The organism is Thermocrispum agreste DSM 44070 (genome assembly GCF_000427905.1).
In the GTDB taxonomy this organism is placed as follows: Bacteria; Actinomycetota; Actinomycetes; order Mycobacteriales; family Pseudonocardiaceae; genus Thermocrispum; species Thermocrispum agreste.
Map to the genome: position 1 here is coordinate 229,584 of NZ_KE386603.1, position 115,343 is coordinate 344,926.

General features: G+C 70.1%; 85 protein-coding genes (2 of these 85 cut by a window edge). 40 read left to right on the forward strand and 45 right to left on the reverse strand.

Going from position 1 to position 115,343, the window contains the following annotated elements:
- The 8 genes from ahcY to secA form a co-directional block, all read left to right on the forward strand.
- A protein-coding gene (gene ahcY, locus YWY_RS0111280) for an adenosylhomocysteinase (RefSeq protein ID WP_028847687.1) crosses the window boundary here: on the forward strand, positions 1 to 1,413 show its 3' portion. The gene continues 63 nt to the left of window position 1, outside the view; the window shows 1,413 of its 1,476 coding nt (coding positions 64-1,476); its start codon lies off the left edge, out of view; its stop codon occupies positions 1,411 to 1,413.
- 1,198 nt (positions 1,414 to 2,611) lie between these two features.
- Positions 2,612 to 3,259, forward strand: a complete 648-nt coding sequence (locus YWY_RS0111285; RefSeq protein ID WP_028847688.1) for a dTMP kinase — start codon at positions 2,612 to 2,614, stop codon at positions 3,257 to 3,259.
- Between the two features lie 101 nt (positions 3,260 to 3,360).
- Positions 3,361 to 4,038, forward strand: coding sequence for an MtrAB system response regulator MtrA (gene mtrA, locus YWY_RS0111290; RefSeq protein ID WP_028847689.1), 678 nt, complete (start codon positions 3,361 to 3,363; stop codon positions 4,036 to 4,038).
- Positions 4,039 to 4,140: 102 nt separating this feature from the next.
- Positions 4,141 to 5,757, forward strand: coding sequence for an MtrAB system histidine kinase MtrB (mtrB, locus tag YWY_RS21550; RefSeq protein WP_051310253.1), 1,617 nt, complete (start codon positions 4,141 to 4,143; stop codon positions 5,755 to 5,757).
- Positions 5,754 to 7,481: an LpqB family beta-propeller domain-containing protein gene (locus YWY_RS0111300; protein WP_028847690.1), complete on the forward strand. Its 1,728-nt coding sequence runs from the start codon at positions 5,754 to 5,756 to the stop codon at positions 7,479 to 7,481. The genes mtrB and YWY_RS0111300 overlap by 4 nt, the downstream gene beginning before the upstream one ends.
- A 110-nt stretch (positions 7,482 to 7,591) precedes the next feature.
- Positions 7,592 to 8,434, forward strand: coding sequence for a ComF family protein (locus YWY_RS23735; RefSeq protein ID WP_084609194.1), 843 nt, complete (start codon positions 7,592 to 7,594; stop codon positions 8,432 to 8,434).
- Positions 8,435 to 9,288: 854 nt separating this feature from the next.
- Positions 9,289 to 9,969 carry a ribosome hibernation-promoting factor, HPF/YfiA family gene (gene hpf, locus YWY_RS0111310; protein WP_028847691.1) on the forward strand — a complete coding sequence of 227 codons (681 nt, stop codon included), beginning with the start codon at positions 9,289 to 9,291 and terminating at the stop codon, positions 9,967 to 9,969.
- Positions 9,970 to 10,203: 234 nt separating this feature from the next.
- Complete coding sequence (gene secA / locus YWY_RS0111315; protein ID WP_028847692.1) at positions 10,204 to 13,041, forward strand: preprotein translocase subunit SecA; 2,838 nt, start codon at positions 10,204 to 10,206, stop codon at positions 13,039 to 13,041.
- A 120-nt stretch (positions 13,042 to 13,161) separates the two neighbouring features.
- Here secA and YWY_RS23285 read toward each other — a convergent pair whose 3' ends face one another.
- Positions 13,162 to 13,680, reverse strand: a complete 519-nt coding sequence (locus YWY_RS23285; RefSeq protein ID WP_051310159.1) for an Rv3235 family protein — start codon at positions 13,678 to 13,680, stop codon at positions 13,162 to 13,164.
- Between the two features lie 210 nt (positions 13,681 to 13,890).
- The gene (locus YWY_RS0111325; protein ID WP_038045018.1) at positions 13,891 to 14,667 is read right to left on the reverse strand and encodes a TrmH family RNA methyltransferase; all 777 of its coding nucleotides are present in this window, start codon (positions 14,665 to 14,667) and stop codon (positions 13,891 to 13,893) included.
- On the opposite strand from YWY_RS0111325, the gene YWY_RS0111330 reads away from it, so the two are divergent.
- The 3 genes from YWY_RS0111330 (at position 14,666) to pruA (ending at position 18,678) form a co-directional block, all read left to right on the forward strand.
- The gene (locus tag YWY_RS0111330) at positions 14,666 to 16,081 is read left to right on the forward strand and encodes a WS/DGAT/MGAT family O-acyltransferase (RefSeq protein ID WP_028847694.1); all 1,416 of its coding nucleotides are present in this window, start codon (positions 14,666 to 14,668) and stop codon (positions 16,079 to 16,081) included. The two genes, YWY_RS0111325 and YWY_RS0111330, sit on opposite strands and share 2 nt — an antisense overlap.
- A complete protein-coding gene (locus YWY_RS0111335) occupies positions 16,078 to 16,581 on the forward strand; it encodes a DUF6912 family protein (protein WP_028847695.1) in 504 nt (167 codons plus the stop codon). The genes YWY_RS0111330 and YWY_RS0111335 overlap by 4 nt, the downstream gene beginning before the upstream one ends.
- Before the next feature lie 468 nt (positions 16,582 to 17,049).
- Positions 17,050 to 18,678, forward strand: coding sequence for an L-glutamate gamma-semialdehyde dehydrogenase (pruA, locus tag YWY_RS0111340; protein WP_028847696.1), 1,629 nt, complete (start codon positions 17,050 to 17,052; stop codon positions 18,676 to 18,678).
- A gap of 968 nt (positions 18,679 to 19,646) precedes the next feature.
- Here pruA and YWY_RS21565 read toward each other — a convergent pair.
- The 3 genes from YWY_RS21565 to rsgA form a co-directional block, all read right to left on the reverse strand.
- Positions 19,647 to 20,609 (reverse strand): SCO4651 family lipoprotein, encoded by a 963-nt coding sequence (locus tag YWY_RS21565; RefSeq protein ID WP_051310160.1) that lies wholly within the window; start codon positions 20,607 to 20,609, stop codon positions 19,647 to 19,649.
- Positions 20,610 to 20,738: 129 nt separating this feature from the next.
- A complete protein-coding gene (locus YWY_RS0111350) occupies positions 20,739 to 21,605 on the reverse strand; it encodes an SCO4651 family lipoprotein (RefSeq protein WP_028847697.1) in 867 nt (288 codons plus the stop codon).
- 108 nt (positions 21,606 to 21,713) lie between these two features.
- The gene (gene rsgA, locus YWY_RS0111355; RefSeq protein ID WP_038045019.1) at positions 21,714 to 22,730 is read right to left on the reverse strand and encodes a ribosome small subunit-dependent GTPase A; all 1,017 of its coding nucleotides are present in this window, start codon (positions 22,728 to 22,730) and stop codon (positions 21,714 to 21,716) included.
- A 49-nt stretch (positions 22,731 to 22,779) separates the two neighbouring features.
- Between rsgA and YWY_RS0111360 the strand changes: the two genes are divergently transcribed.
- From YWY_RS0111360 to YWY_RS0111370, 3 genes are all read left to right on the forward strand, one after another.
- Positions 22,780 to 23,556 carry an SOS response-associated peptidase gene (locus YWY_RS0111360; protein WP_028847699.1) on the forward strand — a complete coding sequence of 259 codons (777 nt, stop codon included), beginning with the start codon at positions 22,780 to 22,782 and terminating at the stop codon, positions 23,554 to 23,556.
- Positions 23,553 to 24,161: an alpha/beta hydrolase family protein gene (locus YWY_RS0111365; protein ID WP_028847700.1), complete on the forward strand. Its 609-nt coding sequence runs from the start codon at positions 23,553 to 23,555 to the stop codon at positions 24,159 to 24,161. The genes YWY_RS0111360 and YWY_RS0111365 overlap by 4 nt, the downstream gene beginning before the upstream one ends.
- Before the next feature lie 106 nt (positions 24,162 to 24,267).
- Positions 24,268 to 25,542, forward strand: a complete 1,275-nt coding sequence (locus tag YWY_RS0111370; protein WP_028847701.1) for a cytochrome P450 — start codon at positions 24,268 to 24,270, stop codon at positions 25,540 to 25,542.
- A gap of 178 nt (positions 25,543 to 25,720) precedes the next feature.
- On the opposite strand, the gene ybaK is transcribed toward YWY_RS0111370, so the two are convergent.
- The gene (gene ybaK, locus YWY_RS0111375) at positions 25,721 to 26,197 is read right to left on the reverse strand and encodes a Cys-tRNA(Pro) deacylase (RefSeq protein ID WP_028847702.1); all 477 of its coding nucleotides are present in this window, start codon (positions 26,195 to 26,197) and stop codon (positions 25,721 to 25,723) included.
- A gap of 280 nt (positions 26,198 to 26,477) precedes the next feature.
- Between ybaK and YWY_RS0111380 the strand changes: the two genes are divergently transcribed.
- Both YWY_RS0111380 and rsrA read left to right on the forward strand, forming a co-directional pair.
- Positions 26,478 to 27,086, forward strand: coding sequence for a sigma-70 family RNA polymerase sigma factor (locus tag YWY_RS0111380; protein ID WP_028847703.1), 609 nt, complete (start codon positions 26,478 to 26,480; stop codon positions 27,084 to 27,086).
- Positions 27,083 to 27,397, forward strand: coding sequence for a mycothiol system anti-sigma-R factor (gene rsrA, locus YWY_RS0111385; RefSeq protein WP_028847704.1), 315 nt, complete (start codon positions 27,083 to 27,085; stop codon positions 27,395 to 27,397). The genes YWY_RS0111380 and rsrA overlap by 4 nt, the downstream gene beginning before the upstream one ends.
- Before the next feature lie 5 nt (positions 27,398 to 27,402).
- On the opposite strand, the gene YWY_RS25035 is transcribed toward rsrA, so the two are convergent.
- Complete coding sequence (locus YWY_RS25035) at positions 27,403 to 27,477, reverse strand: 50S ribosomal protein bL37 (protein ID WP_425426135.1); 75 nt, start codon at positions 27,475 to 27,477, stop codon at positions 27,403 to 27,405.
- A gap of 72 nt (positions 27,478 to 27,549) precedes the next feature.
- Between YWY_RS25035 and YWY_RS0111390 the strand changes: the two genes are divergently transcribed.
- Positions 27,550 to 29,040: a sensor histidine kinase gene (locus tag YWY_RS0111390; RefSeq protein ID WP_028847705.1), complete on the forward strand. Its 1,491-nt coding sequence runs from the start codon at positions 27,550 to 27,552 to the stop codon at positions 29,038 to 29,040.
- A gap of 171 nt (positions 29,041 to 29,211) precedes the next feature.
- Here the strand turns inward: YWY_RS0111390 and YWY_RS0111395 are convergent, their stop codons facing one another.
- Positions 29,212 to 29,463 carry a WhiB family transcriptional regulator gene (locus tag YWY_RS0111395; RefSeq protein ID WP_028847706.1) on the reverse strand — a complete coding sequence of 84 codons (252 nt, stop codon included), beginning with the start codon at positions 29,461 to 29,463 and terminating at the stop codon, positions 29,212 to 29,214.
- 318 nt (positions 29,464 to 29,781) lie between these two features.
- The gene (locus YWY_RS0111400) at positions 29,782 to 30,705 is read right to left on the reverse strand and encodes a diacylglycerol/lipid kinase family protein (RefSeq protein WP_028847707.1); all 924 of its coding nucleotides are present in this window, start codon (positions 30,703 to 30,705) and stop codon (positions 29,782 to 29,784) included.
- A 505-nt stretch (positions 30,706 to 31,210) separates the two neighbouring features.
- Between YWY_RS0111400 and YWY_RS21570 the strand changes: the two genes are divergently transcribed.
- Positions 31,211 to 31,624 (forward strand): hypothetical protein, encoded by a 414-nt coding sequence (locus YWY_RS21570; protein ID WP_156899205.1) that lies wholly within the window; start codon positions 31,211 to 31,213, stop codon positions 31,622 to 31,624.
- Positions 31,625 to 31,652: 28 nt separating this feature from the next.
- Here the strand turns inward: YWY_RS21570 and YWY_RS0111415 are convergent, their stop codons facing one another.
- Positions 31,653 to 32,138 (reverse strand): GNAT family N-acetyltransferase, encoded by a 486-nt coding sequence (locus tag YWY_RS0111415; protein ID WP_028847708.1) that lies wholly within the window; start codon positions 32,136 to 32,138, stop codon positions 31,653 to 31,655.
- Between the two features lie 74 nt (positions 32,139 to 32,212).
- Here YWY_RS0111415 and YWY_RS0111420 point away from each other — a divergent pair, with 74 nt between their 5' ends.
- Positions 32,213 to 32,680: a hotdog fold domain-containing protein gene (locus YWY_RS0111420; protein WP_038045020.1), complete on the forward strand. Its 468-nt coding sequence runs from the start codon at positions 32,213 to 32,215 to the stop codon at positions 32,678 to 32,680.
- Here the strand turns inward: YWY_RS0111420 and YWY_RS0111425 are convergent.
- Positions 32,661 to 33,275, reverse strand: coding sequence for a dTDP-4-dehydrorhamnose 3,5-epimerase family protein (locus tag YWY_RS0111425; RefSeq protein WP_028847710.1), 615 nt, complete (start codon positions 33,273 to 33,275; stop codon positions 32,661 to 32,663). The genes YWY_RS0111420 and YWY_RS0111425 overlap by 20 nt on opposite strands.
- Positions 33,276 to 33,505: 230 nt before the next feature.
- Here YWY_RS0111425 and YWY_RS0111430 point away from each other — a divergent pair, with 230 nt between their 5' ends.
- Both YWY_RS0111430 and YWY_RS0111435 read left to right on the forward strand, forming a co-directional pair.
- Entirely contained in the window at positions 33,506 to 34,720 is a 1,215-nt protein-coding gene (locus YWY_RS0111430; protein ID WP_038045021.1) for an NAD(P)-dependent malic enzyme, read from the forward strand.
- A 686-nt stretch (positions 34,721 to 35,406) separates the two neighbouring features.
- On the forward strand, positions 35,407 to 36,966 hold the full coding sequence (locus tag YWY_RS0111435; RefSeq protein ID WP_028847712.1) for a S8 family serine peptidase: 1,560 nt from the start codon (positions 35,407 to 35,409) through the stop codon (positions 36,964 to 36,966).
- 390 nt (positions 36,967 to 37,356) lie between these two features.
- Here the strand turns inward: YWY_RS0111435 and YWY_RS0111440 are convergent, their stop codons facing one another.
- The 6 genes from YWY_RS0111440 to YWY_RS24300 all read right to left on the reverse strand — a co-directional run bounded on the left by YWY_RS0111440 (position 37,357) and on the right by YWY_RS24300 (position 49,604).
- Positions 37,357 to 41,058, reverse strand: a complete 3,702-nt coding sequence (locus YWY_RS0111440) for a multifunctional oxoglutarate decarboxylase/oxoglutarate dehydrogenase thiamine pyrophosphate-binding subunit/dihydrolipoyllysine-residue succinyltransferase subunit (protein ID WP_084609197.1) — start codon at positions 41,056 to 41,058, stop codon at positions 37,357 to 37,359.
- Between the two features lie 127 nt (positions 41,059 to 41,185).
- The gene (locus YWY_RS21575) at positions 41,186 to 44,977 is read right to left on the reverse strand and encodes an ABC transporter ATP-binding protein (RefSeq protein ID WP_038045022.1); all 3,792 of its coding nucleotides are present in this window, start codon (positions 44,975 to 44,977) and stop codon (positions 41,186 to 41,188) included.
- A 92-nt stretch (positions 44,978 to 45,069) separates the two neighbouring features.
- Positions 45,070 to 45,978, reverse strand: coding sequence for an ABC transporter permease (locus tag YWY_RS0111450; protein WP_028847714.1), 909 nt, complete (start codon positions 45,976 to 45,978; stop codon positions 45,070 to 45,072).
- Entirely contained in the window at positions 45,978 to 47,204 is a 1,227-nt protein-coding gene (locus tag YWY_RS21580; protein WP_051310161.1) for an ATP-binding cassette domain-containing protein, read from the reverse strand. Before YWY_RS21580 ends, YWY_RS0111450 begins: the two co-directional genes overlap by 1 nt.
- 689 nt (positions 47,205 to 47,893) lie before the next feature.
- On the reverse strand, positions 47,894 to 49,012 hold the full coding sequence (gene ald / locus YWY_RS0111460) for an alanine dehydrogenase (RefSeq protein ID WP_028847715.1): 1,119 nt from the start codon (positions 49,010 to 49,012) through the stop codon (positions 47,894 to 47,896).
- Positions 49,013 to 49,094: 82 nt separating this feature from the next.
- The gene (locus YWY_RS24300; protein WP_169725242.1) at positions 49,095 to 49,604 is read right to left on the reverse strand and encodes a CGNR zinc finger domain-containing protein; all 510 of its coding nucleotides are present in this window, start codon (positions 49,602 to 49,604) and stop codon (positions 49,095 to 49,097) included.
- A 177-nt stretch (positions 49,605 to 49,781) separates the two neighbouring features.
- Here YWY_RS24300 and YWY_RS24305 point away from each other — a divergent pair, with 177 nt between their 5' ends.
- From YWY_RS24305 to YWY_RS0111480, 3 genes are all read left to right on the forward strand, one after another.
- Positions 49,782 to 50,678 (forward strand): substrate-binding periplasmic protein, encoded by an 897-nt coding sequence (locus YWY_RS24305; protein WP_169725243.1) that lies wholly within the window; start codon positions 49,782 to 49,784, stop codon positions 50,676 to 50,678.
- 647 nt (positions 50,679 to 51,325) lie between these two features.
- Entirely contained in the window at positions 51,326 to 53,113 is a 1,788-nt protein-coding gene (gene ggt / locus YWY_RS0111475) for a gamma-glutamyltransferase (protein ID WP_038045023.1), read from the forward strand.
- Positions 53,114 to 53,147: 34 nt separating this feature from the next.
- Positions 53,148 to 53,993, forward strand: coding sequence for an alpha/beta hydrolase (locus tag YWY_RS0111480; RefSeq protein ID WP_028847719.1), 846 nt, complete (start codon positions 53,148 to 53,150; stop codon positions 53,991 to 53,993).
- Positions 53,994 to 54,224: 231 nt separating this feature from the next.
- Here the strand turns inward: YWY_RS0111480 and YWY_RS0111485 are convergent, their stop codons facing one another.
- The 4 genes from YWY_RS0111485 to YWY_RS21595 form a co-directional block, all read right to left on the reverse strand.
- Entirely contained in the window at positions 54,225 to 54,689 is a 465-nt protein-coding gene (locus YWY_RS0111485) for a pyridoxamine 5'-phosphate oxidase family protein (RefSeq protein WP_028847720.1), read from the reverse strand.
- A gap of 797 nt (positions 54,690 to 55,486) precedes the next feature.
- A complete protein-coding gene (locus YWY_RS21590; protein ID WP_051310162.1) occupies positions 55,487 to 56,191 on the reverse strand; it encodes an anti-sigma factor family protein in 705 nt (234 codons plus the stop codon).
- Positions 56,188 to 56,709 (reverse strand): sigma-70 family RNA polymerase sigma factor, encoded by a 522-nt coding sequence (locus YWY_RS0111500; RefSeq protein ID WP_028847721.1) that lies wholly within the window; start codon positions 56,707 to 56,709, stop codon positions 56,188 to 56,190. The genes YWY_RS21590 and YWY_RS0111500 overlap by 4 nt, the downstream gene beginning before the upstream one ends.
- Positions 56,654 to 57,808: an MASE1 domain-containing protein gene (locus tag YWY_RS21595; RefSeq protein ID WP_084609199.1), complete on the reverse strand. Its 1,155-nt coding sequence runs from the start codon at positions 57,806 to 57,808 to the stop codon at positions 56,654 to 56,656. Before YWY_RS21595 ends, YWY_RS0111500 begins: the two co-directional genes overlap by 56 nt.
- A gap of 103 nt (positions 57,809 to 57,911) precedes the next feature.
- On the opposite strand from YWY_RS21595, the gene YWY_RS0111510 reads away from it, so the two are divergent.
- Genes YWY_RS0111510 through YWY_RS0111520 form a run of 3 tightly spaced genes read left to right on the forward strand, consistent with a single transcriptional unit; the run spans position 57,912 to position 61,074 of the window.
- Positions 57,912 to 58,907, forward strand: coding sequence for a glycerophosphodiester phosphodiesterase family protein (locus tag YWY_RS0111510; protein WP_028847722.1), 996 nt, complete (start codon positions 57,912 to 57,914; stop codon positions 58,905 to 58,907).
- Between the two features lie 9 nt (positions 58,908 to 58,916).
- On the forward strand, positions 58,917 to 59,894 hold the full coding sequence (gene ligD / locus YWY_RS0111515) for a non-homologous end-joining DNA ligase (RefSeq protein ID WP_028847723.1): 978 nt from the start codon (positions 58,917 to 58,919) through the stop codon (positions 59,892 to 59,894).
- 7 nt (positions 59,895 to 59,901) lie between these two features.
- A complete protein-coding gene (locus YWY_RS0111520; protein WP_028847724.1) occupies positions 59,902 to 61,074 on the forward strand; it encodes a lactate 2-monooxygenase in 1,173 nt (390 codons plus the stop codon).
- Positions 61,075 to 61,564: 490 nt separating this feature from the next.
- On the opposite strand, the gene YWY_RS0111525 is transcribed toward YWY_RS0111520, so the two are convergent.
- A complete protein-coding gene (locus YWY_RS0111525; RefSeq protein ID WP_028847725.1) occupies positions 61,565 to 62,722 on the reverse strand; it encodes an acyl-CoA dehydrogenase family protein in 1,158 nt (385 codons plus the stop codon).
- A 222-nt stretch (positions 62,723 to 62,944) separates the two neighbouring features.
- Here YWY_RS0111525 and YWY_RS23290 point away from each other — a divergent pair, with 222 nt between their 5' ends.
- Entirely contained in the window at positions 62,945 to 65,920 is a 2,976-nt protein-coding gene (locus tag YWY_RS23290; RefSeq protein ID WP_028847726.1) for a type II toxin-antitoxin system Rv0910 family toxin, read from the forward strand.
- 32 nt (positions 65,921 to 65,952) lie between these two features.
- Here YWY_RS23290 and YWY_RS0111535 read toward each other — a convergent pair whose 3' ends face one another.
- Entirely contained in the window at positions 65,953 to 66,336 is a 384-nt protein-coding gene (locus YWY_RS0111535) for a hypothetical protein (protein ID WP_156899207.1), read from the reverse strand.
- Between the two features lie 142 nt (positions 66,337 to 66,478).
- Here YWY_RS0111535 and YWY_RS0111540 point away from each other — a divergent pair, with 142 nt between their 5' ends.
- Both YWY_RS0111540 and YWY_RS0111545 read left to right on the forward strand, forming a co-directional pair.
- Positions 66,479 to 67,312: a helix-turn-helix domain-containing protein gene (locus tag YWY_RS0111540; protein WP_169725244.1), complete on the forward strand. Its 834-nt coding sequence runs from the start codon at positions 66,479 to 66,481 to the stop codon at positions 67,310 to 67,312.
- The gene (locus YWY_RS0111545; protein ID WP_028847729.1) at positions 67,309 to 67,545 is read left to right on the forward strand and encodes a DUF397 domain-containing protein; all 237 of its coding nucleotides are present in this window, start codon (positions 67,309 to 67,311) and stop codon (positions 67,543 to 67,545) included. Before YWY_RS0111540 ends, YWY_RS0111545 begins: the two co-directional genes overlap by 4 nt.
- A 160-nt stretch (positions 67,546 to 67,705) precedes the next feature.
- On the opposite strand, the gene paaE is transcribed toward YWY_RS0111545, so the two are convergent.
- The 6 genes from paaE to paaZ are packed head-to-tail and all read right to left on the reverse strand — an operon-like array spanning position 67,706 to position 73,549.
- Entirely contained in the window at positions 67,706 to 68,788 is a 1,083-nt protein-coding gene (paaE, locus tag YWY_RS0111550) for a 1,2-phenylacetyl-CoA epoxidase subunit PaaE (protein WP_028847730.1), read from the reverse strand.
- Between the two features lies 1 nt (position 68,789).
- Positions 68,790 to 69,305 carry a 1,2-phenylacetyl-CoA epoxidase subunit PaaD gene (gene paaD, locus YWY_RS0111555; protein WP_038045026.1) on the reverse strand — a complete coding sequence of 172 codons (516 nt, stop codon included), beginning with the start codon at positions 69,303 to 69,305 and terminating at the stop codon, positions 68,790 to 68,792.
- Positions 69,299 to 70,174 (reverse strand): 1,2-phenylacetyl-CoA epoxidase subunit PaaC, encoded by an 876-nt coding sequence (paaC, locus tag YWY_RS0111560; protein WP_028847732.1) that lies wholly within the window; start codon positions 70,172 to 70,174, stop codon positions 69,299 to 69,301. Before paaC ends, paaD begins: the two co-directional genes overlap by 7 nt.
- A 14-nt stretch (positions 70,175 to 70,188) precedes the next feature.
- Positions 70,189 to 70,518 carry a 1,2-phenylacetyl-CoA epoxidase subunit PaaB gene (paaB, locus tag YWY_RS0111565; RefSeq protein ID WP_051310164.1) on the reverse strand — a complete coding sequence of 110 codons (330 nt, stop codon included), beginning with the start codon at positions 70,516 to 70,518 and terminating at the stop codon, positions 70,189 to 70,191.
- Complete coding sequence (gene paaA / locus YWY_RS0111570) at positions 70,515 to 71,498, reverse strand: 1,2-phenylacetyl-CoA epoxidase subunit PaaA (protein WP_051310165.1); 984 nt, start codon at positions 71,496 to 71,498, stop codon at positions 70,515 to 70,517. The genes paaB and paaA overlap by 4 nt, the downstream gene beginning before the upstream one ends.
- Positions 71,495 to 73,549, reverse strand: a complete 2,055-nt coding sequence (paaZ, locus tag YWY_RS0111575; protein ID WP_028847735.1) for a phenylacetic acid degradation bifunctional protein PaaZ — start codon at positions 73,547 to 73,549, stop codon at positions 71,495 to 71,497. The genes paaA and paaZ overlap by 4 nt, the downstream gene beginning before the upstream one ends.
- A gap of 96 nt (positions 73,550 to 73,645) precedes the next feature.
- Here paaZ and paaI point away from each other — a divergent pair, with 96 nt between their 5' ends.
- The 3 genes from paaI (at position 73,646) to YWY_RS0111590 (ending at position 75,552) form a co-directional block, all read left to right on the forward strand.
- A complete protein-coding gene (paaI, locus tag YWY_RS0111580; protein ID WP_084609273.1) occupies positions 73,646 to 74,032 on the forward strand; it encodes a hydroxyphenylacetyl-CoA thioesterase PaaI in 387 nt (128 codons plus the stop codon).
- Entirely contained in the window at positions 74,029 to 74,643 is a 615-nt protein-coding gene (locus YWY_RS0111585) for a TetR/AcrR family transcriptional regulator (RefSeq protein WP_028847737.1), read from the forward strand. The genes paaI and YWY_RS0111585 overlap by 4 nt, the downstream gene beginning before the upstream one ends.
- A 144-nt stretch (positions 74,644 to 74,787) precedes the next feature.
- Positions 74,788 to 75,552 carry an NPP1 family protein gene (locus YWY_RS0111590; protein WP_028847738.1) on the forward strand — a complete coding sequence of 255 codons (765 nt, stop codon included), beginning with the start codon at positions 74,788 to 74,790 and terminating at the stop codon, positions 75,550 to 75,552.
- Positions 75,553 to 75,812: 260 nt separating this feature from the next.
- Here YWY_RS0111590 and YWY_RS0111595 read toward each other — a convergent pair whose 3' ends face one another.
- Together YWY_RS0111595 and YWY_RS0111600 are read right to left on the reverse strand one after the other, a co-directional pair.
- Positions 75,813 to 77,351 (reverse strand): AMP-binding protein, encoded by a 1,539-nt coding sequence (locus tag YWY_RS0111595; RefSeq protein WP_028847739.1) that lies wholly within the window; start codon positions 77,349 to 77,351, stop codon positions 75,813 to 75,815.
- Between the two features lie 86 nt (positions 77,352 to 77,437).
- Entirely contained in the window at positions 77,438 to 78,385 is a 948-nt protein-coding gene (locus YWY_RS0111600) for a methionyl-tRNA formyltransferase (RefSeq protein WP_028847740.1), read from the reverse strand.
- 145 nt (positions 78,386 to 78,530) lie between these two features.
- Between YWY_RS0111600 and YWY_RS0111605 the strand changes: the two genes are divergently transcribed.
- From YWY_RS0111605 to YWY_RS0111615, 3 genes are all read left to right on the forward strand, one after another.
- The gene (locus tag YWY_RS0111605; RefSeq protein ID WP_028847741.1) at positions 78,531 to 79,859 is read left to right on the forward strand and encodes a lysine N(6)-hydroxylase/L-ornithine N(5)-oxygenase family protein; all 1,329 of its coding nucleotides are present in this window, start codon (positions 78,531 to 78,533) and stop codon (positions 79,857 to 79,859) included.
- A gap of 123 nt (positions 79,860 to 79,982) precedes the next feature.
- Positions 79,983 to 96,359: a non-ribosomal peptide synthetase gene (locus YWY_RS21605; RefSeq protein ID WP_245566645.1), complete on the forward strand. Its 16,377-nt coding sequence runs from the start codon at positions 79,983 to 79,985 to the stop codon at positions 96,357 to 96,359.
- Positions 96,356 to 96,565 carry an MbtH family protein gene (locus YWY_RS0111615; protein ID WP_028847742.1) on the forward strand — a complete coding sequence of 70 codons (210 nt, stop codon included), beginning with the start codon at positions 96,356 to 96,358 and terminating at the stop codon, positions 96,563 to 96,565. Before YWY_RS21605 ends, YWY_RS0111615 begins: the two co-directional genes overlap by 4 nt.
- Positions 96,566 to 96,814: 249 nt before the next feature.
- On the opposite strand, the gene YWY_RS0111620 is transcribed toward YWY_RS0111615, so the two are convergent.
- From YWY_RS0111620 to YWY_RS23295, 6 genes are all read right to left on the reverse strand, one after another.
- Positions 96,815 to 98,569, reverse strand: a complete 1,755-nt coding sequence (locus tag YWY_RS0111620; RefSeq protein WP_028847743.1) for an ABC transporter ATP-binding protein — start codon at positions 98,567 to 98,569, stop codon at positions 96,815 to 96,817.
- The gene (locus tag YWY_RS0111625; RefSeq protein ID WP_028847744.1) at positions 98,566 to 100,239 is read right to left on the reverse strand and encodes an ABC transporter ATP-binding protein; all 1,674 of its coding nucleotides are present in this window, start codon (positions 100,237 to 100,239) and stop codon (positions 98,566 to 98,568) included. Before YWY_RS0111625 ends, YWY_RS0111620 begins: the two co-directional genes overlap by 4 nt.
- Before the next feature lie 432 nt (positions 100,240 to 100,671).
- Positions 100,672 to 101,532 carry an NADPH-dependent oxidoreductase gene (locus tag YWY_RS0111630; protein WP_051310166.1) on the reverse strand — a complete coding sequence of 287 codons (861 nt, stop codon included), beginning with the start codon at positions 101,530 to 101,532 and terminating at the stop codon, positions 100,672 to 100,674.
- The gene (locus YWY_RS0111635) at positions 101,529 to 102,713 is read right to left on the reverse strand and encodes an acetyl-CoA C-acyltransferase (RefSeq protein ID WP_028847746.1); all 1,185 of its coding nucleotides are present in this window, start codon (positions 102,711 to 102,713) and stop codon (positions 101,529 to 101,531) included. The genes YWY_RS0111630 and YWY_RS0111635 overlap by 4 nt, the downstream gene beginning before the upstream one ends.
- A gap of 175 nt (positions 102,714 to 102,888) precedes the next feature.
- Positions 102,889 to 104,328: a CoA-binding protein gene (locus YWY_RS21610; protein WP_084609202.1), complete on the reverse strand. Its 1,440-nt coding sequence runs from the start codon at positions 104,326 to 104,328 to the stop codon at positions 102,889 to 102,891.
- The gene (locus YWY_RS23295) at positions 104,315 to 105,004 is read right to left on the reverse strand and encodes a TetR/AcrR family transcriptional regulator (RefSeq protein ID WP_084609203.1); all 690 of its coding nucleotides are present in this window, start codon (positions 105,002 to 105,004) and stop codon (positions 104,315 to 104,317) included. Before YWY_RS23295 ends, YWY_RS21610 begins: the two co-directional genes overlap by 14 nt.
- A 198-nt stretch (positions 105,005 to 105,202) precedes the next feature.
- Here YWY_RS23295 and YWY_RS0111650 point away from each other — a divergent pair, with 198 nt between their 5' ends.
- Positions 105,203 to 105,463, forward strand: a complete 261-nt coding sequence (locus YWY_RS0111650; RefSeq protein ID WP_028847747.1) for a hypothetical protein — start codon at positions 105,203 to 105,205, stop codon at positions 105,461 to 105,463.
- A 30-nt stretch (positions 105,464 to 105,493) separates the two neighbouring features.
- Here the strand turns inward: YWY_RS0111650 and YWY_RS21620 are convergent, their stop codons facing one another.
- The gene (locus tag YWY_RS21620) at positions 105,494 to 105,808 is read right to left on the reverse strand and encodes a hypothetical protein (RefSeq protein WP_156899208.1); all 315 of its coding nucleotides are present in this window, start codon (positions 105,806 to 105,808) and stop codon (positions 105,494 to 105,496) included.
- Between YWY_RS21620 and YWY_RS21625 the strand changes: the two genes are divergently transcribed.
- Both YWY_RS21625 and YWY_RS0111660 read left to right on the forward strand, forming a co-directional pair.
- The gene (locus YWY_RS21625) at positions 105,807 to 106,685 is read left to right on the forward strand and encodes a 3-hydroxyacyl-CoA dehydrogenase family protein (RefSeq protein ID WP_038045029.1); all 879 of its coding nucleotides are present in this window, start codon (positions 105,807 to 105,809) and stop codon (positions 106,683 to 106,685) included. The genes YWY_RS21620 and YWY_RS21625 overlap by 2 nt on opposite strands.
- 25 nt (positions 106,686 to 106,710) lie before the next feature.
- A complete protein-coding gene (locus YWY_RS0111660) occupies positions 106,711 to 107,502 on the forward strand; it encodes an enoyl-CoA hydratase/isomerase family protein (RefSeq protein WP_051310168.1) in 792 nt (263 codons plus the stop codon).
- Positions 107,503 to 107,526: 24 nt separating this feature from the next.
- On the opposite strand, the gene YWY_RS21630 is transcribed toward YWY_RS0111660, so the two are convergent.
- Positions 107,527 to 108,516, reverse strand: coding sequence for an MBL fold metallo-hydrolase (locus tag YWY_RS21630; protein ID WP_211227523.1), 990 nt, complete (start codon positions 108,514 to 108,516; stop codon positions 107,527 to 107,529).
- A gap of 237 nt (positions 108,517 to 108,753) precedes the next feature.
- On the opposite strand from YWY_RS21630, the gene YWY_RS0111670 reads away from it, so the two are divergent.
- Positions 108,754 to 110,037, forward strand: coding sequence for an MFS transporter (locus tag YWY_RS0111670; protein WP_028847749.1), 1,284 nt, complete (start codon positions 108,754 to 108,756; stop codon positions 110,035 to 110,037).
- Here the strand turns inward: YWY_RS0111670 and YWY_RS0111675 are convergent.
- The 6 genes in view from YWY_RS0111675 to YWY_RS0111700 are tightly spaced (at most 40 nt apart) and all read right to left on the reverse strand, a layout consistent with a single transcriptional unit that may run on beyond the window.
- Positions 110,025 to 110,636 (reverse strand): flavin reductase family protein, encoded by a 612-nt coding sequence (locus tag YWY_RS0111675; RefSeq protein WP_028847750.1) that lies wholly within the window; start codon positions 110,634 to 110,636, stop codon positions 110,025 to 110,027. The genes YWY_RS0111670 and YWY_RS0111675 overlap by 13 nt on opposite strands.
- A gap of 16 nt (positions 110,637 to 110,652) precedes the next feature.
- Positions 110,653 to 111,408, reverse strand: a complete 756-nt coding sequence (locus YWY_RS0111680; protein WP_028847751.1) for an SDR family NAD(P)-dependent oxidoreductase — start codon at positions 111,406 to 111,408, stop codon at positions 110,653 to 110,655.
- 28 nt (positions 111,409 to 111,436) lie between these two features.
- The gene (locus tag YWY_RS0111685) at positions 111,437 to 112,231 is read right to left on the reverse strand and encodes an enoyl-CoA hydratase/isomerase family protein (RefSeq protein WP_028847752.1); all 795 of its coding nucleotides are present in this window, start codon (positions 112,229 to 112,231) and stop codon (positions 111,437 to 111,439) included.
- A 40-nt stretch (positions 112,232 to 112,271) separates the two neighbouring features.
- Positions 112,272 to 113,324 carry an acyl-CoA dehydrogenase family protein gene (locus YWY_RS0111690; RefSeq protein WP_028847753.1) on the reverse strand — a complete coding sequence of 351 codons (1,053 nt, stop codon included), beginning with the start codon at positions 113,322 to 113,324 and terminating at the stop codon, positions 112,272 to 112,274.
- Positions 113,321 to 114,496: an acyl-CoA dehydrogenase family protein gene (locus tag YWY_RS0111695; protein WP_028847754.1), complete on the reverse strand. Its 1,176-nt coding sequence runs from the start codon at positions 114,494 to 114,496 to the stop codon at positions 113,321 to 113,323. Before YWY_RS0111695 ends, YWY_RS0111690 begins: the two co-directional genes overlap by 4 nt.
- Positions 114,493 to 115,343 carry the 3' end of an acetate--CoA ligase family protein gene (locus YWY_RS0111700; protein ID WP_028847755.1) on the reverse strand. Its footprint extends 1,273 nt past the window's final position, so the window shows 851 of its 2,124 coding nt (coding positions 1,274-2,124); its start codon lies beyond the right edge, outside the window — the gene reads right to left on this strand; it ends in the stop codon at positions 114,493 to 114,495. The genes YWY_RS0111695 and YWY_RS0111700 overlap by 4 nt, the downstream gene beginning before the upstream one ends.

The window sequence follows — 115,343 nt, forward strand, 5'->3', positions numbered from 1 at the left end:
GCCGACCTGGAGCTCGCCGAGTTCGGCCGGAAGGAGATCCGGCTGGCCGAGCACGAGATGCCGGGCCTGATGGCGCTGCGTGAGGAGTACTCCGAGGTCTACCCGCTGCGTGGGGCGCGGATCTCCGGGTCGCTGCACATGACGGTGCAGACCGCGGTGCTCATCGAGACCCTGGTGGCGCTCGGTGCGGAGGTTCGCTGGGCGTCCTGCAACATCTTCTCCACGCAGGACCACGCCGCGGCCGCGGTCGTCGTCGGGCCGCACGGAACGGTGGACGAGCCGCAGGGCGTTCCGGTGTTCGCGTGGAAGGGCGAGACGCTGCAGGACTACTGGTGGTGCACCGAGAAGATGCTCACCTGGCCGGACGGCGGGCCGAACATGATCCTGGACGACGGCGGCGACGCCACCCTGCTGGTGCATAAGGGCAAGCAGTTCGAGGATGCCGGGGTCGTTCCGCCTGCCGACGAGGAGAACTCGGAGGAGTGGAACATCGTCCTGGAGCGGCTGCGGGCGTCGCTGGCGGCCGACCCGAAGAAGTGGACCCGGATCGCCCAGGGCATCCGCGGTGTCACCGAGGAGACCACCACCGGGGTGCTGCGGCTGACCCAGATGGCTTCGCAGGGTGAGCTGCTGTTCCCGGCGATCAACGTGAACGACTCGGTGACCAAGTCGAAGTTCGACAACCGGTACGGGATCCGGCACTCGCTGATCGACGGCATCAACCGGGCCACCGACGTGCTGATCGGCGGCAAGGTGGCGGTGGTCTGCGGCTACGGCGACGTGGGCAAGGGCGCTGCCGAATCGCTGCGCGGGCAGGGCGCGCGGGTGATCGTCACCGAGATCGACCCGATCTGCGCACTGCAGGCCGCGATGGACGGTTACGAGGTCAAGCGGCTGGAGTCGGTGGTGTCCATCGCCGACATCGTGATCACCGCGACCGGAAACCGGGACGTGGTCACGGTCGAGCACATGTCCCGGATGAAGGACAAGGCGATCCTGGGCAACATCGGCCACTTCGACAACGAGCTGGACATGGCGGGCCTGGCCCGCTACCCGGGCATCCGGAAGATCAACATCAAGCCGCAGGTCGACGAGTGGGTGTTCCCGGACGGCAAGTCGATCATCGTGTTGAGCGAGGGTCGGCTGCTCAACTTGGGCAACGCGACCGGGCACCCGAGCTTCGTGATGTCGAACAGCTTCTCCAACCAGGTGATCGCGCAGATCGAGCTGTTCACCAAGCACGAGGAGTACGACAACGAGGTGTACCGGCTGCCGAAGAAGCTGGACGAGAAGGTGGCGAGGATCCATCTGCAGGCGCTCGGCGGCGAGCTGACCAAGCTGACGAAGGAGCAGGCGGAGTACATCGACGTCGACGTCGAGGGCCCGTTCAAGCCGGAGCATTACCGGTACTGAGCTTCGGCGCCACCGCAGGCCCGCTCGGCGCCGCGAGCGACGGCGGCGAGCGGGGGCGGCGAGTGGGGGCGTGCGCGTCCGCGGCGACTGCACAGGTGCTGTGCTGCGGGTTTGCTGTCAGCGTGCCGGTGCCGTGCTGTGTGCCCGCTGTTGCTGCGCGACTGTTCGCTGCTCGCCCGGTACATGGGTCTGCCGTGCCCGGTGCCCGGTATGCGCGCGGGCGGTGTGGCTGAGGCACTAGCGGCACCGGGGTTCGGCGCGCCCTCGCGGGCCGGAGCGGTGTTCGGCCCGGGGTGTTTCGCTGTCGGCAGGTGGCGGCCGTGTCGCTGGGGCACGGTCATGACCGTGGCGCCGTCCCGGCAGCCGCCAAGGTTGTCGGTGTCGTTCCAGGCGCTGTCCGGTGTCATCCCAGGCGCTGGTTCGGCTGTCGCGTCGCGTGTGCCGGGCGCCCGTCCGGTTGGCGCCTGCCGCGCGCCTGTCCGGTTGGCGCCTGCCGCGCGCCTGTCTGGTTGGCGCCTGCCGCGCGCTGTTCCGTTTGTCGGTGTCGCCAGGCGGGATGCCGTTCCGGCTGTCGCCCCGGTGCCGTTCCGGTTGTGGCCGCGCGGTGTGCGGTGTGTCGAGTTGCGTCGTTGGAGCGCGGGACAGGGTGCCGTTCCGGTTGTGGCCGCGCGGTGTGGCCGTGCGTCCAGGCACAGTTCTCGTCGTTGGCGCGAGGGGTCGAGCGGCGCCCCGCGTGCCGTGCAGCCTGCCGATCTCCGGTGGGGTTGCCCATCGGCCGGTGTCGCCCAGTCCGATGCTGCTTGTCCTGGGTGTGCTGCGGCCGGATGTTGCTTGTCCCGGGTGCGGCCCGGCCCGATGCCGCTCGCCCGTCCGCAACACGGGTGCCTCGTTCTCGGTCTGTTTGCCGGGAATCGCTGCGGTCAGCCGGCTACTCGGCGCGTCGTGGTAACGGGCTTGCGCCGACCCCACTGTGCGGCGTGGGTTCCGAGCTCAGTCGGCAAGCCTGGGAATCCGTCTTTGTTCGGCGTCATCGCGGCTGGGCTCGGGGTCATCGCGGCTGGGCTCGCGTGGACGTGGCCGTGTTCGGCGCCGGCTTGGCGGAGTCGCCGTGCTCGGTTTGCCTGCGTGGCGAAGCACCGTGTTGGTCTCTCCCGCTCTGCGTGCGGCAGGCACCGGCTCGGGTCGTAGGCTCATGGCCGTGGGAGAACTGCTGGTCATCGAGGGCCTGGACGGTGCGGGCAAGAACACCGTGACGACTGCGCTGAAGGCGCATCTGGAGGCCCTCGACGCGACCGTCCACACAGTGGCCTTCCCACGCTACGGCGTGGACGTGCACGCCGACCTCATCCGTGACGGCCTGCACGGCCGCCTGGGTGACCTCACCGACTCGGTCTACGGCTTCCAGCTCCTGTTCGCCCTCGACCGGCGGGCGGCGGCCGACGAACTACGTGAGGCCGCCAAGCACCACGATGTCGTACTCGTCGATCGATACGTCGCGTCCAACGCCGCATACGGGGCAGCCCGGCTGGGGCAAGGTGTCGACGGCGAGTTCGTCTCCTGGGTGTACCAGCTCGAGATCGAGCGGTTCGGTGTCCCCGTGCCCGACGCGCAGATCTTGCTGCGGGTGCCTCCCGAGGTGGCCGGCGAACGCGCTCGCAGCCGCGCCGCCGCCGACGCGGCCAGGGGCAGGGACACCTACGAAGCGGACGGAGATCTCCAGGCCAGGGTGGCAGCGGTCTACGATGAGCTCGCCGAAACGTCGTGGCTGTCCGGTTGGTACGTCGTCGACGCCGAGCATTCGGTCGATGTGCGACGGCTCGCCGCCGACCTGGGATTCGGCGCATGATCACCCGAACGGACCAGAGCGATGCCGCTCGACGCCGGGGTGAGCGCGACACCACTGGGGCCTGACGGAACAGATCACACCGAAAGTGCGAACATAGGGTCATGAAGGCACGCGTACTGGTAGTCGATGACGATCCGGCCCTCGCCGAGATGCTCACCATCGTGCTGCGCGGTGAGGGTTTCGACACCGCTGTGGTGGCGGACGGCTCCCGGGCATTGCCCGCGGTACGCGAGCTGAAGCCGGATCTGGTGCTGCTCGACCTGATGCTGCCGGGCATGAACGGCATCGACGTGTGCAAGGCGATCCGTGCCGAGTCCGGTGTGCCGATCGTGATGCTGACCGCGAAGAGCGACACCGTGGACGTCGTGCTCGGCCTGGAGTCCGGCGCCGACGACTACGTGGTCAAGCCGTTCAAGCCGAAGGAGCTGGTCGCGCGGGTGCGCGCGCGGTTGCGGCGGCTGGAGTCCGAGCCCGCGGAAAAGCTCACCATCGGCGACCTGGTCATCGACGTCCCCGGTCACGAGGTGACCAGGGACGGCAAGCAGATCCAGCTCACCCCGTTGGAGTTCGACCTGCTGGTCGCGCTGGCCCGCAAGCCGCGCCAGGTGTTCACCCGCGAGGTGCTGCTGGAGCAGGTGTGGGGCTACCGGCACGCGGCCGACACGCGACTGGTGAACGTGCACGTCCAGCGGTTGCGGTCCAAGGTGGAGCGCGATCCGGAGCATCCCGAGGTGGTGCTGACGGTGCGTGGCGTCGGCTACAAGGCCGGCCCGCCGTAAGCCGCCACCCTGCGGATCTAGGCTGTATGCGTGCAGGTGAGTGACGTCGGTCGTCGGTTCGGTCGGATCATCGGCCGAATTGTGGCGTTCGGTCGCGCGCGCATGGCAGCCATCGGCGATCTGTGGCGTAGTTCCCTGCAGTTCCGGGTCACCGCGTCGACGCTGGCGTTGTCGTCCGCGGTGGTTTTCGTGCTGGTCATGGTGCTGCAGTACCAGATCGCCGAACGGCTGCTGGACGCCAAGGAGAAGGCGGCGCTGGCGCAGGCCCGCTCGGTGCTGGAGACGGCACGCCGCGAGCTGGCGGGCGTGGACATCTCGCCGGAGACGCTTGGCGAGCGTTTGGTCAACGCGCGCAAGCAGATCACCTTCTCGGCGCCGTCGGTGCAGGACCCGGAAGGCTCGGCGGCGGGCATCTTCGAGCCGGTGCTTGTCGGCGGCACCGTGCCCGGCAGTGACGAGCCGATCGCCGCCGGGGACTATTGGAAGGTCCCCGAGGACCTGCGCCGCTTCGTGGAACAACGCCAGGAGGCCAAGCAGATCCACACCGTCGAGGGCAAGACGTATCTGATCATCGGCGAGCCGATGACCGCGGCGACCGGCCGTCCGCTCCAGCTCTACCTGCTGTTCCCGCTGACCGCGGAGCAGAACACCGTGAACACGGTGCAGAACACGTTCCTGGTCGGCGGGTTCGTGTTGCTGCTGTTGGTCGCCAGCATCGCCAACCTGGTGACCAGGCAGGTGGTGATCCCGGTGCGCCGCGCCGCGACCGCGGCCGCCCGCTTCGCCGAGGGTGATTTCGACCAGCGGCTGCCCGTGGCGGGCACGGACGATTTGTCCAAGCTCGCCGTCTCCTACAACGAGATGGCCGAGAGCATCCAGCAGCAGATCCAGCAGCTGGAGGAGTTCGGGCAGCTGCAGCGGCGGTTCACCTCGGACGTCTCGCACGAGCTGCGCACGCCGTTGACCACCGTCCGGATGGCCGCGGACGTGCTGCACGCGTCGCGCGAACAGTTCCCACCCGGCCTGGCCCGCTCCGCGGAACTGTTGGTGGACGAGCTGGACCGCTTCGAGGAGCTGCTCGGCGACCTGCTCGAGATCAGCCGGCTGGACGCCGGTGTGGAGGAACTGGCGGCCGAGTACATCGACCTGCGCTCCATCGTCGAACGCGTACGGGAGCAGGTGCGCGTGCTCGCCGACAACGCCGGATCGCCGATCGAGCTGGTGATGCCCGACACCGAGGCGACGGCCGAAGTCGACGCGCGGCGGGTGGAGCGCATCCTGCGCAACCTGCTGGCCAACGCGGTCGACCACGGGGAGGGGCGGCCGATCCGGTTGTTCATGGGGGTCAGCGACGACGCGGTCGCCGTCGCCGTACGCGACTACGGCGTCGGACTGCGGCCCGGAGAGGAAGAACTGGTGTTCAACCGGTTCTGGCGCGCCGACCCGTCGCGGAACCGGCACACCGGCGGCACCGGCCTCGGTCTGTCCATCAGCCAGGAGGACGCCCGGCTGCACGGTGGCGAACTCGTGGCATGGGGTGAGCCCGGCAAGGGCGCCTGCTTCCGGCTGACGTTGCCCCGTGAGCAAGGAAAGGACATCACCAGCAGCCCGCTCCCGCTGCCGCCGGATCCGCCGGGCAGCTCCCCGAACGGCCGGGCGGCGCTGCCCGCCGGCGACGACGCCGGCCTGGGCGGAGATCGTGCGGAGGTGAGCCGATGAGGTCGCGCAAGCTCGGTGTGCTCGCCGTGGTCGTTGCACTGGCTTCGGCCGGTTGCGCGAACCTGCCGTTGGAGACCAAGCCGCAGGCCATCCGTGCGGCTCCGACCGGTCCGGAGGTCACCGAGGGTTTGCAGCCGCCGGAGAAGAACCTGCCTGCGGCGGACGTCGTGCGTGCCTTCGTGGAGGCGAACGCCCAGGAAGCCGACCTGCACGCGGCGTCGCGCCAGTACCTCGCTCCAGAGGTGGCCAAGCAGTGGAAGCCGCGCAGCGAAATCCTCATCCTCGACGACAACTTCAACACCATCCGGGCCCCGCAAGCCGAGCAGCCCGATGACGAGAACGAAACCGTCATCACGCTGGTCGGGAACATGATCGGCAAGCTCGGGCCGGATCGCTCGTTCACCCCGCAGAACGAGCCGTTGGAGAAGAAGCTGCGGCTGCGCAGGCAGCCGGACACCGGCGAATGGCGGATCGTCGAGCTGCCCAGCTTGGTGATCACCAACCGCGAGCAGTTCAGCAAGAACTTCTTCACCACGCGGCTGTACTTCTACGCGCCGAACAGCGACGTGCTGGTCCCCGACCTGCGATACGTGGCGGCGCAACCCGCTGAAGGCCTGACCAGCCGCATCATGCACCTGCTCATGCACGGCCCGTCGTACTCTATTCGCGGCGCGGTGGAGGACCCGCTGTCGGCCGCGACGATGGAGACCAACGTGCGCGAGGTGGGGACCGCCGTCGAGGTGCCACTGACCGGCCTGGTCGGCGTGAGCACCGAGGAGCGCAGGCGCATCGTCACCCAGGTCGTCATGTCGCTGGAGAACGTCGACCTGGTGCGCTTGCAGTCGGACGGCAAGCCGTTGCTTCCGGACCGTACCGACTGGCGACGCAGCGACTTGAAGCCTGCGACACCGAAGATCGCCGACAGCGACGGCTACGCCGTGCTGAACGGCAGGATCTACTCGTTGAAGGACGGCGACCCGATGCCGGGCCCCGCGGGGGCGGGCGGGTACAACGTGGTCAGCGCCGCGCAATCGCTGGAAGGCGGCCAGCTCGCGCTGGTGGAGCGGGTCGGCCACGACCTCCGCTTGCGGGTGGGGGAGCTGGGCAAACAGCTCGCGCCGGTGAACATCCGCGGCAAGAGCATGACCCGTCCGACCTGGCAGCCGGCCTACCCGGAGAACAAGGTGAGCTACGAGGTGTGGACCGTGGTGGACGGCAAGCGGGTCGTGCGCGCGCAGCTGACGCCGGACGGTGCCTGGGTGCCCAGGACGGTCGACTCGAAGGAGCTGCGGAATTTCGGCCGGATCACCGCGTTCCGCTTGTCCAGGGACGGCACCAGGGCCGCCATGGTCGCCGACGGGAAGCTGGTCATCGCCGCGGTCAAGCGCACCGCCAGCACCGTCTCGTTGACCACGCCGCGCATCCTCCAGCAGTCGATACTGGCCGACATCAAGGACGTGGACTGGATGACCCAGCACGAGCTCGTCGTCGCCACGGACTCCTCCTCCCAGCCCGTGATCCAGGTGTCGGTTGATGGCTTCACCTCCGCGGTGTACAACGCTGCGAACCTCCAGCCGCCGGTCAAGGGGATCACCGCTCTGCCCAACGGCCGGGTGCTCGCCGCGGACGAGAACGGCCTGTGGACCGTGTCGTCCACCGGCGAGCCGTGGGATTCCCAGCGGAACACGCAAGAGGGCATGGAGTCACCCTTCTTCCCCGGCTGACCGCACATACGGCGCCATTCGCGCGCCGAAACGCCGACGACTGGTCCACTCGCGTCGGGTATCCGGTGCGAGGTCTCGTCAATGCGGTGAAGCGGCCCGATCCTGGGTGCATGCGCTTGCTCGATCTGATCTTCCCTGTCCGCTGTGCCGCCTGTGGCGCGGTCGGCTCTGCATGCTGCGACCGGTGCCTGAGCGAGTTCACCGGCCCATTGCCGGTGCCGCGCCCGCTGCCGTGCGGCGTTCCCGCTTTCACCATGGCCGGCTACCGCGGTCCGGCACGTCAGCTGGTGTTGGCCTACAAAGAGCGGGGACGCCGCGACCTCGCGCGAGTGCTGGGCCGCGTGCTGGCCGATGGGGTGCTCGGCCTGCGCACCGGGAGTTTCCAGGGCGATGGCGAGGTCCGGGCCGGGACATCGCAACGAGACCGGGCCGCAGTGGGCATCCAAGTCGATAGCGGTCGGAACAGTGGTACGGGGTGTCGTCCGTCCGGCAGGGCTCGCGACGGTCCCGGCGCTGCGGATCGTGGGTCGCCGGACAGCCGCCCGCGAACCGAGCCGGCCGAGGACGCGGTCGTTCTGGTGCCGGTCCCGTCCACGAAGGCAGCCGCGCGAATGCGTGGCGGGCAGCATGTTCTCCGGCTTGCCGAGGCGTGCGCTGCGGAGTTGGCATCAGCTGGCGTACCGACCGCGGTGGCGCCCGCGCTTCGCCTGGCCTCCGGAGTGCGGGACGCCGTTGGTCTGGATGCCGTGGCGCGAGCTGCGAACCTTGCCGGCCGGATGCGAGTCGTCCGCGATGGATGTCCCGCCGCTGGCACCGAGGTCGTCGTGCTCGATGACGTGCTGACGACCGGTGCCACGGCCGCTGAGGCCGTACGGGTGCTCGACACGGCGAAAGTGGTGGTTGCTGCTGTCCTGACGCTGACATCGCCGCAGGCTTTCCGGTGGGTGCAGTGACCGACTTCCGTCGGCGCGGGCCGGGTGTCGCAGGCCGCGGGGAGGGGCGGTGCGAGAGGGCGAGAAGGAGAGAGGAGGGGCGACGCTCGGGCGGTGCGACGCGCCCCCGCAGAGGTGGCGATCTGGTGGATGTCCTGCGGTGACGCGGGGGCCAGGGGAGACCCGCCCCCGCAGATGTGGCGATCCGGTAGTGCCGGAGCGAACGGATTCTGTCGGCTGTGCCGACCGGGGAACGTCGACCGCACCGACGGGGGGTGCCCGCTGCGCCGACCCGGAGACCGCGTGCTGTGCCGACTGGGAACTATTGCCTGTGTCGTCCGGGGACTGCCGCCTGGGTCGACCGGGGGCGGTCGGCTGTACCGGTTGAGGACAGTCGGCTGCGCCGGGTGGGAACTATCGGCTGTGCCGACTGGGAACTACCGGCATTCGTGCATCGTTGTCCGGGTGTGAGGCCTCGGTCACAAGGCGGTCGTCAGTCGGAATTCACCCCTGTGGGCGTCGCGTGGCCTCGAGGCCAAATTGTTACCCGGAGCCGCTGGTTTCCGGTGACTTTGCTCCGTGCGGGTGAGATCCAGGCCACTCGAGTGGCCGATCAACCTGTCGGTTTCGCCGGTTGCGGGTCGCGCAGCGCGAGGATCGCGCATTATGCACCACGGCTTTCTATCCCCCGCACCGGGGGCTGTTGTTCATGGACGTCAGCAGCTAACGTGCTGCGCTATCAGGTTCCCCCCGAATCCTGCCAGGCACGAGGAGGTGAACAGTCCATGTCCCTTCGGTGCCGGTGAGCTGATCGACGTACTGGTACCGAGCCCCGTTGATCACAGAGCTCGCATCGCGAGCTAGGGAGGTCGTGAATGGACATCGTCGTGAAGGGCCGCAACGTCGAGGTACCCGACCACTATCGGATCCACGTCAGCGACAAGCTGGCCCGCCTCGCGCGCTACGACAGGAAGATCATCCGATTCGACGTCGAGTTGTTCCACGAGCCGAACCGTCGTCAGCTCAAGAACTGCCAGCGCGTCGAGATCACCGGCATGGGCAAGGGTTCGCCGGTCCGCGCCGAGGCCACGGCAGGTGACTTTTACGCGGCACTGGACGCAGCGGTGAACAAGCTGGAGAACCGCATGCGCCGGATGCACGACCGCAGGAGGGTGAGTTACGGGAGGCGATGCCCCGAGTCGGTTGCGGAGGCCACCGCGGCGGCAGCCGCAGGTGGTTCGGCAAACGGCAAGCGCCGGGCATCCACGGCGGTACTCGAGGCGCCGGCGCCACGCGCCGCGGTCGAGGACCAGGAAACGGACGAGGTCACCGTCCCCGAGCAGAAGCGCTGGGACGACGGAGTCGAGGTACACGAGCCGGGCCGCATCGTGCGGGAGAAGACCCATCCCGCCACGCCGATGACGGTCGACCAGGCCCTTTACGAGATGGAACTGGTGGGACACGACTTCTACCTGTTCAACTGCTCGGAGACCGGCAAACCGAGCGTGGTCTACCGCAGGAAAGGATTCGACTACGGGGTGATCAGGCTGGGCTGAGGCCAGGCAGCAACCCTTGATGCACCGATGCCCCGATGCCGTGAACCGGCTCGGGGCATCGGGCCGTTCCGGCCGGTGCGACGCGGCGGCAAGGTAGGTTGACGACGAAAGTCGGTGTACGAAGAGGAACTATTCACCTCGAGGCGACCGTTGTTCTCACTGGTTGCCCACTACGATGGACAACCAGCTTCATGCACCGTGAACGACAGCAATACTCAGTGAGGTCGAGCCGGAATGGTTTTGAGCCGCCTGCTGCGAGCGGGTGAGGGTAAACGGGTCAAGCGCCTGAAGTACATCGCCGACTCGGTCAACGCCCTCGAAGACGACGTCAAGCCCCTGTCCGATGCGCAGCTGCGGGCGAAGACAGACGAATTCCGGGAACGCCACGCCAAGGGGGAGTCGCTGGACGACCTGCTCCCCGAGGCGTTCGCGGTCGCCCGGGAGGCCGCGTCCCGCGTGCTCGGCCAGCGGCACTACGACGTGCAGGTGATGGGCGGCGCCGCGTTGCACCTCGGTCAGGTCGCCGAGATGAAGACCGGTGAAGGCAAGACGCTGACCTGTGTGCTGCCCGCCTACCTGAACGCGATCTCCGGCAAAGGCGTGCACGTCGTCACGGTCAACGACTACCTGGCCAAGCGCGACGCCGAGTGGATGGGCCGGGTGCACCGCTTCCTCGGCCTGGAGGTCGGCGTGATCCTGGCGCACATGTCGCCGGACGAGCGGCGGGTCGCCTACAACGCCGACATCACCTACGGCACCAACAACGAGTTCGGCTTCGACTACCTGCGCGACAACATGGCGTGGAGCCTGGACGAGTGCGTCCAGCGTGGCCACCACTACGCCATCGTGGACGAGGTGGACTCGATCCTCATCGACGAGGCCAGGACCCCGCTGATCATCTCCGGGCCCGCGGACCAGTCCTCGCGCTGGTACCAGGAGTTCGCCCGCCTGGCGCCGCTGATGAAGCGGGACGTGCACTACGAGGTGGATGAGCGCAAGCGCGCCATCGGTGTCACCGAGAAGGGGGTCGAGTTCGTCGAGGACCAGCTGGGCATCGACAACCTCTACGAGGTGGCCAACACCCCGCTGATCGGCTACCTGAACAACGCGCTGAAGGCCAAGGAGCTGTTCAAGCGGGACAAGGACTACATCGTCCGCAACGGCGAGGTCCTCATCGTCGACGAGTTCACCGGCCGCGTGCTGGCCGGCCGCCGGTACAACGAAGGCCTGCACCAGGCGATCGAGGCCAAGGAAGGCGTCGAGATCAGGGCCGAGAACCAGACGCTGGCCACCATCACGCTGCAGAACTACTTCCGGCTCTACGAGAAGCTGGCGGGCATGACCGGTACCGCCGAAACCGAGGCGGCGGAGTTCCAGCAGACCTACAAGCTCGGCGTGGTCCCGATCCCGACCAACAAGCCGATGATCCGCAAGGACATGCCGGATCTGATCTACAAGACCGAGGAGGCCAAGTTCGAGGCGGTTGCCGACGACATCGCCGAGCGGCACGCCAAGGGCCAGCCGGTCTTGGTCGGTACGACCAGTGTCGAGCGCTCGGAGTACTTGTCGAAGCTGCTGCTCAAGCGCGGCATCCCGCACGAGGTGCTGAACGCCAAGCACCACGAGCGGGAAGCGTTGATCGTCGCCAAGGCGGGGAAGAAGGGCGCGGTCACGGTCGCCACCAACATGGCGGGCCGAGGCACCGACATCGTGCTGGGCGGCAACCCGGAGATCCTTGCCGACCAGGCGCTGCGCGAGCGCGGCCTGGACCCGGTCGAGACCCCCGAGGAGTACGAGGCCGCCTACCCGGCCGAGCACGAGAAGGCGATCGCGGAGAGCAAGCGCGAGGCCGAAGAGGTCATCAAAGCCGGCGGCCTGTACGTGCTGGGCACCGAACGGCACGAGTCGCGCCGGATCGACAACCAGCTGCGCGGCCGGTCCGGACGTCAGGGTGACCCGGGTGAGTCCCGCTTCTACCTGTCGCTGCAGGACGAACTGATGCGGCGGTTCAACGCGTCCATGGTGGAGCGGGTCATGACGACCATGCGTCTGCCCGACGACCAGCCGATCGAGGCCAAGATGGTCACTCGCGCCATCAAGTCGGCCCAGGCGCAGGTCGAGCAGATGAACATGGAGATCCGCAAGAACGTCCTCAAGTACGACGAGGTGATGAACCAGCAGCGCAAGGTGGTCTACGCCGAGCGCCGCCGGGTGCTGGAGGGCGAGGATCTCCGCGAGCAGTGCCTGCACATGATCCACGACGTCATCACCGACTACGTGGAGGAGGTCGCCGCCGAGGGGTACGCGGAGGACTGGGACCACGAGAAGCTGTGGACGAACCTGCGCACCCTCTACCCGGTGTCGGTGACCTGGGACGAGATCGAGAGCAGCCATCCGGACCTCACCAAGGAGCAGCTGCGCGACGCCCTGGTCGAAGACGCCAGGAAGGCCTACGAACGCCGCGAGGCGGAGATCGACAGCAAGCGCGGCGAAGGCGCGATGCGGGAGCTGGAGCGCCACGTCGTGCTGATGGTGCTGGACCGCAAGTGGCGCGAGCACCTGTACGAGATGGACTACCTCAAGGAGGGCATCTCGCTGCGGGCGTACGCGCAGAAGGACCCGGTCATCGAGTACCAGCGCGAAGGCTACGACATGTTCCAGGCCATGCTGGACTCGCTGAAGGAAGAGGTCGTCGGCATCCTGTTCAACGCGCAGGTCGAGCCGGTGGAGCCGGAGGCGCCCGCGGAGGCGGCCACCGAGGTCCCGGCTGCCGCGCGCGGCAACGGCCGGGCCGAGCGGCCCGCGCGACGGCAGGGCGGTGGCGGCGGCAGGCACGCCAAGCCGGTCCCGCCGCAGCCGGTCATCGAAGGCCAGGCGGTCCCGGCCGCACTGCGCAGGCCGCCGGCGGGCGCAGCGGGTTTGACCTACTCCGGGCCCGCCGAGGGCGGCGGAGTCGCGCGCAGCGGTGGCAACAGCCAGCCCAACCGGGCCGCGCAGCAGGGCGCGAGCAGGCGTGAGCGGCGGGCAGCGGCGCGCGCGCAGGCCAAGAAGGCGAAGAAGGCGCGGCGCTGACCGGCCGCACAGCGGTACCGCAGGACAGGCGTTGACGAAGCCCGCGGGGCGCGGCCCCGCGGGCTTCGTCGTGTCTTGTGCGATTTCTCCGCTCAGGCGCCGATCAGGCGCGGATCCCCGTCAGGCGACGGTCGCCTGCCGTCGGCCTGCCTGCGGCTGGATCACGTCGAAGTCGGTGACGGTCCAGCCGTGCCAAGAAGCACGAAGCAAGCCGGTGACGGCAACTGCTCGCCCTCTGGCCGGAAGGTGCACCGTCGCGCACATCTCGACCACGTCGGTCCCCGTGCGGCGGATGTGCACTCGCCGAACGAGGAATCGCGCGCCGACGTCGAGCCCACGCCACCGGCGGAGTCGGCTCAGCAGGTCTACGCTGACCTTGCCGCGCAGGCTGGCGACGGACCGTCGTCCGGTCACGACCTCGAGCAGCGCCGCGAGCAGGGTGCGAAGCTGCGCGTGATCGGGCTCGGGCGGTACCTCGGCACTCCTGGGCCTCGGCCCGGGGTCGGGCGCGGCCAACCGGATGGGCCGGACCGGGATGCTCAGCTGTCCGGCCCGGAGCCGGTCGGCTTGCCGCCCTGGGCAGGGCTCGGTGGACACCGCAAGCCGCAACAGGCCTGTGGAGTTCTGGGCAACTCGCACGTGTTCCTCCCCCAGTTCGGTGGCGGCCCCACGTCCGCCGTTCACTGGAACAGAGACAGCAACCCCCTGGATCCGGACAAGATTCACTCGATTGGGCGAGTCGCCGATGGTGGGTCAGCACCGGGGAACGGGCTGGGAGTGGCCGTGAGAGTCCAGCCGTAGCCCCGGCAGTCCCTCGGGATGCCCGCCGCTACCAGGGATCGACGCGGGTCACGCCAAGTCGCGGCGCACAAGCTCGAAGCACAGCACTGCCGCGGCCGCGGCCACGTTCAGCGACTCCACGCCACCCCGCATCGGAATGGACAGCTCCGCGGTCACCATCTTGCGCACGTCCGGGCCGATCCCTGCGGTCTCGCTGCCGAGCACGAACACCGCCCGGTCGGCCAGCGGGGCCGTGAACACCGAGTGCTCGGCATCCGCTGCCAGCGCATACAGCGCGTAGCCCGCGTCGGCCACCGCTCGGGCCGCCTCCACCGCCGTCGCGCATCGCAGCATCGGGGCGCGGAAAGCCACGCCTGCGGAGGCCTTGACCACCAACGGATCGATCGACGCCACCCCGCGTCGCGGCACGATCACTCCGTCGATGCCGGCGGCGGTGGCCGTGCGCAGGATCATGCCCACGTTCGCCGGGGTGGTGATGCCGTCCAGCAGCACCATGCGTCGCGGCGCGTCCTTGTCCAGCGCGTCGGCAAGGGGTCGCATCCGCGGCGCCACCACATCCGCCAGTACGCCTTGATCCTGCTTGCCGTTGCCCGCCAGGACCTTCACCCGGTGGGCGCTGGCAGTGGTCACCGGCACGCCCCGCGCCCGGGCCGCCTTGCGGATCTGGCTCACCACCGGCCCACGGGAGCCTTCGGCGAGCACCACCTTGTCGATGGTCAGGCTCTCGTCGGCCAGTGCTTCCAGGACGGGCTTGCGGCCGTAGACGGTGACAAAGCGATCCTTGGGGGAGACCACGAGTGCAGCGTATGCCAGGATCGAGGGCATGCCGGATCGACTGTCCGCGCTCGACGCGTCCTTTCTCTATCTGGACGGTCAGGCGACACCGATGCACGTCGGCGCGGTGGCGATCTTCGAACGGCACACCGGTTTCGACTTCGACACGGCACTGGCGCTCGTCCGTGATCGGCTCGGCTATCTGCCCCGGTATCGCCAGCGTGTGATGCACGTGCCGGGGAACCTGGCCCGCCCGGTATGGGGCGACGACGTCGACTTCGACATCAACTACCACGTGCGCCGCTCGGCGCTGCCGTCGCCGGGGACCGACGAGCAACTGTTCGAGCTCGTCGCCCGGCTCATGGCCCGGCCGCTCGATCACGACCGGCCCCTGTGGGAGGCCTACTTCGTCGAAGGGCTCACCGACGACCGTGTGGCGTTGGTGACCAAGACCCATCAGGCCTTGGTGGACGGCATCGGCACGATCGAGCTCGGCCAGGTCGTCCTGGAGCCGACGCCGACCGAGCCGGACGAGTCCGCCAAAGGCGACGCAGACCCGTGGCGGCCGGCGAAAACCCCGTCACGGCGGGAGCTGCTGATCGACGCGGTCACCGAGACCGTGCAGCAGCCGAGCCTGCTGGTGGAGTCCGCGCGCAACGCTGCGGGCGATGCCGTGGCGACCATCTCCAAGCTCGCCGGGGTGCTGGGGAGCGCAGCCTCGGCGTTGCGCACGGTGGTGCGCCCTGCCCCGGCGAGCCCGCTGAACGTCACGGTATCCGGCGGCCGGGTTCTCGCCGCGGTGCGCACGCGCCTGACCGACTACCGCACCATCCGTGCCGCCCGCGGCGGCACGGTGAACGACATCGTGCTGACCGTGGTTACCGGAGCCATCCGGGAGTGGATGCTGACCCGTGGCGTGCAGCTGAGCCAGGAGTCGACCGTGCGCGCGCTGGTCCCGGTCGCGGTGACGGACCCGGCCACGCCCGGCTATTCCCCTGCCGGGCTGGTCGGCAACCAGGTCGATGCGCACCTGGTCGACTTGCCCATCGGGGAACCGGACCCGGTGATCCGCCTGCAGCACATTGCGCACGCGATGGCCAGGCACACCGCGTCCGGGCGAGCCGTGGCGGCCCGCTCCCTGTTGCGGCTCAGCGGCTTCGCTCCTGCCACACTGCACTCGCTGGGCGCCAGGACGGCGGGCAGCCTGTCCGACCGCATCTTCAACGTGATCGTGACGAACTCACCCGGACCGCAGCAGCCCATGTTCGCCGCGCAGGCGAGGCTGCTGGAGATGATCCCGATCATCCCGTTGATGCGGAACCAGGCGCTGGCGATCGGTGTCACGTCCTACGACGGAGGGGTCTACTTTGGGCTCAACGGCGATCGCAAGGCGGTGTACGACATCGACGTGGTGGCTGCCGGCATCCGGCAGTCGCTCGACGAGCTGAAGGGAGCGGGCGCATGAGGGTCTACCTACCCGCGACCGTGAGCATGCTGCGCGAGCTCAACGAGAAAAGAGAGCTCGCCCCGGTGGACGGCACGGCGTTCGGGCTCACCCCGACGTTGCGCGAGTTCTACACCGGAGGCACGGAAGAGGAGTTGGAGTACGTCGCGCTGCTGGAAGCGGCCAGGGCTTCGTTGCGCCTGGTGGCCGCGGAGCTCGACGCAGGTAGCTCCGATCCGCCGCGCCGAGCGGTGGTGGCGGCCGACATCGACGACGTGGAGCTGCGCCCGGATCTGGACGCCGCCGTGGTGCGTATCTCCGGCACGGTACCGATGAAAGCGGTGGCCGCCGTGCACGTGGACGCTCCGGAGGCCGAGGAGGCGGTGCGCGCCGCTGCCGAAGTGATCGACGAGGCCGATCTCGGCGACGACGACGCGGAGTTCGCGCTGGGCGAGGCGGAGGACCACGAGCTCGCCTGGTATGCGCCGCAGGAACTGCCGTTCCTGCTCGAATTGCTCTAGCCGGCCCGCGCGCGGTCGCGCGGTCGCCGGGCATACGGTGACCCAGTACGAGACGGGAGCGCATCTGAGCCTGCCCGCGCGCAGTCGCCGGGCATTGCGCACGTCCCAATGCCGCACTGTGGGTTCGTGTCGATACCGGCGGTGGCCGCTGGCCCGTGCACAGCACTTGTGGTGCCGTGATTCTCGGTCGCTGGCGTCGGGTCGTTGGATCGGTGATTGGTTCCGGTGGCGCTGTCGGTGCTGACGGCGGTCGGCTCGGGTCTGGACCGGGTTGCACCAGCTGCGTCGACGGTTCGTCGACGACTCCATGCTCGTGGCGGCGTGGCGCGAGTGGCGCGGGACGTGCGCTTGTTCGGTCGAACAATGCGCCATGGGGTGGGTGGTTCGAGCGAACAAGCGCACAGGGCGGTCATGCGTGCCACGATGGGGGCAAGCCCACAAGGCAGCGAAACCCCTCAGGAGAGCGCCATGGATGCCATCACGTCCGTCCCGCCGCCGCGCAACGAGCCGGTGCTCGGCTATGCGCCCGGCAGTGCGGAGCGCGAGTCGTTGCAGAAGAAGCTGGCCGAGCTGAAGGAGAGCAAGGCCGAACTGACCCAGACCATCGGCGGTGTGCAGCGCATGGCGGGCGGTGAGCCGTTCACCGTCGTCGCGCCGCACGATCACAGACACGTGCTGGGCACCAGTGCGCAGGCCACCGAGCAGGACGTGGCCGACGCGGTGGAAGCGGCCAAGAAGGCAGCGCCGGAGTGGCGGGAGATGCCGTTCGACGAGCGGGCGGCCATCTTCCTGCGGGCCGCCGACCTCATCTCCGGGCCGTGGCGGGACACGCTGAACGCGGCCACCATGCTCGGGCAGTCCAAGTCGGTGCAGCAGGCGGAGATCGACGCCGCGTGCGAGCTGATCGACTTCTTGCGGTTCAACGTGCACTTCGCGCGGCGCATCCTGGCCGAGCAGCCGGTGTCGCCGCCTGGTCAGTGGAACCGCTCCGACTACCGGTCGCTGGAAGGCTTCGTCACCGCCATCACCCCGTTCAACTTCACCGCGATCGCGGGCAACCTGCCGACCGCCCCGGCGATCATGGGCAACACGGTGGTGTGGAAGCCGACCCCGACCCAGCAGCTGGCCGCGCACTACACGATGCGCGTGTTCGAGGAAGCCGGGCTGCCGCCGGGGGTCATCAACATGGTGACCGGCGACGGCAAGGCGGTCAGCGCGGTGGCGCTGTCCGACCCGGACTTCGCCGGGCTGCACTTCACCGGTTCGACCGCCACGTTCAAGCTGCTGTGGACCACGATCGCGCAGAATCTGGACCGCTATCGCAACTACCCGCGGATCGTCGGCGAGACCGGCGGCAAGGACTTCGTCGTGGCACACCCGTCGGCGCAGATCGACCCGCTGGTCACGGCGCTGATCCGCGGCGCGTTCGAGTACCAGGGCCAGAAGTGTTCCGCGGCCTCGCGGGCCTACCTGCCGAGGTCGCTGTGGGAAGGCGGGCTGCGTGACCAGCTGGCCGACGTGACCAAGACGATCCGCTTCGGCGACGTGACCGACTTCAGCAACTTCGGCGGCGCGGTGATCGACGCCAGGGCGTTCGCCAAGCACGCGCAGCTGCTCAGCGACGTCCGCTCGGATGCCGAGATCGAGGTGCTGGTCGGCGGCAACTGCGACGACTCGGTCGGCTACTTCGTCGAACCGACGGTGCTGGTGTCGAGCAACCCGCACCACAAGGTGTTCGCCACCGAGTACTTCGGCCCGATCCTGGCGGTCACCGTCTACGAGGACGACGAGTACTCCGAGGTGCTGCGCCTGGTCGACAACACCAGCCCGTACGGGCTTACCGGCGCGGTGTTCGCCACCGACCGGGCCGCGATTCAGGAAGCGTTGACGACGTTGCGGTTCGCCGCGGGCAACTTCTACATCAACGACAAGCCCACCGGCTCGATCGTGGGGCAGCAGCCGTTCGGTGGCGCCCGGGCGTCGGGCACCAACGACAAGGCGGGCTCGATGTGGAATCTGCTGCGCTGGACCAGCCCGCGCTCGATCAAGGAGACGCTGATCCCGCCGACCGATCACACCTATCCGCACATGGGCTGAGCGCCAAGACATGAGCTGACCGTCAAGCCGGCGGCGGCCCTGCGCCGGGGACTTCGGTGGACGGCCCCGGCCGTGGGCTGCTGGCGGGCTGCCGGGTCCGGTGGGCGATCGGGCGATGAGCCGGATCGGGATCGCCGGCCCCGGTCGATGTCCGGCTCTGGTCGACGCCGCGCCGGCGACTGGTGCGGTGGCGGGCCGGCTCCGGCCCGGCGTCGCCCTGTCGGCTCGCGGCCTGGTGTCGCGCCTGGCATCACAGTGGCCGGCTCGGCTCCGGGCCGGGGGTCGTGTTGCTGACTCGCGGCTTGGTGTCGCGTTACCGGCTCGCGGCCCCGTGCTGCGTGTCGGCCTGCCTGGGCGTTGCGTTGCTGGTCTGCCGGTCGGCCCTGGTGTCGGCTTGTCGGATGGGTGGCCGGTCCTGGTGGCGCTGTCAGTGCTGACGGTGGCCGGTCAGCTCCGACCCCGGGGCGCGCTGTCGGCAATCGAGGGTGGCCGACTTGGCTCTTGCCTGCTGGCCCGCGGCCCGGGTGTCGTGCTACGGGCCCGTGACCGCCCGGCGGTGAGCCGGTGGCGAGCTGCCAGCAGGCTGGTGAGCTGCCAGCAGGGTGGCGAGCTCCTAGCAGGGTGGTGAGCTGCCAGCAGCGGTAGTTGGCCTGGCTGCCACTGTCCGGTTGCCACCGTGCCGTCGGAGTGGCGTGCCCGGTCCGGTGAGCGCCAGTACACCGCGGCCGGCCGCAGACGCGGCTACAGGGACGGCAAATACTTGCCCCAGCGGCCTGATGCTGTGGTGGCATCGCCGCAGCCAGCCATGTCCGTGCTGATCGCCCGGCTCAGCTGATCGCCCGGCTCAGCTGCCACGTCGGCCACTGGCCCGCGCCGTGCCGACCGCGCACAGCAGACGCACGACAAAGGCCCCGCACCGGCCGGTGCGGGGCCTTCGCCTCGTCGTGCAGTCGCCGATCAGAAGCCGATCAGTTCGGCGTGCTCGGCATGCCCGGCACGCTCGGCGGGGTGGAACCCGTGCCACCCGGCATGCCCGGCGTGGAGCCGGTGCCGCCCAGGCCCGGCAGCTCCATCTCGGTGACCTGGTCCGGCGACGGGACCTGGATGTTCACCGGCTCGCCCCAGTTGGAGTACTTGGCGATCATCCTGGCCGACTCCATGCCCTCCGGCAGCTCCTCCTTGGCCTGCTTGGCCACGTCCGCCAGCACCGGCCCGAGGTTGACCTCGATCTGCACCGGCAGGTTGTCGCTGTTGAGGTAGATGTCCATCGGCACCGAGTCGATGGTGACGCCGTCCGGCAGCTGCTGGCCCATGCCCATCTTCTTCGCGAGCTCGCCGAAGTCCAGCTCCACCGAGTACTTGGTGACCGGCTGCCCGTCCACCTGGGTCTGCTCGGTGGACGTGATCTTGCCGTTCTCCTTGATCATCTCCAGCGTGTTGGCCGGATCGGAGAACTCCGAGCCCTGGCCGAACTGACCCGCGCCCGCCTGGTCGATGGACATCTTCATCCACTTGTCCGTGTCGGGCCCGCCACCAGGCATGCCGCCCGCGAACCGCATGTACATGGTCTTGCCGACCATGATGGTTTCCATCTTCAGCGGCTCGCCGGAACCGGACATGCCGGGCAGCTTCAGGTCCATGGTGGACGTCATGGCCACCTTGCTGTCCTCGCCGGCGTACTCGGCTTCACCCTCCGCCTTCAGGTTCAGCATCGCGCCCATGTCCATCTCGATGCTGAACTTCGACGTCTTGGCCTTGGCCGTGCCTTCCTTGGCGGCGTTGATCAAGCTCTGCGCGTCGTTGAAAACACCGCTCTGGCTGGTGTTCTGCTGATTGTCCGCGCCGGTCGGGGTGCCCCCCTCCTTGTCGCCGCAGGCGCTGACCGTCAACGCCAGGGTCAGCGCGCCGGCGGCGATAAGTGCCTTCCGCATCTGGTCTCCCTCTCCTGTTGCTCGTGTCTGGTCATCATCCGACGAATCCGAGCTCCCGTCAGGTTTTCATGCCCGGAATCCTCCGGCGACTCGGGGTCACCTTCCGGGCCCGGTCGGGGGATCAGCCCATCACCCTCCTGCTCCCGGCAGCGGTTGGTCGGAGATCTGGTCGGCCGGTGGTGGCTCGACGTCGACCTCGACGCCCCACTCGGTGAAGTCCGTCCGGGCATAGGCCTCGTCGAAGCTCATGCCAGGCGGCAGGTTCTGCTGCCCGCCTGCGCTGTCCATGATGGCGTCGACGACCTCGCGCATGTCGACGTTCAGGCGTACCGGCAGGTCCCGTTCGTCCAGGTAGACATCGACCGGGACGGCGTCCAGGTCGACTTCCGCCAACGCGGGGAGGTCCTGCATGCTGGTGCCGAAGTTCTTCATCACCTCGTCGAAGTCGACTTCGAAGCTGTACTTCGTCGTCGTCCGGCCGCCGATCGACACCCCGGTCTCGGTGTCCACCAGCTCCCCGGACTCCTTGAGCATGTCGAGCATCGTCCCGGGGTCGCTGGACTTCAGATACTGGTCGACCTTGATACCCGTGCTGGACAGCAGCTCGGGAAGGCTCGTCTTGTACCACGGCCTGTCGGGATCGCTGGGAAGGCCGGGCAGATCCGTGGGCATCCGCAGGTAGAAGTCGTCGCCGAGTTGCCTGCCCTCGAACTCCATCGTGCCCAGGCCCATGCCCACGCTGCTCATGTCGAACGTCATGGTCACCCAGCTGCGGGGATCTTCGCCGTCGGCGTAGCTGTTGGCGCCTTCGCCGGTCATCGCGATCGGCCCGAGCCGCATGCTCACCGTGAAGGCCACCGACTTCTCCTTGGCCGTGCTCGCCGATGCGGCGCGCACCAGGCTCGCCGTGTCCTGGTACTTGCCGTCCCCGACTCCGCAAGCGCCCATGGTCAACGTCAGCGTCAGCCCGCCTGCCGCGATCAGCGCCTTGCGCATACCGCCCCCTGTCCGCCGTGGCTTGTCCTTGCTGTGACGCGCAGTAAGGTGCGTCGGTTTCCGGTACTACGCAAAATGCCTGCCGACGGCGTCAGTTGGGCGTGTTTGTCACTGTCCGGCCACGGCATCAGAGCCGGTGCGGGACGCCAGCAGCCTGCGCAGCGACCCGAGTCGTACCGCGGGCACGGCCCCTTCACCGACCAGCGCGTCCAGCGCGCAGTCCGGGTCGGCGGGCGGTCCGAGATGGCCGCAGTTCGGCGGGCAGTGCTCGGCCGCCTCGGCGAACTCCTCGAACGCCAGGACGATGTCGTCGGCGGTCACGTGGGCCAGCCCGAACGACCGGACGCCGGGGGTGTCGACGACCCACCCGCCTGCGTCGCCCGGCAACGGCAGGGCCACCGCCGCCACCGACGTGTGCCTGCCCTTGCCGACGGCACTGACTTCCCCGGTGGCCAGATCGGCGTCCGGGACCAGCCGGTTGACCAGCGTGGACTTGCCGACTCCCGAGTGGCCGACCAGCGCCGTGACACGCCCTGCGAGCAGCTCGGTCAGTTCGTCCAGCGGCTGATTGACGCTGGTCACCAGCGTGCGCACGTTCAGATCGGCGTAGTACTCCAGCACCTGGTCCGGGCTCGCCAGGTCCGCCTTGGTCAGGCACAGCACCGGCTCCAGCCCGCCGGTGTAGCAGGCGACGAGGCAACGGTCGATGAAGCCGGTCCTGGGCGGCGGGTCGGCCAGCGCGGTCACGATGAGCAGCTGCTCGGCATTGGCGACCACGACGCGCTCGTACGGGTCGGTGTCGTCGGCGGTGCGCCGGAGAACGCTGCGCCGGTCGTGCACCCGGACGATGCGCGCCAGCGTGCCCGGCTTGCCGCTGATGTCGCCCACCAGCGCGACCGAGTCGCCCACCACGATCGGGGTCCTGCCCAGCTCCCTGGCACGCATGGCGACGACCCGTCGACCGGGGTCGCCGTCGATCGCGCACGTCCACCGACCGCGGTCCACCGCGATCACCATGGCGGTGACGGCGTCCTCGTGCCGGGGACGCCGCTTGCTACGCGGCCGGGAACCACGTCCAGGACGAACCCGCACGTCGGATTCGTCCAATCTGGTCCAGTCGCGCACGGTGGTTACGATAAGCGGCCAAGGCCACCTCAAGCAGAGGAGGACCGCGATGTGCGGGCGCTATGCCGCCACGAAGGATCCGGCGACCCTGGTCAAGGAGTTCGACGCGGCCGACAACACCGAAGGCCAGGCGCGTCCCGACCACAATGTGGCGCCGACCAAGAACGTCGTCACCGTCGTGGAGCGGCATCCGCGCGACGCCGACGGCACGGTGCTCGAAGACGAGCCCCCGCAGCGACAGCTGCGCATGATGCGGTGGGGCCTGATCCCGTTCTGGGCCAAGGACAAGTCCATCGGCGCCAAAATGATCAACACGCGGGCGGAGACCGCGGCCAGCAAGCCCGCGTTCCGCAAGGCGCTCAAGCGGCACCGCTGCCTGGTGCCCGCCGACGGCTGGTACGAGTGGCAGCGCCTCGGCAAGAACGCCAAGCAGCCCTTCTACATGACCACAAGGGACGGCTCGTCGCTGGCCTTCGCGGGCATCTGGGAGACGTGGCGGGATCCGCAGGCCGGACGGGACGTTCCGCCGCTGGTCACCTGCTCGGTGCTGACCGTCGACGCGGTCGGCCCGCTGACCGACATCCACGACCGGATGCCGTTGGTGCTGCCCAGGGACGCCTGGGGACACTGGCTCGACCCGGATGTCGACGACGTCGCCGAGCTGCTCAAGCCGCCGCCGCTGCAGCTGGTGGACGAGCTGGAGCTGCGGCCGGTGTCGAACCGGGTGAACAGCGTCCGCAACAACGGCCCCGAGTTGATCGAACGTGTCGACCCGGCGCAGCAACTGGACGAACCGGCGCTGTTCGACGCGCCCAACTCGGCATGACACGCATCGAGATCGACACGCCGTCCGGTGTGGCGGCCGCCGAACTGCATGTCGCCGAGGAAGGATCGGCCTGCCTGCTGCTCGGCCACGGTGCGGGCGGCAGCATCACGGCTGACGACTTGGTCGCGGTGACTCGAGCCGCGCAGCAGGCCGGGGTACACGTGGCGCTGGTCGAACAGCCGTATCGGGTGGCAGGTCGCCGCACCCCACCTCCGGCGAAACGGCTCGACGAGGCCTGGCTGGCCGTCGCGACCGTCGTCGGCGAACGGTTCGGCGGCGCTCCGCTGGTGTTCGGTGGCCGGTCGTCCGGTGCCCGGGTGGCGTGCCGTACCGCGGAAGCGGGCGGCGCGATCGCCGTGCTGTGCCTGGCGTTCCCGGTGATTCCGCCGTGGAACCGGAAGGCGACCAGGCAGCCCGAGCTGGACGCCGTGCAGGTGCCCACCCTGGTGGTGCAGGGCGACGCGGACCACTTCGGGTGCCCCGAGTCGGGCCCGCACCACGAGGTGCACGTGGTCCGGGGCAATCATTCGCGGTTCGCGGATCTGCCTGCCGTCGCCCGCTACGTGGGCGAATGGCTGAGCCGGGTGGTTCGCGTGCGGCAGTGAAGGCCGGCGAACGCCGATCGTGACGTTGCACGCTCAGGTGACATCCCCTTGGCAGGGCGACGACCCGTGCGACTACGGTCGAGGTGTGTTGCGGATCAAGTCGAAACTGACTTCGTGGTTGACGCGGCTGTACCTGGCCAGGGCCAGCCGCCGCGGGTTCGATCTGGAGAAGCTGCCCGAAGCGGCGCTGGTGCCGCTGCGGCGCAACGGCCTCGACCCGGTCGCCGAGCTGGGGGAGATCCGCCGTCGCGAGCCGGTGAGCAAGCTACCGGTGCCGTTCGGCGTGACCATCTGGCTGGTCACCGGCTACGCGGAGGCCAGAGCGGTGCTCAGCGACGCCAAGGCGTTCAGCAACGACTTCGGCAACCTGGTCGGCAAGGCACCGGGCGCCACCGCCGAGCAGAACCCCGGCGGCCTGGGATTCGCCGATCCGCCACATCACACGCGGCTGCGCAAGATGCTGCAGCCGGAGTTCACCGCGCGCAGGCTCAAGCGGCTGACCCCGAACATCGACGCGATCATCAAGCGGCAGCTGGACGAGATGGACGCCGCGGGCAAGGACGGCCGGCCGGTCGACCTCGTCGAGCACTTCGCGCTGCCCATCCCGTCGCTGGTGATCTGCGACCTGCTCGGCGTCGACTACGGCAGGCGGGACGAGTTCCAGCGGCTGGCCATGCAGCGGTTCGACCTGATCGGCGGCACGATGGGCACGCTGGGCGCGATCTCCGAGTCGCTGGAGTTCCTGCTCGGCGTGGTGCGCGAGCAACGCAAGAACCCGGGTGACGACCTGCTCGGCATGATCATCCGGGAGCACGGCGACGACATCGACGACCGGGAGCTGGCCGGGCTGGCCGACGGCGTGCTGACCGGCGGGTTCGAGACCACGGCCAGCATGCTGGCGCTGGGCACCATGGTGGTGTTGCGCGACCCGCAGGCGCGCGAGATCGTCAGCAACGGCAGCGCCGACGACCCGGCGGTGCACCGGTTCGTCGAGGAGCTGCTGCGCTACCTGACCGTGGTGCAGGTCGCCTTCCCGCGTTTCGCCCGCGAGGACATCCAGGTCGGCGACAAGCTGATCAAGGCAGGGGACATGGTGGTCGTCTCGCTCAGCGGGGCCGACCGGCACGAGTCGCTGGGCGAGGACATGGAGAAGTTCGACGCCACGCGGGAGCCGACGCAGCACCTGGCGTTCGGCTGGGGACCGCACCGGTGTGTCGGCGCCGAACTGGCGAAGATGGAGCTGCGAGCCGCCTTCCCCGCGCTGCTGCAGCGCTTCCCGCAGATGCGGCTGGCCACGCCGGAGGAAGAGCTGGAGTTCCGCAAGGCTTCCATCGTCTACGGCGTCGAGTCGCTGCCTGCGGTCCTGCACCCGGCGAGCTGACCGGCGTCGGTCCGGCACCGGCACCGAACTCGCGCCCTCCTCGCCGAGGTGTTCGTGCCTGCTGGGGTTAGCTGGCGATTGCCGCTGCTGGGGCTCTGGTCGCGGTGATGGGGTCGTGCGGGGTGAGTCTGGTCGCCGGTTCTGGCGTTCCTTGCCGAGGTGTTCGTGCCTGCTGGGGTCAGTCGGCGATCGCCGCCACTGAGGCTCCGGTCACTGCGATCAGGTCGTGCGGGGCGAGTTCGATCTCCAGCCCACGCCTGCCCGCCGAGCAATAGATCGTCGGCCAGTCGTGCACCGACGTGTCCACGACCAGCGGCAGTCGGCTGCGCTGGCCCACCGGCGAGATCCCGCCGACCACGTACCCCGTCGCCCGCTGCGCGGCGGCCGCATCGGCCATCTTGGCCCGCTTCCCGCCCACGGCAGCGGCCAGCGCCTTGAGGTTCAGCTTCCGGGTGACCGGAACCACGCCGACGGTCAGCTTGCCGTCGACCTCGGCGACCAGCGTCTTGAACACCCGGTCGGGCTCGACGCCCAGTGCCTCGGCCGCTTCCAGGCCGTACGACTCCGCTGCGGGATCGTGCTGGTAGGCGCGCACCGAATGGTTGATCTTGCGTTTGGCCAGCAACGTGGTGGCCGGAGTGCCTTTGCCCGCCATGGCGTCGCAGCCTACGACAGCGTCGCGCCACTGCCGGAACGTGTCCCGCGGGTCGTGAGCACGCGGGAATTCTGCGCGGCCGTGAACCGTTGCACCAGGCGTGTTCACCGAAACCCGGTCGCCCGGTCCAGTCCGTGGGCTATCACGTCGTGCTTCGAGGCGCGGACCGGCCACACCGCGCGTATCCTCGGCACCGTCGTCGGCGAGCCCGGGGACGGGTCCGGGGGTGTGCCAGTGCAGGGCGCGCCGCGGGCCGGAAGCGGCAACGGAAAGGACCGGTTTGCCCAGTCAGATCACCGAGTCGGAACGCATCGAGCTCGCCGAGCGATTCGAGCGGGACGCGTTACCGCTGCTGGACCAGTTGTACTCGGCCGCGCTGCGGATGACCCGCAATCCGGCCGACGCCGAAGACTTGGTGCAGGAAACCTACCTGAAGGCCTACAACGCGTTCGCGTCCTTCAAGGAGGGCACGAACCTCAAGGCCTGGCTGTACCGGATCCTGACCAACACCTACATCAACTCGTACCGGAAGAAGCAGCGTCAGCCGCTGCAACAGCCGGCCGAGGACATCACGGACTGGCAGCTGGCGCAGGCCGAGAGCCACACGTCGCGCGGGCTGCGGTCGGCCGAGGTGGAGGCGTTGGAGCAGCTGCCGGACGCCGACGTCAAGGACGCGTTGCAGCGCCTTCCGGAGGATTTTCGCCTGGCGGTGTACTTGGCAGACGTCGAGGGCTTCTCCTACAAGGAGATCGCCGAGATCATGGGCACACCGATCGGTACGGTGATGTCCAGGCTGCACCGGGGCCGCGGTCGGCTGCGCGAGCTGCTGGCCGACGTGGCTCGTGAGAGGGGCTTCATCAAGCAGGGGGTGGAGGTGGCGAAGCGATGAGCGACGAGTGCGCTGACGCCCGGCCCAACTGCTCCGACGTGCTCGCCGAGGTCTATCTGCTGCTGGACAAGGAGTGCCACGAGGAACACGCCGCCGAACTACGCAGGCACCTCGACGGTTGCCCGGACTGCTTGGAGCAATACGGCATCTCCGAGGGGCTCAAGCAGCTGCTGGCGCGCAAGTGCGGCGGCGACCACGCCCCGCAGAAGCTCAAGGAGCGGCTGCGCGCGAAGATTCGCGAGGCGCACCTGGCGGGCGCCGAGAAGTCCGACGCGGCCGGCGAGGGCACCGTCGAGGTGCGTGAGGACTAGCTCACTCAGGCGTTCGGCTTCTTGCCGTGGTTGGCGTTCTTCTTCTTGCGGCCACGGCGCTTACGAGCTCGCTTCGACATCCATGTACTCCTCGTGGTTTTCGGACGACTTAGTCTGACACGAGTCGTCGTGCGTCGATTCAGGGGAGTGCCGTGAGTACGCTTGCCGAGCTGCTGGCCGAGCACACCGGGTTGTCCGGGGAGGCCGCCGACCACCTGCAGATGGTGGTGGCCGAATGGCAGCTGCTCGCCGATTTGTCGTTCGCGGACTTTCTCATGTGGGTGCCCATCGAGGGCAGCGAGTCGCAGTTCGCGTGCGTCGCGCAAGCCCGGCCGACCACCGGTGCCACGGCGCATCCCGAGGACGTCGTCGGCAGCCGGGTCGACGAGCGCGAGCACCCCCAGCTCGCGGTCGCCCTGCGCACCGGGCGCATCGTGCGCGAGGAGGAGCCCCGGTTGTCCAACGGGGACATCCTGATGCGCCGGGAGGCGATCCCGGTCCGGTTCCGGGACCAGGTGATTGCGGTGCTCAGCCGGGAGTCGAACCTGAGCGTGCCCAGGGTGCCCAGCTCGCTGGAGATCGCTTATCTGGCGGGCGCGTCGGATCTGTGCCAGATGGTGGCGGACGGGACGTTCCCGCACGAGGGCTCGCACACCGACGTGCACAGCAGCCCGCGGGTGGGCGACGGGTTCATCCGGCTGGATCCGTCCGGCACGGTGGTCTTCGCCAGCCCCAACGGCCTGTCCGCCTATCACCGCATGGGGCACAAGTCCGACTTGGTCGGGACCCGGCTGGCGCCCTTGACCCGGTCGCTGCTGGCGGATCCGTTCGACGCCACCGAGGTCTCCCACCGCATCCTGGAGGCGCTGGAAGGGCGGCCCGGCACCCGGGTCGAGGCGGAGTCGCGGCGTGGTGCCGTGGTGCTGTTCCGGGCGCTTCCGCTGCGTCCGGCGGGCACCCCGGCCGGGGCGCTGGTCTTGGTGCGGGACGTCACCGAGGTCAAGCGCCGGGACCGGGCGCTGATGAGCAAGGACGCCACGATCCGGGAGATCCACCACCGGGTCAAGAACAACTTGCAGACGGTGGCCGCCCTGCTGCGGCTGCAGTCCCGCCGCACGCAGAGCGACCAGGCCCGGCGGGCGCTGGAGGACTCGGTGCGCCGGGTGTCGTCGATCGCGATGGTGCACGAGACGCTGTCCATGTCGCTGGACGAGCGGGTCGACCTGGATCAGCTGCTGGACCGGGTGCTGCCGATGCTGTCGGAGGTCACCACGGCAGGAGAGTCGCCGGTGGAACTGGTCCGGGAGGGATCGTTCGGTGTGGTGGCCGCCGACCTGGCGACGCCGTTGGTGATGGTGCTGGCCGAGCTGGTGCAGAACGCCGCCGAGCACGCGTTCGAACGGGGCAAGCCGGGCAGGGTGACCGTGCGGGCTGCCCGGTCGGCCCGGTGGCTCGAGGTGTCCATCGTGGACGAGGGGCGCGGGTTGCCGCCCGGCTTCTCGCTTGAACAGGCGGAAGGACTGGGCCTGCAGATCGTGCGCACACTGATCGAGTCGGAATTGCGGGGGTCGCTGTCGCTGCGCAACTGCGAGCCGTCCGGAACGGAGGCTGAGCTGCGGATACCGCTGACGTGGCGAAGCTAGTCGGTGGGTAGCGCAGCGGACGCCGGTGGTGCACCCGGCGTTGGGGCAGTCGGGAGTGTGCCCGTGCGGCGTCGCTGGCCGGTCTGCGGGCACACGAAAGAGCCGGCACCCGGGAGGAGGTGCCGGCTCTTTTCCGTTGCGGGAGGCTTGTCGAAGCCTGTGTCGCTTCCGTCAGAAGCTCGTGCTGCCGATACGAGCCCGGCGACGCTTGAGCGCACGCCGCTCTTCCTCGCTCATGCCACCCCACACGCCAGCGTCCTGCCCGGTGGCCAGGGCCCAAGCCAGGCAGTCGGACGCGACGGGGCAGCGGTGGCACACGGCCTTGGCCGCGGCCACCTGCGTGAGCGCAGGACCGCTCGTCCCTACGGGGAAGAACAGCTCAGGGTCCTCGTCTCGGCAGGCCGCGCGGTGGCGCCAGTCCATGGTGATGTGCTCCTTCGTGGCGACGCGGAACAGCCGCGCCACGGTCGTCTCGAATGGCGGTCGTATTTCGGGTGCTTGTGAATGCTTTCACGAACCGCAGCGACGGGCAAGAGTTTTCTCACCATCGGTGAGCGAACTCACCCTTAAGGGCAACCCCTCTGACCTGCGGTTTCTCTCCTCGCTGGGAGAGAAGGCCGGGAAAACGGTGCGGTGAGCGGAGCCGAGTTTGCGACGAGTGGTAGGGACCGGTTCGCCGAACCGATCACTCGCCGACGGTCGGCTCGCCGTTCCGCGCGACGACGTGCGACAGCCGCGCTGTCACACGACCACTGTCAAGGCTTGCGGAACGCTGACGAACTCGACGTCGGTACGCTCACCGACCAGATCCCCGTCAACCTGCAAGTTTACTGGTTTTTCCGCGTGAATGCGCACCTTCGTGACGTCGTCGGCGCGGATGAGATGACGGCCACGCTGACGTCCCTTGCCGTTCAGCGCTTGCCGCAAGTGGTGGAGCACCCCGAAGAAGCCGAGCTTGCGCAACGCGAAGACGCCGAGTCCGGTGTCGAACGAGCACTCCGGGTTCAGCCTGATGGGGCGGGGGCCGAAGTACGACCACGGGTCGGTGTTGGAGACGAACGCGGTGCGGACGATCTCCGGCTCCCGGCCGGGCAGCTCGAGCCGGAGGGTGTGCCTGCCGTGCGGCGGCCGCAGGTAGACCGCGGCAGCCACCCGCGCGTACAGCAGCGGACTGGTCCGCTTGCCGCGCTTGCCTTCCACACCTTCCACGACGTCGGCGTCCCAGCCCATGCCGGCGCTGAAGGTGAACCAGCGTGCGTTGGCCCGGCCGAGCCCGATCGTGCGCCTGCGCCCGGACGTCAGCGCGTCGAGCAGGACGTGCGTGGCCTCGACGGGATCGCGTGGATAGCCGACGGCGCGCGCGAACACGTTGGCGGACCCACCGGGAACCACCGCGAACAACGGCGCCGTGCGCGGCTCACCGGCCACTTCGGCACCGCCGAGCAGCCCGTTGACGACTTCGTTCACCGTGCCGTCGCCGCCGTGGGCGATGATCAGCCCGGCGCCGTCGGCAACGGCGGCGGCGGCGATGGCCGTGGCATGCCCGCGGTGGGCCGTCTCGACGACCTCGAGCTTCACCTCGCTGGCCAGCGCGTGCGCGAGCACGTCTCGGCCGCCCGGCGTCGTGGCAGTCGCCTGCGGGTTCACAACCAGGACTGCGCGCATGACGGCAGCGTACGGCCCGACAGAGGACATCCGCCGCCTCCGCGCAGGCCGCGAGGCCTATCCCACACTGCGCCCGCACTCGCGGGCACAGCCGACAGGTGTGCGCACCAGGCGCACGCAGCCCACAACCGACGTGCCTGGAGCCCTGCCCAGGCGCGTTCACGAAGTCGACCGGTTCGCGAGCTACTCCCGGGCCACCAGCTCCTTTCCGGGCGGGTGTGGCACCCGCCTGCTCGTCCTCGTCCTCCCTGTCCGCCGACGGGTTGCACCCGGCGACCGCCGACCCGCCGGTGGCTGACGACCGCGAGACGACCGCGGAGCACAAGAAGGCGGTCACCAGCCGCGTCGGCGGGCGGAGGAACCCACCGACGTTGATCAGATCATGACGTCTCGGCCGCGGTGAGGAAACGGCCGAGTGGGTGGCATACCATCGGTGACGCTCACGCAGAGTGTCGTCCGTGTGCCGAGTGGGGTGGTCTCGGTCACATACCGGAAGGGGCCCAGGGTGCGACTGGCCGATGTTCTCCGACCAGCTCCGCGCGCGGTGCGGGCCGCGGGCGTGATCGCCGCTCTGCCCGGCCTGGCGTCACTGGTGTTTGCGATCGTGCTCGTCGTGGCCGCGCTGTCCGGCGATGCCGCCATGGGCGGCAACAACATCTACGGTGAAGCCGCCTACTACGCCCTGCTCGGCGTGGGGTTGCTGGCTTGCGGCGCCGGTTTGCTGCTCGGTCACCAGTGGGCTCGTTCGCCCGCCGTGGTCATCGCGGTGTTGATGCTGGGCATCGGCTGGTACGCCGCGGGCCCGTCGGCCCGGCCGGAGCTGGGTGTCCCGGTGGTCGTCCTGGGGGTGCTGCTGCTCGTGCTGCTGTTCCGCGCCCCGTCGCGGGAGTGGGCGGCCCAGGACGGCGCGGAGCGCTGACCACGGCGCGGGTCAGTCAGGGGCGGGACTAGCCGCCCGCTCGCTCGGCGGCCAGCGCCTTCAGCGGCTCGTCGGTGAGCCGGTACACCGTCCATTCGTCCATCGGACGGGCGCCGAGTGCGCGATAGAACTTCGTCGCCGGGTTCCAGTCGAGCACCCACCATTCCAGCCGCGCGTAGCCGCGGCGCACGCATTCGGCCGCCAGCTCGGCCAGCAAGGCCTTGCCGATGCCCCGGCCCCGGTACTCGGGGCGCACGAACAGGTCCTCCAGATAGATGCCGTGCACGCCGCGCCAGGTGGAGAAGTTCAGAAACCACAGGGTGAATCCGACGACGCGGCCGTCGACCTCGGCCACGTGGCCGAACAACGCGGGATTGTCGGCGAACAGCGCCGCATGCAGCTGCTCGGCGGTCAGCAGGCACTCGTGCGGAGCCTTCTCGTACGCGGCGAGCTCGTGCACCAGCTCGACGACAACGGGGACGTCTTCCGGGGTTGTCGATCGGATCACGGTCATGGCCTCCAGTCTTGCCGTCGGCCCCGGCGCCGCGTAGAACGGTAAGCTACCCGCGAGTAACCAAGGAGGCCGGTATGCCGCGGACCCTCGACCTGTGGCGCACGGCCAGCCGGCTGCCCGGCGGCCGCCTGTTGTTCTCGGCCGCGGTAATGGCTCGCGCACCGTACTTCGCGACCGTGCTGCCGACGGTACGGGTGATGGAGCCTGGCAGGGCCGAGGTGACCGCGCCGAAGTGGTTCGGCGTGCACAACCACATCGGCACGTTCCACGCCATCGCCACGTGCAATCTGGCCGAGGTGGCCATGGGCATGCTGGCGGAGGCCACCGTGCCGAGCAGTCACCGATGGCTGCCGAAAAGCATGACCGTGCGCTACGTCGCCAAGGCGCGCTCCAGGCTGCGGGCGGTCGCCACGCTCGACGAGCTGCCCGCGTTCGGCCCTGCCGGGTTCGACCTGCCGGTCCCGGTGACCGTCTACGGCACCGACGGGCGGCCGGTCACCGAGGCCGTCATCACCCTCTGGATCACTCCGCGGAAGAGGTAGCGCGCAAGTGTTCGTACCACTCGATGCAGGCCTGGTAGCTGGGCAGCAGCCCCTGCTCGCGGGCCTGGGCCAGGGTGGGGGCGGACCGGTCCTTGTCGCTGAGCACCGGATCGATCTCCGGCGGCCACGGCAGGTTCAGCTCCGGGTCGAGCGGATTCACACCGTGCTCGGCGGGCGGGTTGTACTCGGTGCTGCAGTAGTAGGCGATCACCGTGTGGTCGGCCAGCGCCACGAAGGCGTGCCCAAGGCCCTCGGGGAGATAGACCGCGCTGATCCGCTCGCTGCTGAGCCGCACGGTGTCCACCACACCGAACGTCGGGGACCCCTCACGAAGGTCCACGATCACGTCCAGCGCCTCGCCGTGCGCGCAGTAGACGTACTTCGCCTGACCGGGTGGAGTGTCGGCGAAGTGCACACCGCGGATCACGCCTCGCTTGGAGACGCTGTGGTTGGTCTGCGCGATCCGCAGCGGGTGTCCCACCGCGTCGACGAATGCTTTGCGCTGGTAGGGTGCCACGAACATCCCGCGCCGGTCAGGAAAGCTGGGCGGGGTGAATTCGAACGCTCCTGGAACAGCAAGTTCACGTACCTGCATTCCAGCAGCGTGGCACACCTGTCACAATGGACCGCACCCACTGTGTCCGGTGGCGCTGCGACGGACCCGAGATGCAGCCCCGGACATCTTCCGCGCCGTGCGGCATGCGGTGTCACCACACCGGGCCGCGCGCGTTCTGACCGCACGAGTGCCAATCCCGTACGCCGGACCCACTCCGGCGTCGTCGCGTTCGTGTCGTACTGATGTCGTACTGATGACAGGAATTCGTCATGGAGATCAGCTGGAAGACTGCTAGCCCCGCCGTTGCCCCTGGACCCGTTACGGGCGGCGCGCCCGTAACCAGCGAGGACATCTTCGCCGGCCACCAGGGAGGCAAGCTGGGCGTAGCGGCGACCAGGCCGATCTCCAGCTCCCGTGACCTCTCCATCGCGTACACGCCGGGCGTGGCCCAGGTCAGCAAGGCGATCGCGGAGGACGCCCGGCTGGCCGCACGCTACACGTGGGCGCACCGGCTGGTGGTCGTGGTCAGCGACGGCACCGCCGTGCTCGGTCTGGGAGACATCGGCGCGAGCGCATCGCTGCCCGTGATGGAGGGCAAGGCGGTGCTGTTCAAGACGTTCGGCGGGCTCGACTCGATCCCGCTGGTGCTGGACACCACCGACGTCGACGAGATCGTGCAGACCCTGGTGCGGCTGCGGCCGTCGTTCGGCGCGGTCAACCTCGAGGACATCGCCGCCCCGCGGTGCTTCGAGCTGGAGGCGAAGCTGATCGACGCGCTGGACTGCCCGGTGATGCACGACGACCAGCACGGCACGGCCATCGTGGTGCTGGCCGCGCTGCGCGGAGCCAACCGGGTGCTCGGCCGCGATCTCGGCAAGCAGCGGGTGGTGATCTCCGGCGCGGGGGCTGCCGGGGTCGCTTGCGCGAAGATCCTGCTCACCGCGGGTGTGGGAGACATCACGCTGCTGGATTCCCGCGGGATCATCCACGTGGGCAGGGACGGTCTGACCCCGGTGAAGCAGGAGATGGCCTGGACGACCAACAAGGCGGGCCTGACCGGCGGGCTGCCCGAGGCGCTGGACGGCGCGGACGTGTTCATCGGGCTGTCCGGTGCGACGATCGACGAGACGCTGCTGAAGACGATGGCGGACGACCCGATCGTGTTTGCGCTGTCCAATCCGGACCCGGAGGTGCATCCGGAGGTAGCGGCGCAGTACGCGTCGATCGTGGCCACCGGGCGTAGCGATTTCCCGAACCAGATCAACAACGTGCTGGCGTTCCCCGGCGTGTTCCGGGGTGCGCTGGACGCGGGCGCCCGGGCGATCACCGACGAGATGAAGCTGGCCGCCGCGGACGCGATCGCCGCGGTGGCGGCGGACGAGCTCGCCCCCGACAAGATCGTGCCGAGCGCGCTCGACCCGCGGGTGGCCCCCGCCGTCGCAGCGGCGGTTGCCCAGGCAGCCAGGGAATCCGGCGTGGCGTGAGCATCGGCCGGGGCTGGACGCGCGCAGGCCGAGCGTGCCGCTCGCCGGGCGTCCAGCCCCCGGCGTCGCCATGGCTTCTCTGGGCGTCGCGGTGGTTTCTCCGGGTGTCGCCGTGGTTTCTCCCAGCGCCGCTGTGGTTTCGGCTCGCGGTCGGCCGGCTGTGTCCGGCTGACCGGCCGCGCTGTCCGCCCGGTGGGTTCCGGCTGGCCGGCTGCGCTGTCTGCCCGGCAGGTCCCAGCTGCAGCCGGTCCTTCGGCATGATGGCTGAGCGCCCTGGCGACGTCCGCAGGCTTCCTTCGGGATCGATCGCGAGAAAGTCAGAGCTTCGGTATTGATCCGTCTGGACCTGTTGCACTACTCCGTTCGGAGTAGCACACCACGGCGCTGGCGCCAGCACCGAGGGACGCACTCGCAGCGACTGCGGAATATTTTCACATTTAACCCCCGTGGCGGCCGGCACGAACGGCGCGTAGCCCGCGTGTGACCTTGGGTAATGATCGCCGTCCGCGTGTTCGGCGCGGAAACGACCAATCGGGCGAGCCGCGTACACAGAACAGTCCGCATATCAAGGACTGTCTTGCCGCAACGGCGCAGACCTAGTCTCGATCACCACGTTCGACCGAACGTGATCACCCCCTGGAAATGTGGGCCCGCACGGCACGCATTTGCCCTGCCTAGGAGGAACAGTGAGACGGTCGAAAGGGACCAAGGCCGCGGTGGTGGCGTCCGCCGCGGCCCTTGCCGCGCTGGGCGGCCCGGCGGTCGCGTCCGCCGAGCAAGGCGCCATCCTCAACGCCAACAGCCCGGACGCCATCGAGGGCAGCTACATCGTGGTGCTGAAGGACGGTGTCTCGGCCGCCGCGGAGGCGTCCGAGCATGCCGATCAGTACGGCGCCAAGGTCACCCGCACGTTCAAACACGCCTTGCGCGGGTACGCGGCCAAGATGAGCGAGTCGGCGGCGCGGCGCCTCGCCGCCGATCCGTCGGTTGCGTACGTCGAGCAGAACCAGCGCGTGTCGGTCGCGGCGGACCAGCTGAACCCGCCGTCGTGGGGTTTGGATCGCATCGACCAGCGTGACCTGCCGCTGGACAACAAGTACAGCTACTCCACCACGGCGAGCACCGTCACCGCGTACATCATCGACACCGGTATCCGCACCTCGCACCGGGACTTCGAAGGCCGGGCGACGTGGGGAACCAACACCGTGGACAGCAACAACACCGACTGCAACGGTCACGGCACGCACGTCGCGGGCACCGTCGGCGGTGAGACCTACGGCGTGGCCAAGGACGTCAAGCTGATCGCGGTCAAGGTGCTCAACTGCGCCGGGAGCGGCACCTACGACGGAGTGATCGCCGGCATCGACTGGGTGACCAGCCACCACCAGTCCGGTCAGCCCGCGGTGGCGAACATGAGCCTCGGCGGCCCGGCTTCGCAGGCGGTCGACGACGCGGTGCGGCGCTCCATCAACGATGGCGTGACCTACGCGCTGGCCGCGGGCAACGACTACGGGGCGAATGCGTGCAACACCTCGCCCGCGCGCACCACGGAGGCCATCACGGTCGGCTCGACCACCAGCAGCGACGCCCGGTCCGACTTCTCCAACGTCGGCCCGTGCCTGGACATCTTCGCGCCGGGTTCGAACATCACGTCGGCCTGGATGGGGTCGGATACCGACGAGCGGACCATCAGCGGCACCTCGATGGCCACGCCGCACGTCGCGGGCGCGGCCGCGCTGTACCTGGCCGACAACCCGTCCGCTTCGCCTCAGGCGGTCCGTGACCACCTGGTGTCCCAGGGCACCCAGGGCAAGGTCGGCAACCCAGGCTCGGGCTCGCCGAACGTGCTGCTGTACACCGGCAGCGACGGGAACACCGACCCGGAGCCGGAGCCGGGCTCGTGCAGCGGTAGCAACACCACCGACGTCAGCATCCCGGACGCGGGGAGCGCGGTGACCAGCACGATCACCCTGTCCAACTGTGGGCGGAACGCGTCGTCGTCGGCGAAGATCTCGGTGGACATCAAGCACACCTACCGCGGTGACCTGGTGATCGACCTGATCTCGCCCACTGGCGCGGTGATCAACCTGAAGTCGGCGAGCATCTGGGACGGCGCGGACAACGTCGTGACGACCTACACCAAGAACCTGTCCGCCTACAGCGCGGACGGCAGCTGGAAGCTGCGGGTGCGGGACGTCTACCGCGGCGACACTGGATACATCGACAGCTGGAGCATCACGGCCTGAGCTGAGGTCTCCTCCCTGTTGCACCGCTGGCCTCCCAGGTGACTGGGGGGCCAGCGGCTTGTCGTCGCCGCAGCCGGGCGGGGCAGCCGGGCCGGGGACCACCGCGCCGGCGCTCGGCCGCTGCCATCCGGGACTGCCGCCATGAGCCGGCAAAAGAGAAGCCCCGGCGCCGAGGGGGGAGGGGACACCGGGGCGCTGCCAGCCCTGGGGGGTGGCCGGCTGCCACGACCTTACCGTTCGGTCAGCAATTTTGACCAGACGATCATCGGATGAAAGGACGGCCGTCCTCATTTGGGACGACCGGCCCGCAACCAGCGGCTGCCACCCCGGAACGCCGGTGGCCGGCCACGCTCGGCGTGACCGGCCACCAGTGGCACCAACGCATGCGGCTCACTCGAATGCCTTGGCGATGAGCGCCTTCTGCTCCACCTCGTGCACCTTGCTGGATCCGGTGGCGGGCGCCGCCATCGGCCGCCGCGCGACCAGGTCCAGCGGCTTGGGGAACGCGTCCGGCAGCCGCCGCGGCAGGTTGAGCCCGAGGAACGGCCACGCGCCCTGGTTCTCCGGCTCCTCCTGCGCCCACACGACCCGCTCGGCCTTGGTGTAGCGGGCCATCGCCGCGCGCAGCTTGTCCTTCGGCAGCGGGTAGTACTGCTCGATGCGCACCAGCGCGACGTCGAACCGGTCCCGCTTGGCCCGCTCGGCCCGCAGCTCCCAGTACAGCTTGCCGGAGGTGAGGATCACCTTGGTGACCTTCTCCGGGTCCACCTCGGCGTCGTCGATCACCGACAGGAACTTCGAGTCCCCGGTGAAGTCCTCCAGCTGCGACACCACCGCCTTGTTGCGCAGCATCGACTTCGGCGTGAACACGATCAGCGGCCGGTTCACCCCGTCCAGCGCGTGCCTGCGCAGCAGGTGGAAGTAGTTCGCCGGGGTGGACGGCATGGTGACCGTCATCGAGTGCTCGGCGCACAGCTGCAGGAACCGCTCGATGCGGCCCGAGGTGTGGTCCGGGCCCTGGCCCTCGTGGCCGTGCGGCAGCAGCAGCACCACGTCGGACACCTGGCCCCACTTCGCCTCACCGGACGAGATGTACTCGTCGATGACCGTCTGCGCGCCGTTGACGAAGTCGCCGAACTGCGCCTCCCACATCACCAGCGCCTCGGAGTTGGCCACCGAGTAGCCGTACTCGAAGCCGACCGCGGCGTACTCGGACAGCGCCGAGTCGTAGATCATCACCCGGCCCTGGTCGGGGCTCAGGTGCTGCAGTGGCGCGTACTCCTCGCCGGTCTTGCGGTCGATGAGCACCGCGTGGCGCTGGGTGAACGTGCCGCGCCGCGAGTCCTGCCCGGCCAGCCGCACCAGCCTGCCGTCCATGGCGAGCGAGCCGAACGCGATCAGCTCGGCGAACGCCCAGTCGACGTTGCCCTCCCGGGACATCTTGTACCGGCGCTCCAGCACCGGCTTGACCCGCGGGTGCGGGGTGAAACCCTCCGGCAGGTTGACGAACGCGTCGCCGATCCTCTCGATCGTCTTGCGGTCGATCGCGGTGGGCACCTGGGCCGGGATCTGCTGCCTGCTCTCCACCGACGGGCTGGCCTTGACCGGGTGCTTCTCCAGCTCGCGCACCTCGTTGAAGACGTGCTCCAGCTGGCTGGAGAAGTCCCGCAGCGCGGTCTCGGCTTCCTCGAGCGAGATGTCACCCCGCCCGATCAGCGCCTCGGTGTAGGTCTTGCGCACGCTGCGCTTCTTGTCGATCACGTCGTACATCAGCGGCTGCGTGATCGACGGGTCGTCGCCCTCGTTGTGGCCGCGGCGCCGGTAGCAGATCAGGTCGATGACGACGTCCTTGTGGAACCGCTCGCGGTAGTCCACCGCCAGCTTGGCCACCCAGCAGGCCGCCTCCGGGTCGTCGCCGTTGACGTGGAACACCGGCGCTTCGATGATCTTGGCCACGTCGGTGGCGTACTGCGACGAGCGGGCGTGCTCCGGCGCGGTGGTGAAGCCGACCTGGTTGTTGATCACCACGTGCACCGTGCCGCCGGTGCGGTACCCGCGCAGCATGGCCAGGTTCAGCGTCTCGGCCACCACGCCCTGGCCGGCGAACGCGGCGTCGCCGTGCAGCAGGACCGGCAGCACGGTGAACCCGTCCTCGCCCTTGTTGAGCAGGTCCTGCTTGGCGCGCACGATGCCTTCCAGCACCGGGTCGACCGTCTCCAGGTGCGACGGGTTGGCGGTCAGCGTCACCTTGGTCTCGCCGTCGCCGAACATGCGGAAGTACTTGCCCTCCGCACCCAGGTGGTACTTCACGTCGCCGGAGCCGTGCGCCTGGCCGGGATCCAGGTTGCCCTCGAACTCCTGGAAGATCTGGCTGATCGGCTTGCCGACGATGTTGGCCAGCACGTTCAGCCTGCCCCGGTGCGGCATGCCGATGACGACCTCGTCCAGCTCGTACTCGGCCGCCTTGTCCAGGATGGTGTCCAGCAGCGGGATGACCGTCTCGCCGCCCTCCAGCGAGAACCGCTTCTGGCCGACGTACTTGGTCTGCAGGAACGTCTCGAACGCCTCTGCCGCGTTCAGCTTGGACAGGATGTACTTCTGCTCACCCGGCGACGGCTTCGGGTGCGGGACCTCGATCCGCTCCTGCAGCCAGCGCCGCTCCTCCGGGTTGATGATGTGCTGGTACTCCACGCCGACCGTGCGGCAGTAGGCGTCCCGCAGCACGCCGAGCACGTCGCGCAGCTTCATCCGCTGCTTGCCCGCGAAACCGCCGACGGCGAACTCGCGGTCCAGGTCCCACAGCGTCAGGCCGTGGGACAGGATGTCCAGGTCCTCGTGCCTGCGCTGGCGGTAGTTCAGCGGGTCGGTGTCGGCCATCAGGTGGCCGCGCATCCGGTAGGCGTCGATCAGCTCGATGATCCGGGCGGTCTTGTCGACGTCGCCGTCCGGGATGTCCTCCACCCAGCGCACCGGCTCGTACGGCAGCCGCAGCGAGGTGAAGATGTCGTCGTAGAACTTGTCCTCGCCGAGCAGCAGCTGGTGGATCTTCTTCAGGAACTCGCCCGACTCGGCGCCCTGGATGATCCGGTGGTCGTAGGTCGACGTCAGCGTGATGATCTTGGAGATGCCCAGGTCGGTCAGCGTCTTCTCGCTGGTGCCCTCGAACTGGGCCGGGTACTCCAGCGCCCCGACGCCGATGATGGCGCCCTGGCCCTTCTGCAGCCTGGGCACCGAGTGGTTGGTCCCGATGCCGCCCGGGTTGGTCAGCGAGATCGTGGTGCCCGCGAAATCGTCCGCGGTCAGCTTGTTATTGCGGGCCTTGCTGATGACCTCTTCGTAGGCCTGCCAGAACTCGAAGAACGACATGTCCTCGACGGCCTTGATGGAGGCCACCACCAGGTTGCGGGAGCCGTCCTTGCCCTTCAGGTCGATGGCCAGGCCCAGGTTGACGTGCTCCGGCGTGACGACGTGCGGCTTGCCGTCGATCTCGGCGTAGTGCCGGTTCATGTTCGGGAAGTACTTCAGCGCCCTGATCATAGCGTAGCCGATCAGGTGCGTGAACGACACCTTCCCGCCGCGTGTGCGCTTGAGGTGGTTGTTGATGACGATCCGGTTGTCCGCCATCAGCTTCGCGGGCACGGCGCGCACGCTGGTGGCGGTCGGCACCTCCAGCGAGGCGTCCATGTTCTTGGCGATCGCCGCCGACGCACCGCGCAGCGGCTTGACCTCCTTGACGCCGGGCTGGTCCTTCTTCTCCTGCTTCGCGTCCTGCTTGGCCGCCGGGGCCGGTGCCGCCTGCTGCCGCGCGGGCGCGGGCTGCGGCGCCGCCTGCGGCTTCGGTGCCGTCTGCTCCGCGGGCGCCTGCGGCCACGCCGGCTCGGTGGTGCCCGGCGCGGTGGCCTGGCTGGTGCCCGGCCTGCCGTCCTGGCGCGCACCCGCCGGGGCTGGTGCCGTCCGGGTGGTCGCCTGGCGCTTGGCGGTGGCCGCCCCGTCACTGCCCTGGGACGGCTTGAAGTCGGCGAAGAAGTCATGCCAGGCGGCGTCGACCGATTGCGGGTCGGCGAGGAAACGCTCGTACATTTCCTCGACCATCCACTCGTTGGGACCGAACTGGGAGGCTGGACTGGTGGTCACGACTGAGATTCGCCTCTATTCGTGAGCTCGTAGTAACCGGAATGCGAAGCTTGCGCCACTACCAGGCTAACCCGTGACTCCTCACTTAGTTGCCCGGGATCATGGGCAGGGATTCACGTTCGGCCGCGCGCCAGAACCTGGCGTACGGGCCGTCCGAGGACAGCAGCTCGGCATGCGTTCCGACCTGCGCAATTCGTCCTCGTTCCAGCACGACGATGCGGTCGGCGCGGGCCGCGGTGGCCAAACGGTGCGCGACCACGACGGTGGTCCTGGACCGGGCCACGGCCTCGCTCGCCGCCAGCACCGCCGCCTCGGTCGCCGGGTCCAGTGCCGCGGTGGCCTCGTCGAGCAACAGGATGTCCGGGTCGAGCAGTTCGGCGCGGGCCAGCGCGACGAGCTGCCGCTGCCCGGAGGAGAGGTTCTGCCCGCGCTCACCGACCTGCTGATGGAAGCCGTGCGGCAGCGCCGCGACAGCGGGCAGCGCGCCGACCGCGCGTACTGCCGCTTCGACTTCGGCGTCGGTGGCCTCCGGCCGTGCATACCGCACATTGTTCGCGACCGTTCCGGAGAACAAGTGCGCTTCCTGCGGGACGATGCCCATTCGGCCGCGAAGAGCTGCCAGGTCGTAGTCGCGGACGTCCACCCCGTCGATGAGGACCCGGCCCGAGCTGGTGTCGTAGAACCGGGCGAGCAGCTTCACCACGGTCGACTTCCCCGCGCCGGTGGCACCCACCAGTGCGACCGTTTCCCCGGGTGCGATGTGCAGGTCGAACCCGTGCAGCGCCGGTTCGGCGGCGCCGGGGTAGGTGAAGGACACGTTCTCGAACCGCACGTCCCCCCGCAGCCGCTCACCGACCGCGACGGGTGCCGGGGGTGGCGGGACCGAGCTGCGGGTGGCCAGCAGGTCGCCGATCCTGACCAGGCCGACCTTGGCCTGCTGGTAGCCGTCGAAGATGCTGGACAGCTCCTGGATGGGGGAGAAGAACATCGTCAGGTAGAGCAGGAACGCCATCAGCACGCCCGGCGTCAGGTCGTCGACCGCGACGCGGTTGGTGCCCACGTACAGCACCACGGCCTCGACCACCTGGGACAGCAGCGAGACGAACGGGAAGTACGTGGCGATGTAGCGCTGGGCGCGCAGCCTGGACCGCCGGTAGGCGTCGCTGCGGTCGGCGAACGCCCGCGCCGAATGTTGCTCGCGCGTGTACGCCTGGGCCACCCGCAGGCCGGTGACGTTCTCCTGCATGTCGGCGTTGACCACGCTGACCCGCTCCCGGGCTTCGGTGTAGGCACGCGACGACTTCCGCCGGAAGATCACCGTCGCCACGATGAGCACGGGCATGACGGCCAGCGTGATCAGCGCCAGCGAGACGTCGGTGACCAGCAAGGCCCCGGTGATGCCGACCAGGGTCAGCACGCTGACCACGGCGCGGGCCAGACCGGTCTGCAGGAACGTGGACAGCGCGTCCACGTCGGTGGTCATCCGGGTCATGATCTTGCCGGCCAGCTCGCGCTCGAAGTAGTCGAGCCCGAGCCGCTGCAGGTGGGCGTAGCAGCGGACGCGCAGCAGGTACAGCACGCTCTCGCCCGCCCGCGCGGTGACCACCGTCTGGGCGGCGATGACCGCCCAGTTCAGCAACGCGATCAGTGCGCCGCACGTGGCGACGACGAGCACGACCGTCGTCGAACCCGCCACCACGCCGTCGTCGACGCCGACTCGGAACAGTGACGGCATCGCCACCGTGGCCAGCGCGTCCGCGGCGACCAGGACGACCGCCGCAAGCAGCAGCCAGCGCACCGGGTGCAGCAGCCGGGACAGCCGGAAGTCCGGGTCGTCCGCCGTCGGGTCCTGGCCGGCGATGTGCGGGGTGTCCCGCGCCGGCGGCAAAGCGCGCACCTTCGCCAGCAGCTCCGGCGTCGGCGGCACGTTGAACCGGGCGGGACCACCGGGACCGCCGCGGCCCATCGCGGGCTCCGGTGGCGGGCGGTTCGCCGCGAGCTCGGCGAGGTGATCGACGTCGTCCTGCTCGGTGCGCGGCCACAGCCGCGCGGTGGTGCCGGAACCGTTGCCGTCTGCCGGCAAGGACGGCAACGCCGCGGGGTTCTCCACGTCGTCGTCCGGCCCGGCGATCAGCTCCCGGAACAGCGCACAGCGCTCCCGCAGCTGGGCTTCCGTGCCGATGTCGACCACCCGCCCGGCGTCCAGTACCGCGATCCGGTCGGCCAGCGCCAGTGACGACCGGCGGTGGGCGATGAGGATCGTGGTCCGGTCCTTGGTGACGGCGCGCAGCGTGGCGTGAATGGCCGCTTCGGTGCCGGCGTCGACCGCGGACGTGGCGTCGTCCAGCAGCAGGATTCTCGGGTCGGTCAGCAGCGCCCGCGCCAGCGCCAGGCGCTGCCGCTGCCCTCCGGACAGCGTCAGGCCGCGCTCACCGACCACGGTGTGGTAACCGTCGGGCAGGTTCTCGATGAACTCGTGTGCCTGTGCGGCCTTGGCCGCAGCGACGATCTCTTCGTCGGTGGCGTCGGGGCGGCCGTAGGCGATGTTGTCGCGCACCGAGGTGGAGAACAGGAACGCTTCTTCGAACACCACCCCGATCGCCCGGCGCAGGTCGGTCAGCCGCACGTCCCGGACGTCGACACCGCCGACTTCGATACGGCCTTCGTGCACGTCGTAGAAGCGGGGGAGCAGCAGGGACACCGTCGACTTGCCGGACCCGGCCGTGCCGACGAGCGCGACCGTCTCCCCCGGCTCGACATGCAGCGACAGCCGGTCGAGCACCTTGTCCTCGCGCGTGTAGCCGAAGCTGACGTCGGTCAACCGCACCGAGAGTGGCCCGGCGGGCAGCTCGCGCGGCTCGTCCGGGTCGGTGACCTCGGGCTGCGCGTCGATCAGCTCGTAGACCCGTTCGGCGCCTGCGCGGGCGATCTGCGCCTGGATGATCAGGCTGGTGACCATGCGCGCGGGCGACACCAGGCCCGCGACGTAGGACGCGAAGGCGACGAACGTGCCGAGCGAGACGTCGCCGTGGAGGGCCAGCAAGCCGCCGACCGCCAGCACGGCCACCTGGCCCGCGGCGGGCAGTGCGGCCACCGAAGCCATCGGGATCGCGGTCAGCCGCGCGGCCCGCATCTTCTCGCCGAACAGCTTGCGTGCGGCGCGCTCGAGGCGGGCCACTTCCCTGGCCTCCTGGCCGAAACCCTTCACCACGCGCACGCCGGTGACCGTCTCCTCGACGTGCTGAGCCAGGTCGGCGGCGCGCTGCTGCGACGACCAGATCGCCGGGAACACGCGCATGCGCGCGGCGGCGACCGCCAGGCCGATGGCCGGGGTGACGATCAGGGCGATCAGTGTCAGCAGCGGCGACATCCACAGCATGGCCCCCAGGGCGAGCAGCAGGTACACCGCCGAGCCCACCGAGAGCGGTCCTTGCATGAGCAGGCCGACCATCAGCTGCAGATCGGTGATCGCCCGGGAAGCGATCTGCCCGGTGCGCAGCGAGTCCTGCGCACCGCCGTCCAGCCGGGAGACCGCGTGGAAGACCTGCTGGCGCAGGTCGTGCTGCACGTCGAGGGCGAGCCGTCCGCCGAAGTAGCGCCGCGCGAACGCGGTGGCGAACCCGAGCAGGGCGAGGCCGATCAGCCCGATGGCGAGCACACCGAGCCGTCCGGTGTTGCCCGCCATCGCCTCGTCGATGGCCTGCTTGACCAGCAGCGGTCCGGCAGCGAGCGACCCGACGCCCAGCACGGCGGCCCCGAACGCCAGCACCACCAGCCACGGGTGCCGCCAGCACGCGGAGACCAGCCGCCGCAGCCACCCGGCGGACGGGGAGGAAACAGAAGGGCGGGGTGCCCGCTGCCGACGTTCGATGCGCATCTCGGTCGGTACGGACACCCCGCCAGGTTACGGAATCCTGCGGCCGTGCCGCCGCCCCGGCGACCGGCCGTCGCCGGGGCGGGGCGGCGGGCTCATGTGATGTCGCGCTGGTAGGTGCGCGCCAGGCCGAGGCCGAAGAACAAGAGCACCCAGCCGAGGAAGATCGCGACGCTGGCGCCCCAGCCGAACGAGCCGAGTGCGCCCGCGCCGAACCGCAGCAGCGAGGACGCCCTGTCGACGATCTCCTCCGGCAAGGTGCCGCCTGCCATGTCCTCCAGCTCGCCGACGATGTTGGACGCGGCCGCGGCGCCGGTGATGCCGTTCGCCGCGCCGTTGGGGAACGCCCCGGCGACGGTCGGGCCGATTTCCTCCGAATTGCTCGCGGAGATGGCCGCGAACGTCATGTCCATGCCGGGACCGACCAGCAGCCCGTAGACGAGCAGCACGACCACGGTGCCGACGGACGAGCCGATCAGGGCTCCAACGCCGAGGCCGAGCAGGGTCCACAGCACGCACGACAGCAGCCCGGATGCGGCGATGGTGATCCACATCTCGCCGTCGACCATTCCTTCGCCGCCGACGCCGAACAGCAGCCCCAGCGAGGCGCCCAGGATGATCACCACGCCGAAGATCGCGCCCCACAGCACGTAGGTGATCGCCTTCGCGCCGAGCAGCGTGCCGCGGTTGGGGGCGGTCAGGAAGCTGGTGGTGATGGTCTTCCTGCCGATCTCCACCGCCAGCGCCATACCGCCGAAGATCATCGGGAAGATCGTGGCGATGTTGATCGCCCTGGTCAGGAAGATGGCGTTCACCGACAGGTCGTTGAGGTCGACGGCGGCGTACCGGCGCAGGTCACGGTTGATGTCCCGGGCGATTTCGTCGAACGCCGACGACCACATCCACGCCCACAGCAGCGCGACTACGAGCGCGGTGAGCAGCAAGCCCAGCCACAGCTTGGTGGTGACGATCTTGCGGAACTCCGCCTTGATGAGCCTGCCCATCAGCCCTGGCCTCCCCAATTCGTGCCGCCCTGCTGGCCGTGTCCCGGTTGCTGTCCCGGTTGCGGGCCGCCCTGCCAGCCCTGCTGCGGCTGACCGCCCTGCCAGCCCTGTTGTGGCTGGCCGCCCCAGGTCTGTTGCGGCTGGCCGCCCCAGGTCTGCTGCGGTTGCTGCCAGCCGCCCTGCTGCGGCTGCTGCCACTGGCCTTGCTGCGGGGCGTACGGGTTCTGCTGCGGGACACCACCGCTCGGCGTCCAGGAACCCTGCTGGCCGCCCGGTGCGAACTGCGGCGGCAACTGGCCGTACTGGGTTTGCGCGGGCGCGGCGTACTGCCCGCTGGTGAGCTGGAAGAACAGCTTCTCCAGGTCCGCGCGCTCTTCCTCGACGCCGTACAGTGCGACGCCTGCTTTGGCCGCCACGTCACCGACCTGCTGCACCGTCGAGTCGTACACCGCGAGCCTGCCGCCCTCGATGGTCTCCACCCGGGTGATGCCCTGCTCCTTCAGCGCGGTGGTCAGCTTGTCGTTGTCCGACGCGTGCACCAGGATCCTGGTTTGCTGCTGCTTGCGCAGCTGGTCCAGCGGTCCGTAGTACATCGTCTGGCCTCGGCTGACGATGACCACCTGGTCGATGGTCTGCTCGAGCTCGGCCAGCAGGTGCGACGACACCAGCACGGTGCGGCCTTCCCTGGCGAAGTTGCGCAGGAACTGCCGCAGCCACGCGATGCCCTCCGGGTCGAGGCCGTTGGCCGGCTCGTCCAGGATCAGCACCTGCGGGTTGCCCAGCAGCGCGGCGGCCAGTGCCAGCCGCTGCCGCATACCGAGCGAGAAGCCGCCGACCTTCCGGTTGCCCGCCTCGGACAGGCCGACCAGGCCGAGGACCTCTGCCACGCGGGTGTCCGGGACACCGATCGCCGCCGCGTAGACCCGCAGGTGGTTGCGCGCGGTGCGCTTGGGGTGAAAGCCCTCGTTCTCCAGCACCGACCCGACGACGGTGGCCGGGTTGCCGAGTTTGTCGTGCGGCAGCCCGTTGATGGTGGCCATGCCCTGGGAGGGCCGTACCAGGCCCAGGATCATCCGCAGGGTGGTGGTCTTGCCTGCACCGTTCGGGCCGATGAAGCCGGTGACCGACCCCGGCTCCACGGTGAAGCTCAGATTCGACACCGCCTGTACCGCACCGAAGTTCTTGCTCAGGTGCTGTACGACGATGCGGCCACTGCCGTCATGCATCACAGCTCTCCGTCCGTTTCACGGGCGATCCGCACAGCTCGTGCTGCGCCATCCTGCCGTACTCGTCGGTCCATCCGCCGTTGGTTCCGATGAATTTGCCGAAGGTTGCCACGCAACCGTCCGTGTTCCCCTATGGTGGTAATTGGCGGCCTGCTCCCAGTGACCCCCAGGCTGGTCGAGCGGGCCGCCCTTTTGTGCCTGGGCACCTGCCGACTGCGGGCTTCGCCGCCAGGCCATCCGCGGTCTCCTCGGGTATGTGCGGGCACGGCCGTCGCAGATCTGTCGCGGCAACCGCACAGCGGGCAGGCTATCGGTTGCCGCGCGCGCGGCCGCGCAACCCTCGCCGTAGTGCCGATCACGATCCTGTGACGTGCGGCTCCGCGCGACAGTTTCGCGCGGCCGAGTGAAGCATGGTGACCTGCGACACCACGGCGCTCTTTGCTTGCTGGAGAGCGGCCTGGGCGCAGGCGACGTTCGCGGCGGGGAGTACCGGGATGGCTGCGACCTGGTGATGGCGGCCTTGTGCCACTGCACAGACGCCAGGCTGACCCGCGGCGCCGGGCACGGCCCCACGGTTCCGGGTACGGCCCCCGCGGTTCCGGGTACGTCGGCAGGTGTCGGTCAGCGCTGCGCAGTTGGCTGCACCGGCCGTGCCTGACCGCCCCGGAACGGTCCGGTTTTGCGTGGTGTCATGAGCCGAGCACGCTCGTCAGTTCCACGGCCGGAAGGTCGTGAGCGCTGGCCACCGCCTCGTTGGTCAGCGTCCCGGCGTGCGTGTTGAGCCCGAGCGCGAGGGCTTCGTCGGCCGTGGCTGCGGCCCGCCAGCCGCGCTCGGCGATCTGGACGACGTACGGCAGCGTGACGTTGGTCAGTCCGTAGGTGGAGGTCCGGGGGACGGCGCCCGGCATGTTCGCCACGCAGTAGAACACCGAGTCGTGCACCTCGAACGTCGGGTCGTCGTGGCTGGTCGGGCGGGTGTCGGCGAAGCAGCCGCCTTGGTCGACCGAGATGTCCACCAGGACGCTGCCCGGCTTCATCTGCGCCACCAGATCGTTCGACACCAGCTTGGGGGCCTTCGCACCGGGCACCAGCACCGCGCCGATCACCAGGTCGGCCTGCAGCACGGCCTCCTCCAACGCGAGGGTGCTGGACGTCAGTGTCACGATCGCGCCGTGGTACTGCGCGTCGATCTGGCGCAGCCGGTCCACGTTGGTGTCCAGGACCTCGACGTGCGCACCCATGCCGAGCGCCACGCGAGCCGCGTTCAGGCCCGCCACGCCTCCGCCGATGACGACGACACGCGCCGGGTGCACACCGGGAATGCCGCCGGGGAGAACGCCACGGCCACCGTTGGGACGCATCAGCGCGTTGGCGCCGACTTGCGGTGCGAGCCGTCCGGCTACTTCGGACATCGGTGCCAGCAACGGCAGAGCGCCGGACGGCAGCTGTACCGTCTCGTAGGCGATCGCTGCCGTCCCTGCGGCCAGCAACGCTTCGGTGAGCTGCCGGTCGGCGGCCAGATGCAAGTAGGTGAACAGCGTCAGGTCGGATCGCAAGAACGGATACTCGTCCGCGATCGGCTCCTTGACCTTGAGCACGAGCTCGGCATCGCCCCACACGTCCTCGGCGGTGGAGACGATCTTGGCACCGGAGGCCACGTACTCCTCGTCGGGAATGCCTGCGCCGAGGCCGGCCTCGGCCTCCACGTACACCTCGTGACCGCGCTCGGTCAGCTCGCGTGCCCCAGCCGGGGTCAGCGCCACGCGGTACTCGCGCTTCTTCCGCTCCTTGGGAACGCCGACACGCATGGCCGACCACCTCCCCACCTGCGGCGCTGCTGGCGTGGTTGCCTCCACTATGGCGCGTGCCGGAGGCGATGTCACCGATCGATCAGCGGGTCTTGCCTCCGTCGCGGGAGCGCCAGGCGTGCTGTTTGGCGCGATTGCCGCAGATCCGCATCGAGCACCAGCGGCGGGAGCGGGCCTTGGAACGGTCGTAGAAGGCCCATCGGCAGGCGTCGTTGGCGCAGACCTTCATGCGCGACCAGGTGCCGTCCGCCATCGCGCCGATCACGATGGTCAGCAACCGCCCCACCGCCTGGTGGACCCCGTCGCCGCGGGCGTGCACCTGCCACGAGCCGGATGGGGTGAAACGGACGGCCAGACCGACGCGCGCGGCCGTCGCGTTCAGCCGGTCCAGCACGGCGTCGCCGAGCCGACCGTTCCGATGCACGCCGAGGACATCGCGCAAGGATTCGCGAAACGCCACAACCTCGTCGCGATCCGCACGGTCCAAGGTGTCGACCGACCGATCGAGCAGGTCTTGTCCACGCAACCAGCGCAGGCATGCCTCCGGGGTCGCCAACGTGTCGTTGCCGGCTTCGATGTCGCAGGTGTTCACGAACCGGCGGACGACCTCCAGCCGCCCGGGAGCTGCCGCGGATTGCGTGGCAGGCATCCTGCAAGTGTAACCGGATTGACGTGTGATGCAGTTACGGATAGGTTGCCCGCCCTTGATGCCCCGACAGTCATGTTCTTCGTCGTTGCCGACCACAGGATGGTGAGAAGGACGTTCGCCGTGCTCGCGGCGAGTGTGCTGCTGGCCGGATGCGATGCCGGTGACGTCCTCGGCTTCGGGACCGGCGACGAAGAGGATCGGCCGTCCGAGCTGGTCTTCGCCGGATGCCCTGGTGGCGGGAAGGAGACCGTCACCGTCGGGCTCACCCCCGAGGAGGCTTGGGGGAACCGGCTCGGGCCGACGTTGGAACCGCCGGCGCCGGACGCGAACGGCAGGGTTGCGGTGGACGGCTTCCGGGTCGCCGTCGCTTGCGAGGTGGCGAAGCGCATTCACGGCGACGACGTGACCGTGAAGTGGAAGGTCCTCAACTCCAGGTACGACCTGGAAGATGCGGTGACGAGCGGCGAGATCGATCTGATGTCCTCGATCTCCGCGCCGTACGCCGAGCACAGGACCAGCATGCTCTTGACGCGGTCCTACTACGTCAGCGGTCCGGCGATCCTCGTCACGGCGCAAAGCGGTCTGAAGGACTACGACGACCTGAACAAGTCCGGCAAGAAGCTGTGCGACATGCTGGTGGCTCTCGCGGAAGATCTGCCGGACGATCAGTTCGAGATCGTCAAGGAGCACAACACGTTCGTCTGCCTCGAGAAGCTCGCAGCAGGCGAGGTCGACGGTGTCCACGGCGATGCGCTCGAGCTGGCGGAAATCGCCTACGGCCGTGATCCGCAGCTGAAGCTGCTCGACATGCGCAAGCCGATCGCGCAGGAGATGGCCCTGCAAACGCGTGTCGTCGACTACGCCATGGGTGTGAACCCGAACGTGGCCGGGCTGCGGAAGAAGGCCGATCAGGCAATGGCGGACGTCATTTCCGACGGCACCTGGGAGAAACTCCGGAAGCACTATCTCGATCCGGTCGGGTATCCGGCCAAACAACCACCGCCGCCGGAGGGATGACGGAATCTGCCGGTCGCCGGGGTGTCGGTCCGCGCTGATCGGCACCGCGCGGCTGGCCGCCGTCCACCTGACGCGCCGCCCCTCGCAAGGCTGCGAAAGTCTTCGGTGAGATGTTTCCCGGTGTGCATGCGGGCGGCGGACAGCGGCAGCCACGGTGTGCCGACGGAGCTGATGTTTCCCGGTGTGCATGCGGGCAGCGGCCGACGTGGCCGTGACGACCGTGGTGTCAGCCGCCTGTGGGGTGCAGCCCGTCAGGAGGAAGCCGAGAAGCCTGCCTGGCCGGAGAGGCCGACCAGGTACCGGTGGGCCTCATGGCGATGGACCCTGGACGAACCACGCCTGCCGCTGCGGGAAGCCCGCCGAACCATCCGGCCGGGAGCTGACCCGGTCAGGGACTGGTGGCGCTCACCCTCGATGCGGCGGAGGCGGAGCGCCGGCTGCTGACGCGAGTGGCACGTCATTGTCGGTCGAGCACGTTCCGACGACGACGTGGAGTTGCCAGAATCCGAGTGGTGACCTGCGCAGACGCCGCCGACGGTGGCGACAGCACGCGCTGACGGAAATTTTCCCATTCGCGCCGGAGGGTGGTGCTCGGGCACCGAACGGAGCATGATCCCCAATGGCCGAGGAGTCGGAAGGGGATCGTGATGGGTTCACGCGGACTGTTCGCCCGTGGCGCGGCACTGGCCTCGATCGGTGCGCTGACGCTGGGCTTGGTCGCCCAGCCTGCGGCCGCCGAGCCGAGGCACTGGCCGCTGACCAAACAGCCGGTGGCGGTCGGCTCCGGCGGTGCGGTGGCCACCGTGGACGTCGAGGCCACCCGGGCGGGCTTGTCGGTGTTGCGCAAGGGTGGGAACGCGGTCGATGCGGCGGTCGCCGCGGCCGCGGTGCTCGGGGTGACCGAGCCGTACTCGTGCGGCATCGGCGGTGGCGGTTTCATGCTGATCTACACCGCCAAGGACAAGAAGGTGCACGCGATCGACCACCGGGAAATGGCCCCGGCGGCGATGCAGCCGGACGCCTTCTTCGAAAACGGCAAGGTGCTGCCGTTCGACGACGCCCGCTACAGCGGACGGTCGGCGGGCGTGCCGGGCACGGTCGCCGGGTGGGAGGAAGCGCTCAAGCGATTCGGCACCAAGTCACTGCGCACGGTGCTGCAGCCGGCGATCAAGGTCGCCCGCGACGGCTTCGTGGTGGACCAGACCTTCGCCGACCAGACCGAGGACAACCGCGACTACTTCGACGACATCCCGTCGTCGGCCGCGACGTTCTTGGATCCGGACGGCACGGCACCGGATGTCGGCAGCACGTTCCGTAACCCGGATCTGGCCAAGGCCTACGAGCGGATCGCCCGCTACGGCGCCAAGGGCTTCTACCAGGGGCCGATCGCCGAAGCCATGGCCGAGGCGGCCAGCAATCCGCCGGTGGCCGAGGACGCCAACCACGTCTGGCGTAAGGGCTTCATGACCACCGAGGACATCAAGAACTACCGCGCGGTGTGGCGGACGCCGACCAAGGTCACCTACCGTGGCCTGGACGTCTACGGCATGGCGCCGCCGTCCAGCGGCGGCTCCACGGTCGGTGAGGCGCTGAACATCCTCGAGGGCTACGGCCTGCGCTGGATCAAGCGGGACGAAGCGCTGCACTACTTCCTGGAGGCCTCCCGCTATTCGTTCGCCGACCGCAACGCCTACGCCGCGGACGCCGATTTCGTCGACGTCCCGCTCAAGGGCCTGCTCAGCAAGGACTTCGCGGCCGAGCGCCGTGCGCTGATCACCGGCAAGGCGGCGGGCGTCGTCGAGCCTGGCGACCCGTGGCCGCACAACGGCGGTGGCTCCGGCGGCACGCCGTCGGTGACCCTGGAAAAGGGCACCTCGACGACCCACCTGACGGTCGCGGACAAGCACGGCAACGTGGTGGCCTACACGTTCACCATCGAGTCGACCGGGGGCAACGGCATCACCGTTCCGGGCTGGGGCTTCTTGCTCAACAACGAGCTGACGGACTTCAACTACGACTCGACCACGCACGTCAACCGGGTCGAGGGCGGCAAGCGGCCGCGCAGCTCGATGTCGCCGACCATCGTGCTGGAGCACGGCAAGCCGAAGCTGGCCGTCGGCTCGCCCGGCGGCTCCACGATCATCACCACGGTGCTGCAGATCCTGGTCGACCGCATCGACCTGGGCGCCACGCTGCCGGAGGCGATCGCGGCGCCGCGGGCCACCCAGCGCAACGGTGAGACCACCTCGGCCGAGGCAGCCTTCATCGACAGCCCGGAGGGCCAGGCCCTGCAGGAACGCGGGCACAAGTTCACCGACGGCGGGGAGATCGGCGCGGCGACCGGCATCGAGTTCCTGCCCGGTGGCAAGCTGCTGGCCGCGGCGGAGCCGGAGCGGCGCGGTGGTGGATCCGCCGGGGTGGTGCGACCCTGGTAGCCGCGACGGGGCGGCCGTCCGGTAGGACTGAGGCATGAGCGTGCACGCTGACGGCTGGTTCACCGGCGCCGCAGGAAAACGGATCTATTGGCAGTCGTGGCTCCCCGACGGGCAACCTGTCGGCGTGGTGGTCGTGCTGCACGGCTACGCCGAGCACAGCGGCCGGTACGTGCACGTCGCGGAGGCGCTGAACGCGGCCGGTTATGCCGTGTATGCGCACGACCACCACGGCCACGGCCGGTCCGAGGGGTCGCGGGCGAACATCGGCTCGTTCGCCGGGATTCTCGTGGACACCGACCGGCTGATCCGCAAAGCCGCGGCGGCCCATGACGGTCTGCCGGTGTTCCTGCTCGGCCACAGCATGGGCGGGCTGATCGCCGCGGCCTACGTGTGCGAGGTGAGCGGGCTGACCCGATACCCCCTCGCCGGGGTGGTGCTGTCCGCACCGGCGCTGGAGATCGGCGTCGGCTCCCCGGCGGAGCGGGTCGTTGCCAGGGTGTTGTCGAAGATCGTGCCCGACCTGCAGGTGGCTCCGTTCGAGTCGGGCAAGATCAGCCGCGACCCGCAGGTCGTCGCCGACTACGACGCCGACCCGCTGGTGTACCGGGGCAAGATCAAGGCCCGCACCGGTGCGGAGGTCATGACCACCGTGCAGCGGGTCCGCGACAGCCTGGCGAAGATCGACCTGCCGTGCCTGGTGATGCACGGGGGTGCGGACGAGGTGGTGCGGGTCTCCGGGTCGCAGCTGCTCACCGAGCGGGTGACGACCGCGGACCTGACGTTCACCGTCTACGACGGCCTGTACCACGAGATCTTCAACGAGCCGGAGCGCGAGCAAGTCCTGGCGGACCTGGTCGGCTGGCTCAAGGCGCGGACCTGAGCGCCCACGGTGGTTGCTTCCGGCCGGGGCCGGTCGGCGCGGTCACCGCGTCGACCAATGCCAGGTGGGTGAACGCCTGCGGGAAGGTGCCCAGCCACCGCCCCGCTGTGCGGGTCGATCTCCCCGGCGGCACGTCGATCTCCCCGGCAGCACCGGCGGGTGGGAACCGACCGGTGCCGCCGCTGTGGTCCTGCGACGCGTTTCGCGCATCCGCAGGCGTGAGGCGATCCGCTAGTACCCACCGCCCAGCTTGCGGTGGTCCCAGCTGGTGCGCTTGCGCTCGACGAACTGCAGGCCGACCCGCTTGGCGGCCTGCCTGCGCATCATCTCCTCGGCTCCGGGAGCCAATCCGGCACCACCGGTGTAGCGGTGGGCGAGCTCGACACCGATCCCGGTGACGGTGTCCAGGTCGCGATGGATCACCACGTCGCACTCGAACGTCACTCCGCGCAGCTCGGAGTAGTCCACCCCGGCCTCGACTTGCAGGGTGGCTCGCGGGTCACGCTCCAGGTTCCGCACCTTCTGCGACTTGCCGTACGTCCACGCCCAGATCTGGCCGTCGCGCACGACGAACCACAGCGGCGCCAGGTGGGGCCAGCCGGATGGGCCGATCGTGGCACAGGTGAGGGTGCGCTGTTCGTCGAGGAACGCGGCGACCTCGGCGTCGGTCATCGCGATCTGCTTTCTGCGGTGCATGGCCAGAAGGCTGCCACGCGCCGCCGCGCTGTGCTACGGCGGCCCGGCAGCCGCACCCGGCTGTGCGCTCCGGCTACCGAGTGTGGCGGCTGTGGCTACCACCTACCGGCAACAGCGCCCTGGCAATTGCGCTGGGTGCCGACCTCTGGCCACGCGCCCTGGCTGGGTTGCTGTGCGGTGGCTACCGCTTGCTGGGGATCGACCGTGGGTAGCGTGCTCTGGGGATCGACCGTGCGTAGCGTGCTGTGGGCTAGTGCGTCGTGGTTGGGGTGTTCCGGTTGCCGTCCCGTGGCTCCGGCTGCGTGGCCACGCGCCCTGGCATCTGGCTGCTGCGTCCTGGCCACCGCGCTGTGGTTACCGGACGCTGGCTGCCACATCGTGGGCTGCTTGCTGGCCACAGCGTCTTGGCTGGGGCGTTGTGCAGCCGTGCAGTGGCTACGGCGTCCTGGTAACGCGCTTGAGGCTCGACTGCCGCGCCGTGGTTGCCGCGCGGGGCAGCCCTCTGGCCATGCGTCTTGGCTGGGTGGCCGTGTGGTGGCTGCCACCTTCTGGTGGTCGACCGTGGGCTCCGTGTTGTGGGCTGATGCATCTTGGCTGGGGTGTTCCGGTTGCCGTCCCGTGGCTCCGGCTGCGTGGCAACTGCGCCTGGCACCTGACTTGCCGCGCCCCGGCTACCGGGCTGTGGCTACCGGGCTGCGGCCAGCGGACTCCGGCTGCTGCGGGCTGCTGACCATGGCGCCTCGGCCGTGCCGTTCCGACTGCCGTGCGGTGACACCGCCACCCGGCAACCGACCCTGCTACGGCAACGTGAGCACCTTGATCTTCCGGTCGCCGTAGACGCCGAAGATCTCCACCTGGGCGATGTCGGTCCGTGGCACGGCGGTCGTGCCGGTGAACGTGTAGGTCATCCCAGGCCCCGCTCGCCAGCTACCCACCTGATGCTTGTTGCCGTCGGTGTCGGTCACATACATCAGGTACTCGACCAGCTGAGCGTTGTCGCGGGAGTTGCCGGAGTACCGGCACACGCCCTCGATGCGGGTGCCCCACGGCCCGCCGACCAGCCGGGCCTCGGCGCTGATCGGGCTGGGCGCCACCTTCCTCATCGCCGTCATGCTCGGCAGCTGCGGCGCCGTCCCGGTGTCCGCACCCCACGGCACAGCCAGCGCGACGATCGCCGCGGCCGCGGCGGCGGCGGTCGCGATCCCCGCGGTGCGCCACCACGCCCGCCGTCGCGATCGCCGCTGCCGCCGTTCGGCGACGTCGAGCAGCTGGGGCAGCAGATCCGGTGGCCTGGGTGGCTGAGCCGATTCGTCGAGCAAAGCGTAGGCCTTCTCCGGGGCCAGCGAGGACAGCGGGCCGGCGAGCCCGGTCAGCGCCGTGACCGCGGACGCGCACGTGTCGCACGACGCCAGGTGCTGCTCGTACTCGCGGCGCTCGCTCGGCGAGAGTGACCCGAGCACGTACGCGGCGTCCCATTCCCGGTACCGGTCCGTGGTTGTCACTGGCTCACCCCTCTTTCTTGCAGTGCGAGCCGGAGTGCGCGCAGGCCGTAGTGCAGCCGCGACTTCACCGTGCCGGCCGGAATGTCGAGTTCCGCTGCGATGTCCGCGATCGAGCGGCGCCCGTAGAAGGCGTAGACGATCACGGTCCGGTGCTCGAGCGACAACTGCGCCAGCGCGTCGGCCACCAGCCACGAATCCAGCAGAGCGTCGGTGTCGTCTGCCGACTCGGCGCCATGGTCCCGGGCCGCAGGCAGCTCGTCGTGCGGCACCTCGCGCCGGGTCTGCGCTCGTCGCTGGTTGTCGACCACGAGGTTGCGTGCCACGGTGAACAGCCACGCCCGCGGTGAGGTGTGCCTGCGGGCCAGCGCCCCCGGGCGCTGCAAGGCGCGCAGCAAGGTCTCCTGCACGACGTCGCTGGCCAACTGGGGATCACCGGTCAGGCGCAGCACGAACCGCCACAGATCAGGCGCGTGTTCGTCGTGGAGGGTCCTCAGCAGTGCGGCGCGGTCGTCGGTCATCGATCACTCCCACCCGCACAACGGATGCCGAGGCCCCCGGGTTCACCGGCGCGGACCGGCCGTTGCCGGACAAAGCCGACGCGATGGCCTGCTCGAGTCCCGGATCCGCGTCCGGCGCCGCCGTGGTGGCACGGTGGATCGCTGCCAGGGTACGTTTCCCGAGCCCGGTTTCTTCACTCAGGCGGGTGAGTGCGGTGGCCAGCACCTCGCAGGTTTCCTCCACCGCTTCCTGTGCCTTGTTGCGTTCGGTGATCGCGGTGGACAGCAGCAGGGCGATCAGCGCCAGCGAGCCGTTGTAGACCTGCAGCGTGATCATGGTCGCCATCACGGACTTGTCGGCGAACGGTCCGCCGCCCTCGATGGCGGCCAGCGTGACCAGCACCGAGATGAGCAGTGCGCACGTCGCTGCGCCGAGCACCTCGAACCGGACTGCCGCCCACACCAGCGGGATCACCGTCGGGAAGAGAATGCCGATCGACGTCTCGGTCCCGAGCACGGCCGCGCCGACGGTGCAGGTCAACAGCACCGCCGCCTCGGTGTGCCGGGTCTGCGAGCCGAGCAGCCGCGGACGCCAGTGCCATAGCGCGAACAGTACCGGGGTCGTCATCAGCACACCCATGGCGTCGCCGGCCAGCCAGATGGTCCATGTCGTCCAGTACCCCACGGGCGGCAATGCGTCGGCGACCAGCATGGACGTCGTTCCCAGCGTGGCGCTGAGCGACACCGCCACGATGCCGCCAAGCACGATGAGGGCGACCGCGTCGCGGATGCGGTCGAACTGCGGGCGGAATCCGACCAGCTTGAGCAAGCGCCAGGCGACGACGGAGGAGGCGGTGTTGCCCAGCGCGTTCAGGACGACGACCAGCGCCGGGCCGCCGAACGCGATCGTGGTCAGCAGCGCACCGGCGAACACTCCCGGTGTGGCCCGCCACCCCCATTGGACCAGGCAGAACAGCGCGACCCCGGTGGACGGCCACAGCGGGCTGATCTGACCTTCGGCCAAGGTCAGGGACAGGCCGGCGAGACCAGCGAGCCAGTACGCGAGGGCGGTGCCCACGACGATCATGACCGTGGCGATTTTCGGGCTGACGGTAGGCATGGCCACCCCTCGCAGTGAATGCCGGAAAGTCTGGTCCCGCACTCGATGTCGTAAATGATCTTTGTAGTGCTACTTCCGACTCACCCGGGCTAAAGTGCACTCCATGCGCAGAGCCGCCGTGTTGGTCGTGATCTTGTCCCTGTGCTTGATTTCTCCCGGGCCCGCCGCAGGGGCTGCGGGCAAGACCAAGGACAACCCGTGGCTCCAGGACAGAGTACTCAACATGGCGCATGCTGGTGGAGAAAATGAAGCGCCGGCGAACACGATGTACGCGTTCAAGCGAGCGGTGGCGCTCGGCGCGGACATGATCGAGCTGGACGTGCACGCCACCAAGGACGACCAGTTGGTGGTCATTCACAACGCCACCGTCGACCAGACGACCAACGGCACCGGCCGGGTGCGCGACATGACGTACGAGCAGGTGCACGCGCTGGACGCCGCCTACAACTTCATCCCGGGCAGGCATGCGGTGCCCGGCCAGCCGCCCGAGGCGTATCCGCTGCGCGGGGTACGGACGGGAGAAAAGGAACCGCCTGCGGGCTACCGGCCGTCGGATTTCGCCGTTCCGAAGCTGGCCGACGTACTCGAGGAATTTCCGGACACGCCGATCAACATCGAGATCAAAGGCACCAGCGACACCGACGTCGCCTCGTTCCTGCACAACGCGAAGCTGCTTGCCCGCCTGCTGAAGAAGACCGGGCGCACGGATTTCATCGTGACGTCGTTCAACGACCTGGCGGTGGCGAAATTCCACCTCATGGCGCCAGAGATCCCCATCGCGCCGGGGATGGCCGGGATCGCGGCGTACTTCCTGCTCGGCGTCAAGCCGATGCCCGGAACGGTCGCGCTGCAGGTGCCGGTGCGCTACCAAGGGCTGGAGATCGCCACGCCGGAGTTCATCCGGCGGGCCCACCGCGACGGGTACGCGGTGCACGTGTGGTTCAGCGGAACGGCGCCGGACGACGAAGCGACATACAACCGGATCATCGACGCGTGCGCCGACGGACTGATGCCCGCCTACCCGGCGCTGCTCGAGCGGATCCTCGACGAGCGCGGCATCGAGCGCCCGGGCAAGCCGGGCGTCGACCCGTGCGGATGAGAGGCGGCCATGGCGCACAAGCCGGACGAGATCCGGGCCGGTGTCGAGCTGTCCAGCTTGGACTCCGGGCTGTTCGACGGTGCCGATGCGACGAAGCGCGACCTGATCGACTACCTGGACGCGGTGGCCGATCGGCTCCTGCCGGGCCTAGCCGGACGCCCGTTGTCCGTGGTGCGGGTGCGGCCGGGTCAGGAACCGTTCATGCAGAAGAACGTGCCGAAGTACGCCCCGGAATGGATCCGCACGGTGGATGTGTGGGCGCAGTCGTCCAAGCGCGAAGTCAGCTACGCGCTGTGTGACGACCGGCGGACGCTGCTGTGGTTCGCCAACCAGCGAGCCGTGGAGTACCACCCGACGTTGGTGCGCGCGGACGACTGGGAGCATCCGGACTACCTGGTGCTCGACCTCGATCCGCCCGCCGGGGAGGGTTTCGCCCCGGTCGCGCGGGCCGCCAGGCTGGTACAGCAGGCGCTGGACGACGTCGGACTGCAGGGTGCGGTCAAAACCAGTGGTTCGAAGGGCGCGCACATCTTCGTGCCGTTGACCGGAGCGTCGGCCGACGACGCCGCCGCGGCCACGCGTGCCATCGCGGCGCGTGCCGAGCGAGTCGACCCCTCGGTGGGCACCACCGAGTACGTCAAGGACAAGCGTGGCGGGAAGGTCTTTCTCGATTCGACCCGGGCGTACGGAGCGACCGTGGTGGCCGCGTACAGCCCACGGGTCCGGCCTGGCACGACGGTGTCGTTCCCGGTGAGCTGGGACGAGTTGGAGGACGTCGATCCGCGCGAGTTCACCGTGCGGACAGCACTCGAGCGGCTCGGCGACGCCGATCCGTGGGCGGAGGCGATGCCCGAGCCGCAACAGCTGGCCGACGACCTGGTGGCCGAGGGGATGGAGATCCCGGTGGCACGGGTCGTGGCGATGCACGAAGGAAAACGACGCAAGCGCGAACGAGAGCGCGAACGGGAGCGGGAAGAGGGGCGTTGACACGGCGATGACGCAGCCGGGGAACTTCAGTGATCACCAGCTGGCCATCTACGCGCAGGGCATGTTCGGCGGTGGCAAGCCGTCGTGGACGACCAATCTGGCGCGGCTGGAGGAGTACGCGCGCCAGAAGCTGAGCCCGGAGGCTTTCGGTTACATCGTGCCCAGCGCGGGGGACAACGCCACGACGCGGGCCAACCGGGCGGCGTTCGACCGGTACCGCATCGTCCCGCGCATGCTGCGCGGGCGCGCCGAGCGCAGCTACCGGACCACGGTGCTGGGCACCGACATGCCCGCGCCGGTGATGATCGCGCCGCTGGGGGTGCAGAACCTCGCCCACCCGGACGGCGAGCTCGCCACGGCGCGGGCAGCTGCCGCGCTCGGACTGACGTACGTGCACTCCACACAGGCCTCGCGCAGCTTCGAGGAGGTCGCGGAGGCGGCGGGGGACGCGCCGCGCTGGTACCAGCTGTACTGGCCGACCGACGACGAGCTGTGCCTGAGCTTCCTGCAGCGCGCCAAGGAGAACGGGTTCAGCGTGCTGGTGCTGACCGTGGACACCGTGCTGCTCGGCTACCGCCCGGCCGATCTGGACCGCGGCTACCTGCCGTTCCTGGCCGGCGACGGGATCGCCAACTACTTGACCGACCCGGTCTTCCGCAGCAGGCTGGCCAAACCGCCGGAGGAGGACATGACCGCCGCCGCGCTGCAGTTCGCGCAGGTCTTCCCGCACGCCGGGCTGAGCTGGGAGCGGCTGCCGTGGCTGCGCGAGCACTGGGACGGGCCGATCGTGATCAAGGGCATCCAGTCGGTGGCGGACGCCAAGGCGGCCGCTGACGCCGGCATGGACGGCATCGTGGTGTCCAACCACGGCGGGCGGCAGGTCGACGGGGCGATCGCTGCGCTGGACGCGCTCGGGCCGATCGCCGAGGCGGTGGGCGACGAGCTCACCGTGCTGTTCGATTCCGGCATCCGCACCGGAAGTGACGTGGTGAAGGCGCTCGCGCTCGGAGCGAAGGCCGTGCTGATCGGGCGGCCGTTCGCCTACGGGCTGGCGCTGGGTGGGCAGGCCGGGGTGGAACACGTGCTGCGCTGTCTGCTGGCCGAGTTCGACCTGACCATGGCGCTGTCCGGGCTCAGCATGGACGACCTGGAGCCGGGGATCCTGGCCACGGCCGGCTGACCGACCGCGGCACGGGCCTGGTCGGCCGGGGTGTGGCCGCGGTGCGGTACGAATCGAAGCTGCTTCGCGGAGTGCGTCGATATCACCGTCGGTGATCGCTGCGGTGGGACCGTGGGCGTCCTCGGCTCACACGAGGGGGCCTGGAGGACGTCCCGAGGACACGGTGTCGCGGCAGTCCTGGATCAATGCGCAGGACGATCCCGAGTGCCGAAGCGGCGGCACGAGATCCAGTGCGAAGCGATGACCGTCGCTGCGGCTGGAGAACGATGGTCGCCGCCGCGCGTGCCAAGCGCGCAAGCTCCGTCGTAGGCAGTGGAAGGCGTGCGCTCGCGGTGACTGTTGTATGTCAGCGATCAGTACCGGCCAGCCGGCGCTGCGATTGCCGCTGCCCGTTCGGGCGAGACCGTGATCTAGGCACTCATCCGAGCGCGCTGGTCGGCGGCTTGCCGCGCCGGCCGGCCCGGACGCGGGGCGTCGCCGCCCCGCCGCCCTACAGACCCATGTTCTTGGCGATGATCACCTTCATCACCTCGGACGTCCCGCCGTAGATCCGGCTGACCCGGTTGTCCGCATACAGCCGGGCGATCGGGTACTCGTTGATGTAGCCGTACCCGCCGTGCAGCTGCAGGCATCGGTCGATGACCTTGGATGCCGTCTCGGTGCAGAACAGCTTGGCCGAGGCCGCGTCGGCCGCGGTCAGCTCCCCGGCGTCGTGCGCGTCCAGCGCCCGGTCCACCACGGCTTGGCAGGCGTCCACGTCGGCCTGGCAGGCGGCCAGCTCGAACTTGGTGTTCTGGAACGACGCCAGCGGCTTGCCGAACACCTTGCGTTCCAACACGTACTCCTTGGTGAACCGGACCGCGGCCGCGGCCTGGGCGTAGGCGGACACGGCGATGCCGAGCCGCTCCTGCGGCAGGTTCTGGCCCAGGTAGGTGAACCCCATGTTCTCCTCGCCCAGGAGGTCCTCGACCGGCACGCGCACGTCGGTGAACGACAGCTCCGCGGTGTCCGAGACCCGCAAACCGATCTTGTCCAGCTTGCGGCCCACCCGGTAGCCCTCGGACTTGGTGTCGACCACCAGCAGCGAGATGCCGTAGCGGCGGTCGTCCGGCTTGGGCGGGGCGGTGCGCGCGCACACGATGACCCGGTCGGCGTGCACGCCGCCGGTGATGAACGTCTTGGCGCCGTTGAGGACGTAGTGGGTGCCGTCGTCGGACAGCTTCGCGGTGGTCTGCATCCCGGCCAGGTCGGAGCCGGTGTTCGGCTCGGTCATCGCGATGGCGAACATGATCTCGCCGGTGACCATGCCGGGCAGCCACCGCCGCTTCTGTTCCTCGGTGGCGTAGGCCAGCAGATACGGCAGGCACAGCCCGATGTGCACGCTGCTGCCGCCGAACGACACCCCGGCCCTGGCCACCTCCTCGGTGATCACCGCCTGGAACTTGTAGCCGCCCTCGCCCGCGCCGCCGTACTCCTCGGGCACGCCGATGCTGAACACGCCGAGTTCACCGAGCCGGTAGTAGAACTCCCGGGGGACGATGCCGGCTTCCAGCCATTGCGGGTACACCGGAACGACTTCCGACTCGATGAACGCGCGGAGGGTCTTGCGGAAATCCTCGTGTTCGGTGGTGAAGACGGTGCGCCGCACGGCGACTCCTTTTCCTGAACGCGGTGGCCTCGGCCGCAGCCCGGCCGACCTGCGGTTTCGTTCGTGGTGTCCGAGCACGTCCGCCCCCTGCGGGTGGGTGCGGCCGGTTGCCCGTGGCGGGCGCGGTCGCGGCGAAGTTGGCCGAAGAAATCAGTCGCGCTGCGCCCTGGTGAGCCACAATGCCCCAACATACATTCCGAACGGACGGTAAGTGGAGGGCCGATGAGCGACGCACTGCGCAAGGTTCGTGCTCAGCTGCGCGGCGCTCGGCAGCTGACCAAGGCGGCAGCGTCCGACAAGCGCGTGCGACGGGAACTTCTGCGCGGGTTGTTCGGCCGTTCGCGCCGAGCCCACCGGGCCGCCGGGCCCGGCGGCGAGCCCGGTGCCGCGCGGTCGTCCGGTGCCGACGGGGCCGACGGGTACCAGCCGCCTGCCGGGCTCGCCGAGTGGGCCGCACACACCCACGCCGAGCAGGTCGTCTCGGCCTCCGTGGCGGACACCCTGGCGTTCGTGTCCGATCCCGGCCGTTTCCCGGAATGGCTCACCACGCACACCGGATGGCGCGGGGAAGCACCGCAGGGTGCGCGCGAAGGGGAGACGTTCGTCCAGCAGGCCAGAGTGATGGGCATCCCGGTCGACGTGACCTGGACGGTCGTTTCGGTCGGCGACAGCGGGCTGGAGCTGCACGGTCTCGGCCCGATGGGGGTGAAGTTCGCCTTCTGGATCACGGTGACCGAACATCCCGACGGCGCCAAGGTCTTCTTCGACGCCGGGCTGGACGGGCAGCCGATCAAGGGACCCATGGGGGCGTCCGTGCTGCGCAGCCTGACCGACGAGCTGGAAGCGTCGCTGGCGCAGCTGGCCGGGGTGCTGGCCAACGAGGACTCGCCGGGCCGGGCCAGGCGTGCGCCGGTGAAGCATCAGGCCACCGGCGAACTGCTGGATCCCAACACCCCGGTGCTGGTCGGTGTCGGTCAGGTGGTGCAGCGGGAAGGGGGCACCAAGGACCCCGCCGCCCTGTCCGTGGTCGCGCTGCGCCGGGCGGCGGAAGACGCGGGAGCGGGCGAGGACCTGCTCCGCAGCGCCGATGCCGTGTACGCGGTGGCCAGCGCGTCGTGGACCTACAACGATCAGGCCGCGGCCGTGGCGGAAGGAGTCGGCGCGAAGCCGAAGAGCACGGTGCAGTCCACTCCGCTCGGCGGTGACGGCGCACAGCTGCTGATCAACGATGCCGCGCAGGCCATCGCGGACGGTGCGGCGTCGGTGGTACTGCTCAGCGGCGCGGAAGCCGGGGCCACGCTCGCCGCGACCGACGGCACCCCGGAGTGGCCGGTGCAGGACGCGAGCGTCCGGCCCACCAGGGTGGTGGGCATCGACCGGCCCGGTAACCACGAGGCGGAGACCGCCGTCGGGCTCGGCATGCCGATCTACATGTACGCGCTGCTGGAGACCGCGGTGCGGGCACAGTCCGGGCGTGACCCGAAGGAACACCGGGACGCGGTCGGCCGGATGTGGTCACGGTTCTCCGCCGTGGCGGCGAAGAACCCGTACGCGTGGCAGCCGCAGGAATTCAGCGCGGAGGAGATCGTCACGCCGAGCAAGGACAACCGGATGGTCTCCGCCCCCTACACGAAGCTGATGTGCGCGAACCTGCAGGTCGACCTGGCCACCGGGTTGATCATGTGCAGCGCGGCGGCCGCGGAGGCGGCGGGCATCCCGCAGAAGAAGTGGGTGTTCGTGCACGCCGGCGCCTCCGGCCACGACGAGTGGTTCGTCGCCAACCGTGCCTGGCTGGCCGCGTCACCGGCGATCAACGCGCTGGGCAGGGCGGTGATGGAGCACGCCGAGGTCACCGCGGACCAGCTCAAGCACGTCGACCTCTACTCGTGCTTCCCGTCCGCCGTGCAGATCGCCGCCAAGGAGCTCGGCCTGCCCACCGACGATCCGGACCGGCCGCTGACCGTCACCGGGGGGCTGACGTTCGGCGGCGGTCCGGGCAACAACTACGGCAGCCACGGGGTGGCTTCGCTGGTGCCGTTGCTGCGCGCCGAGCCCGAGGCGTACGGCCTGGCCACCTCGCTCGGCTGGTATCTCACCAAACACGCCCTGGGGGTCTATTCGGCGAAACCGCCGAAGCGTCCGTTCCGGCACCTGCAACCGGTCATCGAGCACCCGCCTGCCCGGCCGGTGCGGACCGACTACCACGGACCGGCCGTGGTGGAGGCCTACACCGTGCCGTACAGCAGGGAAGGGGAGCCCGAGGCGGCCATTCTGAGCGTGCTGGCCCCGGACGGAGCCCGCGCGCTGCTGCGGACCACGCAGGCCGAGGTGATCGAGACGTTGCTCGACACGGACGCGGTCGGGCGTCCGGTGGACATCGCCGAGGACGGCACCGTGACGCTCGGCGAAGGGAGCGTGGAACTGCCCGAACCCCCGCCGCCGCCGGTGCTGACCGAACGGCGCGGGCCGACCATGATCATCACGCTGAACCGGCCGGAGGTCCGCAACGCGATCGACGTGGCCACGGCGGCCGCCCTGGAACGGGCCATCGACGTGTTCAAGGCCGATCCGCACGCCCGGGTCGCGATCCTCACCGGAGCGGGGGGCTCGTTCTGCGCCGGCATGGACCTCAAGGCCGCCGCTCGTGGTCAGTTCCCGGTCACCGAGAAGCGCGGCCCGCTCGGGTTGACCGCGGTGCCGCCGAAGAAGCCGTTGATCGCCGCTGTGGAAGGGCACGCCCTGGCCGGTGGGTGCGAGCTGGCGCTGGCCGCGGATCTCATCGTCGCCGCCGAGGACGCGCAGTTCGGGCTCCCGGAGCCCAAGCGGGGGCTGGCCGCGGCCGCGGGCGGGGTGATGCGGCTGCGGGAACGGCTGCCGCGCAACATCGCGATGGAAATGGCGCTGACCGGCGACCCCATGCCCGCGCAACGGCTGGCCGAGCTGGGGTTGATCAATGCGCTGGCCCCGGCCGGGTCGGTGCTGGATGCGGCGCTGAAGCTGGCCGAGCGGATCGCCGGGAACGCGCCGATCAGCGTGGAGGTGAGCAAGCGCATCGTCGACGAGTCGAGCGACTGGTCCACCACCGAGGCGTTCGCCAAGCAGGCCGACATCGCGGCGGCCGCGCTGGCGTCGGAGGACGCCACCGAGGGTGTGCGGGCGTTCGCCGAGAAGCGCGACCCGGTGTTCAAGGGGCGGTAGGCCGAGACGGGAGAGCCGAGGAGAAGGCCTCGCTAACGCTCCGGGGGACGATCCCCGGCCGTCTCGATGAGGCGGATGCCATCCCGGCCATGCCCGCTGTCCGAGGAGGATGGAGCCCGGTCGGCGCCGCCAGGTCGGGTCGGGTGCTGTGCAGGCGGAAATACAGGGCTGACGACGCCGTCCGGGAGCTTGTGGGAATCGAAGGTGCCGATGACCACGCGTTGCTCGTCGAGTTCGTCTGCGCGGTTGTCCAGCAACGCGGACATCGAGTCGCAAATGCCTGCGAGCTCGCGAAGCCGCTCAGGTGACAGCGAGCCGTCGGCACGTCGATCGTCGAGCAGGGCGAGGACGATCGCCCCTATGTCCTGATTCAGCTTCGCGACAGTAGCGAGAACTTCGAGGTCCTCGGCCTTCACGTCACCCTCCCGGTAGTGCCCGTCTGAGATCACCCGTCACAGCGAATTGCCGCATAGTCGCTGTGACTGAGTCGCCAGAGTGGCCAAGGATTTCGAGTCGCACTAAGTGCGACAACGTCATGTTCACCCGGGGGAGGGATTGGTGCCCAACATCAAGGCTGTCCGGCTGGGACGGACGTTGGCCCGTGCTCGGCACAGGGCCGGTCTCAATGTGCGGGAAGCTGCCCGGAAGCTCGGCATGAAGCATCACCAGCGGCTGCACAACATGGAGAAGGGGAGAGGACCGTACGACCCGGAGGAGATCGCCACCCTCCTGGGCATCTACGGAACCGACCCGACGGTGCGTGCTCAGATCCAGCTGCAGGTCCGCGCCCTGACACAGCCGGTGTGGTGGCAGCGGACCATGCCCGGGCTGCCCGATGACATCGGTCTTCTCGCCGAGTTCGAGGAACAGGCGACGGCGATCACCGAGTGGGGCGCCCTCATCCTGCCCGGCCTGACGCAGACCCGGGCGTATTCCCGGGCGTGGATGACGACGGCGGACGATCTCGCCGAGGATGCCGTCGAGGTGCGCTTGACGATGCGGGCTCGCCGGCAGCAGCGGTTGGACGACGGCATCCCCTACACCGCGTTCATCACCGAGCATGCTCTTCGAGCGTCCCCGGGGGATCCCGAGGTGCACGTCCAGCAGCTCAACAAGCTGCTGGACCTGTCCCAGCGGCCGAATGTGCGCATCCGTCTGATCCCCATGGGAACGCGGGTCTACCGTGGCCAAGTCGGTGGTTTCGTGTTGCTGGAGTTCGGCGACGACGCCGAGGCCCTGGTGCAACTCGAACAGGACTCCTCGGTGGTGTGGCTGACCGAAGACGAGGCGACCAAGCCGTACCTCAAGGCGCGAGCCCAGCTGGAGTCTGTCGCGGTGGATGCGACAGACTTGATCAAGCGGATTCGACAGGAGTTGGAAGAGGCGACATGAGCGACGTCGAGCGTCGGGATGCGGGGTTTGTCGATCACCCTGGCTGGTTCAAGTCGAGCTTCAGCGGCTCCGCCGGGAGCTGTGTCGAGGTGAACATGACCGCTGTGGAGGGCGCGGTGCTCGTGCGGCACAGCAAGAACCCCGAGGGTGGGGTGCTGCGCTTCACCGCCGATGAGTGGCGTGCGTTCGAGGCGGGTGTGCGCGCCGGGGAGTTCAGCCTTCCGGAAGCCTGATCAAGGCTGCGGGCTTCCGGGTCCGTAGCATGAGGACGGGCCGCCGGGTGCTTTCGATCCTGGGGGCTGGCGGTTTGCCGTTGCCTCGGTGGCTGTCGTCTGGGGTGGGTGTGGCAGCCCGTTTCATGCTTGCCTCGTCGCCGCTGGCCCGGCGCCCGGGTTAGGCGTCGTAGTCGACCGTGACGCGCTCGCTGACCGGGTAGGACTGGCAGGTCAGCACGAACCCGGCGTCGACCTCGTCGTCTTCCAGGGCGAAGTTGCGGCGCATGTCGACCTTGCCGTCGGTCACCCGGGCCCGGCACGTCCCGCACACTCCGCCCTTGCAGGCGAACGGCAGATCCGGGCGTGCGCGCTGGGCGCCGTCGAGGATCGACGAGTGGCGCGGGGTGACCACGGTGGTGGTGCGGCCGTCCAGCCGGATCACCACCTCGCTGCTGGCGCCCTCCACTTCCGGCTCCGGGTGCCGAACCGGCTCGGGCGGCAGGTCGCCCACGTAGAACAGCTCCTGGTGAATCCGCTCCCGCGGCACTCCCTCCGACCGCAGCATCTGCTGGATGTCGGTGACCATGCCGAACGGCCCGCACAGCCACCAGTGGTCGGCCTGGTCCGTGCCGCCGAGCAGCGGCATGATGGCACGCACCCGGTCGGCATCCAGCCGTCCGCTGAACAACTCCACGTCGCGCGGTTCACGGGACAGCACGTGGATCAAGGTGAACCGCTGCGGGTACCTGTCCTTCAGGTCGGCCAGCTCGTCGGCGAACATCACCGTGCTGGTGCGGCGGTTGCCGTAGAGCATGGTCACGGTCGTCTCCGGATGCTCCAGCACACTCGCTGCGATGGACAGCGCCGGTGTGATGCCCGAACCCGCCACGATCAGCACGTGGTGCGCGGGCACGTCCACGTCCGGCGTGAACGACCCGGTCGGCGTCGAGACGTCGATCCGATCGCCGGGCCGGACCTGGTGCACCAGCCAGGTGGAGAACAGCCCATCCGGGATCTGGCGCACCCCGATGCGCGGCTTGGCGCCCGCGGGCGCGCAAATCGAGTAGTTGCGCCGCTCCTCCACGCCGTCGATCACCCGGCGCACGATCAGCGACTGGCCCGGCAGGTACGCGTACTCCGCCGCCAGGTGCTCCGGCACGTCGAAGGTGATCGCGACCGCGTCCTCGCACAACCGCGTGACGTCGGCGACGGTCAGCGTGTGGAACCGCGTGCGGGCGGGGGCGGGGGCCGAAACGGTCACGTCACAGCTCCTTGAAGTGCTCGAACGGCTCGGCGCACGACCGGCAGCGGCGCATCGCCTTGCATGCCGTCGCCGAGAACCGGGCGATTTCCTCGGTGTCCGTCGAGCCGCACTTCGGGCACGCCGCCCGGCTCGACGGCGGGGTCAACGTCAACGGGATCGGGCCGGACCGGCGCGGCGCCGGGCCGGGTGGGGCGATGCCCGCTTCGGCGAGCTTGCGCCTGCCTTCCTCGGTGATCCAGTCGCTGCTCCACGGCGGCTGCAGCACCATGCGCACGTCGACCTCGCGGTACCCGGCCTCGTGCAGCGCGTGCACCAGGTCGTCACGCATGGTGTCCATGGCCGGGCAGCCGCTGTAGGTGGGGGTGATCGTCACGCGTACCACCCCGTCCTCCTCGGTCACGTCGCGGAGCACGCCCAGGTCGGCCAGCGTCAGCATGGGCAGCTCGGGGTCGGTCACCCGGGCCGCCACCTGGTAGGCGCGGCCGGTCCGCTCGGTCACCTCGGTGGTCACCATGTCGCCCCCGGATGCGCTCGCGCCACCGACTGCATCTCCGCCAGCAGGTAGCCCATGGCCTCGGTGTGCACGCCGTCCCGGCCCGCCTTGCCGCCGATCCTGGCCATCGGGGCCGCCTCCGGCTTGGTCAAGCCGGCCGTGGCCAGCACCTCGTCGATGACCTCGTCGAACTCGGCTCGCAGCTCGCGGACGTCCACCGCGACCCGGTCCAGCCGCAGCTCGACCGGATGCGGCTCGAACAGCTCGCCGACCAGCGGCCACACCGCGTCCAGCCCCGCCTGCATCCGCTCGTGCGACACCTCGGTGCCGTCGCCGAGACGGATGACCCACTGCGCGGCGTAGTCCCGGTGGTAGGTGACCTCCTTGACGCCCTTCGCCGCGATCGCCGACAGCACCGGGTCGATCGAGTCGACCAGCCGCTGGAACTGCACCAGCCGCCAGGTGGCGAACACCAGCAGCCGCGCCATGGAGAAGGCGAAATCGCCGTTGGGGGCCTCCACCAGGCGCACGTTGCGGAACTCGTGCTCAGGCCGGAAGAACGCCAGTTCGTCCTCGGTGCGGTCGCTGCCGTCGGCCTTGCCCGCCCTGGTCAGCAGCATGCGCGCCTGGCCGAGCAGGTCGAGCCCGATGTTGGCCAGCGCCATCTCGTCTTCCAGTTCCGGCGCACGGGTGCACCACTGCTGCATGCGCTGGGACAGGATCAGCGCGTCGTCCCCGAGCATCAGGCAGTAGGTGGCCAGGTCGCCGCCGTCCACGTCCGCGGGCACGGTGGTGTCCACACCGGCCAGCGGGTCGGTGAACCCGGTGCCGTAAGCCCACCGGGCGTCGTTCTCCTCGGTGATCGCCTCGTAGGCGTTGTCGAAAGCCACGTCGCTACCCCCGCTCACATGTGCGGGACGTTCTCGGGAATGTCGTAGAAGGTGGGGTGCCGGTAGACCTTGTCCGCCGACGGTGCGAAGAACGGGTCCTTCTCGTCCGGGCTGGACGCGGCGATGTGCTCCGCCTTCACCACCCAGATGCTCACGCCCTCGTTGCGCCGGGTGTAGAGGTCACGCGCGTGCCGCAACGCCATCTCATCGTCGGCGGCGTGCAGTGAGCCGACGTGCACGTGGTTGAGCCCGCGCTTGGACCGCACGAACACCTCGTACAGCGGCCACTCGTGGCGCACCTTCTCGGTGGTCGCCTGTTCGGAAGCCTTGCCGGCACTGCTCATGCTGCCGCCTCCTGACGTTGCTGCCGCTCCCGCTGCTTGCGGGCGTAGGCCGCGGCGGCCTCCCGCACCCACGCGCCTTCTTCGTGGGCGCGCTTGCGGGCGGCGATGCGCTGCGCGTTGCACGGCCCGTTGCCGCTGATGACCCGCTGGAACTCGTCCCAGTCGATCTGACCGAAGTCGTAGTGGCCGCGCTCGGGATTCCACTTCAGCTCCGGGTCGGGCAGGGTGACGCCGAGCGCCTCGGCCTGCGGCACGGTCATGTCCACGAACTTCTGCCGCAGCTCGTCGTTGGTGTGCCGCTTGATCTTCCACGCCATCGACTGCGCGGTGTGCTTCGACTGGTCGTCCGGCGGGCCGAACATCATCAGCGACGGCCACCACCAGCGGTTCACCGCGTCCTGCACCATCCGGCGCTGTTCCTCGGTGCCCCGCATCATCGTCATCAGCAGCTCGTAGCCCTGCCGCTGGTGGAACGATTCCTCCTTGCAGATGCGGATCATCGCCCGCGCGTACGGGCCGTAGGAGCTTCGGCACAGCGGGACCTGGTTGCAGATCGCCGCGCCGTCCACCAGCCACCCGATCACGCCGACGTCGGCGAACGTCAGCGTGGGGTAGTTGAAGATCGACGAGTACTTCTGCTTGCCCGCCAGGAGCCGCTCGGTGAGCTCGCCCCGGTCCGCGCCGAGCGTCTCGGCGGCCGAGTACAGGTACAGCCCGTGGCCCGCCTCGTCCTGCACCTTGGCCAGCAGGATCGCCTTGCGGCGCAGCGACGGGGCGCGGGTGATCCAGTTGCCCTCCGGCTGCATGCCGATGATCTCCGAGTGCGCGTGCTGCGCGATCTGCCGGATCAGCGTCTTGCGGTAGCCCTCGGGCATCCAGTCGCGCGGCTCGATGCGCTGATCGCGCTGGATGGTCCGGTTGAAGTGCTCTTCCAGCTCGGTGACCGGCTCGGCGGCCGGTGCGGTGTTCGTCGTCGTCATCGCTTCCCTCCCGCGTCCTCGGCGGGGTACTCCTTGGCGACCAGCGTCAGAACGTCGTACTTGGCGACCGACTCGCCTGCGGCGTTGGTGACGTCGGCGTCCCAGCGGACTTCGCCGTGGTCGGCGTTCTCCCGCGGGGTGATCTGCTTGCAGGTCAGCGTCACGGTCAGCTCGTCGCCCGGCTTGACCGGCGTCAGGAAGCGCAGGTTCTCCAGGCCGTAGTTGGCCAGCACCGGTCCCGGTGCCGGGTCGACGAACAAGCCGGCCGCGAACGACACGACCAGGTAGCCGTGCGCAACGATGCCGCCGAACAACGGGTTCTTCGCCGCCGCTGCCTCGTCGGTGTGCGCGTAGAAGGTGTCGCCGGTGAACTCGGCGAAGTGCTCGATGTCCTCCGGTGTGACCTTGCGCGGGCCCGCCACCACACAGTCCCCGACCCGCAGCTCGGCCAGCGACTTGCGGAACGGGTGCACGTCCTCGTTGCGCGGCGCGCCGGGCACCCAGGTACCGGTGACGGCGCTGAGCATCTTCGGACTGCCCTGCACCGCGGTGCGCTGCATGTAGTGCAGGATGCCGCGCACCCCGCCCATTTCCTCGCCACCGCCTGCCCGGCCCGGGCCGCCGTGCACCAGGGCGGGCAGCGGCGAACCGTGGCCGGTGGACTCCTTGGCGTCGTCGGCGTCGAGCACCAGCAGCCTGCCGTGCCACGGCGCCACACCGAGCACTACTTCCCGGGCGAAGTCCTCGTCGGCGGTGACCACCGAGCCGGCCAGGCTGCCTTCGCCGAGCGCGCCCAGCCGGACGACCTGCTCGGCCGACGTGTAGGGGATGAGCGTGGAGACCGGGCCGAACGCCTCCACCTGGTGCGGCTCGCGCAGCTCGGGATCGGTCACCTTGAGCAGCACCGGGGACATGAAAGCGCCGCGCTCGGCGTCGGCGTCGACCACGTCGACACGCTGCGGGTCACCGAAGACGATGTCGGCCACCGAGGTCAGCGCCTTCAGCGAGCGCCGCACCTCCTCGCGCTGCTCCAGGCTGGCCAGCGCGCCCATGCGCACGTTCTCCGACGCCGGGTTGCCGACCGTCACCTTGCCCAGTCGCTCGGCTGCCGCTTCCGCCACGGCGTCCATCAGCTCGGCGGGCACGAAGGCGCGGCGGATCGCCGTGCACTTCTGGCCCGCCTTGACGGTCATCTCGGTGACCAGCTGCTTGACGTAGAGATCGAACTCGGTGGTTCCCGGCTTGGCATCCGGGCCGAGGACGGACAGGTTCAGCGAGTCGGCCTCGGCGTTGAACCGCACGCTGTTGCGCACGATCGCCGGGTGCGTGCGCAGGCGCTGCGCGGTGGACGCCGAGCCGGTGAACGCCACCACGTCCTGCTCGGTGACGTGGTCGAGCAGATCGCCGACCGGGCCGCACACCAGCTGGATCGACCCCTCGGGGAGGATGCCCGACTCGACGATCAGCTCCACCAGGCGATGGGTCAGGTACGCGGTCTGACTCGCCGGCTTGATCAGGCTCGGTACCCCGGCCACGAACGCGGGCGCGAACTTCTCCAGCGGTCCCCAGACCGGGAAGTTGAACGCGTTGATCTGCACCACGACACCGCGCAGCGGGGTGGCGATGTGCTGGCCGTGGAAGGTCCCGCCCTTGCTCAGCGGCTCGAGCGCGCCGTCCAGGTAGACGTGCGAGTTCGGCATCTCGCGGCGGCCCTTGCTGCTGTAGGAGAACAGCACGCCGATGCCCCCGTCGATGTCGAACTTGGAGTCCGCGAGCGTGGCGCCGGTGCGGTAGGACAGCTGGTACAGCTCCTCGCGATGCTCGCGCAGGTGGGACGCCAGCACCTTGAGCAGTGCCGCCCGCTGGTGGAAGGTGAGCTCGCGCAGCGCCGGCCCGCCGACGGTGCGGCCGTACTCCAGTGCGGCGGCCATGTCGACGCCGGTGGTGGAGATCCTGGCGACCTCCTCGCCGGTCGCAGCGTCGCGCAGTGGCGCCCCTTCGTCGCTGGGGGTGAACCAGGTGCCGGCGACATAGCTGCGCAAGGGTGCCATCGCGAGACCTTCCCGTTTCCTCGGTGAATTACCTACCGATCGTTTAGTAATTAATGATAGCGTGTCCGCATGGGTTCGGAAAGTGCCGCGCGGCGCATGCTGGAGGCGGACGTGGCCTCCACGGCGCTGGGGATGGAATTGGTCGACTTGCGGGTAGGCCACGCGGTGGTACGCATGCGGCTGACCAGCCGGATGGTCAACGGCCACGGGATCGTGCACGGCGGGTACGTGTTCATGCTGGCCGACACCGCGTTCGCGTGTGCCTGCAACAGCCATGGCCCGACGACGGTGGCGTCCGGAGCCGACATCACTTTCGTGGCTCCGGTGCATGAGGGCGACGAGTTGTACGCCGTCGCGGAGGAGCGCACCCGTTACGGCCGCAACGGCATTTACGACGTCACCGTGCGGCGTGGCGGCGTCGACGGTGAAGTGGTCGCGGAGTTCCGCGGCCGCAGCCGAGTCGTGCAGGTGAACGGACGGTGACCGGCACGGCGCAGCGGAAGCCGGGCAGGCGCGGTCGCCCCGGCTACGACCTGGAGCAGGTTCTCGAAGTCGCCGCGCACCTGTTCTACGAGCGCGGTTACGACGGCACGTCGATGGAAGAGCTGAGCAAGCGGCTCGGACTGACCAAGGCGGCGATCTACCACCACGTCGCAGGGAAGGAGGAGTTGCTCCGGCTCATCGTCGACCGCGCTCTGGACGGGTTGTTCGCCGTCGCCGACGAGGTGCAGGCGGCCGACGGACCCGCCGTCGGCCGGCTCGAGCGGCTGGTCCGCGGCAGTGTGCACGTGCTGTCCGACCGCCTGCCGTACGTCACAGTGCTGCTCCGGGTGCGCGGGAACACCTCCGTCGAGCGAGCCGCGCTCGACCGGCGCCGCGAGTTCGACCGCCGCGTTGCGGACCTGGTACGGCAGGCGCAGGCAGACGGCGACATCCGGTCGGACCTCGACCCGGGCACGGCGGCGCGCCTGCTGTTCGGCTTGGTCAACTCGCTGATCGAGTGGTACCGGCCGGAGGGGGAGTGGGCCGCCGACGATCTGGCCGACATGGTGGTCCAGGTGGCGTTCGACGGCTTGCGGGCGGCCGCGGGCTGACCGCGGGAAGACCGCCCGCAGCGCGGGGGGAACTCCGCGCACACCTGCCGGTCCGCCGGGGAAGACCCGACTTCCGGAGGTCGTGCCCGCACGCCAGGCGTTGTACCGTCAGCGCATTTCGACCGGGAGGAGTCGGAACGCGCGATGATCACGCGGGGATTGGCGGTACTGGTGGCGGCGACCGCCGCGCTGCTCGTCGCGCCCGCGCCCGCCGCGCTCGCCGACCCACCTCCCGCGCTGCCCGCCAACCACACCCCGGACGAAGGCAAGTGGCAGCCGGCATTCGACTACGACAAGGACGGCTGCTACCCGACGCCGGCGATCGGCCCGGACGGCACCCTCAACCCCGGCCTGAACAACTCCGGCGCGCTCAACGGCCAGTGCCGGGACAGCTGGGACCTGGACAACAGCAACGCCTACGCCCGCGCCCACTGCGACTCCAGTGGATGGTGCGCTTACCTGTACGACCTGTACTTCGAGAAGGACCAGGCCGTTCCCGGCTGGGACTGCTGCGGGCACCGGCACGACATCGAGCACGTCGTGATCTGGGTTTTCGACGACCAGGCCCGTTACGTGGCCACCTCGGAGCACGGCAAGTACGCCGTGCACCCGGCATCGGCGGTGGCGTGGGAGGGCACCCACGCCAAGATCGTCTACCACAAGGACGGGCTCAGCACCCATTGCTTCCGGCTGGCCAGGCACGACGAGGAGCCGGAGAACCACTCCGGCCGCTGGCACTACCCGGCCCTGGTCGGCTGGAACGGCTTCCCCGACGGCATCCGCGACAAGCTGGTCGCCGCCGACTTCGGCGCTGCCACGCTCGGCATCGCCGACGCCACGTTCCGGGACAACCTCGTCAAGGCGAAGCCCGCCGAGGTGCCCGATTCGGCACTCCCGGCGGGTGCATGACCAGCACGGCCCGCCGGGCTCCCTGCNCCCGGTGGGCCGTGCGTCCTGGCCGTGCCTGGCGTCGGCGGTGGGCTGGTCCCGTCGGTCGGGGCGCGCGGGGTTCAGTTCACCCGGCGTGGTGGCCGTGCCGATAGGGCTCGCGCAGCTTGAGCTTCTGCACTTCGGCGGCCTGCCGGGTTCCCTGTTCCCGGTGGGNCGTGCGTCCTGGCCGTGCCTGGCGTCGGCGGTGGGCTGGTCCCGTCGGTCGGGGCGCGCGGGGTTCAGTTCACCCGGCGGTGGTGGCCGCGCCAGTACGGCTCGCGCAGCTTGAACTTCTGCACCTTGCCGGTTGCGGTGCGCGGGATGCTTTCCCGGAACTCCACCGACGTCGGCGCCTTGTACCCAGCCAGCCGCTGCTTGCAGTGCGCGATCAGCTCGGCCTCGGTGACCTCGGCGTCCTTCTCCTTGACCACCAGCGCCTTGATCGTCTCGCCCCACTTGTCGTCGGGCACGCCGATCACCGCCACCTCGGCCACCGCCGGGTGGCTGAACAGCACGTCCTCCACCTCGATCGACGACACGTTCTCCCCGCCGGTGATGATCACGTCCTTCTTCCGGTCGGAGATGACCAGGTGGTTCTCCTTGTCGAACGATCCGCCGTCGCCGGTGTGGAACCAGCCGTCGGCCAGTGCCTCCTCGGTGGCCTGCGGGTTGTTCCAGTACGACTTGAGCACCACGTTGGCGCGGGCCAGCACCTCGCCGGAGTCGGACACCTTCAGCCGGACGCCCAGCGCGGGCAGGCCGGCCCGGGACAGCTTGTGCGCCTTCTCCTCCGCGGACAGGTCGTCGTCGTCCGGGCGGGTGCGGTTGAACGTCAACAGCGGTGCCGTCTCGGTCAGGCCGTAGATCTGCAGGAACTCCCAGCCCAGCTCCTCCTGCAGCCGTTGAATGGTCCGCGACGGCGGAGGCGCGCCCGCGCATACGATGCGCACCCGGTCGCGGCCGGGGATCTCGCCCTCCCAGTCCCGAGCGGCGTCCAGCACCATGTTCCACACCGCCGGGGCGCCGCACATCAACGTCACCTCGTGCTCCTGGACGCGGCGCAAGATCTCCGTCCCGTCGACCTTGCGCAGCACGACCTGCTTGACCCCGAGGCCGGCCAGCGCGAACGGCATGCCCCAGCCGTTGCAGTGGAACATCGGCAGTGTGTGCATGTACACGTCGCGCTCCCACGCGCGCACGTGCATGGCGAAGGTCACCGCGTTGATCCAGATGTTCCGGTGGGTCAGCTCGACGCCCTTGGGGCTGGCCGTCGTCCCCGAGGTGTAGTTGATCGTCGCCGTGGCGTCCTCGTCCGGCTCCGACCACGGGCGCGGCTCGGTGTCGAACCGCATCAGCTCCTGCTCGGTCTGCGCGCCGAGCACGAACCGATGCTTCGGACCGATGCCGTCCAGCGTCTCGGCCAGATCGGGATCGAGCAGCAGCACCGAGGCACCGGAGTGCTGCAGGATGAAGTCGACTTCGTCGCGCTTGAGCCGGAAGTTGACCGGTACGCAGATCCGGCCGCTGCCCGGCACCGCGAACAGCAGCTCGAGCAGGCGCGCGGAGTTGTGGCTGACCACCGCCACCCGTTCGCCTTCGCCGATGCCCAGCTGGTCGAAGCCGGCCTGCCAGGCCCGCACCCGCCGGGCGAACTCGGCGTAGGTGGTCTCGGGCACAGGGTCGGCCGGTTGCTGCGCTTCGTCCACTACGGCGGTCCGGTGGCCGAAACCGAACTCGCCGCGGTCGAGGAAGTCCGCGATGGTCAAGGGGGCACGCACGTCGAACGCCTCCTCACAGCTCGCCGTCGGTGTGTCCCATGTCACCACAGCGGCGGGCCGGGCGCAGCAACGATTTTCGGCCAGTTTCACGGGTGCGCCGTCAAATACCCACCCATGCTGCGGAAGTACTCAGTGGCGGCCAGTTCGGTGCCGTCCTCGGTACGCACCCGTTCGATGCGCAGTCCGCGGTTACGGCCGTAGCGAGCGTCGGCTCCCGCGACGATCACCACGCCGTCGCCTTCCCGGATGAAGATGCGGCCGGGTGTCCCGCCGTACCGGCGCTGCGATACAGACGCCCGCACGATGCGCAGCCGCTTGCCGTTGTGGTAGGTGAACGCGTTCGGGTACGGGTCGGACTGCGCGCGCACCAGCCGCTCGATGTCCTCCGCCGGCCAGTTCCAGTCGATCCTGCTGTCCTCGATCGACCGCTTGTGGAAGAAGCTCGCCTTGGCCGGATCCTGCGGCGTGAAGTCGCGTTTGCCGGACGCGATCAGCTCGAGCGCTTCGCGGACCACCGGCTCGATCAGCTCGACGGTGCGGTGGAACAGGTCGGTCGCGGTGTCCCTGGGGCCGACGTCGATCGCCTTCTGCACCACGATGTCGCCGGCGTCCAGTTCCTCGTTCATCATGTGCGCGGTCACGCCGACCTGCTTCTCCCCGTTGATCAACGCCCACACGATGGGGGAGAAGCCGGCGTAGGCGGGCAGGAGGGAGTCGTGCACGTTCAGCGTGCCGAACCGGGGCAGCTCGAAGACGTGCGGCGGGATCCAGGTGCGCCAGTTGTTGGCCACGATCAGGTCCGGGTCGATCTCCTTGAGCTTGCCGAACAGCTCGTCGTCGTCCGGGCGGTTGCGGATCACCACCTCCACGCCGTGCTCGGCCGCCAGATCCGCCACCGAGTCCGACCAGATCCGCTCGTAGGCGTGCTCGGACGGCGGGTGGGTGACCGCCAGCGCCACCTCGTGCTCGGAGTCCAGCAGGGCCCGCAGCGTGCGGTGACCCCAGGTCTGGTACCCGAACATGACTATTCGCATCGGCTTCCTCCTTCGTGCTGGTCGGCGCGCGACCGCCGGTGGCGAGACGGCGAGATCAACGTCACCCCTGTGGCAGTAATGAAGGCAAGCCTAACTTAGGTTAGTCTAACCTCCGTTCCACGACCGGCTACGGAGCGGACGGGATATGTCACCTGCTGTGGAAGACCCAACGCCTGTGTACGACGTCGTCGGGGTGGGCTTCGGCCCGTCCAACCTCGCGCTGGCCATTGCGCTGGCCGAGTACGAGGAGCAACGCGGGCCGGGCGACCCGGTGGTGACCGCCCGTTTCCTGGAGCGGCAGGAATCGTTCGCCTGGCACAGCGGGATGCTGATCGACGACGCCACCATGCAGGTGTCGTTTCTGAAGGACCTGGTGACGCTGCGCAATCCGGCCAGCCGGTTCAGTTTCCTGTCGTACCTGCACGCCAGGGACCGGCTGGTCGACTTCATCAACCACAAGACCCTGTTCCCGCTGCGCGCCGAATTCGACGACTACTTCCGCTGGTGCGCCGAAGCGTTCCGGGACCAGGTCAGCTACGGCTGCGAGGTCACCGGCGTGCGCCCGGTGGAACACGACGGCGAGGTCGTCTCCCTGGACGTGATCACCAGCGCGGGCGAGGTGTACCGGGCGCGCAACCTGGTGCTGGCCACCGGGCTGATCCCGAGCATGCCGCCGGGGGTTCCGGAAGCGGAACGCATCTGGCACAGCAGCAGCCTGCTGCACCGCATCGACGCGGTCGACCCCGCCGGAGCCAAGCGGTTCGTCGTGGTCGGCGCCGGGCAGAGCGCCGCGGAGGTCGTCGCCTTCCTGCACGACAAGTTCCCGGGCGCCGAGGTGTGCGCGGTGTTCTCCCGGTTCGGGCTGAGCCCCGCCGACGACAGCCCGCTGGCCAACCGGATCTTCGACCCGGCCACGGTGGACGAGTTCTACCACGCGCCGGAGCCGATGAAGCGCAAGCTGATGGACTACCACGCCAACACCAACTACTCGGTGGTCGACCTGGACCTGATCGAGGAGCTGTACCGGCGGACCTACCGGGAGAAGGTCCTCGGCACCCAGCGGCTGCGATGGTTCAACGTCAGCCGCACGGTCGACGTGGTGGACACCGGGCGGGGCGCGCTGGTCACCGTGGAGTCGATGACCACCGGCGAGCGGACGGTGCTCGACGCCGATGCGGCGGTGTTCGCCACCGGCTACCGTTGCGACGACTCCCTGCCACTGCTCGGTGAGCTGGCCCGTTGCTGTCACCGCGACGACTGCGGCAGGCTGCGCGTCACCCGCGATTACCGCGTGGTGACCGACGACCGCGTGCGGCCGGCGGTGTATCTCCAGGGCGGAAGCACCGAGCACACGCACGGCATCACTTCGTCGTTGCTCTCCAACTGCGCGGTGCGGGCTGGTGAAATCGTGGAGTCGTTGGTGCGGCGAGTGGCCTCGCGGCCGGGTGAACTCAGCGTCGCGGGCGTCCGCTGACCCGTACCCGTCACCCGAGGGGACGACCCCACGGTGCATGCTGCCCGCAGCGCGCGGGCGCACCGGACGTGTCGAGAAGGCAGGAGACCACCGATGTGCGATGTTCGGCCGGGTCAGGGCGGCGTGCCTCTCACCGGGGCGCAGACCGGGATCTGGCTGGCTCAGCAGCTCGAGCCGGACAACCCGATGTACAACATCGCCTTCCGGCTCGACCTGCGCGGCCGGGTGGACGTCGGCAGGCTGCGCCAGGTGGCCGAGCAGGCCGTCACGGAGACCGACTGCCTGCACTACCGCGTCACCGGGACGGTCGGCGAGCCGAGGCTGGTGCCCGCTCGGCTGCCGGTCCAGGTCGATCTGGTCGACGTGCGGGATGCGGACGATCCGGCGGCGGTGGCCGACGAGCTGATGCGGCAGGACCGCACACAGCCGGTGGACCTGGCTCGGCCGCCGTTGTTCCGGCACGTCCTGCTGCGCCTGGCCGACGACTGGGTGGTCTGGTATCAGCGCTACCACCACATTCTCATCGACGCCTACGGCGTGGGCCTGCTCACCATGCGTGCCGGCGCCCTCTACACCGATCCGGAGGCGGCGGGTCCAGCCCCGGCGTGGGAGGCGGTCCGGCTGTACGAGGACGACGCCCGTTATCGGTCGTCCGAGGACTTCGTCGCCGATCAGCGCTTCTGGCATCAGTACTTGTCGGGTGCCGGCGAACCCGCGCGGCTGGTGCCGCGTGGTGAGCGGGCGGTGCGGGACGGCATCCGCGCCTCCGTCGTGCTCGACGAACGGCGATCGGCTTCCGTGCGGTCGGCCGCCGAGCGGGCAGGTGTCCGCCCCTCGCGGGTGATGATCGCCGCGGTCGCCGCGTACCTGCATCGCCGTACCGGCGCCGTCGACGTCACGATCGGCCTGCCGGTCACCGCGCGGCTGACCGAGGTGCAGCGGGCCGTCCCGGGCATGGCGTCGAACGTGGTGCCACTGCGACTGACCGTTCGGCCCGAGATGACCGGTGCGGAGCTGATCGAAGCCACGGACGCCGCCGTGCGCGCGGTGCGACCGCACGTGCGTTATCGAGGTGAAGAGCTCGGCAAGGAACTGGGCAGCGCGGACGGGGTGGCCGACCTGGTGGGGCCGACGGTCAACGTGCTGCCGTTCGTCGAACCCGTCTTCGGTGATCTGCGGCTGGCCTGGGACCCGCTGTGGCTCGGTCCGCTCAACGACGTGACGATCACGGTCACCGACCGGCACGAAGCCGGGTTGCGCATCGACCTGGACGCCGACGCCGCGGTCACCGGCGAAGCCGACATGGCCGAGCACCGCACCCGGCTGCTGGCCACACTCGACGCGTTGACCGCCGCGCCGGACCAGCAGCTCGCCCGGCTGAAGCTGGTCACCGACGCCGAACGCAGGCACCTGATCGACACGCTGGGGGTCGCCGACCATCCGGCCGAGGATGTCACCTGGCCTGCCGCGTTCGAAGCGCAAGCCGCCCGCACCCCCGACGCCGAAGCGCTGGTGTGCGAGGACCAGCGGCTGACCTACCGGGAGCTGAACACCGCCGCCAACCGGCTCGCCGGTTTGCTGATCGCCCGCGGCATCGGCAGCGAGGACGTCGTCGGCGTGGCGTTGCCGCGCTCGACGGACTTGGTGGTCGCGCTGCTCGCGGTGCTGAAGGCGGGTGCGGCGTACCTGCCGCTGGACACCGACCATCCCGCCGAGCGGCTGGCCTACGTGCTGGAGGACGCCGGTGCGCGGACCGTGCTGACGAACCGGGATCTGGTGGAGTACGTGCCGGACGTCAGCGGGGTGGCATGCCTGGTCATCGACGACGAACAGGTCGCCGATGCCTTGGCGGCCTTCGACGGCAAGAACCCCAACGTGCCGGTACGGCTGCAGGATCCGGCGTACGTCATCTACACGTCCGGATCCACCGGGCGCCCGAAGGGTGTCGTGGTCACGCACGACGGTGTCGGCAGCCTGATCGTCACGGCCACCGAACGGCTCGGCGTCACCGCCGAATCGCGCGTGGTGCAGTTCGCGTCCATCGGATTCGACGTGGCCGTGTGGGACCTGATCATGTCCCTCTGCGTCGGCGGCACGGCGATCATCGTGCCCGCCGAGCGGCGGGTGGCCGGGCGGGCGCTCACCGACTACCTGCACCAGCACCGGGCGACCCACATGATCCTGCCGCCGTCGCTGGTCGCCGCCCTGCCCGAGGACGCCCAGCTGCCCGCGGGCGCGGTGCTGGTGGTGGGCACCGAAGCGGTGCCCGCCGAGCTGGTGGCGCGGTGGGCGGACCGGTTGCGGGTGGTGGTCGCCTACGGGCTGACCGAGGCGAGCGTGAACTCGACCCTGTGGCTCGCCGATCCCAGCCGCCCCGGAACGCCGCCGATCGGGATCCCGGACCCCAACACCCGCTGCTACGTGCTCGACGCGGCGCTGCAGCCGGTGCCGCCCGGTGTGGAAGGCGAGCTGTACGTCGGCGGCCGCGGGCTGGCACGCGGCTACTTGAACCGGCCGGGGATGACCGCGGAACGGTTCGTCGCCGACCCGTACGGTCCGCCGGGTTCGCGGATGTATCGGACCGGTGACCGGGTCCGCTGGGCCGCCGACGGCACGCTGGAGTTCCTGGGCCGCACCGACGCGCAGGTGAAGATCCGCGGTCACCGGATCGAGCCGGGCGAGGTGGAGAGTGCCTTGCTGGCCTGCCCGGGGGTGGCGCAGGCGGCGGTCGGCGTGCGCACCGACCATCGCGGGGTCAAGCGCCTGGTGGCGCACCTGTCCGGGCAGCGGATCGACGTCGCCGACGTGCGGGAGAGGCTGTCCGAGAAGCTGCCGGACTACCTGGTGCCGTCGGCGTTCGTGGTGCTCGACGGGCCGCTGCCGCTGACCCCGAACGGCAAACTCGACACCAAGGCGCTGCCCGACCCGGACTGGACCGCGGTGACCGGGTCGGACGCCCCCGGCACCCCGCTGGAGTCGCTGCTGGCCGAGTTGTTCGCCGACGTGCTCGGGCTGCCGTCGGTCGGGGTGCAGGACAGCTTCTTCGAGCTGGGCGGCGACAGCATCGTGGCGATCACCCTGGTCAACCGGGCCCGCGAACGCGGCGTGCGGTTCACCCCGCGCGACGTGTTCCAGCATCGGACGGTGGCCGCGCTGGCCGCGGTCGCCGAGGTGACCGGGCAGCTGCCGGAGCGCGGTGCGGACGACCACGGATGGGGACAGGTCCCGGCGACGGCGATCGTTCGCTGGCTGGCGCGCACCGTGGGCGACGCCACTGTGGACGCGTTCTTCCAGTCGATGTCGCTGCGGCTTCCGCCTCAGCTGGGCTTCGACGACACCGTAAGACTGGTGCAGGCCCTGCTCGACCGGCACGACATGCTGCGTGCCCGCCTGGTGCGCGGAAAGACCTGGACGTTGCAGGTGCCGGAGCCGGGTGCGATCTCGGCGGCGGACGTCCTCGAACACGACGAAACCGGGGAATGGGACCCGGCGGCGCTCGCTGCCCGGCTCCGCCCCGAGGACGGCGTCATGCTGCGCGGGCGGTGGCGGCCCGGCGAACTGTTGCTGGTGATCAACCACCTGGTCGTCGACGGGGTGTCGTGGCGGATCATGTGCGACGACCTCGCCCGGGGCTGGCAGCAGCTGAGCGCGGGCGAGCCGATCGACCTGCCACCGGTGCCGACGTCGTTCCGGACCTGGGCGAGGCTGCTCAGCTCGTCGGCGACGGCGGAGCCGGACGCGAGCGCGCCGCCGCTGCTGGACGGCAGGACGCTGGACGCTCGACGGGATGTGGCGGAGACCGAACGATCGACGACGGTGCGCCTGCCGCGTGAGGTCACCGATGCGGTGGTGACCCGCCTGCCTGCTGCCGTCGGCGGGACGGTGGACGACGTCCTGCTGGCCGCGGTGGCCACTGCGGTGAACCGGTGGCGGGGTGTGGCAGGCCCGGTGCACATCGACCGCGAAGGGCATGGGCGGCGTGAGGACGTGGCGCACCAGTTCTGGGGGAAGCGGGTCGACCTGACCCGGACCGTCGGCTGGTTCACCAGCATGCACACGGTGTGCCTGGATCCGGGTGGCGACGTGGTCGGCGCGGTCAAGCGAGCCAAGGAGGCACGCCGCGCGGTCCCGCACGACGGAGTGCTGGACATCCCCGGCCGCGGGCAGGTGCTGGTCAACTACCTGGGGCGATTCGACGCCGATGCCCGGGAGTTCGGCCCGGTGTCCGGCCAGCCGCTCGGTTACGGCCGCGACCCGCGCATGCCGCTGACCCACCTGCTGGAGATCAACGCGCTGGTGCGCGACGGCCGGCTGGAAGCACGGGTGTCCTGGCCGGGACGGCTGCTCGGTGAGGACGAAGCCGGGGAGTTCGCGCGGCTGTGGCAGGAAGTACTGACCGAGCTGGCTGCCCTCGACAGCGGTGCCGTCGGGGGCCCCACCCCGTCCGACTTCCCGCTGGTCGATCTCGAGCAGCACGAGGTCGACCAGCTCACCGCCGACGGGCCGGTGCAGGATCTGCTGCCGCTGACGCCCCTGCAGGAGGGCCTGTACTTCCACGCGCACGCCGACGCCCACGACACCTACGTGGTGCAGCAGATCGTGCAGCTGCGCGGCGAAGTCGACGCGGACGCGCTGCGGCGTGCCGTGCAGGCGATGGTGGACCGGCATGCACCGCTTCGCGCCGCGTTCCGCCAACTCGACAGCGGCCGCCCGGTGCAGGTGATCGCCGAGTCGGTCACCGTGCCGTGGACAGTGAGCGACGGCCCTGTCGACGACGTCGCGGAAGTCGAACGCGGGCGCGGGTTCGACGTGGGCCAGGCGCCGTTGCTGCGTGCGGCTTACGTGCCGGGCCACGGCGGCGGGCACTTGATCCTGACGGTGCATCACATCGTGGCCGACGGCTGGTCCGTGCCGCTGATGCTGTCCGACCTGCTCGCCGCGTATGCCCCCGATGGCGCGGCGCGCACGCTGCCACCGGCCCCGTCGTACCGCGATTACCACGCCTGGCTGCATGACCGTGACGACGAGACCGCGCGCCAAGCCTGGCGGAAAGCGCTCGACGGGCTTGCCGGGCCGACGTTCCTGGTGCCGCCGGGCGGCGAAGCCTCCACCGAAGGCGCGACCGGGCGCCTGGTGATCGACCTGCCCGCGGACGTCACGCAGCAGCTGACGGCTCGTGCTCGCGAGCGCGGGCTCACCCTCAGCTCGGTCGCGCAAGCCGCTTGGGGCGTGGTGCTGAGCAGGCTCACCGGCCGTGCCGACGTGGTGTTCGGCACCACGGTGTCCGGCCGCGCCGCCGACGTGCCCGGCATCGAGTCGATGGTCGGGCTGTTCGTCAACACCGTCCCGGTGCGGGTGCAGGCGGATCACCACGTGGGCCTGGCCCGGCTGGCCGGGCAGGTGCAGTCCGCCCACGTCGAGCTGCTGGGGCACCAGCACCTGGGACTCGGGGAGCTGCAGCGCCTGGCCGGCGCCGACGGCGACTTGTTCGACACGCTCGTGGTGGTGGAGAACTATCCGATGCCGGACCAGGTCCGCGACCCGGCGGGCACGGTCCGCATCACCGACGTGCGGTTCGTCGAGTCGGGCCACTACCCGTTCACCGTGACCGTGCTTCCGGGTCGGACCCTGCGCCTGGAGATCAACCACGACCCGCACCGCATCGGCCGACAGCGGGCACAAGCCGTCGCCACCGCGCTGGAGCAGGTGCTGCACCAGTTCGCGGTGGCGCCCGATCGCCCGGTGGGCAGGCTCGACCTGGTCGACGAGCCCGGCAGGCGAGCGCTGGCCACGGGCATGCGCGGGCAGCCGCGCGACCACGGCGATGCCACCGTCGTGCAGCTGTTCCTGGCGCAGGCCGAGCGCCGGCCGCACGCGACCGCGGTGCAGGCCGACGATGCCGTGCTGACCTATGCGGAACTGGCGGATCGGGCCGCCCGAGTAGCCGGATCACTGCGTTCCCGCGGGGTCGGTCCGGAGAGCGTGGTCGCGGTGTCCGTTCCGCGCTCGGCCGAGTCCGTGGTGGCGATGCTGGGCGTGCTGATGGCCGGGGGCGTGTACCTGCCGGTGGACCCGGACTACCCGGCGGAACGCCGCCAGTTCATGCTCGCCGACTCGGGAGCCGAGGTCACGTTGACACCCGAGGACGTGCGCACGGTGGCGGTCGACCCCGTTGCGCCCACTGCACCGCGTGGCCACGACGCGGCCTACGTGATGTACACCTCGGGGTCGACCGGCCGCCCGAAGGGCGTGGTGATCGACCACGCCGCGCTGGTCAGCCAGCTGTCCTGGGTGGTGGAGCACTTCGACCTGGGGCCGGACGACGCCGTGCTGCACCAGTGCTCGGCCAGCTTCGACCCGTCGATCGAGGAAGTGCTGGCCACGCTGATCGCCGGGGCGACCGTGGTGGTGGCACGACCCGGCGGCCAAACCGACCTGGACTACCTCACCGCGCTGATCCGCCGGGCCGGGGTCACCGTCATGGACCTGGTCCCGTCGCTGTACCGGGCGCTCGTCGAGCACCCCGCCGACGAACCCTGGTGGGATTCGCTGCGCGTGGCGTTGTCGGGTGGGGAAGAGCTCACCGCCCAGCTGGCCGCCCGCTGGCAGGCACTGACCGGGGTCGAGCTGCACAACACCTACGGCCCGACCGAGGCCACCGTCCAGGTGTCGGCCTGGCGGGTCCCGCAGCTCGACGACGGCACCGACCGCGACGGCATCCCCATTGGGACCCCTGTGCACAACACCGCCTTCCGGGTGCTCGACGCCGCGCTGCGCCCCGTCCCGGCCGGCCAGCCCGGTGAGCTCTACGTCGCCGGAGTGCAGCTGGCGCGCGGCTACCACCGGCAGCCCGGGCTGACGGCGGAACGGTTCGTGGCCGACCCGTACGGTCCGCCCGGCTCCCGGATGTACCGCACGGGAGACCTGGTGCGCTGGGACCGGCAGGACGGCACCGTCGTGCTGACCTACCTGGGCCGCGTCGACCACCAGGTCAAAGTCCGCGGCAACCGGGTCGAGCTCGGCGAGATCGAAGCCGTGCTGCGCACCGCCGAAGGGGTGTCGGACGCGGTGGTCGTGGCCCGGCCGGACGACCGGGGCGTGGTGCAACTCGTGGCTTACGTCGTCGGTGCCGACCTGCAGCCCGCCGAGCTGCGCGCCCACGTGGCGCGGTCCCTTCCCGCGGCCGTGGTCCCGCACCACGTGCTGGTGCTGGACGAGCTCCCGCTCACCCCGGCGGGCAAGGTCGACCGGAAGGCGCTGCCCGCGCCGGAGCTGTCCAGGGAAGCCGTCGCCGAAGCCGCCGACCCGCGCGTGCAGGCCATCTGCGAGATCTACGCCGACGTGCTCGGGCTGGCCAAGGTCGGCCCCGACGAGGACTTCTTCGCGCTCGGCGGAGACAGCATCCAGTCGATCACCGTGGCCCGGCGTGCGCGCGAGCGCGACCTCATCTTCACCCCGCGCGACGTGTTCCAGCACCGCACGGCGGCCGCACTGGCCGCCATCGCCCGGAGCGAAGCCCCGGAAACCGTCCGCTGTGACGACGGGACCGGGGAAGTGCCGGCCACACCGATCATCCGATGGCTGGCCCGCGTGGCAGGCGACGCCCCGATCGACGGCTTCTTCCAATCCGTCACCCTGCGGATTCCCCGGGAGCTGGAGTGGACCGATGCCGAGACGCTGGTGCAGGCGCTGCTCGACCGGCACGATCTGCTCCGCGCACGGCTCGTCCGCGGTGACGAGTGGACGTTGCAGGTGCCCGGACCCGGCACAGTCCGCGCCGGGGATGTCCTCGAGCGTGGTGACGACGCGGAGTGGGACCCGGTGGTGGTGGCCCGTCGGCTCCGGCCGGAAGAAGGCGTCATGCTGCGCGCCGTGTGGCGGCCGGGGCGGCTGATGCTCGTCGCCCACCACCTGGCGGTCGACGCCGTTTCGTGGCGCATCCTCTGCGACGACCTTGCCGCTGGTTGGCGCCAGCTGCGTGCCGGCCGACCGGTCGATCTTCCCCCGGTTCCCACGTCGTTCCGGCGATGGGCCGAGGTGCTGGCCGACCTGCCGGGGGAGCGGCACGCCGCCGAGCTTCCGGTGGCAGGACCGCTGGGCAGGCTGGATCCGGCGAGGGACGTCGCGGCCACTGTCCGCACGACCAGCCTGGTGCTGCCTGCGGAGCTCACCGAACCGTTGCTCGGCGACGTGCCGGCCGCGTACCACGGAACCGCCGACGACGTGCTGCTCACCGCGCTGGCGATCGCCCTGCAGCGGTGGCGCTGGGCCGACGAACCGGTGCTGATCGATCTCGAAGGGCACGGCCGCGCGGAGGACCTGGCGCGCCTGGCAGGGACCACCGTCGACCTCACCCGCACCGTCGGGTGGTTCACCAGCCTGCACACCGTCCGGATCGAGCCGGGGGCGGACGATCTGCCGAGCGCGGTGAAGCGGGTCAAGGAGGCCGTCCGCGCGGCCACCCGTGACCGGGCAGGCGGCACCGGCGGCGCGCAGGTCCTGTTCAACTTCATGGGCCGCTTCTCGCTGGACGGCGAGACGGGCGGCGACTTCTCCCCGGTCTCCGACGGCGCACCGCTCGGCCACGGCAATGATCCGCGCACTCCGTTGGGCCACGCACTGGAGATCAACGCCGCGGTGCGCGACGGCCGGCTGGAGGCGCTGCTGTCCTGGCCCGGTGGGCTGCTGACCGACGACGACATCGCGGAGTTCGCCCGCGCCTGGCAGGAGGCCCTGACGGACCTGGCCACCCACCAGCCGCCGGAGCCGGGGCGCGGGTTCACGCCGTCGGACTTTCCGTTGGTCCAGCTGGACCAGGCCGAGATCGACCGCATCACGGCCGACCGGCCGGTGTCGGACGTCCTGCCGCTCGCCCCGTTGCAGGAAGGCCTGTTCTTCCTGGCCAGCTACGACACCACCGAGCTGGACGTCTACACCTCGCAGTCGGTCTTCGACCTCGCCTGGCGGGTCGACATCGACCGCCTGCGCACCGCCTTCGCGGCGGTGATGCAGCGCAACCCGGCTCTCCGCGCCGGATTCACCAGCCACGGCATCTCCCGGCCGGTGCAATTCGTCGCCGAGGATCCGGCCATCCCGCTGACCCTGCTGGACCTCGGCGATCTGGACGAGGCCGAGCAGCGGCGGCGTGTCGAGGAATTCCTGGCCGAAGACCGGACCCGTCGGTTCGCTCTGGACCAGCCGCCGCTGTGCCGGCTGACCGTGCTCAGGCTGGGGCCGGAGCGCGACAAGCTGGTGCTGTCCGGGCACATGATCGCCTGGGACGGACCGTCCACGCTGCTGTTCATGCGCCAGCTGTTCGCCCTCTACCAGGCGGACGGCGACTCCTCGGTGCTCACCGACACCCCCGGCAGCTACCGGGACTACCTGGAGTGGCTGGGCCGCCAGGACGTCGACGCCGCGCTGGCGGCATGGCGGGACGCCCTGGCCGGGTTGGCCGAGCCGACCCTGGTGGCGGGCGACAAGACCGGCACGTCGTGCCTGCCGGAGAACATCGACGTCCGGCTGGATGCGGAGCTGACCGCACGCGTGCACGCCGCGGCGCGAGCCGTCGGGGTCACCGCCAACGCCCTCTACGCCACCGCCTGGGGACATGTGCTGTCGACCATGACCGGCTCCCCCGACGTGGTGTTCGGGATGGCCACGGCCGGGCGCCCGGCGGCGATCCCGAACGTCGAGTCCACCATCGGCATGTACGTCAACACGGTGCCCGCCCGCGTGCGCTTGCACCCCGGGGAGACCGTGGCCGCCGTGCTCCGGCGGTACCAGCGGGAGCGCACGGCCGTCATGCCGCACGAATACCTCGGGCTCGGCACCATCCAGGCGGAATCCGGTCACCGGGTGCTGTTCGACACCGTGTTCGTGCACCGGCCCGGCGGCGGTGAGCAGGAGCTACGCGAACTGCGCGACGCCTACGGCATCGACGGGTTCTCGGCCATCGACGCCACGCACTATCCGCTGACCATGATCATCACGCCGGACGAGCGGACGCTGGTCACGCTGTCCTACCGCCCGGACGTGTTCACCCAGGACGAAGCAGAGCGGATCGTCCAGCGCTACCTGGCCGTCCTGGAACGCATGGCGGACAGCACCGACGCGCCGGTTGCCCAGCTGCCGGTGGCGGCGCCAGGCGAGGACGAGCAGATTCGCGAGCACTGGACCTCGACGACCCGGAAGCTCCCGGATGCGACGATCGCAGACCTGCTCGCCGCCCAGGCCGAGCGCACACCGGACGAGATCGCGCTGGTCTTCGGCGAGCAGCGACTGACCTACCGCGAGCTGGACGCGCGCATCAACCAGCTGGCTCGGCTGCTGCTGGCGCGGGGTGCCGGGCCCGAGCGCATCGTCGGCCTGGCCCTCGGCCGCTCGCTCGACATGGTCGTGGCGTTGTTCGCCGTGCTGCGGACCGGCGCGGCCTACCTGCCGCTGGACCTCGACCACCCTGCCGATCGGCTGCGGGCGATGCTGGCCGACGCGCAGCCGCTGTGCGTGTTGTCGACGTCGGACGTCGGACTGGTCGAAGACGCGATCTGCCTCGACGAACCCGGCCTGCTGGACTCCTACCCGGCGTCACCGCTCACCAGGGACGAAAATCCCGCGTTCGCACCGGGCGTGCCGAACAGGCTCGAGTACCCGGCGTACGTCATCTACACCTCGGGATCCACCGGCCGCCCGAAGGGCGTGGTCACGCCGTACCGGGGCCTGACCAACATGCAGCTCAACCACCAGGTGGAGATCTTCGAGCCGGCCATCGCCGCGGCAGGCGGCCGCCGGATGCGGATCGCCCACACCGTCTCGTTCGCCTTCGACATGTCGTGGGAAGAACTGCTGTGGCTGGTCGAGGGGCACGAGGTGCACATCTGCGACGAACAGCTTCGCCGCGACGCCCACGCGCTGGTGGCCTACTGCAACGAGCACCGCATCGACGTGGTGAACGTGACGCCCACCTACGCCCAGCTGCTGATCGAGGAGGGCCTGCTGGAAGCCGGGCCGCGGGCGCACCGCCCGCCGCTGGTGCTGCTGGGCGGCGAAGCGGTGCCGGACGCGGTGTGGTCGGCGCTGCGGGAGACCGAGCACACCTACGGCTACAACCTCTACGGGCCGACCGAGTACACCATCAACACTCTCGGCGCATCCACCGCCGACAGCCCGGCCCCCACGGTCGGCAGGCCGATCTTCAACACGCGCGCGTACGTGCTCGACGCGGCGCTGCGGCCCGTCCCGCCGGGGTGCCCGGGCGAGCTCTACATTGCCGGGGTGGGCCTGGCGCGCGGCTACCTGAACCGCCCGGGGCTGACCGCGGAACGATTCGTCGCCGACCCGTTCGGACAGCCGGGTTCGCGCATGTATCGCACCGGCGACCTGGTGCGGGTGCGCCCGGACGGGGGGATCGACTTCCTCGGCCGGACCGACGACCAGGTCAAGGTGCGCGGGTACCGGGTCGAGCCCGGCGAGATCGCCAGCGTGCTCGCGGAGCACCCGCAGGTCGGGCAAGCGGTCGTCGTGCCGCGGGGGAGCGGCCACGCCAAGCGGCTCATCGGATACGTGGTGCTCGCCGACGACAGCGCCGACCTCGGCACGCTGCGGGAGTACTTGAAGCAGCGGCTGCCGGACTACATGGTCCCGGCGGCGCTGGTCCCGGTGGAGGCCATCCCGCTCACGGTCAACGGCAAGCTCGACGTCGCCGCACTGCCCGAGCCCGCCGCCCGCACGTCCGCCGAGCGGCGCGAGCCTCGCACCGAGCAGGAGCGCACACTGTGCGGGCTGTTCGAGCAGACGCTCGACCTGCCCGCAGGCAGCGTCGGACTGGACGACAGCTTCTTCGACTTGGGCGGCCACTCGCTGCTGGCCACCCGGCTGATCGCCCGTGCCCGCAGGGTGCTCGGAGCTCAGCTGGCCATCCGCGACCTGTTCGAGGCTCCGACGGTGGCCGAGCTGGTGCGGCGGCTCGGCCGGGGCGGTGACGAGCGGCCGCCGTTGACACCACGGCAGCGCCCGGCCGAGCTGCCCGCCTCGGCGGCGCAGCAACGGCTCTGGCTGATCCAGAACCTGGAGCAGTCCTCCGCTGCCTACAACTTCCCGCTGCTGAGCAGGCTGCACGGCCCGCTCGACGTGGCGGCGCTGCGCGAGGCGTTGGCCGACGTGGTGCGGCGGCACGAGTCGCTGCGCACCGTCTTCGTCGAGCGGGAGGGCGTGCTTCATCAGCGCGTCCTGCCCGCCGACCAGGCGCGGCCCGACCTGCGCGTGGTCGAGGGCGCTTCCCAGGAGGCGATCGCCGACGAGCTGCACCGGCCGTTCGACCTGGCCAGGGATGTGCCGCTGCGCGCCACCGTCTTCGCCGTGTCCAGCACCGAGCACGTGCTGGCCCTGGTGCTGCACCACATCACCACCGACGAGTGGTCCGACCGGCCGTTCCTGACCGACCTGGCCACCGCCTACGCCGCGCGCAGCGCGGGCCGGGAGCCGCAGTGGGAGCCGCTGGCGGTGCAGTACGGCGACTACACGCTCTGGCACCGGGAACTGCTCGGCGACCCCACCGACCCGGACAGCCTGGCCGCCCGCCAGCTGGACTTCTGGCAGCGCACACTCGACGGCGCCCCCGATGAACTGAACCTGCCTGCCGACCGGCCACGCCCGGCCCGGCCTTCGTTTGCCGGCGCCGAGCACACGGTGGAGGTCGATGCGCAGGTCTACCAGGGGCTGAAACGGCTGGCCGGGGAAACCGGCACCAGCATGTTCATGCTTGCCCACACGGCCGTGGCGGCGCTGCTGACCAGGCTGGGTGCGGGCCATGACCTCCCGCTCGGCGCGCCGATCGCTGGGCGAACGGACGACGCGCTGGAGGATCTGGTCGGCTTCTTCGTCAACACCCTGGTGCTGCGTACCGACACCTCCGGCAGGCCGACGTTCCGCGAACTGCTCGCCCGGGTCAAGGACACCGACCTGGCCGCCTTCTCGCACGCCGACGTGCCGTTCGAATGGGTGGTGGAACGCCTCAACCCGCCGCGCAGCCCGGGACGGAACCCGCTGTTCCAGGTGATGGTCGGCTACCACGCCCGCGAGACCGGTCAGGCGTTCGGCCTGCCCGGGCTGACCGCCGAGCCGGTCGAGGTGCAAGCGCGCACCGCCAAGTTCGACCTGGTGTTCAGCTTCGCCGAAGTGATCGGCAGCGGGCTGAGCTGCACGCTGGAGTTCGCCACCGAACTGTTCGACGCCGACACCGTCGCGCTGCTCGGCCGCAGACTGCAGGCCGTGCTGACTGCGTTGGCCGCCGACCCCGACCAGCCGATCGACGCGGTGGACGTGCTGGTCGACGACGAGGCCGAGCGGGTGCTGGAGACATTCAACGACACCGCACGGGACGTCGACGAGGCGCCCTTGCCGGAGCTGTTCGCGCGGCTGGTCGCCGAGCAACCGGACGCGGTCGCGGTGGTGGACTCCGGGCACGAGTACACCTACGCCGAGCTGGACGCCCGCGCCAACCGGATCGCCCGGCTGCTGCAGGCGCGGTCCGTCGGCGCGGAGAGCATCGTCGGCATCGCGGTGCCGCGCTCGCTGGACCAGGTCGCGGCGATCCTGGGCACCCTCAAGCTCGGCGCCGCCTACCTCCCGCTCGACCTGGCGCACCCGGCCGACCGCTTGGCGTACATGCTCGGCGACGCGTCCGCCGCGGTGGTGCTGACCACCGAGCAAGCGGAAGGCAAACTGCCCGCGGTGCCCGGCGTGCAGCGGGTGGTGCTCGACGAACCGCGCATCGCCGCCGAGCTGGCCGTCCTCGACGACGATCCGATCCAGCTGCCGGTGCATCCGCACCAGGCCGCCTACGTCATCTACACGTCCGGCTCCACCGGCAAGCCCAAGGGCGTCGTCGTCTCGCACGAAGGGATCGGCAGCCTGATCGCCACCGCGCTCGACCGGATGGGCTTGCGACGCGACTCGCACGTGCTGCAGTTCGCGTCGATCGGGTTCGACGTCGCGGTGTTCGAGCTGTGCATGGCGCTCGGCTACGGCGGCCGCCTGGTGCTGATCACCGATCAGGCGCGGGTCGCAGGGCCGCAGCTGACCGAGTTCCTGGCCGAGCACGCGATCACGCACATGATCCTGCCGCCGTCGCTGGTGTCGGCACTGCCGCCGGAGTGCGAGCTGCCCGCGGGGGCCACCTGCCTGGTCGGCACCGAGACCGTTCCCCCGGAACTGTTCGCCCGGCACCCGCGGACGACCCTGATCGCCGCCTACGGCCTGACCGAGGCCACGGTGAACTCCACGCTGTGGCATCCCGAACCGGGGTTCACCGGGCCGGTGCCGATCGGCGTGCCCGACCCCAACACCCGCTGCTACGTCCTGGACGCCGCGTTGCGGCCGGTCCCGCCGGGTGTGGCGGGAGAGCTGTACGTCGGCGGGCGCGGGCTGGCCCGCGGCTACCTCGGCAGGCCGGGCCTGACCGCCGAACGGTTCGTCGCCGACCCGTTCGGGCCACCCGGCGCGCGGATGTATCGCACCGGGGACCTGGCCCGCTGGCGGCGGGACGGCACACTGGAATTCCTCGGCCGGGTCGACACGCAGATCAAGGTGCGCGGCTTCCGGGTCGAGCTCGGCGAGATCGAGGCGGTGCTGACCGGCCACCCCGAGGTGCGGCAGGCCGCCGTCGTGGCCGACCGCACCGGCGACCTGGTGCGCCTGGTGGCCTACGTGCACGGGCCGGTCGACCCCGCCCAGCTGCAGGCGCACGTCGCCGCGCAGCTGCCGGAGTACATGGTGCCGGCGCTCGTCGTGCCGCTGGACGGTCCGTTGCCGCTGACCCCCAACGGCAAGCTCGACCGGCGCGCCCTGCCCGCCCCGGACTGGTCGGCGATGACCGGCTCGGTCGCGCCCGTGACTCCCGAGCAACGCGCGCTCGCCGCGCTGTTCGCCGAAGTCCTCGGGCTGGACGAGGTCGGCATCACCGACAACTTCTTCCTGCTCGGCGGCCACTCCATGGCGGCCATGCGGCTGCTCGGCCGGATCCGCAGCGAGTTGTCGGCGGAGCTGACCATCCGCGACGTGTTCGACGCGCCGACGGTGGAACGGCTGGCGGAAAGGCTGGCCGACCGCGCAGCGCCTGCCGAGCCCGAGCTGCACCGGTACGGCCCCGGCTCGGCAGGCGTCACGACCGGTGGCACGGCCGACGGCTCCGGCGAGGCACTGCCGGTGGCCCCGGCGCAGCGGTGGCCGCTGCGGTCGCACCAGCGGCACCAGCGGTTCGATCACGCCCTGGTGCTGCGGTCGGCGTGGCCGCTGGACACCGACGCCCTGGCCGATGCGCTGGCGGACGTGGTGCAGCGGCACGAGCCGTTGCGCACCCGGTTCACCGAGGACGGGACCGCCAGGGTGGCGGCCGAACCCCCGGAGCTGGCCGAGGAGTTCTGCGCCGACATCGACGCCCGGGTGCGCGAGCTGGCCGCGGAGCCGGTCGACCTCACCAGGGAACCGCCTTTGCGGGCGACCCTGCTGACCGGCCCGGACAATGCGCAGGCGCTGCTGCTGTGCCTGCACTACACCGGCGCCGACGAATGGTCGGTGGTGCCGCTGCTGCGCGATCTGAACATCGCCTATCGGGCCAGGACGGCGGGCGTCGAGCCGGGCTGGGCGCCCCTGTCCACCACCTACAGCGACTACGCGCGATGGCGGCTCGACCGGCTCGGCGACCCCGAGGACATGGACAGCCGGGCCGCCGAACTGGTGGAGTACTGGCTCGAGGAGCTGTTCGGCATGCCGGCCCGCCTCCGGCTGCCCGCCGACCGGATCCGCAGGCCGGGAACGCACGGGGAAGCCGCTGTCGTAGCGTTCGAGCTGGACGAGCAGTTGCGGGCGGACATCGAGCGGCTGGCGGCCGACACCGGCGCCAGCATGTACATGGTGCTGCACGCCGCGCTGGCCGCCCTGTTGTCGGCGCACGGCGCGGGCACGGACCTGCCGATCGGTTCGCTGGTCGCCGGGCGGACGGACGACCGGCTGGCGGACCTGGTGGGCTGCTTCGCCGACGTCGTGCTGCTGCGCACCGACACCAGCGGGGACCCCAGCTTCGCGGAGCTGGTCGGCAGGGTCAGGCAGGTCACGCTCAGCGCGCTGGACGCCGCCGAGATCGCATTCGGCGACGTGGCCGACGCGGTGGGGCTGACCGCCCTGCAGGTGCTGGTGGTCCAGCACGAGCAGCCGGACATGACGACGCTGGAAGGCGCCATTGGCACGCTCGAGGCGGTGCCGACCGGCGCCCTGCCTGCCGACCTGACGCTGAGCTTCTACCAGCCGCAGGGCGACGGACCGGTGGACTGTCACCTGGCCTACGCCGACGACCTGTTCCGGCCGGCCACCGTACGGCGGCTGATCGACCAGCTGCTGGGAATTCTCCGCCGTGCGGCCACGCAGCCGGAGCTGCCGCTGTCCGCGCTGGCCGACGAGATCGTGTTCGGCGACCAAGCGACCGAGGAAGGGACACGACAGTGAGCACGAACCCGTTCGACGACCCCGACGGCCGGTTCCACGTGCTGGTCAACGACGAGAACCAGCACTCGCTGTGGCCGTCGTTCGCCGACATCCCAGCGGGCTGGCGATCGGTCTTCGGGCCCGACACCAAGGACGCGTGCCTGGCGTACGTGGAGAAGAACTGGACCGACATGCGCCCGGCCAGCCTGATCGCGGCCGACGACTGACCGGGCGCGGATCGCGGCCGTACCGCGGTAGGGGACGGCTGCGCGACACCGGCCGCGGTGTTGCTGTGCGCGGCATCGGCCGCGGTGTCGCTGGGCGCGGCATCGGCCGCGGTGTCGCTGGGCGCGGCATCGGCCGCGGTGTCGCTGTGGGCGGCATCGGCCGCGGTGTCGCTGGGCGCGGCATCGGCCGCGGTGTCGCTGGGCGCGGCATCGGCCGCGGTGTCGCTGTGTGCGGCATCGGCCGCGGTGTCACTGTTCCCGGCTGCGCGACCACGCCCGCCACAGTTCGGCGTAACGCCCGCCCCGGGCGATCAGCTCCCGGTGCGTGCCCACCTCCACGATCCGGCCGCCGTCGAGCACGACCACCCGGTCGGCCGCCTCGGCCTGGGTGAGCCGGTGCGCGACGATCAGCCCGGTGCGGCCGCGCAGCGCCGCGTCGGCCGCCTTCTCCAGCATCCGCGCGCCCGCGCTGCCCGCATCGGCGGTGGCCTCGTCGAGGATGGCGATCGCCGGGTCGGCCAGCACCAGCCGGGCCAGCGCCACCTGCTGCGCCTGGGCGGTGCTCAACCGATGGCCGCCGTTGCCCACCACCGTCTGCAGCCCGTCCGGCAGCCGCTCCACCCACTCCCACGCGCCGACCGTGGCCAGCGCCGCCCGCAGATCCTCGTCGGTGGCGTCCGGCCGAGCCAGCCGCAGGTCGTCGGCCAGCGGCCCGGCGAACACGTGCACTTCCTGGCTGACCAGAGCGACCAGCCCGCTCGCCGTCGGCGAACCCAGTTCGGCGACGTCCAGGCTGCCCACGGTGAGCGATCCGCCGGTCGGCCGGTGGATGCCTGCGACCAGCTTGGCCAGCGTGGACTTGCCCGCCCCGCTGGCACCCACCAGGGCCACGCGTTCTCCTTCGGCGATGTGCAGCTCGACGTCGTGCAGCACCTCGTGCCCGCGCTGGTACTGGTGGGAGACGCCGGCCAGTTTCACGGAACTGTCGCGACCTTGCCCGAGCCGTGCCTGTGGTGCAGCGGCGGGCAGATCGGCGACGCCGACGATGCGGTTCAGGCTCGCCCCCGCCGACAGTGCGTCGTCGGCCAGGAACAGCACGACGCCGATCGGATTGAACAGCCCGTGGAAGTACAGTGCCGCTGCGGTCGCCTCGCCGATGGTCACCGCGTCGATCGACACCAGCCAGAACCCCATGGCCAGCACCGCGGCCAGACCGACGAACTCGGCCAGGTTCAGCCGTCCGAAGAACTGTGTCAGCAGCCGCACCCCGCGCAGTGCGAGGTCGACGGTGGTACGGGACGACTCGTCCACCTTGGCGGTGTGCGCTGGCTGCAGCCGGAAAGCCCGTACCGTTCTCGCGCCCCCGACGGTGTCCAGCAGCCGATGCTGCAGCGCGCCCTGCGATGTGCGGTGCGCGGTGTAGACGGGCCGTGCCCTGCGCAGGTACCAGCGGACGGCGAAGGCCTGGATCGGGGCGGCCGCCAGCGCGGCCAGCAGGAAGCGCCAGTCCAGCACCACGAGGCCGGCCATGGTCAGCACGATGGTCAAGACGGCGTGCGCCAGCTGGGGAAGCGCCTCCCGCACCACGGTCGTCACCTGCGTGACGTCGCTGCTGATGCGCGAGGTGAGGTCGCCGGATCCAGCTCGCTCGATCTCCTCCAGCGGCAGGTGCAACGCCCGCTCCACGAACCGCTCGCGCAGCGCGGCCACGACGTGCTCGCCCAGCCGCCCGGCGAGTGCGATACCGGCCGCGGTCAGCACGCCGTACCCGACCGCGACCAGCACGAGCACCACGACGGGCCAGGTCAACGCATCGGCGCCCTGCCGCTGCGCGACGACGTCGACGATGTGGCCGAGCAGCGGCGCAGGCAGCAGCCCGGCCGCCGCGGCACCGAACAACGTCACGGTCGCGGTCGCCGCGAGCTTCCACCGCTGGCGGAGCAGGTCGCCGATCACCGCGACGGTGCGGGACGGCGGTGCGACCGGGAGCAGTTCACGGGTCACGCGAACACCACCGCCCGGTAGGCCGGATCGGCAGCCAGCTCGTCATGCGTGCCGCTGCCCGCCACGGCGCCGTCCCGCAGGAAGACCACCCGGTCGGCCGCGGCCAGCAGGGCAGGGCTGGTGGTGACCAGGATCGTGGTGCGCGACGCGCGCAGGCGGGCGATCCCGGAGGCGATGGCGGCCTCGGTCACCGGGTCGACCGCGGTCGTGGGGTCGTGCAGGACCAGCACCGGCGGATCGGCCGCGAGGGCACGTGCCAAGGCGACCCGCTGGCGTTGCCCACCGGACAGCGACGAGCCGCGTTCGGCCAGGACGGTCTGCAACCCGTCCGGAAGCGTCTCGGCGACCAGGTCCACGGCCGCCGCCGTGATGGCCCGTTGCGCGTCGTCGCGGCTGCCGTGCACCGCGACGTTGTCCAGGACGCTTTCCTCGAACAGATCGGCGTCGTGATCGGCCACCAGGATCGCGCGACGCAATTCGTCGAGCTCCAAGTCGGCGAGTGGAATGCCGTCCAGCGTGACGGCACCTTCCTCCGGATCGCTGTCCCGGCCCACCAGTTCGAGAAGGGCACTCGCCGCCGCCGGGTCCTCACAGGCGATTCCGACCATCTCTCCGGAGGCCACGTGCAGGTCCAGCGCGCGCAGCGGCCCGTGGCGCACCCCGGCCAAGCGCAGCTCACCGGCGGGTTCGGCGGGCAGCTTCGCCGTGCCAGGGTGTACCTGTGGCCCGGCGTCGAGCACGCGCGCCACCCGCTCGGCCGAGGCGCGCGCCCTGGCTCGTTCGCTGCTGACGTAGGTCAGCAGGTGGAACGGCGTGGGCAGGAACTGGGCGATCCCGACCGCGGCCACCAGCTCGCCGACGGTGATGCTGCCCGCCAGTGCCAGGTGGGCCCCGAGCAGCGCGATGAGCGCCAGGAAGATCCCGGTCGCGGCCAGCACCGCGCCGTTGTGCATGCCGTGTGCCCGGGCGGCCCGGACGGCGGCGGCCAGCGACCGTTGGCTGGTCCGCCGGTAGCGCTGCACCGCAGCCTGTTCCGCGCCGATGCCCTTCAGCACGCGCAGGCCGGCCACCAGGTCGGCGGCCAGGCCCGATGCCTCGGCCGCCCGCTCCTGCTCGTGGTGGCTGCGCCGCTCCAGCGGCCGCCCGGCCAGCTGGGACAGCCACAGCACCGGCGGGGTGCCGAGCAGGATGACCAGCCCGAGCGTGACCGAGCTGGTCAGCAGCACCGCCGAGCTGACGATCAGGGCAGCGAGCCCGGCGACACCGTAGGGGATTGCGGCGACCAGCTGCCCGACCCGTTTGACGTCGCCGGTGGCGATGGAGACCAGCGTCCCGGGCAGGCCGTCGGCCCCGCCGTGCGGGTCCAACACCCGCCGGGTGAGCCGCAGCCGCAGGTCGTGGGCGGCCTGCTCGCCGGCTCGCTGCGCCTTGCGCTCGGCGAACCGGTACGACGTCGACAGCACGGCGAACACGGCGGCCAGCACGCCCAGCCACAGCAGCAAGCGGGGGAGCGAGCCAGTGGCGACCGCGGTGTCGATGGCCGCTCCGATGACGACCGGCACCAGCACCTCGCCCGCTTGATGCCCGGCGGCGAGCACGGCGGCGCCTGCCACGTGGCGTCGCTGGCCGCGTATCGCGGACCGCAGGACGGACCGCCCCGTCACCCGCACGTGGTACCTCCGCTACCGAATGCCGCCCGCGAAATTAGGTAAGGCTACTCTAACCAACGGGCCGGGAAACGCGATGCTCGTTTGACCAACGGCGTGATCCCGGCCATGGTTGCGCGCGCTGGCCGCGCACGCCCTCGGAGTCGGCAACGGCGTCGTCGTGCGGCTCGCCGAGAGGCGGTTGCCGGGCTGGGAGGCACGGGGGATGCGCCGTGCCGCGGGGCCAGTCGCTTTCCCTTGTGCGGGCGTGCCTGTCGGCGTCAGCCAGCGGTGGCGGGTCGCGCACCGGTCGCCTTATTTATGCCGGCGTGCCTGTCAGCGTCGGCCAGTGGCGGTGGGTCGCGCACCGGTCGCCCTCCCTGCGCGGGCGTGGCGGAAGTCGGTGTGCTGTTCGGGGCGCGGGCGTGCCGGTGCTCACGGCGTCGTCGGCGGACGTCACTCCGCAAGCAGGCCCTGCCGCCGGAGCCACTTCCGCATGCGATGCCGCCCCTTCAGCCCCTCGCGTGGCCCGAGGCGGCTGACGACGCGACCCGCCCAGCTGTGGCCCTCGACGCCGAAGCGCCGGTAATACCGGGTAAGACGCGGCTCGTACTCGTCGACGCTGTCCGCGGCGATGTCTGCCCGATACCGTTCGCGGTGCACGACGGCCTTCGGTGCCAGTCGCGGTTTGATGCCTGCCGCCTCGCTCGGGTCGGGAACGCCGAGCGCCATCCCCAGCGCGGGGAACGACAGGGCAGGAAGCCCGAGCTCGTCGACGAGCGCAGGCGGGTTGTTCCGCAAAGCCCCGATGAACACCCCGCCGAAGCCGAGCGACTCCGCGGCCAGCAGGGCGTTCTGCGCGGCGATGCCGATGTCGACGAACGGGACGAGCGTTCCCTCGAGATACCTGGCCGTCTCCATGTCCTGCGCCCGCCGCCGGAGCAGCACCTCGGCCCTGGTGAGATCGACCACCCAGACGAGCAGCACCGACGCCTGGTTGATGAAGTCCATGCCGCCGATCGCCTCGCAGACGCGACGCCTGCGGTCCGCATCCTCGACGACCACCACCGACCACGCCTGGAGGTTCGAGGAGTGCGATGCCGCCTGGGCGGCCATGAGAACGAGGTCGAGGGCGTCCTGCGGAATCTTCTCCGGCAGGAACGCGCGAACGGACCGATGGCGCAGCTGCACCCGGATCGTCTCGCTCGCCGGATACTGGGGCAGGTCGATGTCGCCGAAGCGCTGACGCAGCTCGTCGGCCAGCGTCCCGGGAGCGTCCTGTCGTTGCGCAGGCCGGCTTGCCGAGGTCGCGCTCATGCCGCCTCCAGCAGGAGGCTCACGCCCTGACCGACGCCGACGCACATCGTCACGACCCCCCGGCGGGCCTCCTGCTCCCGCATCGCCCTGGCGAGCGTGAGAGCCAGGCGCGTTCCCGAAGCGCCCAGCGGGTGGCCGATCGCGATCGCGCCGCCGTTCGGGTTGACCCGCTCGGAGTCGTCCGGCAACCCCAGCTGCCGGACGACGGCGAGCACCTGCGCGGCGAAGGCCTCGTTCACCTCGAACAGATCGACGTCGTCGAGCGTGAGGCCGGTCCTTGCCAAGAGCTTCCGCGTCGCAGGTACCGGCCCGATCCCCATGACGCGCGGCTCCACTCCGGCGGTGGCGTAGCCCCTGATCCTGGCGAGCGGGCGCAAACCGTGCTTCGCCACCGCTTCACCCGAGGCGACCAGGACGGCGGCGGCCCCGTCGTTGATCCCCGACGAGTTGCCCGCGGTGATGTTCCCGCCATCCACCACGGCCGGGAGCTTCGCCAGGCGTTCCAGCGACGTGTCACGTGGGTGCTCGTCGCGCTCGACGGTGCCGGACTCGACCTCGACAGGGACGATTTCGTCAGCGAAGTGTCCGCGGGCGGCCGCGGCGGCATACCGCTGCTGGGAACGCAGCGCGAACGCGTCCTGATCGCTGCGGCCGATCCCGTACTCGACCGCAACGTTCTGGGCGGTCTCCGCCATCGAGTCCGTGCCGTACAGCCGCTCCATGCGTTCGTTGACCAGGCGCCAGCCGAGTGTGGAGTCGGCGGCCTGGACGGTCCGGTCCCACGGCCTTGCCGATTTCGGAAGGATGTACGGGGCGCGGGTCATCGACTCGACGCCGCCCGCCAGTACGAGGTCGGCCTCGCCGGACAGCGTCAGCCTTGCCGCGCAGGCCACCGCCTCGAGGCCGGAGCCGCACAGGCGGTTCACCGTCATCGCCGGAACGTGCGCGGGGAGCCCGGCGAGCAGTGTGGCCATCCGCGCGACGTTGCGGTTGTCTTCGCCGGCCTGGTTCGCGCAGCCGGCCACCACCTCGTCGATCGCGTCGTCGCCGAGCGAAGGATGCCGGGCCATGAGCGAGCGCAGGCTGTGCGCCAGCATGTCGTCGGGGCGCACTTCGGCGAGCGCGCCGCCGTAACGTCCGAAAGGCGTTCGCACGCCACCAACCAGAAAGGCCTCGCCCACCTGCTCTTTCCTCTCGCCGCACGGGTGCTGGTGCTCATCGGCCGCCGAGGCTGTCGGTCACCGATCCGCGCGCCACGCACCGACTCGACCGGCTGGTCGGTCGGGTGCGATTATTGCGGCGCCGCCAGGCACCGTCAAGGTGCGTGGACGACGCCGGGCGAGGAAGCGCGGGGCGCTAAGCCGGGCCGATGTCAGCGGCCCGGCGCAGGGCGTACGCGCAGCGAGCCGCATCCGAGAACGCCAGCACCCCGAGCCCGGCGAGCCTGCGGACCGCGTCGGGTGAGCCTCCCGCCCACACCACCACGACGAGCTTGCCCGCCTCGGAGGCGATCGCCGAGATCTCGGCAAAGACGTGCTCGTCGAGGTGCGGCATGTTCCCAAGGGTGAGGATCACGGCGTCGGTGCCGTCGTGGCGCACGCACACCTCGAGGACGCTTCGCAGGGTGTGCCGTCGCGAGAAGATCGCCCCGGTGGCGTCGATCGGGTTGTCCAGGACGGCCTGCTCCGGCAGCAGGCGGCGCAGCTCGGCTTTGTCGCTGTCCTGCCATCGGGCAAGGCCGAAGCCCTCTTGGGCCAGGGCGTCGACCATGAGCACGGTCGCACCGCCCGATGCCGCGACGACCGAGAACCGGGCGTCCTTGCGGCACCGCCTGCTTGCCGCTGCTCGCGCGATGTCGAGCATTTCCTCGATGGAGCGTGCCGTGAGCGCCCCTGCGCCGTCGACGGCGGCACGCCAGCTCTCGTCGTCGAACGGCTCGAGCCCGCTGTGTCGGCGGGCTGCGCTCCGGCCTGCGCCCGTCACGCCGCCGCGGAGGAGCACCACGACGACATCCCGCTGTCTCGCGTACTGCAGTGCGGAAGAGAACGCCGCGAGGTCCTGCGTCCCCTCCAGATAACCGAGCACAAGTCTCGGCGCGTACTCGTCCACGGTCTTGGTCAGCAGCTCCGCGAAGGTGAGATCCACCTCGCGGCCGGTGCTGATGTACCCCCCGATCTTCAGCCCGGACGCGTGCGCGGCGCTCAGCACGTAGCCGCCGACGCCGCCGCTTTGGCTCAGGATGAACACGTCGGACGGGACGAAGTCGAACTCGCCTTCCGTTGCCGTCCCGAAGTTGCCGGCGAACCGCGCATGCCCGCCGTGTACGCCCAGGCTGCTGGCGCCGAGGATCCGCGTGCCCGGGTATCGCTCGCGCACCCGAGCGAGTGCGTCGTGATGGTCGTCCGAGCCTGGCGGGTCCGCGCTGATGAGGACGACGGCACGAACGCCGCGGCGCGCGCACTCCTCGGTCACTGCGACGGCGCCCGCGATGGGGATCGCGACGATCGCGACGTCGGGCGTCCGCGGCAGCGCGGTCACCGACGTGTACGCGGGAAGCCCTTGAACGATCTCCGAGCCTTGGCTGACCGGGAACACCTCGCCCTCGTACCCGTGGGTGACGATGTTCCTGAGCACGCGTGCACCCGGCTTACGCAGGTCGTTCGACGCGCCGACGACGGCGACGGAGCGAGGCTCGAGCAGGGTGCGGACGACGGGCTCGTGCGCAGCACGACCTAGGTCCGCATCGGACGCGGCGCGATGCGGCGCGGGAGTCGAGCATGTGTCACCGGAAGTCATCTGGGTGCATGTCGTTGCGCTGGGGACCGGCGGTGCCGAAGACGAAGAGCCGCCACAGCTGAGTCGCGAGGTCTTCGACCTCCTCGACCCTCAGGCGCGGGTGCGCGCGCGACGCCCAGTTGCACACGCCGAACAGCGAGAAGGCGACGGTCCGGGTGTCGCACGGGGCGATCACGCCGAGCTTGATGTCACGCTCGAAGGACGCCTCGACCAGCCGCCGGTAGGTGCGGCGGTTCTCCTTCATCTGCCTGCGACGCGCGTCGCTGAGCTCACGCTGGTGGTCGATGAAGGCCTGCAGCGTCCCGGGGCTGTCGGCGATGACCTGCAGATGCTCGAGGATCACCTCGTACACGACCCTGGTGGAGGAGACGCCCTTCTCCACGCGCGCCCGCTGCGACTCGATCAGCGGCATGATGTACTGCAAGTGGATGTTGAACAGGATCTCCTCTTTGCTGCGGAAGTAGTGGTAGAGCGTGGGCTTCGCGATGCCCGCCACTTCCGCGATCTTGTCCATCGTCGCGCTGTGGTAGCCCATGTCGCGGAACAGCAGACTTGCCAGCCGCACGATCTCGTCCCGCCGGGACTGTCCCTGAGCTGCCGTGTGCGACGCCGACGACGTCGGCGTCGACCTTATTGGCGTCATCTGTCGACCTGCTTCCTTGTCGGTCGGGCTCATACCGTCCTCAGCCAAGAACTCCCGTTGTCCGGTCACGCATGACCCTAGAGCTCGCAGGCGCGAGCCCGCCTCTCGTCGAGGCTTTCGCCTGCTTGACGTCGGTCGAGCCCGTGGGGCAATATTACCGCGCCAACCGACCAATCGGTCGGGATGGTCCTTCTCGGCAAGGAATGTCGTAGCACCCGGCGGACACGGTGTGTGGATTCGACCCGCTCGACGTCCCGCGTCGACGTCGAAAGTGGCGGCCGCACGGCCGCCGTGGACCGGCCGGAGACGAGGAACGCGCTCGACGACGGAGCTCGCGGGATCTCCGGGAAGACCACCCCGGCCGCCATGGGCGGGCACGCGCTCGGCGGTGGCCTCGCTGGGGCATGCGACATCCGCATCGCCGTCGAGGACGCCGAGCCGGATCCGCTTGGAGCTGGTCTGGGCAACCTGCCCGATGCGGTCGGGCAGTAGTGGTTGTCGCGCTTGGAGGTGCCGTGGAGGTCAACCTCGGCGGGCGCCCTCCTCGCCTCCGGCGGGGCCCGGTGCGCCGGTCCGCTTGCCGAGGTGACCGTGCCCGAGCAGCTGCTGCTGGGCACAACAGGGCTGTTGGGAACGAGCCCGTCCGGGCACGGCTTGCACGGCCGCCTCGCCCAGTTCGTCGCCCGGGTCGCGTTCGACGTGGACGAGACCGCGGGCCTGCTCGCCGAGCGACCGTGCCAGGCGTTGCCGTATTCGGCCGACGGCCAGCTCGAAGGCAGTCAGGTGCACTTCGGGTGCCGACGGCCCCGGTTCAACGGAAGGTGGAGCGACGCTCATGAACCACACGGCAGTCATCGGAGCCGGCACCATGGGGGTCCAGATCGCGCTGCTGCTCGCACTGCACGAGCATGACGTCACCCTCATCGAGCGCGACGAGTCCACCCGGCGTAGCGCCCTCGAGCGAGCCGACGCCGGCCTCGCGCGCCACGCGTCGCGCGGGCGCATCTCCCATGACGCAGCCGAGGCTGCTCGTGCGCGGATCGAGGTGCACGCGGACCTCGACGCGGTCGCCGGAGCCGGCCTCGTCATCGAGGCGATCACCGAGGTGCGCGACCTCAAGCGCGACCTTCTGGCCGGCCTCGATCGTCTCCTCGAGCCGGATGCGCTGCTTGCGTCGAACTCCTCGAGCTTCGTTCCCTCCTCCCTGGCCACGGGGATCGTGCACAAGGAGCGCTTCCTCAACATCCACTTCTTCAACCCCGTGCTCACCATGCGGGCCGTGGAGATCATCGGCGGGCCGGACGCCGCCGTCGCGGCGGTGACCCGCGCAACCGCGCTTGTCGAGAGCCTGGGCAAGGTGCCCGTCGTGCTGAAGAAGGAGATTCCCGGGTTCATAGCGAACCGCATCCTGAACGCCGTGCGCGACGAGGCGCTCCGCCTCTACGAGGGCGGCTACGCGGGCATCGAGACGATCGACCAGGCCTGCCGCCTCGCCCTGGGGTACCCGATGGGTCCGTTCGAGCTGATGGACCTGACCGGCATCGACATCGGCTACGCCACGAAGAAGGCCCGCTTCGCCGAAACCGGGGACCCGGCCGACGCGCCGTCGCGAACCGTGACGCGCCTCGTCCAGCAAGGCACCCTCGGGCGCAAGACGCGGCGGGGCTTCTACCACTACGACGAGAACCTGCGCCGCGGCGAGCCGGCGATCTGAGCGTCTGGGACGGAGGCGAGACAGCATGCCCAGCACCCAGGAGCGGGCCGGCGCAGCGGGCACCGAACCCCGGATCCTGACCGAGGACCGCCAGAGCGTCCGCCTGATCACCCTCAACCGGCCCGAGCGCCGCAACGTGCTCGACCTGCCCGCCAGGGCGGATCTGCTGGCAGCGCTTCGCGCCGCCGAACACGAGGCACGAGCTGTCGTCCTCACTGGTGCGGGCGGATTCTTCTGCGCGGGAGGCGACATACGGGCCATGACCGCCGATCCGTCGGAAGCGGCCAGGCGGCTCGACGTTCTCGCTGCGCTCGCCGGCCAGCTGGTGCACAGCTCCGTCCCCGTGGTCGCTGCCGTCGAGGGCGGCGCCTACGGTGCCGGGCTGTCGCTGGTCAGTGCGGCGACATATGTGGTGAGCGGAGCGACGGCACGCTTCGAGGCGTCGTTCGGGCGGATCGGCCTCGCCCCGGACACGGGCTTGACCTGGACGCTCCCTCGCCGCATAGGCCACGCCCGCGCACGCCGGATGTTGCTGCTCCTCGATGCCTACGACGCCGACCAGGCGCACGCTGCCGGACTTGTCGACGAGGTCGTCGACGACGGCCAGGCCCTGCCTCGTGCGATTCAGGTGGCCAAGCGGCTGGCCGAGCTGTCCGCGCCGATGGTCGCGGCGACCTCGGCGCTGCTCGCGCAGGGCCACAGCACGGTCGCCGAGGCCGCTGCCGCCGAAGGACGGGCACAGGTCAGGCTGCTGCAAAGCAGCGAGTCGCAGGCGCTGCGCGCGCGGTTCCTCGACCGCTCTGCGCGCAGGCGCTGATCAAGCGCCACGGACGCGCCCGCCTCACGCCGCGCCCGGGTACCCTGCCGCACCCCATGCCTCGGCGAGCGCATCGGGGCGGATTATCCGCCAGGTGAGCGGGATGTTCTCGGCGTCCATGTCCACGGCGCCGACGTCGTGCAGGAAGTGCAGGTGCGACAGCACTTCGCCCAGCGCGGCCCGCTGCTGCAGGCCCTTGATCTCGTCCCACCTTCGCGACCACGTCAGCTCACGCGCCAGCTCCAGGGTCGTGTGCGGCGAGCGGTCGGCAAGGACGACCAGGATCTCGTCGAGACGACGGCGGTGGTGGACGAACAGTGCATCGACCCGCGCGGCGATGTCGGTGAAGTGGCGTTCGTGGCCAGGCAGTACCCGCGACACCGCCAGCCGCGCCACCTTGCCGAGTGATTCCAGGTAGTCGGTGAGCGCGCTCGCGCGGTGCCCCACCATCGTCGAGACGTTCGGGGAGATCCGCGGGAGCACGTGGTCCCCGGTGAACAGCAGGCCGCGCCCGGCATCCTCGAAGCAGACGTGGCCCGGCGTGTGCCCTGGCGTCCAGTGCACGACCAGCTCACCGCCGGGGACGGACACGACGTCACCGTCGTGGACGAAGCCCGGTGCGCTCACCTGGTCGGGAAACGGCGGCAGCGCCGGCAGCAGCGAGGCCGCAGCCAGGCTGTCGGTGTCGTCCACTCCCGCCAGGGCGAGCCAGTGCCGTACCCGTTCACCGTGCGCCGCGCCCTTGGGCACGAGCATCTCGCGGTCCTCGCGATGCAGCCGGACGCGTGCTCCCGACACCTTCGCGAGCCTGCCCGCCAGCCCGCTGTGGTCGCGATGGCCGTGGGTGAGCAGGATCTGGTCGACCCGTGCGGGGTCGGCGCCGATCGCCCGCAGCCCGTCCACGAGGGCTGTCCACGACTCCTCGGTGGGCCAGCCGGGGTCGATGACCGTCGCGGTGCCGTCCTCGGCGACGTACGCGTAGCACAGCGAAGCGCGCAGCGGATGCCGTGGCATCGGAACCCTGATCGACCAGACGCCTGAGTCGATATTCTCGACCGCTGATTCCGGCGCCGTCGGGTCGTTCATCCGCCATCTCACCTTGGGTTTTCCACTCCCGACCGATTGGTCGGTCGTGTACACTCTCGCGCATGGACAGCGCTGCGTCAAGCCGGATCCGGCCAAGGAGATTCCCTCCTCCGACCCTCTCGCCGAAGCGTCGCAGCAGCCGTCCCGGATCGTGCGAGCCCGCCGATGTCCACGCCCGGCGGTGACCGGCTCTGGCGGAGCGTCGTCCTCTCGGCGCTGCTGCCCCTGGTGCTGTACTCGACGGGCGTCGGCGCGCTCATGCCCGCCATTCCGCTGATCGTCGCCCGCATCAGCGAGCCGCTGTTCGACGACCGCTCGACGATCCTGGCGGTCTCCGGAGTCGTGGCGGCCATGCTGATGGTCGGAGAGCTCATCGGGTATCTGCCGAGCGGGCGGATCGTGACGCTGCTCGGCGAGCGCAACGCCATGCTGGCCGCAGCAGGCCTGTCGCTGGCCGGCATCGGTGTCTGCATGCTCCTGCCGGGGCCGTGGGCGGTCGGCGTCGGAGTGTTCCTCGTCGGCCTCGCCACCGCGCTGTTCTCACTGGCCCGGCATGCCTTCATCACCACCTACGTCCCCCTGGTCTACCGCTCTCGGGTGCTCGCCGCCGTCGGCGGCCTCTTCCGGCTCGGGCATTTCGTCGGTCCTTTCCTCACGGCCTACGTCCTCAGCACTTTCGGCAGCCTGGAGTCCGCGTACTGGATCCATGTCGCGACGTGCACCGCGGCCGCCGTCGTGCTGCTGTTCACGCGCGATCCCGAGACCGCGGCCATGAAGAAGACGACGGCACGCGCGGTGGCAGCCGCACCCCGCTCGGCAGGGATCGCCCGTACGCTGGTGAACCGCCGCGACGTGCTGCTGCGGCTGGGGACCGGCGCGGCGGTGGTGATGGCGCTGCGCGCGGGCAGGACCGTCATCATGCCGCTGTGGGGAGTGAGCATCGGCATGGACGACTCCTCCGTCGCCCTCGTCGTCGGCATCGCCGGAGGCGTCGACTTCGCGCTCTGCTACCTCGGCGGCTGGTTGTGCGACCGGTTCGGACGGATGTGGAACGCTCTGCCGAGCACGCTGGGCCTGGCACTGTCCTTGCTGGTCCTCGCCTTCACCGCCGGCTTTGCGAACCCGGCCGTGTGGTTCGTCGTGTTGACGATGACCATGTCCGTCGCCAACGGGATGGGCACCGGCATCGTTCTCACGCTCGGTGCCGACCTGGCCGACCCGGAGGATCCGGCGCCGTTCCTCGGCGCGTGGCGGTTCATCGGAAGTCTCGGCAATGCCGGCGCTCCTCTCGCGGTTTCCGCCGCGACGACGGCGGTGTCACTGCCCTTCGCCGTCGGCGCGCTCGGAGTGATCGGGATCGCGGGCGCAGCGATCCTGGCCCACGGGATCGCGCGATACATCCCAGGCGAGTCGCTGCGTTTGCGGTCCAGGCGCGCTCAGCCGCGCTGACCGTTCGGCCGGAAGCGGAACAGCCGTCCGATCGTCGCGTAGCTGGGGCCTGCGATGCGCGCGAGCGGCCGGAGCTGGTCGGTCTCGATCTTGCCGTCGCGGTAGAGCTCGTCGCGGACGTGCGCGAGTACCACGCGCCCGACGACGAACTGGGAACCGGCGTTGCCGAACGTCATCACCTGCTCGAGCGCACACTCCAGGGCGACCGGCGCGGTCGACAGCCGCGGTGTCCGGACGAGGCGGGAGGGTTCGGTCCGCAGGCCGAGCTGCTCCACTTCGCTCACCGTCGGCGGGAAAGGTTCCGCCGACGCATGGACGAGCGCCGCTTCGGACTCGTGGGCCACCTGGAGCACGAACTCCCGCTCACGTTGGATGTTCGCCGCGGTGTCCTTGGGCGCGCCCGCGCGGCGGCCGATCGAGATTCCTACCAGGATCGGTTCGTAGGACACGAACGTATAACAGCTGAACGGCGCCAGGTTCACCCGGCCGTCCTCGTGCAGCGTGCTCACCCACGCGATCGGCCGCGGCACGACGACGCCGGTCATCAGCCGGTAGCAGGCCGCAGCGTCGAGCGTCGCCGGGTCGAGCTGCACCGTCATGGTCGGTCCCCGGCTCTCACGGCGCGATGAAGGAACCGCCGTTGATGTCGATCGTCGTGCCGGTGACATAGCCCGCCTCGTCGCTGCACAGGTACGAGACGAGGCCGGCGACATCCCACGGCGTCCCTTCGCGTCCGACCGGGATCCGGGCCCGGGAGGCCGCCTGCACTTCCGGCGCGCTGCGTGCCGACATCGGCGTCGCGATGCGTCCCGGCGCGACGGAGTTCACGGTGATCCCGTGCTTTCCCACCTCGAGAGCAAGCGTTCTGGTCAGCCCGTTGATGCCGGCCTTGGCGACACCGTAGGGCAGCCCGGCGACACGCGCCCCTTGCCTGCCCGCCGTCGACGAGATGTTCACGATGCGACCCCATCCCGCCTGGATCATCGAGGGCAGCACGGCACGGGTCACCAGGAACGGGCCGCGCAGATTGACGGCCATGACGGCGTCCCACTCCTGTGTGGTGGTCTCGATCGGCGGCACCCGGTAGCCGTCCGGGCGCTTCGGCGAGATCGCAGCGTTGTTGACCAGGCACGCGACGCCGCCGCGCTCCGCGACGATCGACTCGACGGCCGTCGTCACCTGCTCTTCCGACGACACGTCGACGGCCATCGCATCGACACCCTGGGTGTCGCCGATCCAGGCTGCGTCCTGCGAGCCGAGGACGTCCTGCAGATCCCACGCGACGACGCTGAACCCGTCCCGGGCCAGCAGCTGCGCGATCGCGGCGCCGATCCCGCGGCCGCCGCCCGTGACGATCGCAACCCGCTCCATCGCTGTCCTCCCTCGCTCCCGGTCCGGATCAATACCCGTGGTAGACACCCGGACGGCGCTCCTGGCGTGCACGCAGCGCCTCGAAGTGGTCCTGTGTCTTCATGGAGATCCGTTCCCACGCCAGCGAGGCGTCGAGGACGTGGCTGTTGACCAGGTGCACGAACCGGTTGATCGAGGCCTTGGTCGCGCGCACGGCGTACGGCGGCTGAGCGGCGATCTCCTGGGCGAACGCGAGCGTCTGCTCGCACAGCTGCGCGGCCGGGACGACGCGGTTGACCAGGCCGAGGTCGTAGGCCTCCTGTCCGCTGAGCATCCGTCCCGTCATCAGCAGCTCCTTGGCGCGGAGCGGGCCGACCAGCAGCGGCCAGACCACCGCGCCGCCGTCGCCCGCGACGAGCCCGACGTTGACGTGCCGGTCCCCGATCGAAGCCGCGTCCGACATGAACACGGCGTCGCAGAACAGCGCGATCGTGGCGCCGAGCCCGGCCGCCGGCCCGTTGACCATCGCGACAAGCGGCTTCTCGACGGAGAGCATGGTCGTGATGAGGTGGCGTCCGCGCGAGTACACGCGCAGCGGCTCCCCGCTGGCTTGGTGCCTGGCGGCCATCGTCTTGGTGTCGCCTCCGGAGCAGAAGCCGCGTCCCGCCCCGGTGATGACGACGACGCGGGTGTCGTCGTCGGAGTCGACCTGCCCGAACAGCTCCTGGAGCTCGTGGTGCATCTCCGGGCTGACCGCGTTCAGCCGCTCCGGACGGTTGAGCGTGACGACCGCGACCCCGTTCTCTTCGTAGTCGACCGCAAGGGTGGATGTCGACGTCAGCACGTGCGTTTCTCCTCTCGTGGTCTCTCGGCGTGCAGGGCGCTCAGACGTCCGCGAAGAGCGCCTCGGACCCGGCCTGCTCGTCGCGGATGGCCACGCCGAGAGTCCGGAGGTGGAACTGACGGGAGCCGTAGCTGTGCTCGAGCAGCTTTCCCCGTTTCAGCCAGAAGTGCAGCGGGTGCTCCCAGGTGAAGCCGATCCCGCCGTGGAGCTGGAGCGCGGAGTCCCCGACAAGGCGCGCCGCGTCGCTGGCGGACGCCATGGCGACGCTTGCCGCCACCGCCGCGTCCGGCAGACCCTCCTGGTGGGCATATGCCGCATACCAGCTGCACGGCCGTGAGCTCTCGACGGCGACCCACGCGTCGGCCGCCAGATGCTTGACCGCCTGGAAAGTTCCGATCGCCCGGCCGAATTGCTCACGCTGCTTGGTGTGCTCGACGGTCAGGTCGAGCATGCGTCGCGACACCCCGTTGAGAACCGCGGCGGTCGCCCACACCGCGCGGAGCCGCGCTTCGTCCAGCGCTCCCTCGCCGAGGCGGGCGTGCGGTGTGAACGCGTCCGGGCGTGGCTTGATGCGACCGAGACGACTGGTCGGATCGGGCGAGTGGACGGGTTCGACGGTGAATTGATCGCGCTCCAGCACGTACAGCCCGTCCTCGGCGGCCACGAGCGCAACGTCCGCGACGTCCGCGAACAGGGCGACGGTTCCGCCTGGCATGACCGCCGCGGTGCTCACCGACGCTCCACTGAGCAGCCCGGGGAGAAGGCGGTCGCGCATCTCGTCGTCGGCGAACCGGTGAATGGTCGGCACCACGACCGCGACCGTCTCCGTCAACGGAAGCGATGCACCGGAATAGCCGAACTCCTCGAGGCTGCGCACGACGTCCTCGGAGCGCACCCCGAGCCCGCCGTCGGCCTCCGGGATCAGGGCACCCCAGAACGACAGGGAGGAGACCTCGTCCCACAACGAACGGTCGAACTCACCCTCGGACCACACCCGCCGCACGTGGTCCAGATCGCACTTCGCCGAAAGGACGTCGCTCAGGCCGGCGGCGAGCTCGGTGGAGGTGGCGTCGGATCCGTACGAAAGGGTCATCGCTTCTCCTTCGGCATCCCGAGCACACGCTCGGCGATGATGTTCCGCTGGATCTGGTTCGACCCAGCGAAGATGCGCGTCGCGCGGGCATGCCAGTAGTCGGCCTCCCACAGCGGATACCGCTCCGAAAGGGCAGGCTCGGTGCCCGTCGCGGTGGCCAGCGCATGCAGCCTCATGCCGGTCTCGTAGATCGCCGCCTCCATCTCCGACCAGAACAGCTTGTTCAGGCTGGCCTCGGGGCCGAAGCGACCGTCGGAACTTTCCGCGATCGTGCGTCCGACGTGGTGCCGGTACCTGCAGACCTGCATGACGTGCCAGCCGAGTTCTTCCAGCGTCGCTGAGTCGTCGGCGCCGCCCGAGGCGATCGCCAGGTGGCGAAGCTCCTGCAACAAGGGGAGGTATTTCACGTACGAGCGCCGTCCGATGCCGCGCTCCAGCACCAGCGCGCTCATGGCGACGTTCCACCCGTCGCCCATCTCGCCGACGGTGTTCGCGACCGGGACTTCGACGTCGTCGAGGAACACCTCGGCGAAGGTGCGCCGTCCGTTGATCTGCCGGATCGGCCGGACCTCGATGCCGGGGCTGCGCATGTCGATGAGGACGGCCGTGATCCCCCGGTGCTTGGGCGCGTCGGGGTCGGTCCGCACGAGGGCGAACATCCAGTCGGCGTACGTCGCGCCCGACGTCCAGATCTTCTGGCCGTTGATGACGTACCGGTCCCCGACGACGCGGGCGCTGGTGCGCAGGGCGGCGAGGTCGCTTCCTGCCTCCGGCTCGCTGAAGCCCTGGCACCAGACCTCTTCGCACCGCAGGATCGGCTGCAGCCAGCGGCTTCGCTGCTCCGGGGTGCCGTGCTGCATGAGCGTCGGCCCGACCAGCATCAGGCCTTGGATGTTCAGGCGCGGCGGGGCCGATGCACGCTCGTACTCCTCCTGGAAGATCATCCGGTGGGCCGCACCCATGCCCTTGCCGCCATACTCGACCGGCCAGTGGATCGCCGCGTAGCCGTTGTCGTAGAGCACCCGCTCCCACGCGCGCCTGCGTTCGAGTACCTCCGGCGACGTGAGCGGGCGTGCGCCCACCAGGTCGCGTGGCACGTTGGCGCTCAGCCACTGACGGATCTCTGCGCGCCACGCGGCTAGATCCTTCGCGGCCGCCGTCTCCGTCGTCATGCGCCAGACTCCTTCCCTGTCACGAAAACCAGCGCGTCCACCGCGCACACCCCGTCACCGCGTCGTCCGACGATGACCGGGTTGATGTCGATCCCCTCGATGCAGTCGCCGACTTCCCCGACGAGGTCGACGACCCTCATCACGCAGTCGACGAGGGCATCGACGTCCGCGGGTTCCTCTCCGCGGTAGCCGTCCAGCAGCGCCGAGATCCGCAGCTTGGACAGTGCTGTTCTGATCCGCTCCGGGTCGGCGACCGGCAGCCGGATGACGACGTCGTCGAGCAGTTCGGTGAGCACGCCTCCCGAACCAAGCACGACGAGGAGGCCGAAGTCGGGGTCGCGCTTGACGCCGAGCAGGATCTCGCGACCGGGCGGTACCGCCTGCTGGACGGTGAACTCCACGGTGAGCGCGAGCTCTTCCTCGATCCGCTTCGCCATCGTGCGCGCGGCGGTGGCCACCTCGTCGGCCGACCGAAGGCCCAGCACCACGCCGCCGTGCTCCGACTTGTGCTGCAGCTGCGGGTGCAAGGCCTTGAGGACGACCGGGAAGCCGAGGGTTTCCGCGGCGGCTGCGGCATCCTCGGGCGTCGCCGCCACCTTCTCCGCCACGGTCGGGATGCCGTAGAGACCAAGCAGCCGCTTGCCGGTGGCCTCGTCGAGGACACCGCCGGTGTTGCCGCGCGCGATGAGCTCGCGGGCCTGCTCGCGGCGGGCGGGATTCACCTCGACCGGCTTCGGCCTGCTTCCGGGCGGAACCGGCCGGCGTGCGGCGATCGCGCGGAGCGCGTCGAGCGGTTCGCGGTAGCACGGCACCCCACGCGCGCTCAGCTCGGTCTCCGGACGGCCGC

Bases quoted from the DNA above. Each gene is read 5' to 3' on its own strand.
- mtrA (WP_028847689.1), top strand. From the start codon at position 3,361: ATGAAGGCACGCGTACTGGTAGTCGATGACGATCCGGCCCTCGCCGAG.
- mtrB (WP_051310253.1), top strand. From the start codon at position 4,141: ATGGCAGCCATCGGCGATCTGTGGCGTAGTTCCCTGCAGTTCCGGGTC.
- YWY_RS0111300 (WP_028847690.1), top strand. From the start codon at position 5,754: ATGAGGTCGCGCAAGCTCGGTGTGCTCGCCGTGGTCGTTGCACTGGCT.
- YWY_RS23735 (WP_084609194.1), top strand. From the start codon at position 7,592: ATGCGCTTGCTCGATCTGATCTTCCCTGTCCGCTGTGCCGCCTGTGGC.
- hpf (WP_028847691.1), top strand. From the start codon at position 9,289: ATGGACATCGTCGTGAAGGGCCGCAACGTCGAGGTACCCGACCACTAT.
- secA (WP_028847692.1), top strand. From the start codon at position 10,204: ATGGTTTTGAGCCGCCTGCTGCGAGCGGGTGAGGGTAAACGGGTCAAG.
- YWY_RS0111330 (WP_028847694.1), top strand. From the start codon at position 14,666: ATGCCGGATCGACTGTCCGCGCTCGACGCGTCCTTTCTCTATCTGGAC.
- YWY_RS0111325 (WP_038045018.1), bottom strand. From the start codon at position 14,667: ATGCCCTCGATCCTGGCATACGCTGCACTCGTGGTCTCCCCCAAGGAT.
- YWY_RS0111335 (WP_028847695.1), top strand. From the start codon at position 16,078: ATGAGGGTCTACCTACCCGCGACCGTGAGCATGCTGCGCGAGCTCAAC.
- pruA (WP_028847696.1), top strand. From the start codon at position 17,050: ATGGATGCCATCACGTCCGTCCCGCCGCCGCGCAACGAGCCGGTGCTC.
- YWY_RS21565 (WP_051310160.1), bottom strand. From the start codon at position 20,609: ATGCGGAAGGCACTTATCGCCGCCGGCGCGCTGACCCTGGCGTTGACG.
- YWY_RS0111350 (WP_028847697.1), bottom strand. From the start codon at position 21,605: ATGCGCAAGGCGCTGATCGCGGCAGGCGGGCTGACGCTGACGTTGACC.
- YWY_RS0111360 (WP_028847699.1), top strand. From the start codon at position 22,780: ATGTGCGGGCGCTATGCCGCCACGAAGGATCCGGCGACCCTGGTCAAG.
- YWY_RS0111365 (WP_028847700.1), top strand. From the start codon at position 23,553: ATGACACGCATCGAGATCGACACGCCGTCCGGTGTGGCGGCCGCCGAA.
- ybaK (WP_028847702.1), bottom strand. From the start codon at position 26,197: ATGGCGGGCAAAGGCACTCCGGCCACCACGTTGCTGGCCAAACGCAAG.
- rsrA (WP_028847704.1), top strand. From the start codon at position 27,083: ATGAGCGACGAGTGCGCTGACGCCCGGCCCAACTGCTCCGACGTGCTC.
- YWY_RS0111395 (WP_028847706.1), bottom strand. From the start codon at position 29,463: ATGGACTGGCGCCACCGCGCGGCCTGCCGAGACGAGGACCCTGAGCTG.
- YWY_RS0111400 (WP_028847707.1), bottom strand. From the start codon at position 30,705: ATGCGCGCAGTCCTGGTTGTGAACCCGCAGGCGACTGCCACGACGCCG.
- YWY_RS0111415 (WP_028847708.1), bottom strand. From the start codon at position 32,138: ATGACCGTGATCCGATCGACAACCCCGGAAGACGTCCCCGTTGTCGTC.
- YWY_RS0111420 (WP_038045020.1), top strand. From the start codon at position 32,213: ATGCCGCGGACCCTCGACCTGTGGCGCACGGCCAGCCGGCTGCCCGGC.
- YWY_RS0111425 (WP_028847710.1), bottom strand. From the start codon at position 33,275: ATGCAGGTACGTGAACTTGCTGTTCCAGGAGCGTTCGAATTCACCCCG.
- YWY_RS0111430 (WP_038045021.1), top strand. From the start codon at position 33,506: ATGGAGATCAGCTGGAAGACTGCTAGCCCCGCCGTTGCCCCTGGACCC.
- YWY_RS0111440 (WP_084609197.1), bottom strand. From the start codon at position 41,058: ATGGTCGAGGAAATGTACGAGCGTTTCCTCGCCGACCCGCAATCGGTC.
- YWY_RS21575 (WP_038045022.1), bottom strand. From the start codon at position 44,977: ATGCGCATCGAACGTCGGCAGCGGGCACCCCGCCCTTCTGTTTCCTCC.
- YWY_RS0111450 (WP_028847714.1), bottom strand. From the start codon at position 45,978: ATGGGCAGGCTCATCAAGGCGGAGTTCCGCAAGATCGTCACCACCAAG.
- YWY_RS21580 (WP_051310161.1), bottom strand. From the start codon at position 47,204: ATGCATGACGGCAGTGGCCGCATCGTCGTACAGCACCTGAGCAAGAAC.
- ald (WP_028847715.1), bottom strand. From the start codon at position 49,012: ATGCGTGTCGGCGTTCCCAAGGAGCGGAAGAAGCGCGAGTACCGCGTG.
- ggt (WP_038045023.1), top strand. From the start codon at position 51,326: ATGGGTTCACGCGGACTGTTCGCCCGTGGCGCGGCACTGGCCTCGATC.
- YWY_RS0111480 (WP_028847719.1), top strand. From the start codon at position 53,148: ATGAGCGTGCACGCTGACGGCTGGTTCACCGGCGCCGCAGGAAAACGG.
- YWY_RS0111485 (WP_028847720.1), bottom strand. From the start codon at position 54,689: ATGCACCGCAGAAAGCAGATCGCGATGACCGACGCCGAGGTCGCCGCG.
- YWY_RS0111500 (WP_028847721.1), bottom strand. From the start codon at position 56,709: ATGACCGACGACCGCGCCGCACTGCTGAGGACCCTCCACGACGAACAC.
- YWY_RS21595 (WP_084609199.1), bottom strand. From the start codon at position 57,808: ATGCCTACCGTCAGCCCGAAAATCGCCACGGTCATGATCGTCGTGGGC.
- YWY_RS0111510 (WP_028847722.1), top strand. From the start codon at position 57,912: ATGCGCAGAGCCGCCGTGTTGGTCGTGATCTTGTCCCTGTGCTTGATT.
- ligD (WP_028847723.1), top strand. From the start codon at position 58,917: ATGGCGCACAAGCCGGACGAGATCCGGGCCGGTGTCGAGCTGTCCAGC.
- YWY_RS0111520 (WP_028847724.1), top strand. From the start codon at position 59,902: ATGACGCAGCCGGGGAACTTCAGTGATCACCAGCTGGCCATCTACGCG.
- YWY_RS23290 (WP_028847726.1), top strand. From the start codon at position 62,945: ATGAGCGACGCACTGCGCAAGGTTCGTGCTCAGCTGCGCGGCGCTCGG.
- YWY_RS0111545 (WP_028847729.1), top strand. From the start codon at position 67,309: ATGAGCGACGTCGAGCGTCGGGATGCGGGGTTTGTCGATCACCCTGGC.
- paaD (WP_038045026.1), bottom strand. From the start codon at position 69,305: ATGGTGACCACCGAGGTGACCGAGCGGACCGGCCGCGCCTACCAGGTG.
- paaB (WP_051310164.1), bottom strand. From the start codon at position 70,518: ATGAGCAGTGCCGGCAAGGCTTCCGAACAGGCGACCACCGAGAAGGTG.
- paaA (WP_051310165.1), bottom strand. From the start codon at position 71,498: ATGACGACGACGAACACCGCACCGGCCGCCGAGCCGGTCACCGAGCTG.
- paaZ (WP_028847735.1), bottom strand. From the start codon at position 73,549: ATGGCACCCTTGCGCAGCTATGTCGCCGGCACCTGGTTCACCCCCAGC.
- paaI (WP_084609273.1), top strand. From the start codon at position 73,646: ATGCTGGAGGCGGACGTGGCCTCCACGGCGCTGGGGATGGAATTGGTC.
- YWY_RS0111590 (WP_028847738.1), top strand. From the start codon at position 74,788: ATGATCACGCGGGGATTGGCGGTACTGGTGGCGGCGACCGCCGCGCTG.
- YWY_RS0111600 (WP_028847740.1), bottom strand. From the start codon at position 78,385: ATGCGAATAGTCATGTTCGGGTACCAGACCTGGGGTCACCGCACGCTG.
- YWY_RS0111605 (WP_028847741.1), top strand. From the start codon at position 78,531: ATGTCACCTGCTGTGGAAGACCCAACGCCTGTGTACGACGTCGTCGGG.
- YWY_RS0111630 (WP_051310166.1), bottom strand. From the start codon at position 101,532: ATGAGCGCGACCTCGGCAAGCCGGCCTGCGCAACGACAGGACGCTCCC.
- YWY_RS21610 (WP_084609202.1), bottom strand. From the start codon at position 104,328: ATGACTTCCGGTGACACATGCTCGACTCCCGCGCCGCATCGCGCCGCG.
- YWY_RS23295 (WP_084609203.1), bottom strand. From the start codon at position 105,004: ATGAGCCCGACCGACAAGGAAGCAGGTCGACAGATGACGCCAATAAGG.
- YWY_RS21625 (WP_038045029.1), top strand. From the start codon at position 105,807: ATGAACCACACGGCAGTCATCGGAGCCGGCACCATGGGGGTCCAGATC.
- YWY_RS21620 (WP_156899208.1), bottom strand. From the start codon at position 105,808: ATGAGCGTCGCTCCACCTTCCGTTGAACCGGGGCCGTCGGCACCCGAA.
- YWY_RS0111660 (WP_051310168.1), top strand. From the start codon at position 106,711: ATGCCCAGCACCCAGGAGCGGGCCGGCGCAGCGGGCACCGAACCCCGG.
- YWY_RS21630 (WP_211227523.1), bottom strand. From the start codon at position 108,516: ATGCCACGGCATCCGCTGCGCGCTTCGCTGTGCTACGCGTACGTCGCC.
- YWY_RS0111670 (WP_028847749.1), top strand. From the start codon at position 108,754: ATGTCCACGCCCGGCGGTGACCGGCTCTGGCGGAGCGTCGTCCTCTCG.
- YWY_RS0111675 (WP_028847750.1), bottom strand. From the start codon at position 110,636: ATGACGGTGCAGCTCGACCCGGCGACGCTCGACGCTGCGGCCTGCTAC.
- YWY_RS0111680 (WP_028847751.1), bottom strand. From the start codon at position 111,408: ATGGAGCGGGTTGCGATCGTCACGGGCGGCGGCCGCGGGATCGGCGCC.
- YWY_RS0111690 (WP_028847753.1), bottom strand. From the start codon at position 113,324: ATGACCCTTTCGTACGGATCCGACGCCACCTCCACCGAGCTCGCCGCC.
- YWY_RS0111695 (WP_028847754.1), bottom strand. From the start codon at position 114,496: ATGACGACGGAGACGGCGGCCGCGAAGGATCTAGCCGCGTGGCGCGCA.